At 60.4% G+C, this 115,343-nt stretch carries 102 protein-coding genes, 3 tRNA genes and 2 pseudogenes (1 of these 107 running past the window's edge); 52 read left to right on the top strand and 55 right to left on the bottom strand.

Going from position 1 to position 115,343, the window contains the following annotated elements:
- The 3 genes from AC1DMK_RS13245 to mepA all read right to left on the bottom strand — a co-directional run.
- A protein-coding gene (locus AC1DMK_RS13245) for a glucokinase (RefSeq protein WP_477859566.1) crosses the window boundary here: on the bottom strand, window positions 1-669 show its 5' portion. It extends 357 nt beyond the left edge of the window; only the first 669 of its 1,026 coding nucleotides appear in the window; it begins with the start codon at window positions 667-669; the stop codon falls past the left edge of the window.
- A 32-nt stretch (window positions 670-701) separates the two neighbouring features.
- A complete protein-coding gene (locus tag AC1DMK_RS13240; protein WP_037062743.1) occupies window positions 702-1,085 on the bottom strand; it encodes a methylglyoxal synthase in 384 nt (127 codons plus the stop codon).
- A gap of 84 nt (window positions 1,086-1,169) precedes the next feature.
- A complete protein-coding gene (gene mepA / locus AC1DMK_RS13235; RefSeq protein ID WP_477859564.1) occupies window positions 1,170-2,243 on the bottom strand; it encodes a penicillin-insensitive murein endopeptidase in 1,074 nt (357 codons plus the stop codon).
- 257 nt (window positions 2,244-2,500) lie between these two features.
- On the opposite strand from mepA, the gene AC1DMK_RS13230 reads away from it, so the two are divergent.
- The 6 genes from AC1DMK_RS13230 to pncB all read left to right on the top strand — a co-directional run bounded on the left by AC1DMK_RS13230 (window position 2,501) and on the right by pncB (window position 10,807).
- Window positions 2,501-4,336 (top strand): extracellular solute-binding protein, encoded by a 1,836-nt coding sequence (locus AC1DMK_RS13230; protein WP_477859562.1) that lies wholly within the window; start codon window positions 2,501-2,503, stop codon window positions 4,334-4,336.
- A 150-nt stretch (window positions 4,337-4,486) separates the two neighbouring features.
- Window positions 4,487-5,581 (top strand): microcin C ABC transporter permease YejB, encoded by a 1,095-nt coding sequence (locus tag AC1DMK_RS13225; RefSeq protein WP_037062755.1) that lies wholly within the window; start codon window positions 4,487-4,489, stop codon window positions 5,579-5,581.
- Window positions 5,581-6,729, top strand: coding sequence for an ABC transporter permease (locus AC1DMK_RS13220; RefSeq protein ID WP_477859560.1), 1,149 nt, complete (start codon window positions 5,581-5,583; stop codon window positions 6,727-6,729). Before AC1DMK_RS13225 ends, AC1DMK_RS13220 begins: the two co-directional genes overlap by 1 nt.
- Window positions 6,726-8,363, top strand: a complete 1,638-nt coding sequence (locus tag AC1DMK_RS13215; protein ID WP_477859558.1) for an ABC transporter ATP-binding protein — start codon at window positions 6,726-6,728, stop codon at window positions 8,361-8,363. The genes AC1DMK_RS13220 and AC1DMK_RS13215 overlap by 4 nt, the downstream gene beginning before the upstream one ends.
- 8 nt (window positions 8,364-8,371) lie before the next feature.
- Window positions 8,372-9,331, top strand: a complete 960-nt coding sequence (locus tag AC1DMK_RS13210; protein WP_477859556.1) for a 2-hydroxyacid dehydrogenase — start codon at window positions 8,372-8,374, stop codon at window positions 9,329-9,331.
- Between the two features lie 171 nt (window positions 9,332-9,502).
- Window positions 9,503-10,807: a nicotinate phosphoribosyltransferase gene (pncB, locus tag AC1DMK_RS13205; RefSeq protein ID WP_037062763.1), complete on the top strand. Its 1,305-nt coding sequence runs from the start codon at window positions 9,503-9,505 to the stop codon at window positions 10,805-10,807.
- An 81-nt stretch (window positions 10,808-10,888) separates the two neighbouring features.
- Here the strand turns inward: pncB and AC1DMK_RS13200 are convergent, their stop codons facing one another.
- Together AC1DMK_RS13200 and AC1DMK_RS13195 are read right to left on the bottom strand one after the other, a co-directional pair.
- Window positions 10,889-11,596, bottom strand: a complete 708-nt coding sequence (locus AC1DMK_RS13200; RefSeq protein WP_477859554.1) for a L,D-transpeptidase — start codon at window positions 11,594-11,596, stop codon at window positions 10,889-10,891.
- 391 nt (window positions 11,597-11,987) lie between these two features.
- Window positions 11,988-12,077, bottom strand: a tRNA-Ser gene (locus AC1DMK_RS13195).
- A 223-nt stretch (window positions 12,078-12,300) separates the two neighbouring features.
- Here AC1DMK_RS13195 and AC1DMK_RS13190 point away from each other — a divergent pair.
- The 9 genes from AC1DMK_RS13190 (at window position 12,301) to deoA (ending at window position 20,830) form a co-directional block, all read left to right on the top strand.
- Window positions 12,301-12,618: a hypothetical protein gene (locus AC1DMK_RS13190; RefSeq protein ID WP_037062764.1), complete on the top strand. Its 318-nt coding sequence runs from the start codon at window positions 12,301-12,303 to the stop codon at window positions 12,616-12,618.
- Between the two features lie 265 nt (window positions 12,619-12,883).
- Window positions 12,884-13,876, top strand: a complete 993-nt coding sequence (locus tag AC1DMK_RS13185; RefSeq protein ID WP_477859551.1) for a BMP family lipoprotein — start codon at window positions 12,884-12,886, stop codon at window positions 13,874-13,876.
- 68 nt (window positions 13,877-13,944) lie between these two features.
- A complete protein-coding gene (locus AC1DMK_RS13180; RefSeq protein ID WP_477859549.1) occupies window positions 13,945-15,456 on the top strand; it encodes an ABC transporter ATP-binding protein in 1,512 nt (503 codons plus the stop codon).
- A gap of 7 nt (window positions 15,457-15,463) precedes the next feature.
- A complete protein-coding gene (locus tag AC1DMK_RS13175) occupies window positions 15,464-16,567 on the top strand; it encodes an ABC transporter permease (RefSeq protein ID WP_477859547.1) in 1,104 nt (367 codons plus the stop codon).
- Between the two features lie 12 nt (window positions 16,568-16,579).
- Complete coding sequence (locus tag AC1DMK_RS13170) at window positions 16,580-17,551, top strand: ABC transporter permease (protein ID WP_477859545.1); 972 nt, start codon at window positions 16,580-16,582, stop codon at window positions 17,549-17,551.
- Between the two features lie 4 nt (window positions 17,552-17,555).
- Entirely contained in the window at window positions 17,556-17,945 is a 390-nt protein-coding gene (locus tag AC1DMK_RS13165) for a cytidine deaminase (RefSeq protein ID WP_037062773.1), read from the top strand.
- Window positions 17,942-18,748 (top strand): purine-nucleoside phosphorylase, encoded by an 807-nt coding sequence (locus tag AC1DMK_RS13160; protein ID WP_037062775.1) that lies wholly within the window; start codon window positions 17,942-17,944, stop codon window positions 18,746-18,748. Before AC1DMK_RS13165 ends, AC1DMK_RS13160 begins: the two co-directional genes overlap by 4 nt.
- A complete protein-coding gene (gene deoC, locus AC1DMK_RS13155) occupies window positions 18,745-19,521 on the top strand; it encodes a deoxyribose-phosphate aldolase (RefSeq protein ID WP_037062777.1) in 777 nt (258 codons plus the stop codon). The genes AC1DMK_RS13160 and deoC overlap by 4 nt, the downstream gene beginning before the upstream one ends.
- A gap of 1 nt (window position 19,522) precedes the next feature.
- Window positions 19,523-20,830, top strand: a complete 1,308-nt coding sequence (deoA, locus tag AC1DMK_RS13150) for a thymidine phosphorylase (RefSeq protein ID WP_477859542.1) — start codon at window positions 19,523-19,525, stop codon at window positions 20,828-20,830.
- Window positions 20,831-20,834: 4 nt separating this feature from the next.
- Here deoA and AC1DMK_RS13145 read toward each other — a convergent pair.
- The 8 genes and pseudogenes from AC1DMK_RS13145 to AC1DMK_RS13110 all read right to left on the bottom strand — a co-directional run bounded on the left by AC1DMK_RS13145 (window position 20,835) and on the right by AC1DMK_RS13110 (window position 26,427).
- A pseudogene (locus tag AC1DMK_RS13145) lies at window positions 20,835-21,405 on the bottom strand (TIGR02281 family clan AA aspartic protease).
- A 113-nt stretch (window positions 21,406-21,518) separates the two neighbouring features.
- Window positions 21,519-22,148 (bottom strand): uracil phosphoribosyltransferase, encoded by a 630-nt coding sequence (upp, locus tag AC1DMK_RS13140; protein WP_037062786.1) that lies wholly within the window; start codon window positions 22,146-22,148, stop codon window positions 21,519-21,521.
- A gap of 108 nt (window positions 22,149-22,256) precedes the next feature.
- Entirely contained in the window at window positions 22,257-23,225 is a 969-nt protein-coding gene (locus AC1DMK_RS13135; protein ID WP_477859540.1) for an adenosine deaminase, read from the bottom strand.
- Window positions 23,222-24,442 (bottom strand): phosphopentomutase, encoded by a 1,221-nt coding sequence (locus AC1DMK_RS13130; RefSeq protein ID WP_477859538.1) that lies wholly within the window; start codon window positions 24,440-24,442, stop codon window positions 23,222-23,224. The genes AC1DMK_RS13135 and AC1DMK_RS13130 overlap by 4 nt, the downstream gene beginning before the upstream one ends.
- A gap of 108 nt (window positions 24,443-24,550) precedes the next feature.
- Window positions 24,551-25,126: a TadE/TadG family type IV pilus assembly protein gene (locus AC1DMK_RS13125; protein ID WP_477859537.1), complete on the bottom strand. Its 576-nt coding sequence runs from the start codon at window positions 25,124-25,126 to the stop codon at window positions 24,551-24,553.
- A complete protein-coding gene (locus tag AC1DMK_RS13120) occupies window positions 25,126-25,716 on the bottom strand; it encodes a TadE/TadG family type IV pilus assembly protein (RefSeq protein ID WP_477859677.1) in 591 nt (196 codons plus the stop codon). The genes AC1DMK_RS13125 and AC1DMK_RS13120 overlap by 1 nt, the downstream gene beginning before the upstream one ends.
- 132 nt (window positions 25,717-25,848) lie before the next feature.
- Window positions 25,849-26,259, bottom strand: a complete 411-nt coding sequence (locus AC1DMK_RS13115) for a pilus assembly protein N-terminal domain-containing protein (RefSeq protein WP_477859535.1) — start codon at window positions 26,257-26,259, stop codon at window positions 25,849-25,851.
- Between the two features lie 18 nt (window positions 26,260-26,277).
- Window positions 26,278-26,427 (bottom strand): hypothetical protein, encoded by a 150-nt coding sequence (locus AC1DMK_RS13110; protein WP_477859533.1) that lies wholly within the window; start codon window positions 26,425-26,427, stop codon window positions 26,278-26,280.
- A 218-nt stretch (window positions 26,428-26,645) separates the two neighbouring features.
- On the opposite strand from AC1DMK_RS13110, the gene AC1DMK_RS13105 reads away from it, so the two are divergent.
- The 10 genes from AC1DMK_RS13105 to AC1DMK_RS13060 all read left to right on the top strand — a co-directional run bounded on the left by AC1DMK_RS13105 (window position 26,646) and on the right by AC1DMK_RS13060 (window position 36,201).
- Window positions 26,646-26,837 (top strand): Flp family type IVb pilin, encoded by a 192-nt coding sequence (locus AC1DMK_RS13105; protein WP_477859531.1) that lies wholly within the window; start codon window positions 26,646-26,648, stop codon window positions 26,835-26,837.
- Window positions 26,838-26,944: 107 nt separating this feature from the next.
- On the top strand, window positions 26,945-27,457 hold the full coding sequence (locus AC1DMK_RS13100) for an A24 family peptidase (protein WP_477859529.1): 513 nt from the start codon (window positions 26,945-26,947) through the stop codon (window positions 27,455-27,457).
- A gap of 111 nt (window positions 27,458-27,568) precedes the next feature.
- Window positions 27,569-28,381, top strand: coding sequence for a Flp pilus assembly protein CpaB (gene cpaB, locus AC1DMK_RS13095; RefSeq protein WP_037062797.1), 813 nt, complete (start codon window positions 27,569-27,571; stop codon window positions 28,379-28,381).
- Between the two features lie 5 nt (window positions 28,382-28,386).
- On the top strand, window positions 28,387-29,895 hold the full coding sequence (locus AC1DMK_RS13090) for a type II and III secretion system protein family protein (RefSeq protein WP_477859526.1): 1,509 nt from the start codon (window positions 28,387-28,389) through the stop codon (window positions 29,893-29,895).
- A gap of 17 nt (window positions 29,896-29,912) precedes the next feature.
- Window positions 29,913-30,656 (top strand): CpaD family pilus assembly protein, encoded by a 744-nt coding sequence (locus AC1DMK_RS13085; protein ID WP_477859524.1) that lies wholly within the window; start codon window positions 29,913-29,915, stop codon window positions 30,654-30,656.
- A gap of 17 nt (window positions 30,657-30,673) precedes the next feature.
- Complete coding sequence (locus tag AC1DMK_RS13080) at window positions 30,674-31,951, top strand: CpaE/TadZ family protein (RefSeq protein WP_477859522.1); 1,278 nt, start codon at window positions 30,674-30,676, stop codon at window positions 31,949-31,951.
- 29 nt (window positions 31,952-31,980) lie between these two features.
- Window positions 31,981-33,447 (top strand): CpaF family protein, encoded by a 1,467-nt coding sequence (locus tag AC1DMK_RS13075; protein WP_477859520.1) that lies wholly within the window; start codon window positions 31,981-31,983, stop codon window positions 33,445-33,447.
- Between the two features lie 4 nt (window positions 33,448-33,451).
- Window positions 33,452-34,459, top strand: coding sequence for a type II secretion system F family protein (locus tag AC1DMK_RS13070; protein WP_477859518.1), 1,008 nt, complete (start codon window positions 33,452-33,454; stop codon window positions 34,457-34,459).
- Between the two features lie 14 nt (window positions 34,460-34,473).
- The gene (locus AC1DMK_RS13065; protein WP_037062809.1) at window positions 34,474-35,457 is read left to right on the top strand and encodes a type II secretion system F family protein; all 984 of its coding nucleotides are present in this window, start codon (window positions 34,474-34,476) and stop codon (window positions 35,455-35,457) included.
- 111 nt (window positions 35,458-35,568) lie between these two features.
- Entirely contained in the window at window positions 35,569-36,201 is a 633-nt protein-coding gene (locus AC1DMK_RS13060; protein ID WP_037062811.1) for a LysE family translocator, read from the top strand.
- Window positions 36,202-36,205: 4 nt separating this feature from the next.
- Here the strand turns inward: AC1DMK_RS13060 and AC1DMK_RS13055 are convergent, their stop codons facing one another.
- Entirely contained in the window at window positions 36,206-37,033 is an 828-nt protein-coding gene (locus AC1DMK_RS13055; protein ID WP_037062813.1) for a tetratricopeptide repeat protein, read from the bottom strand.
- Between the two features lie 144 nt (window positions 37,034-37,177).
- Here AC1DMK_RS13055 and AC1DMK_RS13050 point away from each other — a divergent pair, with 144 nt between their 5' ends.
- The 3 genes from AC1DMK_RS13050 (at window position 37,178) to AC1DMK_RS13040 (ending at window position 39,914) form a co-directional block, all read left to right on the top strand.
- A complete protein-coding gene (locus AC1DMK_RS13050) occupies window positions 37,178-38,566 on the top strand; it encodes a leucyl aminopeptidase family protein (RefSeq protein ID WP_037062815.1) in 1,389 nt (462 codons plus the stop codon).
- 114 nt (window positions 38,567-38,680) lie between these two features.
- Entirely contained in the window at window positions 38,681-39,031 is a 351-nt protein-coding gene (locus tag AC1DMK_RS13045) for a MarR family winged helix-turn-helix transcriptional regulator (protein WP_037062817.1), read from the top strand.
- 25 nt (window positions 39,032-39,056) lie between these two features.
- Window positions 39,057-39,914 carry a C40 family peptidase gene (locus AC1DMK_RS13040; RefSeq protein ID WP_477859515.1) on the top strand — a complete coding sequence of 286 codons (858 nt, stop codon included), beginning with the start codon at window positions 39,057-39,059 and terminating at the stop codon, window positions 39,912-39,914.
- Here AC1DMK_RS13040 and AC1DMK_RS13035 read toward each other — a convergent pair.
- The 11 genes from AC1DMK_RS13035 to AC1DMK_RS12985 all read right to left on the bottom strand — a co-directional run bounded on the left by AC1DMK_RS13035 (window position 39,893) and on the right by AC1DMK_RS12985 (window position 54,331).
- A complete protein-coding gene (locus AC1DMK_RS13035) occupies window positions 39,893-41,299 on the bottom strand; it encodes an amidase (RefSeq protein ID WP_477859513.1) in 1,407 nt (468 codons plus the stop codon). The two genes, AC1DMK_RS13040 and AC1DMK_RS13035, sit on opposite strands and share 22 nt — an antisense overlap.
- Before the next feature lie 26 nt (window positions 41,300-41,325).
- Window positions 41,326-42,189 (bottom strand): ABC transporter permease, encoded by an 864-nt coding sequence (locus AC1DMK_RS13030; RefSeq protein ID WP_477859675.1) that lies wholly within the window; start codon window positions 42,187-42,189, stop codon window positions 41,326-41,328.
- A gap of 2 nt (window positions 42,190-42,191) precedes the next feature.
- Window positions 42,192-43,139, bottom strand: a complete 948-nt coding sequence (locus AC1DMK_RS13025) for an ABC transporter permease (protein WP_477859511.1) — start codon at window positions 43,137-43,139, stop codon at window positions 42,192-42,194.
- Between the two features lie 300 nt (window positions 43,140-43,439).
- The gene (locus AC1DMK_RS13020; RefSeq protein WP_477859509.1) at window positions 43,440-44,969 is read right to left on the bottom strand and encodes an ABC transporter substrate-binding protein; all 1,530 of its coding nucleotides are present in this window, start codon (window positions 44,967-44,969) and stop codon (window positions 43,440-43,442) included.
- Between the two features lie 150 nt (window positions 44,970-45,119).
- Window positions 45,120-46,040, bottom strand: coding sequence for a LysR family transcriptional regulator (locus AC1DMK_RS13015; protein ID WP_477859507.1), 921 nt, complete (start codon window positions 46,038-46,040; stop codon window positions 45,120-45,122).
- A 46-nt stretch (window positions 46,041-46,086) separates the two neighbouring features.
- Window positions 46,087-47,091 carry a P1 family peptidase gene (locus AC1DMK_RS13010; RefSeq protein WP_477859505.1) on the bottom strand — a complete coding sequence of 335 codons (1,005 nt, stop codon included), beginning with the start codon at window positions 47,089-47,091 and terminating at the stop codon, window positions 46,087-46,089.
- A 136-nt stretch (window positions 47,092-47,227) separates the two neighbouring features.
- Window positions 47,228-47,422: a hypothetical protein gene (locus tag AC1DMK_RS13005; RefSeq protein ID WP_037062830.1), complete on the bottom strand. Its 195-nt coding sequence runs from the start codon at window positions 47,420-47,422 to the stop codon at window positions 47,228-47,230.
- A 519-nt stretch (window positions 47,423-47,941) separates the two neighbouring features.
- On the bottom strand, window positions 47,942-50,869 hold the full coding sequence (locus tag AC1DMK_RS13000; protein WP_477859503.1) for an aminotransferase: 2,928 nt from the start codon (window positions 50,867-50,869) through the stop codon (window positions 47,942-47,944).
- A 104-nt stretch (window positions 50,870-50,973) separates the two neighbouring features.
- Window positions 50,974-51,858, bottom strand: coding sequence for a formyltetrahydrofolate deformylase (gene purU, locus AC1DMK_RS12995; protein WP_477859501.1), 885 nt, complete (start codon window positions 51,856-51,858; stop codon window positions 50,974-50,976).
- Between the two features lie 143 nt (window positions 51,859-52,001).
- Complete coding sequence (locus AC1DMK_RS12990; protein WP_477859499.1) at window positions 52,002-53,264, bottom strand: hypothetical protein; 1,263 nt, start codon at window positions 53,262-53,264, stop codon at window positions 52,002-52,004.
- 5 nt (window positions 53,265-53,269) lie between these two features.
- Window positions 53,270-54,331 carry a glycoside hydrolase family 5 protein gene (locus tag AC1DMK_RS12985; RefSeq protein WP_477859497.1) on the bottom strand — a complete coding sequence of 354 codons (1,062 nt, stop codon included), beginning with the start codon at window positions 54,329-54,331 and terminating at the stop codon, window positions 53,270-53,272.
- 125 nt (window positions 54,332-54,456) lie between these two features.
- On the opposite strand from AC1DMK_RS12985, the gene AC1DMK_RS12980 reads away from it, so the two are divergent.
- Both AC1DMK_RS12980 and AC1DMK_RS12975 read left to right on the top strand, forming a co-directional pair.
- Window positions 54,457-56,073: a GumC family protein gene (locus AC1DMK_RS12980; protein ID WP_477859495.1), complete on the top strand. Its 1,617-nt coding sequence runs from the start codon at window positions 54,457-54,459 to the stop codon at window positions 56,071-56,073.
- Window positions 56,074-56,186: 113 nt separating this feature from the next.
- Window positions 56,187-56,534 carry a hypothetical protein gene (locus tag AC1DMK_RS12975; RefSeq protein ID WP_037062925.1) on the top strand — a complete coding sequence of 116 codons (348 nt, stop codon included), beginning with the start codon at window positions 56,187-56,189 and terminating at the stop codon, window positions 56,532-56,534.
- Window positions 56,535-56,801: 267 nt separating this feature from the next.
- Here AC1DMK_RS12975 and AC1DMK_RS12970 read toward each other — a convergent pair whose 3' ends face one another.
- Both AC1DMK_RS12970 and AC1DMK_RS12965 read right to left on the bottom strand, forming a co-directional pair.
- Window positions 56,802-57,698, bottom strand: a complete 897-nt coding sequence (locus AC1DMK_RS12970; protein ID WP_477859494.1) for a hypothetical protein — start codon at window positions 57,696-57,698, stop codon at window positions 56,802-56,804.
- Window positions 57,699-57,750: 52 nt separating this feature from the next.
- The gene (locus tag AC1DMK_RS12965) at window positions 57,751-59,844 is read right to left on the bottom strand and encodes an AAA family ATPase (RefSeq protein WP_477859492.1); all 2,094 of its coding nucleotides are present in this window, start codon (window positions 59,842-59,844) and stop codon (window positions 57,751-57,753) included.
- Window positions 59,845-60,139: 295 nt separating this feature from the next.
- On the opposite strand from AC1DMK_RS12965, the gene AC1DMK_RS12960 reads away from it, so the two are divergent.
- Entirely contained in the window at window positions 60,140-60,298 is a 159-nt protein-coding gene (locus AC1DMK_RS12960) for a hypothetical protein (RefSeq protein WP_477859490.1), read from the top strand.
- Window positions 60,299-60,566: 268 nt separating this feature from the next.
- Here the strand turns inward: AC1DMK_RS12960 and AC1DMK_RS12955 are convergent, their stop codons facing one another.
- On the bottom strand, window positions 60,567-61,109 hold the full coding sequence (locus AC1DMK_RS12955; RefSeq protein ID WP_477859489.1) for a recombinase family protein: 543 nt from the start codon (window positions 61,107-61,109) through the stop codon (window positions 60,567-60,569).
- A gap of 287 nt (window positions 61,110-61,396) precedes the next feature.
- Here AC1DMK_RS12955 and AC1DMK_RS12950 point away from each other — a divergent pair, with 287 nt between their 5' ends.
- A complete protein-coding gene (locus tag AC1DMK_RS12950; protein ID WP_477859488.1) occupies window positions 61,397-61,780 on the top strand; it encodes a hypothetical protein in 384 nt (127 codons plus the stop codon).
- 186 nt (window positions 61,781-61,966) lie between these two features.
- On the opposite strand, the gene AC1DMK_RS12945 is transcribed toward AC1DMK_RS12950, so the two are convergent.
- A complete protein-coding gene (locus tag AC1DMK_RS12945; protein WP_477859486.1) occupies window positions 61,967-62,290 on the bottom strand; it encodes a hypothetical protein in 324 nt (107 codons plus the stop codon).
- Between the two features lie 523 nt (window positions 62,291-62,813).
- On the opposite strand from AC1DMK_RS12945, the gene AC1DMK_RS12940 reads away from it, so the two are divergent.
- Complete coding sequence (locus tag AC1DMK_RS12940; protein ID WP_477859485.1) at window positions 62,814-63,338, top strand: hypothetical protein; 525 nt, start codon at window positions 62,814-62,816, stop codon at window positions 63,336-63,338.
- A gap of 16 nt (window positions 63,339-63,354) precedes the next feature.
- Here the strand turns inward: AC1DMK_RS12940 and AC1DMK_RS12935 are convergent, their stop codons facing one another.
- The 3 genes from AC1DMK_RS12935 to AC1DMK_RS12925 form a co-directional block, all read right to left on the bottom strand.
- Window positions 63,355-65,571, bottom strand: coding sequence for a hypothetical protein (locus tag AC1DMK_RS12935; RefSeq protein WP_477859483.1), 2,217 nt, complete (start codon window positions 65,569-65,571; stop codon window positions 63,355-63,357).
- Window positions 65,572-66,003: 432 nt separating this feature from the next.
- Complete coding sequence (locus tag AC1DMK_RS12930) at window positions 66,004-66,498, bottom strand: hypothetical protein (RefSeq protein WP_477859481.1); 495 nt, start codon at window positions 66,496-66,498, stop codon at window positions 66,004-66,006.
- Between the two features lie 62 nt (window positions 66,499-66,560).
- Entirely contained in the window at window positions 66,561-66,824 is a 264-nt protein-coding gene (locus AC1DMK_RS12925) for a hypothetical protein (protein WP_477859479.1), read from the bottom strand.
- A 769-nt stretch (window positions 66,825-67,593) separates the two neighbouring features.
- On the opposite strand from AC1DMK_RS12925, the gene AC1DMK_RS12920 reads away from it, so the two are divergent.
- A complete protein-coding gene (locus AC1DMK_RS12920) occupies window positions 67,594-68,232 on the top strand; it encodes a hypothetical protein (RefSeq protein ID WP_477859478.1) in 639 nt (212 codons plus the stop codon).
- An 18-nt stretch (window positions 68,233-68,250) separates the two neighbouring features.
- Here AC1DMK_RS12920 and AC1DMK_RS12915 read toward each other — a convergent pair whose 3' ends face one another.
- Complete coding sequence (locus AC1DMK_RS12915) at window positions 68,251-69,918, bottom strand: site-specific integrase (RefSeq protein WP_477859476.1); 1,668 nt, start codon at window positions 69,916-69,918, stop codon at window positions 68,251-68,253.
- 110 nt (window positions 69,919-70,028) lie between these two features.
- Window positions 70,029-70,115: transfer RNA gene (locus tag AC1DMK_RS12910), tRNA-Leu, on the bottom strand.
- A gap of 240 nt (window positions 70,116-70,355) precedes the next feature.
- Here AC1DMK_RS12910 and AC1DMK_RS12905 point away from each other — a divergent pair.
- Window positions 70,356-70,718 (top strand): BA14K family protein, encoded by a 363-nt coding sequence (locus AC1DMK_RS12905; protein ID WP_477859673.1) that lies wholly within the window; start codon window positions 70,356-70,358, stop codon window positions 70,716-70,718.
- Window positions 70,719-70,732: 14 nt separating this feature from the next.
- Here the strand turns inward: AC1DMK_RS12905 and AC1DMK_RS12900 are convergent, their stop codons facing one another.
- Complete coding sequence (locus AC1DMK_RS12900) at window positions 70,733-71,029, bottom strand: Rdx family protein (protein WP_477859474.1); 297 nt, start codon at window positions 71,027-71,029, stop codon at window positions 70,733-70,735.
- Window positions 71,030-71,143: 114 nt separating this feature from the next.
- Between AC1DMK_RS12900 and AC1DMK_RS12895 the strand changes: the two genes are divergently transcribed.
- Window positions 71,144-71,896 (top strand): type 1 glutamine amidotransferase, encoded by a 753-nt coding sequence (locus AC1DMK_RS12895; protein WP_477859472.1) that lies wholly within the window; start codon window positions 71,144-71,146, stop codon window positions 71,894-71,896.
- Window positions 71,897-71,966: 70 nt separating this feature from the next.
- Here AC1DMK_RS12895 and AC1DMK_RS12890 read toward each other — a convergent pair whose 3' ends face one another.
- The 11 genes from AC1DMK_RS12890 to AC1DMK_RS12840 all read right to left on the bottom strand — a co-directional run bounded on the left by AC1DMK_RS12890 (window position 71,967) and on the right by AC1DMK_RS12840 (window position 85,013).
- The gene (locus tag AC1DMK_RS12890; protein ID WP_477859470.1) at window positions 71,967-73,892 is read right to left on the bottom strand and encodes a glycoside hydrolase family 127 protein; all 1,926 of its coding nucleotides are present in this window, start codon (window positions 73,890-73,892) and stop codon (window positions 71,967-71,969) included.
- Between the two features lie 26 nt (window positions 73,893-73,918).
- Window positions 73,919-74,782, bottom strand: coding sequence for a carbohydrate ABC transporter permease (locus AC1DMK_RS12885; RefSeq protein WP_477859468.1), 864 nt, complete (start codon window positions 74,780-74,782; stop codon window positions 73,919-73,921).
- Window positions 74,779-75,696 carry a carbohydrate ABC transporter permease gene (locus AC1DMK_RS12880; protein WP_477859466.1) on the bottom strand — a complete coding sequence of 306 codons (918 nt, stop codon included), beginning with the start codon at window positions 75,694-75,696 and terminating at the stop codon, window positions 74,779-74,781. The genes AC1DMK_RS12885 and AC1DMK_RS12880 overlap by 4 nt, the downstream gene beginning before the upstream one ends.
- A 103-nt stretch (window positions 75,697-75,799) precedes the next feature.
- A complete protein-coding gene (locus AC1DMK_RS12875; protein WP_037062843.1) occupies window positions 75,800-77,038 on the bottom strand; it encodes an ABC transporter substrate-binding protein in 1,239 nt (412 codons plus the stop codon).
- Between the two features lie 44 nt (window positions 77,039-77,082).
- Window positions 77,083-78,105, bottom strand: a complete 1,023-nt coding sequence (locus AC1DMK_RS12870) for a LacI family DNA-binding transcriptional regulator (protein ID WP_477859464.1) — start codon at window positions 78,103-78,105, stop codon at window positions 77,083-77,085.
- 181 nt (window positions 78,106-78,286) lie between these two features.
- Entirely contained in the window at window positions 78,287-79,561 is a 1,275-nt protein-coding gene (locus AC1DMK_RS12865) for a Gfo/Idh/MocA family protein (protein ID WP_037062932.1), read from the bottom strand.
- Window positions 79,562-79,600: 39 nt separating this feature from the next.
- Entirely contained in the window at window positions 79,601-80,431 is an 831-nt protein-coding gene (locus tag AC1DMK_RS12860; protein ID WP_477859462.1) for a sugar phosphate isomerase/epimerase family protein, read from the bottom strand.
- A 15-nt stretch (window positions 80,432-80,446) separates the two neighbouring features.
- Window positions 80,447-81,877: a mandelate racemase gene (locus AC1DMK_RS12855; protein WP_477859460.1), complete on the bottom strand. Its 1,431-nt coding sequence runs from the start codon at window positions 81,875-81,877 to the stop codon at window positions 80,447-80,449.
- 9 nt (window positions 81,878-81,886) lie between these two features.
- On the bottom strand, window positions 81,887-83,050 hold the full coding sequence (locus tag AC1DMK_RS12850) for a dihydrodipicolinate synthase family protein (RefSeq protein ID WP_477859458.1): 1,164 nt from the start codon (window positions 83,048-83,050) through the stop codon (window positions 81,887-81,889).
- Between the two features lie 3 nt (window positions 83,051-83,053).
- The gene (locus AC1DMK_RS12845) at window positions 83,054-84,202 is read right to left on the bottom strand and encodes a Gfo/Idh/MocA family protein (protein WP_477859456.1); all 1,149 of its coding nucleotides are present in this window, start codon (window positions 84,200-84,202) and stop codon (window positions 83,054-83,056) included.
- Window positions 84,203-84,335: 133 nt separating this feature from the next.
- On the bottom strand, window positions 84,336-85,013 hold the full coding sequence (locus AC1DMK_RS12840) for a TetR family transcriptional regulator (RefSeq protein WP_037062854.1): 678 nt from the start codon (window positions 85,011-85,013) through the stop codon (window positions 84,336-84,338).
- 197 nt (window positions 85,014-85,210) lie between these two features.
- On the opposite strand from AC1DMK_RS12840, the gene AC1DMK_RS12835 reads away from it, so the two are divergent.
- The 7 genes from AC1DMK_RS12835 (at window position 85,211) to AC1DMK_RS12805 (ending at window position 93,927) form a co-directional block, all read left to right on the top strand.
- A complete protein-coding gene (locus AC1DMK_RS12835; RefSeq protein ID WP_477859453.1) occupies window positions 85,211-86,500 on the top strand; it encodes an ABC transporter substrate-binding protein in 1,290 nt (429 codons plus the stop codon).
- Between the two features lie 5 nt (window positions 86,501-86,505).
- On the top strand, window positions 86,506-87,462 hold the full coding sequence (locus tag AC1DMK_RS12830) for a carbohydrate ABC transporter permease (protein WP_477859451.1): 957 nt from the start codon (window positions 86,506-86,508) through the stop codon (window positions 87,460-87,462).
- Window positions 87,455-88,339, top strand: coding sequence for a carbohydrate ABC transporter permease (locus AC1DMK_RS12825; RefSeq protein WP_037062859.1), 885 nt, complete (start codon window positions 87,455-87,457; stop codon window positions 88,337-88,339). The genes AC1DMK_RS12830 and AC1DMK_RS12825 overlap by 8 nt, the downstream gene beginning before the upstream one ends.
- 23 nt (window positions 88,340-88,362) lie before the next feature.
- Window positions 88,363-89,436 (top strand): Gfo/Idh/MocA family protein, encoded by a 1,074-nt coding sequence (locus AC1DMK_RS12820; protein WP_477859449.1) that lies wholly within the window; start codon window positions 88,363-88,365, stop codon window positions 89,434-89,436.
- A gap of 21 nt (window positions 89,437-89,457) precedes the next feature.
- The gene (locus tag AC1DMK_RS12815; protein ID WP_477859448.1) at window positions 89,458-90,537 is read left to right on the top strand and encodes an ABC transporter ATP-binding protein; all 1,080 of its coding nucleotides are present in this window, start codon (window positions 89,458-89,460) and stop codon (window positions 90,535-90,537) included.
- Window positions 90,538-90,601: 64 nt separating this feature from the next.
- Entirely contained in the window at window positions 90,602-91,480 is an 879-nt protein-coding gene (locus tag AC1DMK_RS12810) for a phosphotransferase (RefSeq protein ID WP_037062862.1), read from the top strand.
- Complete coding sequence (locus tag AC1DMK_RS12805) at window positions 91,477-93,927, top strand: FAD-dependent oxidoreductase (protein WP_037062864.1); 2,451 nt, start codon at window positions 91,477-91,479, stop codon at window positions 93,925-93,927. Before AC1DMK_RS12810 ends, AC1DMK_RS12805 begins: the two co-directional genes overlap by 4 nt.
- Window positions 93,928-94,202: 275 nt before the next feature.
- Here the strand turns inward: AC1DMK_RS12805 and AC1DMK_RS12800 are convergent, their stop codons facing one another.
- Window positions 94,203-95,657: a mannitol dehydrogenase family protein gene (locus AC1DMK_RS12800; protein WP_037062865.1), complete on the bottom strand. Its 1,455-nt coding sequence runs from the start codon at window positions 95,655-95,657 to the stop codon at window positions 94,203-94,205.
- Complete coding sequence (gene uxaC / locus AC1DMK_RS12795) at window positions 95,654-97,069, bottom strand: glucuronate isomerase (RefSeq protein WP_477859446.1); 1,416 nt, start codon at window positions 97,067-97,069, stop codon at window positions 95,654-95,656. Before uxaC ends, AC1DMK_RS12800 begins: the two co-directional genes overlap by 4 nt.
- 181 nt (window positions 97,070-97,250) lie before the next feature.
- Here uxaC and AC1DMK_RS12790 point away from each other — a divergent pair, with 181 nt between their 5' ends.
- Both AC1DMK_RS12790 and AC1DMK_RS12785 read left to right on the top strand, forming a co-directional pair.
- Window positions 97,251-97,460 carry a SlyX family protein gene (locus AC1DMK_RS12790; RefSeq protein WP_477859444.1) on the top strand — a complete coding sequence of 70 codons (210 nt, stop codon included), beginning with the start codon at window positions 97,251-97,253 and terminating at the stop codon, window positions 97,458-97,460.
- 113 nt (window positions 97,461-97,573) lie between these two features.
- Window positions 97,574-98,005 (top strand): annotated as a pseudogene (locus tag AC1DMK_RS12785) (PACE efflux transporter); the annotation flags it as partial.
- Between the two features lie 106 nt (window positions 98,006-98,111).
- On the opposite strand, the gene AC1DMK_RS12780 reads toward AC1DMK_RS12785, so the two are convergent.
- Together AC1DMK_RS12780 and AC1DMK_RS12775 are read right to left on the bottom strand one after the other, a co-directional pair.
- On the bottom strand, window positions 98,112-99,593 hold the full coding sequence (locus AC1DMK_RS12780; protein ID WP_477859442.1) for an NAD-dependent succinate-semialdehyde dehydrogenase: 1,482 nt from the start codon (window positions 99,591-99,593) through the stop codon (window positions 98,112-98,114).
- 36 nt (window positions 99,594-99,629) lie between these two features.
- Window positions 99,630-100,910, bottom strand: coding sequence for a 4-aminobutyrate--2-oxoglutarate transaminase (locus AC1DMK_RS12775; RefSeq protein ID WP_477859440.1), 1,281 nt, complete (start codon window positions 100,908-100,910; stop codon window positions 99,630-99,632).
- A 199-nt stretch (window positions 100,911-101,109) separates the two neighbouring features.
- Here AC1DMK_RS12775 and AC1DMK_RS12770 point away from each other — a divergent pair, with 199 nt between their 5' ends.
- The 3 genes from AC1DMK_RS12770 (at window position 101,110) to AC1DMK_RS12760 (ending at window position 104,449) form a co-directional block, all read left to right on the top strand.
- A complete protein-coding gene (locus AC1DMK_RS12770; protein ID WP_477859438.1) occupies window positions 101,110-101,916 on the top strand; it encodes a MerR family transcriptional regulator in 807 nt (268 codons plus the stop codon).
- A 102-nt stretch (window positions 101,917-102,018) separates the two neighbouring features.
- The gene (locus AC1DMK_RS12765; protein ID WP_037062878.1) at window positions 102,019-102,645 is read left to right on the top strand and encodes a ribonuclease D; all 627 of its coding nucleotides are present in this window, start codon (window positions 102,019-102,021) and stop codon (window positions 102,643-102,645) included.
- 226 nt (window positions 102,646-102,871) lie between these two features.
- Window positions 102,872-104,449 carry a hypothetical protein gene (locus AC1DMK_RS12760; RefSeq protein WP_477859436.1) on the top strand — a complete coding sequence of 526 codons (1,578 nt, stop codon included), beginning with the start codon at window positions 102,872-102,874 and terminating at the stop codon, window positions 104,447-104,449.
- Window positions 104,450-104,541: 92 nt separating this feature from the next.
- On the opposite strand, the gene rpsA is transcribed toward AC1DMK_RS12760, so the two are convergent.
- The 3 genes from rpsA to AC1DMK_RS12745 all read right to left on the bottom strand — a co-directional run bounded on the left by rpsA (window position 104,542) and on the right by AC1DMK_RS12745 (window position 107,709).
- Window positions 104,542-106,245, bottom strand: a complete 1,704-nt coding sequence (gene rpsA, locus AC1DMK_RS12755; protein ID WP_477859434.1) for a 30S ribosomal protein S1 — start codon at window positions 106,243-106,245, stop codon at window positions 104,542-104,544.
- 166 nt (window positions 106,246-106,411) lie between these two features.
- The gene (gene cmk, locus AC1DMK_RS12750; protein ID WP_477859432.1) at window positions 106,412-107,059 is read right to left on the bottom strand and encodes a (d)CMP kinase; all 648 of its coding nucleotides are present in this window, start codon (window positions 107,057-107,059) and stop codon (window positions 106,412-106,414) included.
- Window positions 107,060-107,067: 8 nt separating this feature from the next.
- Complete coding sequence (locus AC1DMK_RS12745; protein ID WP_037062888.1) at window positions 107,068-107,709, bottom strand: FMN-binding negative transcriptional regulator; 642 nt, start codon at window positions 107,707-107,709, stop codon at window positions 107,068-107,070.
- 253 nt (window positions 107,710-107,962) lie between these two features.
- On the opposite strand from AC1DMK_RS12745, the gene AC1DMK_RS12740 reads away from it, so the two are divergent.
- On the top strand, window positions 107,963-108,355 hold the full coding sequence (locus AC1DMK_RS12740; RefSeq protein WP_037062889.1) for a TIGR02300 family protein: 393 nt from the start codon (window positions 107,963-107,965) through the stop codon (window positions 108,353-108,355).
- A gap of 153 nt (window positions 108,356-108,508) precedes the next feature.
- Window positions 108,509-108,584, top strand: a tRNA-Ala gene (locus tag AC1DMK_RS12735).
- A 407-nt stretch (window positions 108,585-108,991) separates the two neighbouring features.
- Here AC1DMK_RS12735 and AC1DMK_RS12730 read toward each other — a convergent pair.
- The gene (locus AC1DMK_RS12730; protein ID WP_037062941.1) at window positions 108,992-109,507 is read right to left on the bottom strand and encodes a DUF6118 family protein; all 516 of its coding nucleotides are present in this window, start codon (window positions 109,505-109,507) and stop codon (window positions 108,992-108,994) included.
- A 9-nt stretch (window positions 109,508-109,516) separates the two neighbouring features.
- Window positions 109,517-112,906, bottom strand: coding sequence for a Ti-type conjugative transfer relaxase TraA (traA, locus tag AC1DMK_RS12725; protein ID WP_477859429.1), 3,390 nt, complete (start codon window positions 112,904-112,906; stop codon window positions 109,517-109,519).
- Window positions 112,907-113,202: 296 nt separating this feature from the next.
- Here traA and AC1DMK_RS12720 point away from each other — a divergent pair, with 296 nt between their 5' ends.
- Both AC1DMK_RS12720 and AC1DMK_RS12715 read left to right on the top strand, forming a co-directional pair.
- Window positions 113,203-113,505: a hypothetical protein gene (locus AC1DMK_RS12720; RefSeq protein ID WP_037062943.1), complete on the top strand. Its 303-nt coding sequence runs from the start codon at window positions 113,203-113,205 to the stop codon at window positions 113,503-113,505.
- A complete protein-coding gene (locus tag AC1DMK_RS12715) occupies window positions 113,502-115,166 on the top strand; it encodes a type IV secretory system conjugative DNA transfer family protein (protein WP_477859427.1) in 1,665 nt (554 codons plus the stop codon). The genes AC1DMK_RS12720 and AC1DMK_RS12715 overlap by 4 nt, the downstream gene beginning before the upstream one ends.
- Window positions 115,167-115,343: the final 177 nt, after the last annotated feature.

Below are 115,343 nucleotides of genomic sequence, written 5' to 3'. Positions count from 1 at the left end.
ATAGGTCGGCTCGCCACCGTCGGCGGCGCAGATTGCACGGTAGAGGTTGACGATACCGCGGCCGCAGAGGATCTGTTCCGCCGAAATCCGGCCCTCGATGGTTTCGACATGGGGAAAAATCTCAAGATCCCGCTTGGTGCGCGGCCCGAGATCGACGTGGCCGCCCTCGCCCGGCACAGGGATCCAGACGTTGCGCGCATGGATGAGGCCCCCGACGCCAAGACCGGTGCCGGGACCAAGGACGACGCGGGAAGCGACCATCTCACCTGACCCGTTGCCCAGGCGCTCCCTGTTTTCGCCGGAGAGGTCGGAGATCGCCAGCGCCTGCGCCTCGAAATCGTTGACGACGAGCACGTCTTCCAGTCCGAGCCCTTCGATCATCGTTTTCGGACGGACGACCCAATCGCAATTGGTCAGCGGGATTTGGTCGTCGCTGATCGGACCGGCGACGGCCAGAATCGCCGAGCGTGGCTTGATGACGCTCTTTTCGAGGATGGCGGCACGGATCGCGTCGTCGATGGTCTCGAAATCGGCGGTGCGGACGTTCGGAAAATTAATCTGTTCAGCGGCAGCGTCCGCGATGATCGCGAAGCGGGCATTGGTGCCGCCGATATCGCCGATCAGGATCGGATAGGGCAAGGAGGCTTCGCTGGTATCGAGCTGGTGCATGGCAGGTTCCGTTGGTGCGCCTTCAGCGCCGGTTATGCGTGAAGATTTCCGATAAGCTTGTCCGCAGTCGCTTCGTTGAGCGCCATTGGAATATCATAGACGATTGCCAGCCGCATCAGCGCCTTGACGTCCACGTCGTGCGGCATCGGCGTCAACGGGTCGACGAAGAAGATCAGGGCATCGACCTCGCCTGTCGCAATCAGCGCACCGATCTGCTGGTCGCCGCCGAGCGGGCCGCTCTTCAGCCGCGTCACGTCAAGGTCCGGTGCTGCGTCCAGAACGCGGCCGCCGGTCGTTCCTGTGGCAACGATCTTCCAGTTCACCGCCAGCGTCTCGCGGTTGCGGCGGGCGAATTCCGCCATGTCATCCTTCTTCTGGTCGTGTGCAATCAACGCAAGGCATTTGCCACTGGCCATAAAGGAGACCTCCGTCTGAAATTCAATCGATTTGACCGCTTCTATACGAAGAGCTTTGCCTTTTAAAGAGTGCTGTGCCCACGCTCATTGGACTGACGGCTTGTCATCGGGAACAGGGCCGGTGGCAGGCAGCGCACCGTCGGGAGCGACAGCAGGCTCCGCCGCCGGCGCGACTGTCAATGCTTCGGCCGCCGACGCGCCGCCATAGGTCGCGCCCCGCGCCGAACCGACCGACGGCGCAGCGAGAACCGCGGAGCAGGCATTCGGAAGATCCGATACCATCACCTCGCGCGGCTTGACCGGCTTTGTGCCGGGCTTGGGCGGTTTCGGGGCAGCCCAAGGCTCCTTGGTAAACCACCATGCCAGAGACTTGTCGCAGCCGTCACCGGCGGCAACGGGCGCCTGAGGCTTGCAGCCGGCCGCACCCGGCGGGCACTTCATGCGGATATGGAAATGCGAATCGTGACCATATTCGGGACGAAGCTTGCCCAGATTGGTGCGATCGCCGGTCCAGGTGTCGCACATCTTCTTCTTGATTGCCGGATTGACGAAGATCCGCTCGACCTGCGGGTAGCTTGCGGCGCGCATCAGGAGCCGCGCGTGCGCAGCGCTCCAGACGTCAGGATTGATGGTTAGGAACGCGTCCTTTTGCAGCATCGTCGTGAAAGGCATCGTCTCACGTTCCTCTGCGCTCATCCTGTGGGACGGCATAGGGGTGAGCCAGACGTCTGCGTCGAGGCCGATCTGGTGCGAGGCGTGGCCGTTGAACATCGGCCCGCCGCGCGGCTGCGCAATATCGCCGACGAGAAGACCGGGCCAGCCGTCATACTTTGCGGCATCGCGCGAGAGCCGCTCCAGCAGTCCGACCATCGCAGGATTGCCCCAGCGCCGATTGCGCGAAAGCCGCATGGCCTCCCAGGTCGGGCCGTCGGTCGGCAGGGCCACAGCGCCCGACATGCAGCCCTTGGCATAAAAACCGAAAGGCTGCGCCCCTCCCTGCGTCGGTAGCGCGACCGAACCGAAGATCGCCTTCGCGCTGCCCGGGCTCGGCTGTTTCTGTTGCGCGGCGACGTCGCCTGCGACGAGGCTTGCGCCCATCGCGCCGGCGAGTGCCAGCCTGCCTAGGCCGTGAAGAGCGTGAGAGATGCGGAGAACCATGCCATTTCCTGAACGTCTGCCGACTCTGGTCGGGTGATTTGCAGCTGAGCCTACCGTGAAAAGCAATTTTGGTGAATCGATGTTTTGGCCTTGGCCGACTGCGTGGCGAGATCCCCCCGGCGAAGTCGGTCGAGCGACCCAGGCCGCCGGCACAACGGTCACGATTCCGCGAGCCCTATAAAAACTGGCGGCTCACCTGTTTTTCGCCTGCTTTTCGCCTATTCTCGGCGAAGCGAACAACAATATGGGGCTGGCGAATGACGCGTGCGTGGTCGAAACTGGGTTGGGTTCTCTCTCTTGCCGGCGTTCTTGTTCTGCCCTTGCAGGCGTCGGCGCAGGAACAGAACTTCCGGATCGGCACGTCGACAATCGGCGAACTCAAATATCAGCCGGGCTTCAAGCATTTCGACTACGTCAATCCGGATGCGCCGAAGGGCGGGGATCTCAGGCTCTCGACGGCAGGAACTTACGACACCTTCAACCCGATCTTATCGAAAGGTCAGGCCGCCATCGGGCTGGCCTTGCCGTTCGAGACCCTTATGAAATCCGCCGATGACGAAGTCTTGTCGTCATACGGGCTTTTGGCCGAAGGAGTGTCCTTTCCTGCTGACGTATCAAACGCGACCTTCCGCCTCCGTGCCGATGCAAAATGGGCCGATGGCCAACCGGTAACGCCTGATGATGTGATCTTCAGCTTCGACAAGGCCAAAGAGCTCAATCCGCTTCTTTCGAACTACTACAAACATGTCGTGAAGGCCGAAAGGCTTGGTGATCGCGACGTGAAGTTCACCTTCGATGAAACAGCCAACAAGGAACTGCCAAACATTCTGGGGCAACTCGTCATCGTTCCCAAACATTGGTGGGAAGGGAAAGGCCCCGACGGAAAACCGCGCGATATCTCGAAGACGACCCTCGAGCCGGTCATGGGGTCTGGCCCATACAAGATCGCGGCTTTTTCTGCGGGCGCGACGATCCGCTACGAGTTGCGAGATGATTATTGGGGCAAGGACATCGGTGTGAATGTCGGCCAGAATAACTTTCGCAATATTTTCTATACGTATTTCGGCGACCGAGATGTCGAATTCGAAGCCTTCCGGGCAGGCAATATCGATTACTGGCAGGAAACGCAGGCGGCTCGCTGGGCAACGGGTTATGACTTCCCGGCCGTGAAGGATGGGCGTGTCAAGAAAGAAGATGTTCCCAACCCGTTGCGCTCGACCGGTATCCTGCAGGCGCTCGTTCCAAACATGCGTCGCGACACCTTCAAGGATGAGAGGGTGCGCGAAGCTTTGAACTATGCCTTCGATTTCGAGGAGCTGAACCGCACGGTCGCCTTCGGCAGCTACAAGCGCATCGACAGCTATTTCTGGAATACGCAACTTGCTTCCTCCGACCTTCCGCAGGGTCGGGAACTGGAGCTTCTGCAGGGCTTGAAGGATAAGGTCCCGCCAGAGATCTTCACGACGCCCTATACCAATCCGGTTGGCGGCGACCCGAAGAAGAGTCGCGACAACCTTCGCAAGGCGATCGCGCTGTTGAAGGATGCCGGCTGGGATATCAAGGGCAACCGCATGGTGAACACCAAAACCGGCCAGCCCATGAGTTTCGAAATTTTGCTGTCGAGCCCCATACTGGAGCGCTGGGCCGTACCCTATGCCAACAATCTGAAGAAGATCGGCATTGATGCCCGGGTGCGGACCGTGGATGCTTCGCAATATACAAACCGGGCACGCAGCTTCGACTACGACATGATCTGGAATGTCTGGGCCGAGACGATGAATCCGGGCAATGAGCAGGCGGATTACTGGGGTTCGGGCTCGGTCGATCAGCGGGGTTCCCGCAACTATGCGGGGATCGCCAATCCGGCCATCGATGCACTGGTTCGCATGATCATTTTCGCGCAGAACCGCGATGAGCAGGTGGCGGCGATCAAGGCGATGGACCGCGTGCTGCTCGCCAACCACTATGTCATCCCGCTTTTCTACCGGGATACCTATTCGATTGCCTATTGGGACAACCTTAGCCATCCCGCGCAGTATCCCGACTTTTCTATCGGTTTCCCGGAAAGCTGGTGGTCGAAGGACGCTAAATAGCGGACTTGCGTTGGCCCGGCGGCTAGGGTCCAAATGGCCCATTCGAATCACCATGGATAAGCCGGGACAACCGGCGAAAGGCTACGGATTGAAGACTTCTGATAGGACGCGCATCCTGGCGAAATTCGAGACCTGGAAGGCCGCGCGCTGATGGGAACCTATATCCTTCGCCGCCTGCTTTTGATGATCCCGACGATCGTCGGCATCATGGCCATATCCTTCACCGTCATCCAGTTTGCTCCGGGCGGCCCCGTCGAGCAGGTGATCGCGCAGTTGACCGGCGACGCGCAGGGGGCGGATTCGCGCATTTCCGGCGGTGGCGGCGACCTGATGGGCGGGAGCGGCCTTGATGAAGGCGGCTCGAAATACCGCGGCGCGCAGGGCCTCGATCCGGAGCTGATCGCCAAGCTCGAGAAGCAGTTCGGCTTCGACAAGCCGCCGCTGACGCGCTTCGGCGAGATGATGTGGAACTACATCCGCTTCGATTTCGGCGAGAGCTTCTTCCGCAACACGTCCGTGCTCGACCTGATCAAGGACAAGCTGCCGGTTTCGGCCTCGCTCGGCGTCTGGATCATGATCTTTTCCTACGGCATCTCGATCCCGCTCGGCATCCGCAAGGCCGTCAAGGACGGCTCGACCTTCGACGTCTGGACCTCGGGCGTGATCATCATCGGCTATGCGGTGCCGAGTTTCCTGTTCGGCATCCTGCTGATCGTACTTTTCGCCGGCGGCTCGTTCTACGACTGGTTTCCACTGCGCGGCCTCGTCTCGGACAATTTCGACCAGCTTGCCTGGTGGCAGAAGCCGCTCGACTATTTCTGGCATCTGGCACTGCCTTTGATCTCGCTGTCGCTCGCCGCCTTCGCGACGACGACGCTGCTGACCAAGAACTCGTTCATCGAAGAGATCAAGAAACAGTATGTCGTGACTGCCCGCGCCAAAGGTCTGAACGAACGGCAGGTGCTTTACGGCCACGTCTTCCGCAACGCCATGCTGATCATCATCGCCGGCTTCCCCGGCGCCTTCATCTCCGCCTTCTTCACCGGTTCGCTCCTGATCGAGAATATCTTCTCGCTCGATGGGCTCGGGCGCCTCGGCTACCTCTCGGTGGTCAACCGCGACTATCCGATCGTCTTTGCAACGCTCTACATCTTCTCGCTGCTCGGCCTGTTCGTCAGCCTCGTCTCCGACCTGATCTACACCTGGATCGATCCGCGTATCGACTTCGAGCGGAGGGACGTCTGATGGACACCGCCGCCAATCCCGTGACCGCGACGCCGGTCAAGCCGCCGCGCAAGGGGCTGCTGTCGCCGACCAACGTCCGCCGATGGAAGAACTTCAAGGCGAACCGCCGCGGCTACTGGTCGCTCTGGCTGTTTCTCGTACTGTTCGTGCTCAGCCTGTTTGCCGAATTCATCGCCAACGACCGGCCGATCGTCGCCTCCTACAAGGGCGAGATCCTGTTTCCGGTACTGGTCAACTATCCCGAGGAGAAATTCGGCGGGTTCCTGGCTGAAACCGATTACCGCTCCGACGTCATATCGGGCGAGATCAACGCGAACGGCTGGATGATCTGGCCGCCGATCCGCTACTCCTACCGCTCGGTCAACTCCAACATCCCGCATTCGGCACCGACCGCCCCCTTCTGGATGATGAGCAAGGAGGAGCGCTGCTCCGGCTATCCGCAGGGCGTCAACGATCCGGGCTGCAGCCTGAGCAACCTCAACTGGCTCGGCACCGACGACCAGGCGCGCGACGTGCTTGCGCGCGTCATCTACGGCTTCCGCATCTCGGTGCTGTTCGGCCTGGTGCTGACGATCTGCTCCGCGGTCGTTGGCGTGGGAGCCGGTGCGATACAAGGCTATTTCGGCGGCTGGACCGACCTGCTCCTGCAGCGCTTCATCGAGATCTGGTCGTCGATGCCGGTGCTCTACATCCTGCTGATCATCGCCGCCATCCTGCCGCCCGGCTTCTTCGTGCTGCTGGGCATCATGCTGCTGTTTTCCTGGGTCGGCTTCGTTGGCATCGTGCGCGCCGAATTCCTGCGCGCGCGAAATTTCGAGTATGTGCGCGCCGCCCGCGCGCTCGGCGTCAACAACCGCACCATCATGTGGCGCCACCTGTTGCCGAACGCCATGGTGGCGACCCTCACCTTCTTGCCCTTCATCCTGTCGGGTTCGATCACGACGCTGACCTCACTCGACTTCCTTGGCTTCGGCATGCCACCCGGCTCGCCTTCCCTGGGCGAAATGATTGCCCAGGGGAAGTCCAACCTGCAGGCGCCGTGGCTCGGCCTGACCGCCTTCTTCGCCATGTCGATCATGCTCTCGCTTCTGATCTTCATCGGCGAGGCCGTGCGTGACGCATTCGATCCAAGGAAGACGTTTCAATGAGCGATACCGGTGAAACCCTGCTGTCCGTCCGCGATCTCTCGGTTGCCTTTCACCAAGGCGGGGAAACATCGCTGGCCGTCGATCGGATTTCCTTCGACATCCACAAGGGGGAAGTGGTGGCGCTGGTGGGCGAGTCCGGATCGGGCAAGTCGGTCTCCGCCAACTCGATCCTTCGTCTCCTCCCCTACCCCTCGGCGAGCCACCCCTCCGGAGCAATCGTCTTCAAGGGCAAGGACCTCCTGAAGGCATCGGACAAGGCGTTGCGCGAGGTGCGCGGCAACGACATCACGATGATCTTCCAGGAACCGATGACGTCGCTCAACCCGCTCCACAGCATCGAAAAGCAGATCGCGGAGATCCTGGCGCTGCATCAGGGCCTGACCGGCCAGGCGGCGCGCACGCGCGTGCTGGAACTGCTGAACCAGGTCGGCATCCGCGAACCGGAGAAACGCCTTAAGGCTTACCCGCACGAGCTCTCCGGCGGGCAGCGGCAGCGCGTGATGATCGCGATGGCGCTCGCCAACCGCCCGGAGCTGCTGATCGCCGACGAGCCGACGACGGCTCTCGACGTGACGGTGCAGGCACAGATCCTCGAGCTGCTGCGGCAGCTGAAGGGGCAGCACGGCATGTCCATGCTGTTCATAACCCACGACCTCGGGATCGTGCGAAAGTTCGCCGACCGGGTGTGCGTGATGACCAAGGGCAAGATCGTCGAGACCGGCACGGTCGACGAGGTCTTCGCCAATCCGAAGCACGAATACACGCGGCACCTCCTCGCCTCCGAGCCGCGTGGGGAGCCGCCGCTTTCCGACACAACGAAGCCGATCGTCATGCAGGGGTCCGACATCCGCGTGTGGTTCCCCATCAAGGCGGGGCTGATGCGCAGGGTTGTCGACCATGTGAAGGCCGTGGACGGGATCGACCTGTCGCTGCGCTCGGGACACACACTCGGCGTGGTCGGCGAATCCGGCTCCGGCAAGACGACGCTCGGTCTTGCATTGACACGGCTGATCTCGTCGCGCGGGCGGATCAGCTTCGTCGGCAAGGATATAGCCGACTATTCGTTTACCGAGATGCGGCCGTTGCGCAACCAGCTGCAGGTGGTGTTCCAGGATCCCTACGGCTCGCTCAGCCCGCGCATGTCGGTTGGCGACATCATCGCCGAAGGGCTGAAGGTTCACGAGCGGTCGCTGTCCTACGAGGAACGCGACCGGCGCGTCTGCTGGGCCCTGGAGGAGGTCGGCCTCGACCCGACGACACGGTGGCGGTATCCGCACGAGTTTTCCGGCGGCCAGCGCCAGCGCATTGCGATTGCGCGCGCCATGGTGTTGAAGCCGCGTTTCGTGATGCTCGACGAACCGACCTCAGCGCTGGACATGAGCGTGCAGGCGCAAGTGGTCGATCTGCTGCGCGACCTGCAGAAGAAGCACGATCTCGCCTATCTCTTCATCAGCCACGACCTCAAGGTGGTGAAGGCGCTGGCCAACGACGTCATTGTCATGCGCTTCGGCAAGGTGGTCGAACAGGGCGCGTCATCGGAGATCTTTCGCGCGCCGAAGGACGACTACACCAAGGCGCTGATGGCTGCCGCCTTCAACATAGAGGCCGTGCCGACGCCGGCTGTGCAACAATAAAGAAGATCATGTCCACCAGACCTCCCGTTCTCGTCGATCTCAAGTTCAATCCCGAAGGCATTGCCCGCATCCTGAAAACCGCCTTTGCGGATCGCGGCAGCATCAATCTCGCCGATCCCGCTTCCAGGGGCCGCGACCTCAGCGGCATCGACTATGCGCTGCTGTGGAAGCCAGACGCCGATCTCTTCGAGCGCGCGCCCAACCTGAAGGTGATGTTCTCGGGCGGTGCGGGCGTCGACAGCTTCATGAACCTGCCAGGACTGCCTGACGTGCCGATCGTCCGTTTCGTCGATCGCAGCCTGACGACGCGGATGAGCGAGTGGGTGGTCATGCAATGCCTGATGCACCTGCGGGGGCAGCACAGGCACGACCAGCACCAGCGCGAACGGGCGTGGGGCAAGCTGATCGCACCGGAAGCCGCCGAGATCACCGTCGGGATCATGGGCCTTGGCGTCCTCGGCCAGGATGCCGCGTCGAAGCTGCGTGTCATGGGCTTCAATGTCGTCGGCTGGTCGCGCACAGCAAAGGACCTGGAGGGTATCGAGACGTTCGACGCCAGCGAGCTCGACGCATTTTTGTCGAAGACCGATATTCTCGTCGGCCTGCTTCCCCTGACGACGGAGACAACGGGTTTCTACAACGCCCAGCTGTTTGCCAAGCTTCGGCAGGGCGGCGCGCTTGGCAAGCCTGTCTTCATCAACGCCGGACGCGGCAGGAGCCAGGTGGAAACCGATATCGTCTCGGCGATGGAGACCTGCGTGCTCGGCGGCGCCTCGCTCGATGTATTCGAGATCGAGCCGCTGCCCGCGGAAAGCCCGCTCTGGGCCTTGGAAAATGTCTTCCTCACTCCCCACGACGCGGCGGTCTCCGAGGAGACCGCGCTTTTCCGACACGTCGAAGGGCAAATCGCCCGCTTCGAGCGCGGCGAGCCCCTGCAATTCCTGATCGACCGCGCGGCCGGCTACTGAGGCCGGCGGAAACCATCCGGCGACCTCACGGAAGCGATCGATCTCTGCCGTAACAGGGCGGCCATTTTATTTGCGCTGGACATTATCGGCTGTTTTTTCGATAAGAATGGGCACGAGCCGGTCGTCGCGCGCCGGTTTTGGCGGGCCCGAACGGATGAATGGGTGGAATTTATGGCCAAGACCGATATCGCACGGCGCGTCTACAATCACGCGTGGAAGCTCGACCCCATCGTCCGCAGCCTGATCGATACGGACTTCTACAAGCTGCTGATGCTGCAGATGATCTGGAAGCTCTATCCTGACGTCGATGCCACCTTCACGCTGATCAATCGCACGAAACGCGTCCATCTTGCCGAAGAGATCGACGAAGGCGAGCTGCGCGAACAGCTCGATCACGCGCGCACGCTCAAGCTCTCGAAGAAGGAAACGATCTGGCTGGCCGGTAACAGTTTCTACGGGCGCGCGCAGATTTTCGAACCGGAGTTCCTGGCCTGGTTCTCGCATTTCCAGTTGCCAGAATACGAGCTGTCAAAGCGTGACGGACAGTATGTGCTGGATTTCCACGGCTCGTGGAAGGAAACCACAATGTGGGAAATCCCGGCACTCGCCATCATCAACGAACTCAGGTCCCGATCGGCCATGAGGGCGCTTGGCCCGTTCACGCTCGACGTTCTCTATGCCCGTGCCAAGGCCCGCATGTGGGAGAAGGTGGAGCGGCTGCGCGAGCTCCCCGGCCTGCGCATTTCCGATTTCGGCACGCGCCGCCGCCACAGCTTCCTCTGGCAGCGCTGGTGCGTGGAAGCGCTGAAGGAAGGCATCGGCCCGGCCTTCACGGGCACCAGCAACGTCTTGCTCGCCATGGATTCCGATCTCGAAGCGGTGGGTACGAACGCGCACGAACTGCCCATGGTGGCCGCCGCCCTGGCGCAGACCGACGAGGAGCTGCACAATGCGCCCTACAAGGTGCTGCGCGACTGGAACAAGCTCTACGGCGGCAATCTGCTGATCGTCCTGCCCGACGCCTTCGGCACCGCTGCATTCCTGCGTGACGCGCCGGAATGGGTGGCCGACTGGACGGGCTTCCGCCCCGACAGCGCGCCGCCGATCGAGGGCGGCGAGAAGATCATCAACTGGTGGAAGAAAATGGGCCGCGACCCGCGCCAGAAGTTGCTCATATTTTCCGACGGCCTAGACGTCGATGCAATCATCGACACATACAGGCATTTCGAAGGGCGCGTGCGCATGAGCTTCGGTTGGGGCACGAACCTGACCAACGACTTTGCCGGCTGCGCCCCGACGGAGATTTCGGGTCTCAACCCGATTTCCGTCGTCTGCAAAGTCAGCGACGCCAACGGCCGCCCGGCCGTCAAGCTGTCCGACAATCCGCAGAAGGCGACCGGCGATCCAGAGGAAGTCCAGCGGTATCTGAAATTCTTCGGCACGGAAGACCGTGTCGATCAGGCCGTCTTCGTCTGACGCACGAAAGCGCGGCGAAGAAGCCGCGTTCCGGTGGAAGATGCGAGCGCCGTATCATCGGCGCCCCCGCGCTGTTTGCCATCACTTCACCACCAGTATCGCCATGCCCTTCACCCGGTCGTAGAGATCGATCACGTCCTGATTGAACATGCGAACGCAGCCCGAGGAGGCATTTTTGCCGATTGTTGTCCATTCCGGCGATCCGTGGATGCGGTAGAGCGTATCCTTGCCATCCTGGAAAATATAGAGCGCACGCGCGCCCAGGGGGTTCTGCAGACCGGGCGGCATGCCCTGCTTCCACTGGCCGAGCTTCGGATTGCGGCCGATCATGGATGGCGTCGGCGTCCAGGTCGGCCATTTCCGCTTCCACTGGATCACAGCACGCCCCTTCCAGGCGCGACCCTGCGCACCGAGGCTGACGCCATAGCGGATTGCCCGGCCGTCCTTCAGGACGAAGTAAAGGAACTTCGTTTCGGTATCGACGACGATCGAGCCGGCAGGCTCGTCGGTTTCGTAGTCGACCTCCTGGCGGAGATAGTGGGGATCGACCAGCGCGTGGTCGATGGCCGGCAAACGGTAGTCTCCGTCGTCGACGTCCGCATAAATAGCCGGATAATCCGGCGTGGTTCGCACAGGTGGCGCAGGCACGTTTTCCAAAACGGCCGTTTTGGCGATCGGCGGATTGGGTAACTCGACGACAATGCGCTCGGCAGGCAATTGTGTACAGGCCGCGAGAAGGGAAGCACCGGCTGCCGCAGAAAGCAGCCGAAGAACAGAAAACAAATGCAATTTCAAAGATTCCGATTGATCAATAGATTTGTTTGGTGGGTCTCCCTGCACGACCATCCGTGACCAAATTGTGTTTTGCGCAAGGAAAACAGCAAAGGCTTCAGGCATTCGCAAACCCGTGTTGGCGAAGCGCCACACCTGATGGCGGGACTGCCAATGCTGAATTCGGAGGCGCGGTTCGCTGACGATTTTCGACGGGATAAAGTCAATGCACAACTCGTGCGAAGAGCCATGTCGATAGTCCGCACGGACGAAGAACGATAGCCGCAGCCACTCCGGCAGTCAGCAGTTCCGCCAGGCAAGCTGGTCAACCAATCATCGGCTGTGCTTTGGAATAGGTCCAAACTCGCCGATCGGAGCTGTTTGCGGACCCCGGCGGTTCGGTATCAAATGGCGGACAGGGTGGGATTCGAACCCACGGTACGCTTTCACGTACACACGCGTTCCAGGCGTGCGCCTTAAACCACTCGGCCACCTGTCCTTTGCCGGCCTGCATCGTGAGACGCAAATCGTTGGAACGGCGCGATATATACCGATGAATTTTCGGCGATCAACCTAAATCTAACAGTTTTTTGACTTCTTCCGGTAAAAGTGCCGCAGAGCCTCCATTGCAGTTCCGCCGGCACGTCGCTATTTCATGTGTTGGATGGAGAATGATGCGGCTGGCCGGCAGTAGTCCGGCGGATTAGAGGCCGGAGAGATCGATGCGTTTCCTATTGCGATTGGCGAGTCTTGTTGCGCTGGCTGTTGCCGTGATTGCCGGGACCATCGATTCCATTCAATCTGTGGCAGCCTCGTCCGTGGTGATAACGCCCATGGGTGCCGCGTGGCAGGATGTGAACGCCTCGTCTCTCGACGCCCTGCAGTCGTCCATCTCCTACTACATACACCCGCGTTTCTATACGCTTGCCTTTCAATGGCTCATGATGCAGCCGGCTTTTGCGGTGTTTCTTGTGCTTTCGCTGTTGCTGTGGATGGCAGGCTACAAGAAGCCGCCGGTTGCCGGCCGCTTCGCTGCCTAGCCGCGCAGGACGGAGCCCAATTGCCGGACTGGTTAGAAAAATCGCAATTTAGCGATGATTTTGCGCAAAATTCAGCCCGCTTGGGCTGAATTTCGGCAGTGGCGGCAAATTTTTACCAGTCGAAAAATTTCTCGTGAATTTTCTTTTGAGCCATGCAAGGATGCGTGCAGCCAGGCCTCCGGGGGGAGGTCGGTGGTTCCGCAGACATGCCTGAAAAAAGGCTTGCGGGAGGACCCCTAACTAATAGCAACAACAGGGCTGCATTATGAAAAAATCCATTCTGACTCTCCTGGCCGTGGCTGCCATGTCCACGACGGCGCTTGCCGCCGACGTCAAGCCGGCACTGGTCTACGGCACCGGCGGGAAGTTCGATAAGTCGTTCAACGAAGCAGCCTTCAATGGCGCCGAAAAGTTCAAGAAGGAAACCGGTGTCGCGTATCGCGACTTCGAGCCGACCGGCGACACCCAGGGCGAACAGGCCATCCGCAACTTCGYGAGCCGCGGCTTCAATCCGGTTGTAGCCGTTTCCTTCGCCTGGACCTCCGCAATCGAGAAGGTCGCAGCCGAATTCCCGGACACCAAGTTCATCATCGTTGACGCCGTCGTCGACAAGCCGAACGTCCGCTCGGTCGTCTACAAGGAAGAAGAAGGTTCGTTCCTCGTCGGCCTGCTGGCCGGAATGGCGTCCAAATCCGGCAAGGTCGGATTCGTCGGCGGCATGGACATTCCGCTCATCCGCAAGTTCGGATGCGGCTACGAGCAGGGCGCACGCGCGGCCAATGCGAAGATCGAAGTCTTCCAGAACATGACCGGCACGACAGGTGCAGCATGGAACGACCCGGTCCGCGGCGGCGAGCTCACCAAGAACCAGATCGACCAGGGAGCAGACGTCGTCTACGCGGCAGCCGGTGCCACCGGCCTTGGCGTTCTGCAGACGGCAGCCGACAACAAGAAGTTCTCGATCGGCGTCGACTCCAACCAGAACTACCTGCATCCCGGCTCCGTTCTGACCTCGATGGTCAAGCGCGTAGACCTCGCGGTCTTCAACGCCTTTACCGACGTCAAGGGTGACAAGTTCACCGCCGGCGTGCAGTCGCTCGGCGTCAAGGAAGACGGCGTCGCGGCCGCCATCGATGAGCACAACAAGGCGCTCATCACGCCTGAAATGCAGGCTGCGGTCGACAAGGCCAAGGCCGACATCATTGCAGGAACCATCAAGGTTCACGATTACACCTCGGACAACGCTTGCCCGAAGTGATCCGCGACTGAGACGGGCGTATGGTGGAATCTTTTCACCATACGCCCTTTTCGTATTTGGAGCCTGCAGTGACAGACACGCCCGCTATCGAACTTGTGGGCATCGACAAGAAATTCGGTGCCGTTCACGCCAACAAGGACATCAACCTCACCGTCGCCAAGGGCACGATCCACGGGATCATCGGGGAAAACGGTGCCGGAAAATCGACACTGATGTCGATCATCTACGGCTTTTATCATGCCGACAGCGGTGAAATCCGCGTCAACGGCACTCCCGTGGCCATCAAGGATAGCCAGGCCGCAATCTCGGCCGGGATCGGCATGGTGCATCAGCACTTCATGCTGGTCGACAATTTCACGGTGCTCGAAAACATCATGCTGGGCGCCGAGGGCGGCGCGCTTCTCGCCAGGGGCGTTTCCTCGGCCCGCGCCGAGCTGCGGCGCCTCGAGAAGGACTACGGGCTGGAAGTCAATCCGGACGCCGTTATCGAGCAGCTTCCGGTCGGCCTGCAGCAGCGTGTCGAAATTCTCAAGGCAATGTACCGCGGCGCCGAGATCCTCATTCTCGACGAGCCGACGGGCGTTTTGACCCCTGCCGAAGCGGACCACCTGTTCAAGATCCTCGGCGTGCTGCGCGATCAGGGAAAGACGGTCATTCTCATCACCCACAAGCTGCGCGAAATCATGGCGATCACCGATACGGTTTCCGTCATGCGCCGCGGCGAGATGGTCGCGACCCGCAAGACGTCGGAAACAACAGTTGAGGAACTGGCCGAGCTGATGGTCGGTCGCCGCGTGTTGCTGCGCGTCCAGAAGGGTGAGGCCAATCCCGGGAAGGTCGTGCTGTCCGTGCGCAATCTCACGGTCAAGGACAACCGCGGCGTGGTGATGGTCGACAACGTCTCGTTTGACGTCCATGCGGGCGAGATCGTCGGCATTGCCGGCGTTGCCGGCAATGGGCAGTCCGAGCTCCTGGAAGCGATCGCGGGCATCCGAAAGCCGCATTCCGGCGAAGTCCTGCTCGACGGCCAGCCGATTGACAAGGCCGATCCGGCGCGCCTTCGCGAACTCGGCCTCGCCCATATTCCCGAAGACCGCCATCATATGGGCCTGGTGCTGAAGTTCGAGGAGTACGAGAACTCTGTGCTCGGCTATCACCGCAATCCGGCCTACAGCACGGGTCCGTTTCTCGATCTGGAGGCGATCCGCAAGGACGCCATGGAAAAGATCGAGAAATACGATATCCGCCCGCCGAACCCGCGGCTGAAGACAGCGAACTTTTCCGGCGGCAACCAGCAGAAGATCGTCGTAGCGCGCGAAATCGAGCGCGATCCGACGGCGCTGATCATCGGCCAACCGACCCGCGGTGTCGATATCGGCGCCATCGAATTCATTCACCGCCGGATCATCGAGATGCGCGACGCGGGCAAGGCCATCCTGCTCGTCTCCGTCGAACTCGACGAAATCCGCGCCCTTTCAGACCGTATCCTTGTCATGTTTGCCGGCCACGTGGTCGGCGAGAAGACGCCCGATGCCGGTGAACAGACCCTCGGCCTGATGATGGCCGGCATTGCCGCGTGAGGCCTTAATGAGCACTGCTTCCGTCCCACTTCCAAACTGGATCAACTACGGCCTCATTCCGATCCTGAACCTGGTCGTCGCCTTCCTGATCTCCGGCTTCGTCGTCTGGCTGATCGGCGAAAGCCCGCTTGCAGCCCTGTCGCTTCTGATCGAAGGCGCGCTCGGCAGCGGCGAAGGCATCGGCTTTACGCTGTACTATGCCACCAGCTTCATCTTCACCGGCCTGTCCGTCGCCGTTGCCATCCATGCCGGTCTCTTCAACATCGGCTCCGAGGGCCAGGCCTATCTCGGCGGTCTGGGTTGCGCCTTGGTGGCGCTGGCGCTCGACCGCTACGTGCCGTGGTATGTGACGATGCCGGTCGCGGTGGTCGGTGCGGGCCTGTTTGGTGCGGCCTGGGCCTTCATTCCCGCTTTCCTGCAGGCAAAGCGCGGCAGCCATATCGTCATCACCACCATCATGTTCAACTATATCGGCGCCGCGCTGATGGTCTATCTGCTGGTGCACGTGCTAATCGTTCCCGGCAAGATGGCGCCTGAGACCCGCACCTTCCTCGAGGGCGGACAGCTGCCGAAGCTCGGCTGGCTGATGAACATGTTCGGCGCAAAGCTCGGCGCCGCTCCGTTCAACGTCTCCTTCATCATCGCGCTGGTCGCCTCCTATTTCGTCTGGCTGCTGATCTGGCGCACCAAGCTCGGCTTCGAGATGCGCACGCTCGGTGTCAGCCCGAGCGCCGCCTCCTACGCCGGTATCCCCTATGCCCGTACCGTCATGATCGCCATGCTGCTCTCCGGCGCGCTTGCCGGCATGATGGCGCTGAACCCTGTCATGKGCTCTTCCGCCCGCCTGCAGGTGGAATTCGTCGGCGGCGCCGGCTTCGTCGGGATCGCCGTGTCCCTGATGGGTCGGAACCATCCGGTTGGTATCGTTCTGTCGGCCATCCTGTTCGGCATCCTCTATCAGGGCGGCGACTGGATTTCCTTCGAGATGCCGAACATCACCCGCGAAATGATCCTTGTGATCCAGGGTCTCGTCATCCTGTTTGCCGGTGCCCTGGAATACATGTTTCGCCCAGCGCTGGTGCGCGTCTACCAACAGTTCAAGCGCGCGTAAGGAGAGCGAACGATGGATTACTACGACATCTTCATCAGCGTTCTGAGCTCGACCATACGCCTGTCGATCCCGCTGATATTCACGGCTCTTGCCGGGCTTTTCTCCGAGCGCGCCGGCATTTTCGACATCGGCCTTGAAGGCAAGATGCTGGGCTCGGCCTTCGCCGCCGCCTGCATTGCCTACCTCACGGGTTCGGCCTGGCTTGGCCTGGGCGCGGGTATCGTCTGCTCGGTCGCGCTCAGCGTCGTGCACGGCTTCGCCTCGATCACCAATCGCGGCAACCAGATCATCTCCGGCGTGGCCATCAACTTCTTCGTCGCGGGCATCACCATCGTCCTTGGTCAGGCCTGGTTCGGACAAGGCGGGCGCACGCCGCAGCTGGCGGGAGATGCGCGCTTTACGCCGATCATTCTGCCCGGCGCCGACGCGATGCGCGAGGTGCCTGTCATCGGGCCGCTCTATGCGAATGTGATCTCGGGCAACAATATCCTGACCTATCTGGCGTTCCTCGCTGTTCCGTTCTCCTGGTGGATCCTCTACCGCACGCGTTTCGGCCTGCGTTTGCGCGCGGTCGGCGAAAACCCGGGTGCAGTCGATACGGCGGGCATCTCCGTCAGCTGGCTTCGCTACCGTGCCGTCATCTGCGCCGGTATCCTCTGTGGCTTCTCCGGCACATATCTCGCCATCGCGCAGTCGGCCGCCTTCATCAAGGACATGTCGGCCGGCAAGGGCTATATCGCGCTTGCAGCGCTGGTGTTCGCCAAGTGGAGGCCCGTGCCCGTCATGTTCGCCTGCCTGCTTTTCGGCTTCCTCGATGCGCTGGCCAATTTCATGCAGGGCAAGCAGGTGCCGCTGATCGGCGAAGTGCCGGTGCAGATCTTCCAGGCACTGCCCTATGTCCTTACCTGCATCCTGCTCGCCGGCTTCATCGGCGTCGCAACACCGCCGAAGGCCGGCGGCGTCCCCTATACGAAGGAGCGTTGAGAATATGTCCCACGACCTTTTCGAAGCCGCACGCGGCGCCATGGCCTTTGCCCATGCTCCCTACTCGAAATTCCCGGTCGGTGCGGCCATCCGCGCCGAGGATGGCAAGGTCTATACCGGCGCCAACATCGAGAACCTCTCTTTCCCGCAGGGCTGGTGTGCCGAACCGACGGCAATCAGCGCCATGATCATGGGGGGCGCCAGGAAAATCGTCGAGATGGCCGTGATCGCCGAGAAGCTGCCGCTCTGCCCGCCTTGTGGCGGCTGCCGCCAGAAGATCTCTGAGTTTGCATCCAAGGGGACGAAAATCTATCTCTGCGACGAAGCCGGCGTGAAGAAGACGATGACCATGGACGAACTTCTTCCCTTCAGCTTCGAGACGGAACTCGGATGAAAGCCGCGCTCGATCTGATCGCCGGCAGGCTCGGCGGTCTTGCGCCGCGCTACGGCATCGTCCTCGGTTCCGGTCTCGGCTCGCTTGTCAGCCAGCTAACGGACCCGGTTCGGATCGCCTACAAGGATCTGCCGGGGTTCCCGGTGAGTGCCGTGTCGGGTCACGCGGGCGAAGTCGTTGCCGGTCGCCTTGGCGGCGTCCCAGTCATCATGCTGTCCGGCCGCGTCCATTTCTACGAGAAGGGCGATGCCGGCGCCATGCGGCTGCCGATCGAGGTGCTGAAGGGCATCGGAGTGGAAGTACTCATCCTCACCAATTCGGCTGGGTCGCTGCGCGAAGACCTGGCACCCGGTTCGGTGATGCGGATTTCGGACCACATCAACTATTCCGGCATGAACCCGCTGATCGGCGAGGAAAGCGACCGCCGCTTCGTCGGCCTGACGAATGCCTACGACCAAGCTCTGGCGGAGGACATGCGGACGGCAGCCGACAGGGTCGGCGCGCAGCTGTCGGACGGTGTCTACATGTGGTTCTCGGGCCCGAGCTTCGAAACACCCGCGGAAATTCGCATGGCGCGCATCCTCGGTGCGGACGCTGTCGGCATGTCAACGGTGCCCGAGGTCATCATCGCGCGAATGCTCGGCCTCAGGGTTGCGGCCGCCTCCGTTATCACCAACTATGGGGCCGGAATGACCGGCGCAGAGCTGAGCCACGAGGAAACCAAGGACATGGCGCCCATCGGCGGCGCCCGTCTCGCCGCCATATTGAAAGAGATGATCGCGGCCGGAGGAAACACAGAATGAGCAACCACTCCCTGAAGGAGGCCGCGGCTGTCGCGCTGTCTCTTCTTGATCTCACCAATCTCAAGGACGACTGCACGGATGCGCAGATCGAGACCTTGTGCGCCCGCGCGCAGACGCCCTACGGCAATACTGCCGCCATCTGCATCTGGCCGCGCTTTGTCGCCCACGCCCGGGCTGTTCTCGGCGCCGGGCACCCGGTGCGCATTGCCACTGTCGTCAATTTCCCGTCCGGCGACATGGAAATCGCCGACGTCGCAGCCGAGACACGCGAGGCGATTGCCGACGGCGCCGACGAAATCGATCTCGTCGTTCCCTATCGCAAGTTCATGGCAGGCAGCGGCAAGGCGGTGACCGACATGGTCGCGGCCGTGCGCGCCGAATGCAACGGATCCGTGCTCCTCAAGGTTATTCTGGAAACCGGCGAGATCAAGGACGCGGCACTCATCCGCCGTGCCTCGGAACTCGCGATCGACGCCGGCGCGGATTTCATCAAGACGTCAACCGGCAAGGTCGCCGTCAATGCGACGCTGGAAGCTGCCGACATCATGCTGCGCGCGATCCGTCACAGCGGCCGGAAGGTCGGCTTCAAGCCGGCCGGCGGCATCGGATCGGTAGCGGACGCCGCGCTCTACCTCAGCCTTGCGGAAACGATCATGGCGCCTGATTGGCCGATGCCGTCGACCTTCCGCTTTGGCGCCTCCGGTGTGCTCGACGACATTCTTGCGATTCTGGGCGGCACACAGTCGCCACCTGCCGCGGCCACGAGCTACTAGGATGATCCCGCAGGAGATCATCCGCCGCAAACGGGACGGGGATACGCTTTCCGCAGACGATATCCAAGCGTTCATATCGGCCCTTGCCGCGGGCAGGCTCTCCGAGGGCCAGATCGGTGCCTTTGCGATGGCGGTCTGGTTCAAAGGCATGACCCGCGACGAGACTGTCGCCCTGACATCCGCGATGGCACGCTCGGGCGCTATTCTGAGCTGGGCCGACATCGACCGTCCCATAGCCGACAAGCATTCGACGGGCGGCGTCGGCGACAACGTTTCGCTGATGCTCGCCCCGATCGCCGCTGCCTGTGGACTTGCCGTGCCGATGATTTCCGGACGCGGCCTTGGACATACCGGCGGGACGCTGGACAAGCTGGAATCCATTCCGGGCTATGTGATCACGCCTGACGCGACGCTCTTTCGCAGGGCGGTCAGGGACGTGGGCTGCGCTATCATCGGCCAGACCGGGGCGCTAGCCCCCGCCGACGGCAAGCTCTATGCGGTGCGCGATGTGACGGCGACGGTCGATTCCATTCCCCTGATCACTGCATCCATCCTTTCGAAGAAGCTTGCGGCTGGTCTTCAGACGCTGGTGCTCGACGTCAAGCTCGGCAACGGCGCCTTCATGTCCGAGCGCCGCGACGCCGAGGCGCTGGCACAATCGCTTGTCGACGTAGCCAACGGCGCTGGCGTGAAAACATCGGCCCTGATTACCGACATGAACCAGCCGCTGGCAGACGCCGCCGGCAACGTGCTGGAGATCCGCAACTGCCTCGATTTTCTGAAGGGACGGAAGGCTGGAACACGGCTCGAGACAGTGGTGCTCGCCTTTGCGGCTGAGATGCTCTCCAGTTCCGGGATCGTTGGCTCGCTTGACGAAGGCAAGGACAAGGCCATGCAGGCGCTATCGTCAGGCAAGGCGGCAGAGACTTTCGGGCGCATGGTGCATATGCTCGGCGGCCCCTCGGACCTTCTGGAGAGGCCCGATGCCTATCTCACCAATGCTCCGTGCGTTCGACCGGTGGCAGCTCGGCGGGCCGGGTGGCTCTCGTCCTGCGATGTCCGGGATATCGGGATGGGCGTCATCGACCTTGGCGGCGGACGGCGGCATCCGAGCGACCGGATCGATCATCGCGTCGGCTTCTCGGATCTTCTGCCCCTCGGCACGCGTGTCGAACGGGGCGACCGGATCGCCCTGGTGCACGCCGCCGACGATGCGCGTGCAGAGGCCGTCGCCGCAGCGCTTGGCGTCAACTACCGCATCAGCGACAGCACGCCTTCCCTGCCCGCCGTCATTTCGTGCCATCTCTGAGGGGTCACTGCTTCAGGCTAAGCGATCCATCCGCGACCGAGTAGGATGCGAGCTTCTGCAGGAAGCTCATGCCGACCAGCGTGGAGGAGAGAGCGTCGTCCTTCAGAACGAAGGCTTCCACGTCGCGAACACGGATGCCCCCGATCTCGACACGATCCAGCGTCACATGCGCCGCCTTGGTCTGTCCGTTCGCCGTATTCACGGCATAGCGAAAATCAAGCTGATTGGCCGTATAGCCAAGGCGTCTCGCCAGGCTTTCGTTCAGCGCCACATAGGTCGCGCCGGTGTCGATCATCCCCTGCACCGTCTTGCCGTTGATCTTGAAATCGCCGGTGTAGTGTCCCTGCGCATCTGCGCGAAGATGCATGGTTCCGCTGGTGGCACTGGCATTGGTCGCTTGCGCAGGTTCTATCGAGCCGGAAACAAGGTTTGCGGAAACGGGACCCTCTGGCCGGGTCCGGTCGGTTGCCAGGAAGGACGGGACCTGTGTGGCAAACACCGCAGCGATGCTTGCGAATATGACAGTACGCACGAGCATGGAAACAGAAATCCTTCCTGTATAAACCGCGCATCATGCGAGGCCATGTCTCTAGCAGCTACACCAAAATTGCTGACAAGTTGCTAAGACAGGAAAAGCAAACGGCCCGAGGTGCCGTCCCGGGCCATTTACCTGTTGATAAAGTCCGAATTATTTCGTGCCGTACATGCGGTCCCCGGCGTCGCCGAGGCCGGGAACAATGTAGCCCTTTTCGTTCAAGTGGCTATCGATCGAGGCCGTGAAAACGGGGACGTCGGGATGGGCTTCGCGGAAGTTCCTGATGCCCTCGGGAGCCGCCAGCAGGCAAAGGAAACGAATATTGTGCGCCCCGCGCTCCTTGAGTTTCTCGATCGCGGCGATGGACGAATTGCCGGTCGCCAGCATTGGATCGACGACGATGATCAGGCGCTCGGAAATATCTTCCGGCGCCTTGAAATAGTATTCGACCGGCTGCAGCGTATCGTGATCGCGATAGACGCCGATATGGGAAACGCGTGCCGAAGGCACCAGGTCGAGCATGCCTTCCAGCAGGCCGTTGCCGGCCCGCAGGATCGACGCGAATACCAGCTTCTTGCCTTCAAGGATCGGCGACTGCATCGTCTGCATCGGCGTCTCGATCGTTTCCATCGTCAACTCGAGATCGCGCGTCACTTCATAACAGAGCAGCGTGGAGATTTCGCGCAGCAGGCGGCGGAAGCTGCCGGTCGATGTTTCCTTGCGCCGCATGATGGTGAGTTTGTGCTGCACAAGCGGATGATCGATGACCGTAACGCCGTCCATGGCCGAGCCCTTTCTTTAGCTGTTCTTATCGGATGTTTCTTTCATGGAAATCGCCTCCGCCGCAAGAGCGGAGGGCAATTTGCAATGCTGATCCCCAGTCTCGACCGCCTAAAGGCGAGCAAGAAGCGCCTGGCGCGTCGCCTCGTCGACGAATGCCGCCTCGATGCCGGTGCGCGTCATCTCGTCGATCTCGGCATCGCTGAAAGCAAAGACGCCGGCAGCAAGCTCGTACTCGCGCTTGAGCGAGGTATGGAAAAACGGCGGATCATCCGAGCTGATCGTCACCCGCACGCCAGCTTCCTTCAGACGGCGCAGCGGATGGGACGGGAAATCAGGAAAGACACTCAGCGCGATGTTGGAACCGGGACAGACCTCCAGAACAGTCCCCTGGTCCGCAAGGCGCCTCACCAGGTCGGCGTCCTCGATGGCGCGCACGCCATGGCCAATACGTGCAGGGCGAACGACGTCGAGGGCGTCCGCCACGCTGAAGGCACCGCAGACTTCGCCTGCGTGAATGGTGAGGCCCAGGCCAGCGTCACGAGCAATATCAAAAGCCCTGCTGTAGTCGGCAACGCGGCCCATCCGCTCCTCGCCGGCAAGGTTGAAACCGGTGATCAGCGGGTTCTGCACCCTCGCTGCATACTCTGCTGCGCCGACCACGCTCTCCGGACCGAAATGGCGCTCCCCGGTGACGATCAGCCGCGCTTCGATCCCGCTGGCCGCCTTGGCGCGGCGAATGCCTTCGCAGACACCGGATATGTACGCATCTGCCCCCAGGCCGATGCGCTTCCCATGATCCGGCGAGACGATCAGCTCGCTGTATATGGTCCCGATACCAGCGAGCTCATCGAGATATGTTTCCGTCAGCAGCGCGTAGTCTTCCTCGGTCTTGTACACCTCGGAAATCTTGTCGTAGCATTGCAGGAAGCTTGCGAAATCATGCCAGACGTAGACCCCGTCATTGAGGTAGGCACTGATGTCCAGGTTGTACTTGCGGGCCTGTGCCACGGTGAGCGCCGCAGGTGCGGCACCCTCCAGATGGCAGTGCAGCTCCACCTTCTTCAAATGCGTCGTCATAAAAAACTTCTCCCGTGCGGCCCCGCGGGGATACGCAGATGCCGCGCAATCGTTTCGCCGATGTCGGCATAGGTGCGGCGAATCCCGATGTCACGCGAGCCAAGGCCGGGGCCGTAGGCAATGATCGGAACACGCTCACGCGTATGATCGGTGCCGCGCCACGTCGGATCACAGCCGTGATCGGCCGTCAAAATAACGAGATCGCCCGGTTTCAACTTGCCTCCGACCTCCGGCAGGCGGGCATCGAAAGCCTCGAGAGCTGCCGCATAGCCCGGCACATCGCGGCGGTGGCCATAGACCATATCGAAATCGACGAAATTGGTGAAAACAAGATCGCCGTCTTCCGCGGTATCCATAGCCTGCAGCGTGGCGTCCATCAGGGCCTGATTGCCGTTGGCCTTAATCACGCGCGATATACCCTGATGCGCAAAGATATCGCCGATCTTGCCGACCGCGTGGACCGAGCGCCCTTCCTTGACGAGGCGATCGAGCAGCGTGGGCTGAGGCGGAGGAACGGAGAAATCGCGACGATTTCCGGTGCGCTCGAACCTTGCCGGCGTTTCGCCCACGAACGGACGGGCGATCACACGGCCGATGTTCAGCGGGTCGAGCAGGGCGCGTGCAATCGTGCAGAACGTCATCAGCCTGTCGAGGCCGAAATGGGTCTCGTGCGCGGCAACCTGGAAGACGGAGTCAGATGACGTATAGCAGATCGGCTTGCCGGTGCGAATGTGCTCCGCGCCGTGGCGGGCGATGATATCCGTGCCGGAGGCGTGACAATTGCCGAGTATGCCGGGCACATCTGCGGCAGCGCACAGCGCTTCGACGAGCTCGGGCGGGAATGCGTCGCCCTCAGTCGGGAAATACCCCCAATCAAACGTCACGGGCGTGCCCGATATCTCCCAGTGACCGGAGGGCGTGTCCTTGCCGCGCGACACCTCGCTTGCGGAACCGAATATTGCGTAGAGTTTTTCCGGAACCGGCATTCCCAGGGGAAAACGGCCGGACGCCGCCTTTGCCAGGTGCAGAAGCCCGAGCGCGGACATATTCGGCAGTTGCAAGGGTCCTGCGCGCAATCCGTCCCGGTCGGCGGCGCCGGCAGCGCAGAATTCAGCAATATGCCCAAGCGTATCTGCGCCTTCGTCTCCATAGGTCGCGGCATCCGGCGCGCCGCCGACGCCAAAGGAGTCCAGAACGAAAAGGAAAGCACGCGGCATGTTTCACCCGGTAGACGCTGGACGACGTGCCACATCGCGGGCCGTCAAAACCCAAGGATTATAACGATGAAGGCCAATTGGCAAATGTCGCGACCGGCGGGCTTGATGTCAGCAATCGCTGCAAAGCACGTTGTCGCCCTGACGCTGGCGATAGAAATAGGTGCGGCTGATGGTCAGAGTGCTCTCGTTCGGCATCAGATTGGGCGCAAAAAGGAAGAGCTTGTAGGGCACGCTCAGCTCCGTGCGGACGAGGAATGAGCTGGCCTTCTTCAAATCGGGAGGAACAGTGACCGCAGAATTGGCTGTATAGGGCGCCGGTTTGCCCTGCTGCCATGACCACTTCACAGTCGGATTTGCCGATGCGTCGATGGCAATGCCTGTTATCTTCACCGTCAAGCCCGTCGTGCCGTAGGGCGCGAAGATGGCGGACGCTACGGACGGCATGTCATTGAGCCAGGCTTTGGTCACCGTCTGCTGCTGCGTCACAACGTCGGCGATCGCGGCGGACGAGCGGGCCGCGCGCTTGCTGATGCTGAGGCCGATGGTGATCTCGAAGGCACCCACGTACAGCATCACGAGAATCGGGAAGAGGATCGCAAACTCGATTGCGCCAACGCCCTCCCTGTCGCCCGCGAAGCGAAGGCAAAGTGCCCGAAGCCCTTTGAGCATATTCCGGGCGGCCATCACGGATACTGCTCGTTTTGGAATGCCGCCGTCGCGACAATCAGGAAATAAGCCGAGGAGCCGTCAGCCGGTTTGACATTGGTGATGTAGGGGCGGATCAAATCCGTCATGACCTGCCAGCGATAGTAGGCGCGAACCATGTTGATCGTGCCGGCGCCGCCCGGCGCATACTGGAAAGCCGACGTTTTGATATCGGCATCGGCCGCGGTCGAAACCCGGGGAATCGTGGTCGGAATGGCAGCAAACGTCGCGAACTTCTGAACATCGACATAGAGCTTGTTGGGCGTTGCAGCTTCCGTCGACGAGCATCTGATCAGAATGGATATCTCGCTGCAGAATGCCGTGCGAAAGGCCGTAAGGTTGGTATTTGCCAGAGTAATCTGGCCCGTTCGCATCCTGCGGCTCAGCGTATCCACCGCGTTGGACACAAGCTGTTCGCCGGCAAAGGCGATGAACGTCTCGATGATGGCGAAGATCACCATGAAGTAGGGAATCGCAAGCAACGCGAACTCAATTGCGGCTGTCCCGTCACGCGAGCGGGCGAAAGCGGCAAGTGGTCGTCGCCACGTGCGTCCACGCGGATCGACCATTTCCGCTGCTTGATCCGGTTCCATCATGGCCTGCATCCGAGACAGCTTCGATCACACACTTGTAAGCGGCGATCGTTGATTTTCCGTTTCAAGCCGGATCAAGAGTTTAACGAAGACGATTCGCCAAGCGTTTCAGGGGCCGGTCGCCGCTGCTGCCGTGGTATCGCTGTGCTGCTCGCAGTTCGGCGTGCAGGACAGGACCGTGCGCTCCGTCTGGCGAAACACCCGGACGGTGTTGGCTTCGTCGATCGACACGAGAATGCTTTGGTCGAGGATGGCATTGCCGTCGGCATCGAGCAGGACAAGATTGGTGCTGCCGAAGCTTCGGCCTGTCAGCACGATCGTCTTAGCGTCTGCAACAGTCGCATCCGCAACCTTGGCATTGCCGACGATGACCTTGCTCACCGGCCGGTCGAGCTTCAACACGCGCGCCTGATCCATATAGACCCGCAGCATGTCCTGTTGCTGGGCGAAGGCGGATTCGCAAATGCCGAGGGCGGCAAGAATGCCGGCGAGGAATATCCTTTTGCCGCTCGAAGACATTGGCTCTCTTTCACGATCTCAACGGAACTTGCCGACAGCATGAGAAAAAATGGTGAACGAAGCTTTAATCACCCGCCGATTCGTCAGCGAATTGGCCTCGATCCATATAAGCGGCAGGATCACCAGCCTTTCGACACAAAGCAACCCTTTGTACTGATCGCCAAGCATCAGGGCCGCTTTTTCCGACAATGAACGGTGCAATTACTTAAATTTTTACGGTGTTTCGAAAACAGATACTTACTATTCCCAATCACTTTGCCGCGTTCACAGATCGGTAACCCAATTCTTTAAGTTGATGGAAAGAGCGGTTCGCTAGGTTGGGGCAATCCGATCAACGGCAAACAGTTGGCGGACGTGCTGAACATCAACTGGAGTTAGGAGTTATCATGACCAAGCTTGTAAGCCGTTTTCTCAAGGACGAATCCGGCGCGACCGCAATTGAATACGGCCTGATTGCCGCGCTGATCTCCGTAGCGCTGATCACCGGCGCCGGCACACTCGGCAGCAAACTGAACGATGTCTTCACCGGCCTCGGCACCAAGATGACCACCGCAAATACGACTGCTAGCGGTTACTAAGAAGTCTGACATCCAATGACCAGGCGCAACATCGCACTTGGTCGGCAGCATAGGCCCACATGCTAACGCAGTGGGCCTTTTCGCCATATTCAAATCGGGTGACAAGAATGATCGCAGCCTCCGTCTTCGTGATCTTCCCGTTGTGCCTTGCCGTCGCGGCATTCTCCGATCTGTTTACGATGACGATCCCCAACCGGGCATCGATCATCCTTATCCTTTCCTTTTTTGCAATAGCGCCGTTTTTCGGGCTCCCGCTTCCCGAGATCGGTCTGCATCTCGGTGGGACTGCGGCGGTCTTCGTCGTCTGCTTCGTGCTCTTCGCGACGAATACCATGGGCGGCGGCGACGCAAAGCTGCTTACTGCCGCATCGCTGTGGTTCGGCTTCAACCAGTCTCTTGTCGAGTTCCTGGCCTATGTAGGCATCATGGGCGGCGCTGCGACCCTGGCCATTCTCATCATACGCGCGCAGGCAAACACCATTCTGGCCATCGGCCTGCCGATCCCCAGCTCTATTCTCCTTGCGAAGAAAATCCCGTACGGCATCGCGATCGCGATCGGCGGCTTCATGGCCTTCCCCTCGAGCCCGTTGTTCATGGCTGCGCTGCAGAGCCTGAAATAGAGGCAGGTTAAGCTTCCGTTAACCTAAGATGGAAGTCTTTCGTTAACTATAATTACACCAATTGCAGTCCATTCTCCGGATCGAATATCTCGAATCTCCGGGGAACGACCGATGAAACCCGCCCGCCTTTTGATACTTGGAGTGGCTGTCGTGGCGGCTGGCCTTGCCGGCGTGCTGGCGATGAGCCTTGCCGGCCGCGGCTCGGTCGTCACCCAGGTGCAGCAGGTGGTCGAGAAGGAAGCCTCGGTCAATGTGCTGGTCTCCAGCGCCAATCTGCCGGTGGGCGCCAGACTTGACGACAAGGCCGTGCACTGGATGGCCTGGCCGCAGAGCGGCGTCGTGCAGGGTTTCATCACGGAAACCGAGAAGCCGGACGCGGTGAAAGACATGCAGGGCGCCGTCGTCCGCCTTCCGATTTTCGAGGGCGAGCCTATCCGCGCGGAAAAGATCGCAGACTCCAACAGCCGCATCCTGTCCTCGCTCCTGCCGTCCGGAAAGCGAGCGGTTGCCACCGAGATCTCCGTCGCTACCGGCGCCGGCGGCTTTATCCTGCCGAATGACCGGGTCGACCTCATCATGGTCCGTAAGGCCAAGAGCGGCGACAAGTATCTGACCGAGACGGTGCTCAACAATGTGCGCGTCCTCGCAATCGACCAGCAGATTCAGGAAAAGGACGACGGGTCGAAGGCCGTCGTCGGCACGACGGCGACGCTGGAACTGACCCCCGACCAGACGAAGGTGCTCGCAGTCGCCCAGCAAATGGCAGACCGCCTTTCGCTGGCGCTTCGCTCGGTTGCCGATGCGCGCGAACAGGATACCAGCGCAGCAGACTACCTGCTCAGCGGCGACAACGGCAGCGCCCTCGTTCAGGTGATCAAGTCCGGCTCCATCGTCAGCGACACACCCGCCGCGAAGGCCGAGTAAAGGAAATGGAAATGGGCAATTCAAAGCGGCGCATGAAGCCCCTGGTGGCAGGCTGCCTGTCCTTTGCAATCGGCATCACGGGCATGGTACCCGACATCCTTGACGGAATCGGCGCAAGCAAGGCGCATGCGGAATCCGACGGCATGGTCAACATCACCCAGGCAGGCCCGGGCGCACATCGCAGCCTGAAACTCGGACTGAAGAAAGCGATCGTCGTCGACCTCCCGGTCGATGCGCACGACATTCTCGTTTCCGATCCCGCGATGGCCGACGCGGTGACCCGCTCTTCGCGGCGCATCTACCTTTTCGGCAAGCAGGTCGGGCAGACGAATATCTTCATCTTCGGCGCCGACGGCCAGCAGATCGTCAGCCTCGACATTGCCATAGAGCGAGACGTGGCGGGCCTCCAGAACAATCTGAGGCGCTTCATTCCCGACTCCAACATCAGCGTGGAAATCGTTTCGGACAATATCGTGCTCACAGGCATGGTGCGGACGCCGCAGGATGCGGCCCAGGCGGCAGACCTCGCGCAGGTGTTCCTCAAGGGCGGCGAAGCGACGACGCGCGAAAGAACGGTCAGCGGCTCCGGCGGCGACAATTCGGTTGCGCTCTTTGCGGAGGCCCGGCAGGAATCACAGGTCATCAACCTGCTGCAGATCGAGGGCGAGGATCAGGTCACGCTGAAGGTCACAATCGCAGAAGTGCGCCGCGAGATCCTGAAACAGCTTGGTTTTGACAATCTGGTTTCGAACTCGAAGGGCCTGACTGTTGCGCAATTGGGCGCGCCGAACGCCAGCGGCGCCGCGGCGACTATCGGCGGCGGCCTTGCGGCGCTCTTCAAAAGCTCCGTCGGCAAGTACGATATATCGACCTATCTGAGCGCGCTCGAGCAGGCGAAGGTGGTCAAGACGCTGGCCGAGCCAACCTTGACGGCCATTTCCGGCCAGGCCGCGACATTCAACTCAGGTGGTCAGGTGCTGTATTCGACGACCGATAATAACGGCAACGTCACGATCGTCCCGTACAATTACGGTATCAACCTCGCATTCAAGCCTGTTGTCCTGTCGTCCGGGCGCATCAGCCTGGAGATCAAGACGAACGTGTCGGAACCGGCGCCGTCGGTCTCCGGGGCCGCGCCGACCTACCAGCGGCGCTCCGCCGAAACGTCCGTCGAGCTTCCGTCCGGCGGCTCCATCGCGCTTGCCGGCCTGATCCGCGACAACGTCCTGCAGACCTCGAACGGCACCCCTGGGGTGAACAAGATCCCGTTGCTCGGCACGCTCTTCCGGCAGAGGACCGTGGAACGTGACGAGACGGAACTGGTGATCATAGCGACGCCGTATCTCGTCCGTCCGGTCGCCCGCAACCAGCTGAACCGGCCCGACGACAACTTCAGCCCTGAAGGCGACGCCTCGGCGTTCTTGCTCAATCGAGTCAACAAGGTCTACGGCGGTCGGCAAGTGCCGATCGCAGACACCCAGTTCCACGGCTCAATCGGGTTCATCTACAAATGAGCGAAGCGGGATCAGCAATGGCACAACATAGAGATCAGCCGATGGCTCACAAGAAGACGAGCACCCAGATGACCGTTCACCGGATGACCCGCAAGTCCAAGTCGCTGCTCGTCGTTGCAGCCGTGGCCGCTGCAATGCTGTCCGGCTGCGCGTCACGCGACGACCTGACGACCGGCGGCATTCCGGACGACTATCGCCAGCGTCACCCGATCGTCGTGACCGAAGCCGAGCAATCGATCGACATCCCCGTTGCCTCTACCGACCGTCGGCTCAACACCGCGCAACGCGACATGATCCGCGGCTTCGCCCAGAATTACGGATCGAGAGCGACCGGCCCGGTCTATCTTTTGACACCGGAGGGATCGCCGAACTCTGCAGCCGCGCGCCAGCTGCGCGGCCAGGTCCGAGCCGAACTCTCCGCACGCGGCATTGCAAGCTCCAAGATCGTCAACAGCTCCTATGCTGCCAACAGCGTCGGCGACGCGGCTCCGATCCGGCTGACGTTCGTCGGCACGACGGCGATGACGTCGCAATGCGGCCAGTGGCCGAAGGACATGATCAACGACTTCAACAATCAGAACTATTACAATTTCGGTTGCGCGACGCAGAACAATCTCGCCGCGCAGATTGCCAACCCCGAAGATCTGGTTGCCCCGCGCGGCATGACGCCGATCGATGCCGCGCGCCGAAACGCCGCCATCAAGGAGTATCGCGAGCGGACAAGCACGATCGAAGAAGTCAGCGGCAGCTCCAACTTCTGATCAAGGTAGGATTCACGATGGGTACGGTCGAATACGACATCAAGAACACCACCGAGCTCCGACACGCAGAAGAGGCGATGCGGATGGCGGAACTCGAGAACATGCGGCCACTGCCGCGCATCTCCGTGCACGCATTCTGCGAAAGCGAGGAGCTTCAGCGGGTTATGGAGCGCTGCGGCAACGACCGCCGGATGTCGAAGGTCGGCCTGCGGATTACAAGCGGCGGCATTGCGGCAGCCGCGAACATGTTCGCAAGCGCCCCCACGCCGAACCTGATCATTCTGGAGACCAAGGCGAACAGCAGCAGCCTGCTCAGCGAGCTGACACCGCTCGCCAGCGTTTGCGATCCTTCGACGAAGGTCGTCGTCATCGGCTATTACAACGACATCGCGCTCTACCGCGATCTGGTCCGCAACGGCATCTCCGAATACATGGTTCAGCCAGTCGCCATGCCCGATATCATGGGAGCGATGGCGACCATCTTCGTCGACCCGGATTCGGAACCGCTCGGTCGCAGCATTGCCTTCATCGGTGCGAAGGGCGGCGTGGGTTCCTCAACGATCGCGCACAACTGCGCCTTCGGCATTTCGCGCCTGTTTTCGACGGAAACAATTCTGGCAGACCTTGACCTGCCCTACGGTACGGCCAACATCGACTTCGATCAGGACCCGACGCAAGGAATTGCCGAGGCGGTCTATGCGCCCGAGCGCCTGGACGAAGTGTTTCTCGATCGCCTGCTGACCAAATGCTCTGAACATCTTTCGCTGCTCGCGGCGCCCTCGCTTCTCGACCGCGCCTATGATTTCGAGGGGCAGGCGTTCCAGCCCGTGCTCGACGTGCTGCAGCGGAGCGCGCCCGTCACTGTTCTCGACGTCCCGCATGCGTGGTCGGAGTGGACACGGTCCGTCCTTTCAAGCGTCGATGAAGTCGTCATTTGCGCGTCTCCCGATCTCGCCAACCTGCGCAACACCAAGAACATGATGGATGCACTGCGCAAGATACGGCCGAACGACAAGACACCCCATCTCATCCTCAATCAGGTCGGCATGCCCAAGCGGCCGGAAATCAGCCCGTCCGATTTCTGCGAGCCACTGGAAAGCGAACCGATCGCCATCATTCCGTTCGACAGCAACCTGTTCGGCACGGCGGCCAACAGCGGCCGCATGATCTCGGAGATGGATCCGAAATCGCCGACCGCCGAGACCTTCTCGCAGCTGTCGCATATCGTCACCGGCCGAATAGCCGTCAAGAAGGCGAAGAAGAGCGGCCTGCTCGGTCTGCTGAAGCGCAAATGACGCCCGCCAAGAGTGGATTGGAATAAGGCATGTTCGGAAAACGCGGAAACGACGGCTTTGGCAAGGCGGGTGGCACCATCGCGCCGCCTCAGCCTGCTGCACCGAACCCCTCGTCGCCGGCGGTTCTGGTCGAGCCCCAGCGTGAGCCGGCGCGCCATCAGGTCCCGCCGCCGCCCATGCAGACGCCGCAGCGCAAGCGTCCGGCCCGCACCGAGGAATACTACGACACCAAGGCACAGGTCTTTTCCGCGCTGATCGATACGATCGACCTCTCGCAGCTTGCCAAGCTCGACGGGGAAAGCGCGCGCGAAGAAATTCGCGACATCGTCAACGACATCATCACGATCAAGAACTTCGCGATGTCGATCTCCGAGCAGGAAGAGCTGCTGGACGACATTTGCAACGACGTGCTGGGCTACGGCCCCCTGGAGCCGCTGCTTGCGCGCGACGACATCGCCGACATCATGGTCAACGGCTCGGGCCGTACCTTCATCGAAGTCGGCGGCAAGACGATCGAATCAGAAGTCCGCTTCCGCGACAATTCCCAACTGCTGTCTATCTGTCAGCGCATCGTCAGCCAGGTCGGCCGTCGTGTCGATGAATCGAGCCCGATCTGCGACGCGCGCCTTCCCGACGGCTCGCGCGTCAACGTCATCGCGCCGCCGCTCGCCATCGACGGTCCAGCTCTTACCATCCGCAAGTTCAAGAAGGACAAGCTGACGCTCGACCAGCTCGTCCGCTTCGGTGCAATCACGCCCGAAGGGGCAACGCTGCTGCAGATTATCGGTCGCGTACGCTGCAACATCGTCATTTCGGGCGGTACCGGCTCCGGCAAGACGACGCTGCTGAACTGCCTTACCAACTATATCGACAGGGACGAGCGCGTCATCACTTGCGAGGACACGGCCGAACTGCAGCTGCAGCAGCCGCACGTCGTGCGGCTTGAAACGCGTCCGCCGAACATCGAAGGCGAAGGCGAGATCACCATGCGCGATCTCGTCAAGAACTGCCTGCGTATGCGTCCGGAACGGATCATCGTCGGCGAAGTGCGCGGACCGGAGGTCTTCGACCTGCTGCAGGCGATGAACACGGGTCACGACGGCTCGATGGGGACGATCCACTCGAATTCGCCGCGCGAATGCCTCAGCCGTATCGAGTCGATGATCGCGATGGGCGGTTTCACCCTGCCGGCAAAGACGGTGCGCGAGATCATTTCGGGTTCGGTCGACATCATTGTCCAGGCGGCGCGCCTGCGTGATGGCTCCCGTCGCATCACGCAGATCACCGAAGTGATCGGCATGGAAGGCGACGTGATCATCACCCAGGATCTGATGCGCTACGAAATCGAAGGCGAGGACGCATCCGGACGCCTGATCGGTCGCCACAAATCGACAGGTATCGGAAAGCCGCATTTCTGGGATCGTGCGCGCTACTTCAACGAGGACAAGCGCCTCGCGGCCGCGCTCGACGAGATGGAAGCGAAGTCGAAGGAATAAACAGATGTTCGGAATCGATCCGACAATCCTTGCCATTGTCGTTCTGGCCGCCGTCGCGGCTGGCGCGGTTTGCTATGGTCTGCTGTTCTCAAGGATCGAGACCGAGAAAAAAGCGGCAAGCCGCGTCAATCGCGTTGCGTTGGCACAGCTTGACAAGGCGAACGTCAAGGCCGCGCGCGACCGGGTCCAGGAAATGTCGAAGCGCCGCAAATCGGTGCAGGACAATCTCAAGGACCTCGAAAAACGGCAGCAGGAAAACGCCAAGAAGAAACTGACGCTGAAATCACGGCTGACCCAGGCTGGCCTGGCCGTTACTCCTGCGCGGTTCTACATGTTCAGCGCCATTTTCGGCGTTGTCCTGATGTTCGTCGCCTTTCTGGCCGGAGCCCCATTGATGGTGATCCTCGGCATACCCGTCGTCGCGGGCCTCGGGCTGCCACGCTGGGTGCTGGGGTTTCTCATCAAGCGCCGCCAGAACAAGTTCCTCGATGAATTTCCAAACGCACTTGACGTCATCGTCCGTTCCATCAAATCCGGCCTGCCGCTCAACGATGCGATCCGGCTGATCGCCAATGAAGGCAAGGAGCCAGTGAAGGGCGAATTCCGAAGGGTGGTTGAGTCGCAGCAGGTTGGCCTCAGCGTGCCGGACGCATGCGGGCGCATGTCCAACCATATGCCGCTGCAGGAAGTGAGCTTCTTTGCGATCGTCATCGCCATCCAGTCGCAGGCCGGCGGCAACCTGTCGGAAGCGATCGGCAACCTGGCGAAGGTGCTGCGTGAACGAAAGAAGATGAAAGCGAAGGTCAATGCGCTGTCGATGGAGGCGAAGGCATCGGCCGTCATCATCGGCGCGCTGCCGTTCATCGTCGCCACGCTCGTCTACCTCACCTCTCCTGATTACATGATGATCCTGTTTACCGATCCACGGGGGCATCTCATCATGGGCGCTTCCGCAGTCTGGATGTCGATAGGCATCTACGTCATGCGCAACATGGTCTCTTTCGACATCTAGCAGGAGGAAATGCGGTGTCATCCGATCTCGCGACAAGACTGACCGATCCCTCCATGCTGATTGCGGTGCTCGTGGCGCTMGCGGTCTTCGCGAGTTTTTATACACTTGCCATGCCGTTCTTCGAGCGCGGCGACCTTGCCAAGCGCATGAAGGCCGTGTCGACGGAACGCGAACAGATTCGCGCTCGCGAACGTGCCCGTATGAACGCCGAATCGGGCAGCAAGGCATCGCTACGCACGCAGAACAATCGTTCCGTTCGCCAGATCGTCGAGAAGTTCAATCTTCGTGAAGCGCTGGTCGATGAAAATACCATGAACAAGCTGCGCGCGGCCGGATATCGGTCGGAGAACGCGTTGAACATGTTTCTCGTGGCTCGCTTCCTGTTGCCTTTCGCTTTCTTTGCATTGGCGATCTTCTGGGTTTTCGGCCTCGACCACCTTGTCGACAAACCGACACCGATCCGCTTCCTTTTGACCCTCTGCGTCGCCTATGCCGGCTTTTATGCTCCGAACATCTTCATTTCCAACCGCATGGGGAAGCGGCAGCATTCGATCAAGCGTACCTGGCCGGATGCCCTCGATCTGATGCTGATCTGCGTCGAGTCGGGGATCTCGATCGAAGCGGCGATGCGCCGCGTATCGGACGAGCTTGCCGAAGCCTCGCCGCCGCTCGCCGAGGAAATGGTGCTGACGACCGCCGAGCTCTCCTTCCTGCCTGACCGCCGTGTGGCACTGGAGAACCTCGGCACGCGCACGCAGATTCCGATCGTTCAGTCGGTCGTGCAGGCGCTTATCCAGGCCGACCGGTACGGGACGCCAATCTCGCAGGCGCTGCGCGTGCTTGCACAGGAGGGGCGCGACGAGCGCATGAACGAAGCCGAGAAGAAGGCGGCGGCCCTGCCCCCGAAGCTCACAGTCCCGATGATCCTGTTCTTCCTGCCGGTCCTCGTTGCGGTCATCCTTGGGCCTGCCGGCATCCAGGTCTCCGACAAATTCTAGGTGTTCCTGCCGTTTGCGCGTCGCCGGGCCTGCGGTTTTGCCGGTGGACGACGAAAGGAAACCATGAAACACACTGTTCAGGGTCTATCTCCTGAACCGTGCGGAGCCACCATGTCTTCACTGGGCGAATTCGTCAGCATCATTGCGGCCTTGTCGATCGGGGCCATGAGCCCTGGGCCGAGCTTCGTTGTCGTCTCCCGGATCGCCATTTCGCGCTCGCGCGCCGATGGTCTCGCGGCGGCTCTCGGAATGGGGCTCGGCGGTGTTGCATTCAGCATATTGGCACTCGCGGGGCTGACTGCCTTGCTATCGCAGTTCGAGTGGCTCTATCTGGCACTCAAGGTGGCCGGTGGGGCCTATCTTGCCTATATCGCATTCAAGATCTGGCGCAGCGCCAGGGAGCCTCTCGACATCGGCGAGCAGACGATCGGCGGCCGCGCGCTCGGGCGCAGCTTTACGACCGCGCTACTGACGCAACTCAGCAATCCGAAGACCATTGTCGTCTACGCCAGCATCTTTGCGGCGTTGCTGCCGAAAACCATTCCGCTTGGTCTCGTTGTCGGGCTGCCGGTCGGGGTTTTTTTCGTCGAAGCCGGCTGGTACACGATCGTGGCGCTGGCATTTTCCGCCCGGCATCCGCGCAGGGTCTATCTTGCGGCGAAAACGTGGATCGACCGTGCTGCCAGCACGGTCATGGCGGGTCTCGGCCTACAGCTGGTCATTTCCGGCCTGACGGGTCGGTGAACCGTCAGTTGGTGCTGTTGCCGGCGCCGCCGGCTTCCTTGGCTGCAAGCTTCTGCCACGAATTCTGCTGCGACAGCATCGAGCGCAGATAGGCGACGTTGGCGTCGGCCTGCTGCTGCGACAATTCGCGGCGTGCGATCTGTTCGGCCTCGGGAAAGTGGCCCTGGAGACCGACGACGAGCGCAAGGTTCTGGCGGACACGGCTGTCGGCCGCCGGTTGGGCGGCTGCCTGGCGCAGATAGGTCTCCGCTGTACGCAGATCGCCGGTAAGAACATAGGACATGCCGAGATTGGACAGGATCGAGGGCTCGGTCGGCTCGATGTCGAGCGCGTCCCGATAGCGCTGGCGTGCCTCGGGGGAGCGGCCGAGCTGGTCGAGGATCGCGCCTTCTGCCGAGATCAGCTTCCAGTCCGGGCGATCCGGCGTCTGGGCACGTCCGATGGTATCGAGAGCCTGCTGCAACTGGCCGGCCGCGGCCTGTGCCTTGCCATAGGCGGCAAGGACGTTTCTATCCGACGGGTTGCTGATCGCAACCTGCTGCATCACGGCAAGAGCCTGGGCGTCCCGGCTCTGCATGCGCAGGAGATTGGCATAGTTGACGCCATTGACCGGATCACGCGGATTCTTCTCGTAGGCCTGTCCCACGCGCTCTGTCGCGGCGCGAACTTCCTGATCGTCCATCGTCTCGACGGGTTTCGTCAATTTCGGCACGGAGCCGGTGGTCATTCGGTCCTTTGTCGTCGTGCAGCCCGCAAGAGAGAGCGCGACCAGCGCGAGCGCCACGCCATGGAAAATGCGGGTTTTGATATGAGGGTTCGCCAAAGCAGGCATCGCGCTTTCCTGAAATCCGACATTGGCGCCTGACCTAGAAACAGAACAGGGGAAAGGCTTTGACGCAATCTTCACTCCAGCAATAGTCTGTTAACCCTAACAGACCGTTAAAAAGCGATTCCCGGACGCCCCCGAAGGACAATCATGGCCCCCTACCAATTCATCGAGAGACCGACCCCCTTCAACACCAAGGGCGGCTCGACCCTACCGATCTTCGCCGTTACGCCTGCGCATATCGAGACAGGCACCATCGACCCGATCGCTCTCGATTGGGCGAAAAAGGCCGGATACAAGGCTGAAAGCGGCTCCATGCTGCTGATCCCGACGGAGGACGGTCACCTTGGCGGCGCGCTTTTCGGCCTCGGCACCAATCCTTCGGAGCAGCCCTATATCACCGGCAAGCTGGCTCGTACGCTGCCGGCCGGCGATTGGCACATCGAAACCGCGCCGCTGACCGCGAACCGCCTTGCGCTGGGCTTCGGCCTCGGCAGCTATCGCTTCGACAGGTACAAGTCGGAGAAAGTTCCGGCGGCGACGCTGTTGATCCCGCGCGACGCCGACGGCGCCGACATCAAACGCCAGCTCGCCGGCGTCTTCCTGGCACGCGATCTCATCAATACGCCGACCAACGACATGGGCCCCAACGAACTGGAAGCCGTGTTCCGTGGTCTCGCCGCTCACTACAAGGCGGAAATCTCCGTGGTTGGCGGTGAGGACCTCAGGCAGAATTTCCCGCTGATCCATACCGTCGGCCGCGCCAGCGCCGATGCGCCGCGGCTGCTCGAACTGCGCTGGGGCAAGAAGGGTCACCGCAAAATTACGCTTGTCGGCAAGGGCGTCTGCTTCGATACGGGCGGCCTCGACATCAAGCCAGCGTCCTCCATGCTGCTTATGAAGAAGGACATGGGCGGCGCTGCCAACGTCATGGGCCTGGCACTGATGATCATGGATGCGAAGCTCAAGGTCGATCTGCGCGTCATCGTCCCGGTCGTCGAGAATTCGATCTCGTCGAATGCCTTCCGCCCGGGCGACATCTACAGGAGCCGCAAGGGCCTCACCGTCCAGATCGACAACACGGACGCCGAAGGACGGCTGATTCTTGCCGATGCGCTCGCCTATGCCGACGAAGATGCGCCGGATCTGCTGATCGACATGGCCACGCTGACGGGGGCCGCCCGCGTGGCGCTCGGCCCCGATCTGCCGCCATTCTTCACCGACGATTCGAACCTTGCCCAGGATCTGATGGAGGCAAGCCTGGAGACGGACGATCCTTTGTGGCGGCTGCCGCTCTATGCCGGCTATGAGAAGGACATTCGCGCCAAGTTCGCAGATATCACCAATGCCCCGGCGGGCGGCATGGCGGGTGCAATTACCGCGGCGCTTTTCCTGAAGCGCTTCGTCAGCAACACGACGAGCTGGGCGCATTTCGACATCTACGGCTGGGCGCCCTCCGAGCGTCCGCATTCGCCAGGCGGCGGCGAAGCGCAGGCGATCCGCGCGCTCTACCACCATATCCGTCAGAGCGTGCGCTGATCCGATCGTTAAAATTCGATTCACCTTGCGGGGCGGCAGTTTTGCCGCCCCGTTGCATTGCGCAGTCGAGTACCCGAAAATGGAACGCCAGCGTAACGAATCTCCGGAGGGCCTGTGCCGATCGAACTGACTGCCTCGCAGGCGCTGGGGCTTTGGCATGGCGTCGCGCTCGATCAGGTGCGCCACGACGACCGCGATTTGACGTTGCGCCAGATGGCAATCCTGCTGCATATCTATCTGGTGCCGCCGCCACATACTGTTCGCGGACTGGCGGCGGAACTGAACGTGACGAAGCCGGTGATCACACGGGCGCTGGACACGATGGGCGAGATGGGTCTCGTCGATCGCGTGCGCGACGAGCGCGACAGGCGCAACGTCGTGATCAAGCGAACCGTCGGAGGCGCGCTCTATCTGGAAAAGCTCGGCGACCGGGTGCGCGAGCAGGGCCGCCGCCTATCACTTTAGGCCGGCTATTCTTGGGAGAAAAGATATGACCATGCTCGATCGCCGCTTGCACGCTTACAGGCCCGATCTCGCAGAGAGTGGCCTTCAGGGCCAGGTCGAGGCGTTGCGCTTCGTGGACGGCACGCCAGCGCGTGTTGCAGTGCCGATCGTCGGTCTGCGGCCGCAACCGGACCTCACGACAGGCATCGATACCGAACTGCTGCTAGGCGAGGACGTCACAGTCTTCGACCGGGCCAATGGCTGGTCCTGGGTCAAGGCGGCATCCGATGGGTATGTCGGCTATATCGAGGAAAGCGCGCTCTGCGAAGCCGAAGGGACACCCACGCACATCGTCACGGTACAGCGGACGTTCCTCTATCGCGAACCGGAACTGCGCAAACCTTACAAGTCCATTCTTTCGATGGGCAGCCGCGTCAGGGTCGTCGGCGAAGCCGAGGCACGCGGCAATCGCTATGCGATGCTGGAAGACGGTACCGCCATCTTCGTCAAACATGTCCAGCCGATCGGAGAGAGTAAAGGTGGCGACTATGTCGATGTCGCTGCGCGGTTTCTGGAAACGCCGTATCTCTGGGGCGGCCGTTCGGGGCTCGGGATCGACTGCTCGGGCCTTGTCCAGCTTTCGATGTTGATGACGGGCCGCCGCGCGCCGCGCGACACGGACATGCAGGCGGCAGGACTTGGCGATCCGATCGATCGCACGGAGCTGCGCCGCGGCGATCTGGTTTTCTGGAAGGGCCATGTCGCCGCGATGGAAGATCCCAAAACGATCATCCACGCAACGGGCAACACCATGACCGTCGTGCGCGAGAATTTCGAGGCGGCGATCAAACGGATCGGTTGGCTCTACGAGCAGCCGACCGGCTACCGCCGTCCGATCAGATGACCCGGTGGCTGCGGCCAGGATGTGATGCCGCCTGTCCAATCCTCGAAGGCCTTCGACAGCCTCAGCACGCGCATGTCGTCGAATCGCGGACCAACGATCTGCAGTCCGATCGGCATGCCGGACTTCGAGAAGCCGCAATTGACCGATGCCGCCGGCTGCTCCGACATGTTCCAGGGAACCGTGAAGCCGATGTGTTCGAAAGGTAGCGCCGGATCGTTCGTGGGCGATGCCCACTCCGCCGGGTAGGAGACGATCGGATTGGTCGGCGAAAGGATGGCATCGACCTCGGTGAACAGCGTTCCGCAGGCCTTCCTCATCTCGAACGTCTGGTTGAAGCCCTTGACGGCATCGACGCCGCTGACGTTCGCCCCCCCCTTAGCCCAGCTATAGATGTAGGGAAGAATGCTGTTGCGCCGCTCTTCGCCCAGTGCCTCGATGTCGCCCCAGAAGCGGGCGCGCCAAAAATTGTCGAGGCCATCGAGCATCGCGCGTGTCAGGACCGGCGCAACGGGGATCACGATCGCGCCGGCCTTTTCGAAACGCCTTGCGGCATCTTCGACGGCCGACTGCACCTCGTCATCTACGGCAAGACCGCAGCCGGCGTCGAGCATGAGGCCGATCTTCAGGCCGCGCAGGTCGATATCGAGGTCCGTCCAATCGAGATCGTTCGGCGGCAGGCTGGTTCCATCGCGCCAATCCGGGCGCGACAATGTGGCCATGGCAAAGGCCGCATCTTCGACCGCACGCGTCATCGGCCCGGCGCAGCGGCCGACATAACAGGGATCGACAGGAATGCGGCCGTGGCTCGGCTTGAAGCCGAAGATGCCGGTCCAGCCGGCGGGAAGGCGCACCGAGCCGCCGATATCGGTCCCGATGTGCAGCGGGCCGTAGCCCGCGGCTGCGGCAGCGGACGCCCCGGCGCTGGAGCCGCCCGGGTTCTGCGTCGTGTTCCAGGGATTGCGGCTGAGACGATGAAAGCTCGAAAGCCCGGACGAGAGCATTCCGTAGTCGGGACATGTGGTCTTGGCGAAGATCACAGCACCGTCTTCGCGGAGCCTTGCGGCAACAGGGGCATCGTCCTCCGCGGGCTTCAGCTCCACTGCCTTGGTGCCGAGCGGCACGGGCTGCCCCTTGGTGGCGATCAGCTCCTTCAGCGTCACTGGCACACCATCCAGTGCGCCCAGCATTTCGCCCTTCATCCAGCGGTCGGTCGACGCCAGCGCCTGCTTGCGGGCCTCGTCGGGATCATAGGCGTAGAGGGCGCAGATCGACGGTTCCCACGCTTCGATATGCGTCTCGAGCGCCAGCCAGTATTCGAGCRGGGACAGGCTCCTCTCTGCAAAACGCCGTCTCAGTTCGCGAATGGTGATATCGGTTTCGGTCATGGGAGGATCTTCTTCATTTTGGGCAATCAGCGGCTGGCGTCGCGCGGATCGAGCAGGTCGCGCAATCCGTCGCCAAGCATGTTGAAGCCGAAAACGGAAAGCGCGACGGCAAGGCCGGGCAGGATCGCCAGCCAGGGCGCGAGCGCGAGATAGGTCTGCGCATCGGCCAGCATGCGTCCCCAGGTCGGAGCCGGCGGGGCGAGGCCGAGACCGAGGAAGCTCAGGCCGGCTTCGGTCAGTACCGCGAGACCAAGCTGGATCGTCGCCTGCACGATGATCTGGCTCGCGATGTTCGGCAGCACGTGGCGCACCGAGATCGTGAAGCGGGTGTTGCCGATCGCGCGCGCCGCCAGAACATAGTCACGGCTCCAGGCTTGCAACGCACTCGCCAGCGTGACGCGTGCGAAGACCGGGATCATGAAGGTTGCGATGGCGATGATCGCCGTCATCCGGCCCGGCCCAAGAAAGGCACCGAGCATCATTGCCGAGAGAATTGGCGGCAGGGCAAATATGACGTCGCAGGCACGCATCAGCAGGCTCTCGAAGGTCCCGCGGAATGCCGCGGCGGAGATGCCCGCAATCGAGCCCAGCGTCCCACCGACGGCAACGGCCACAATTGCGATCGACAGCGAATTCCAGCAGCCGACCATCAGCATCGAGAGCACGTCGCGACCGAACTGATCCGTGCCGAGAATGCCGAAGGCGAAAGGCGGCTGCAGCTTGTGAATGATCTGCATCTTGGCCGCAGGCAGAGGCGTCCAGACCAGCGATACCAATGCAATGGCGGCAAGGCATGCGACAACCGCGCCTCCGACGATCAGATTCATTCGCCGGCTAATTCTCCGGCGTCTGCGCCGAACGCTGACTCTATTGGAAACGACGGGCGCCATCGTCATATGCCTTTGCGCAGGCGAGGGTCGATTGCCAGATAGGAAAGATCAACCAGGAAGTTCATGACTATGACGAAGGCCGCAAAGAAAAGCACGACATCCTGCATGACGACGATATCGCGTTGCGAGAGCGCCTGGTAGGCAAGCCTGCCGAGACCCGGCAGATTGAAGACGTTCTCCACCAGGACAGCGCCGGCGACGAGAAAGGTGAACTGCAGCCCGAGAATGGTGAAGATCGGGACGAGCGCATTCGGTACCGAATGCCGCCACAGCACCTTGCTGGCCGAGAGCCCCTTGGCAAGCGCGGTGCGGGTGAAATCCTCGTGCAGGGTTTCCAGAACGGCCGAGCGCGTCACACGCGTCAGCACGCCGGCCTGCGGCAGCGCGAGCGCCACGGCTGGCATCAGCAGTGCCTTGATGGCCAGGACGATGCCGGCGCCCCAGCCCGGGAAGCCACCGGCCGGCATCAGGCCGAGCGTCGTCGAGAACAGAATGATCAGCAGCAGCGCCACCCAAAAGGCGGGGACGGCTACGCTGATCTCGGAGAAGATGGAGGCGATCACGTCGAAGGCGCTGCCGCGCCGCGCCGCAGCGAGGACACCCAACGGGATGGCGATCGCCACCGACAGAACGATCGCCATCAACGCAAGCGGCAGGGTGACGGCGAGACGCTCGAGGATGAGACCGGCGACCGGAACGCCATAGGTATAGGACTGGCCGAGATCGCCGGAGCAGACCCCCACCAGCCATAGGCCATAGCGAAGGAGCAGCGGCCGGTCGAGGCCGAGATCATGACGCAACGCCGCGAGTGTTTCCGGCGACGCTGATGTGCCAAGCATGATGGAGGCAGGATCGCCCGGCAGGAGGTCCATCACTGCGAAGATCAGCAAGGACACGACCGCAAGCGTCATCAGGAGACCTACGAGGCGACGTGAGAAAAGAGCGATCATGCGGCGGCTCTTGGATTGCGGAGGAGGCCGAAACCGCGGTCATTGACCGCGCTGAGGCGATGCCCGTCTTGCCAGCCCTCATTCCTGTGTCTGTCACAAGAATCCAGCCACGGCGCGTCCGCGCCGTGAATGACACCTTTGTTGGAGGAGCAGTTTTCCGCACCCAAAGACTTGGGTGCGCCGGATTCCTGTGACGAGCACAGGAGTGGGAGAGAGCCGAGACCTGAAGCGAGCAAAACCATATCCGATCTCCAAGCCACACCTACGCTCCCTATTCCGTGCAACCGCTCTGCGACCCTCTTAGTCCACCCAGAAAGCGTTGGTCAGCACGTTCGAGGGAATCGGCTCGTTCTCCCAAAGCCCCTTCAGCTTCCTGTTCCAGACACCGAGTTTCGGCATGACGAAAAGATAGAGCGCGGGCACGTCCTCGGCGAGAATCGTCTGCGCCTTACCGTAGATCTTTGCCTGAGCGGCCGGATCCGAGGTCTCCTGCACCTTCTTCATCAGGTCGTTGAAAGCCGGATTCTTATAGTTGAAGTAGTAGGGATCGCGCGAATAGATGTCGATGTCCATCGGTTCCGCATGGGCCACGATCGTCATCTCATAGGCGCGGTCCTTCATAACGTCCTGAACCCATTTCGCCGGGAATTCGGTGGGCTCGATGTTCATCGTCACGCCGATTTCAGCCAGCATCGCCTGCATGACCTGGGCGCTACGTGGCGCATAGGCCATCTGCGGCGACTTGATAGTGAAGCTGAAGCCGTTGGGGTAGCCGGCTTGAGCGAGCATCGCCTTCGCCTTTTCCGGATCGTAGGCCAGGTTGCCGGTGAGATCGACATAGCCCGGATCGTTCGGCGTGTAGTGGCTGCCGATCGGCGTGCCGAGGCCGGACCAGGCGCCATCCACCACGGTTTTGCGGTCGATCGCCATCATCAGCGCCTGGCGCACCCGCTTGTCGTCGAACGGCTTCCTGGCATTGTTCATGCCGGCAACGACCTTGAGCTCGGTATTGCCGATCTTGGTCAGAAGTTTCGGATCGCCTTCGAAAGAACTCATTAGCTCAGGGGCGGCGAATTCAGGGATCGCGTCGACGTCTCCCGACTTCAATGCAGCTGCCTGCGCCTGCGGATCGGTGATAAAGCGGAAGGTGACCTTGTCGAGCTTCACCGAAGCCGCCTTGTTCCAGTAGTCCTGGTTCTTCTCGAGTTCGACCTTGTCGCCCTTGGCCCAGTTCACGAACTTGAATGGACCGGTGCCGATAGGCCTGGTTTTGTCGTCGGCGGCCGAGTTCGGCGCCACCATGACCGAGGCCGGCCATCCGAGCCAGTAGAGCAGGCTACCCGTCGGTGCCGACAGGTGCAGCACCAGCGTTTCGGGATCGGGCGTATCGATCGAGGCGATCGAGGCGAAGAAACGTTTCTGAGGATTGACCGAGTCGGCGCCACGGGCCCGATCCAGCGCGAACTTGGCCGAAGTCGAGTCGAACGCCTCGCCATCGTGGAAAGTCACGCCGGTCTGCAGCTTGAACGTGTAGGTCAGACCGTCCGGGGAAATCTCCCAGCTCCTTGCGAGCTGCGGCTGTACCCTGCCTGCCTCATCGACCATCACAAGGCCTTCAAACACGTTCTGCCACGTGACCTGCCCGATGGCGACCGGGGCAGCGATCGTCGGGTCCAGGCCGGCCGGCTCGATCGTCATGCCGAGATTGAGCGTGGTTTTTGCGGCTTCGGCGGGCGTCAAGCTCAGAAGTACGAGGCCAGCCGATACGGAAGCTCCGAACGAAAGCCGTCGGACGAGACTCGCACAGGGTGCGAGCGAAACCTTGATCATCATGTTCCCCTGTCTGGCCGCCACTGTCTGCGACTGGCCCATTGCGGATAGAGTGTCATTGCGACAGTGCACACACAACGACGAATTTGTGTGCTCAGCGTAGCCGAAAAAGCTACACCGGAATTCGTGCGGCGATGCAAGCCCGCCAGACTATTCTTTGGGCGCGTGCTGGCTGTTGGCGCGATCGCGCATGAAGCGCTCGATGAAGTCGAGGAGCTTGGTCGCGGCAAAGGACAGCTGGCGGTCGGGCGCCACGCAAAGATCGACGTGCGTGCATATCGCGCTCTTGGCGGCGAGCGGCACGGCGCAAAGCTGGCCGGCATTGATCTCGCGCCGAACAGTCAGCGCGGGCAGCAGGGTCACGGCAGCTCCGCTCAGAACCAACTCCTTCAGCATCTCGAGCGAACTCGTCACGAAGACCGGTTCGAAGGCCAACCCGGCCTTTTCACATAGCGCGTCGAATGCCTGGCGAAAGCCGAAGGACTGGTCGGGGAGCGCCAGCGAATAGTCCACAACGTCCCTAAGGTGGACTTCGCTCTTTGCCGTTGCCGGATGGCCGGGAGCGGCGATCAGATCATAGGCGATCTGCGAACGGAGCCGGACCTTGGTGCCCGACATCGGCGGCGCAAACAGCGTCACCGCGATATCCGCTTCAGCACCGTTGACCGCCTCCACGGCCTGGCGGGCACTGGTGATCGTCACCTCGAAACGCAGCTTCGGATACTTCAGACTGAATTCGGCCAGCGCCGGTGCCAGCAGGTTGGCGACCGTCGCACCATTTGCATGGATGCTGACGCGCCCTCGCTGCAGCCCCTTCAGGTCCTCGATCAACTGCCCGACATGATCGAGTTCGCGCAGAGTGCGCCCCGCACGAGCCGCGAGCAGTTCGCCCGCCGCCGTCAGCTTGACACCGCGCGCGCTGCGCTCCACCAGCGGCGCGCCGAAGTGATATTCGAGATTCTCGATCTGCCGGCTGATCGCCGTCGGCGCAACGTTCAGATTCTCGGCTGCTTGGCGCATGGAGTTTGTCCGCACCAGCTCGTCGAAATACAACAAGGCCCGAATCTGCATGTCATCGTCTCCGCCGCTTCGGGCAATATCGACCCTATGTAGGCGATCAGCAGCGATCCCGATAGCGGTCGCTCCACGCTTCCTGCGCGCCCTCGACGGGAAGTGCCGTTGCCTGGTAGACGCCGCGCGCGATGGCGCGGGCCATGACGAGGGTCGCAAGGTGGCAAAGTTCCATGAAATCGCGCAGGCCATCCCGCGGCTTCTTCCCCGTCGATGCCGCAAAGACGGTGTCGCCGTCGAGCGGGAGATGCGCTGGCAGCAAGGCCCGCGCCAGGCCGTCATGGGCCATCACAGCCAGGCGATGCGCCTCGGCCTTGGTCATTTCGGCGTCGGTCACGATTGCGCCGATCGTCGTTGCGGTGGTGTTCATGCCCTTGAGACGCATCGCCGTATCGCCTTGCGCTATCGACGACGGCAGGCCGAGACCCCCGAACTCGCCATCTCGCTCGAATGGCGCGGACCAGAAATGCGGACCATCGCCGACCGTTGCGGATCCGAGCGCATTCACGGCGACGATCGCGGCAATACGATGACCGGCGCTGCTTTGAGCACTCGCGGAGCCGACGCCGCCCTTGAAGGTCGCGGTGGTCGCGCCCGTCCCGGCGCCAACCGTGCCGAGCGTGAACGCGCCTTTCGATGCCGCCTGGAAGGCTTCGTATCCCATGTCGCGATAGGGTGAGTGCGTGCCCCAGTCCTTGTTGCCGCCGTTCAGGAGATCCATCAGGATCGCCTGCGGCACGATCGGCACCCGCAGATTGCCGACAGCAAAGCCGCGACCGATTTCGCGCAGGCCAGCCTGGACGCCGCCTGCCGCATCGAGACCGAACGCGGAGCCGCCAGAGAGAACGAAGGCATCCACCTGGCCGACGGTCATCGAAGGATCGAGCAGTGCGGTGTCGCGGCCGCCCGGCGCGCCGCCCAGGATGACGCCCGATGCGGTTGCCGGCTCGTCGAAGATGATAGCGGTGACACCCGAGCCGAGCTTGAGGTCGGTCGCGTGGCCGACGGAAATACCTTCGATGTCGGTGAGGAGATTGAGCAAGCGCGGCATCCTTCCTTCAATCGGACCTTGATCAGGGAGCGCGCGATAGGACCGCAAGGACGAGCAAAAAACAAGACCGGCCCTGCTTCTGGCAGGACCGGTCGGAAATCTCGATGGCCTTTTTCCGGCCGAGCCCATTCATGCGCTAGGCATGGATGGGCTTTGGATGGCGGCGTGTCATCAGGTCGTGAATCGCGAGCTTCACCTCGGCGGGCGAGCCGAAATGCTGCTCGTCGAGATCATGAACGTGATACTTCACTGCGATGAACTTCAGCCGGTTTTCATCCGGAACGACGATCCCGACGGGAACGCCTGCATATTCGATAACTTCTTTTTTCATACATAGAACTCCTGCCGCGCGGGGTGCGCTGGCGATGGCGAATTGACTTGTCTGGACCGTTTAAAGGGGGACGAACGTCACATTCGACAGTTCGGGCGGGAGAGAGCGCCCGGACGGTCATTTCCAAGCGCGGATCGCTCAAGGAGCGCGGCAAGAATATGGATGTCTTTCATGTCTCGTTCCTTTCTTTCGCGTTGCGCTTGCTTTGGGCCTCGGCGCACCGGGACCGGTGATGACTGTCTTTCTTAATCTACTTTATATGTAGACAATACTCGACAGCTTGTCGGAAACATATTCCGAAACATGTCAAAATGTCGGCGATTAGGAAAAAATCATTCCGCCACAACCGAATTCACTGGAAGACCACTATCAGGTCTTTGTGCAATTCGTGTGACGGAAGGAAGCTCTCCGTCGCTCGCAACCAGACATAGGAAGCGCCACTGATTCCGGCAATGGGCATCTGACTAAAAAACGGGACGCCGCGAAATGACCGAAATGGTTAATGTCGCCGCGGCACGTTCACCAACCCTCGGAAAGCAGCGTTTCCAGGGTGTCCGCGAAGAAATCCGCGCTCTCGACCGAAAGGCAGAGCGGCGGCTTGATCTTCAACACATTGAGGTGATCGCCGGTCGGCTGCATGATGATGCCGAGATCGAGCAGCCGGTCGCAGATCGCCGCCGTCTCTTCCGTCGCGGGTTCAAGCGTCGTTCTGTCGCGGACGAATTCCAGGCCGAGGTAGAGACCCGCGCCGTGAACAGCTCCAACGAGCGGATAACGCTCGATCAGCGCGACAAGGCGGCTCTTCAGGCGATCACCAACGTCGCGGGCATTCTCCTGCAGCATCTCGTCGGCCATGATGTCGAGCACGGTCAAGCCGACGACACAGCCAACCGGGCTGCCGCCGGTGGACGAAAAGAAGTAGCCTTCCTTTTCCAGAGATTCGGCAACGGCGCGTGTCGTGATCACCGCGCCGAGCGGATGGCCATTGCCCATGCCCTTAGCGACGGTGATGATATCTGGCACGACGCCCTGCTGCTCGAACCCCCAGAAATGGTGACCCAGCCTGCCATAGCCGACCTGCACCTCGTCGGCGATGCAGAGGCCGCCACGAGCGCGCACTTGCGCATAGACGGCAGCCAGATAGCCATCCGGGAGCGCGATGCCGCCGGCATTGCCATAGACTGGCTCGGCAATAAAGCCGGCCACGCGCTCGCCCCTCTCGTCGATCGCTTCCAGTGCGGCCAGCACTCCCTGAAGATATTCGCCGGTGGTATCCGGGCCGCGGAATTTCCCGCGGTAGGTATTGGGGGACATGACGGGAAGTACCCATTCCGGCCTTGTCGTCAGAGCCTGTGGATTGTCGGCGATCGAGGTCGAGACAGCATCGCTTGCCACCGACCAGCCATGATAGGCCTCCAGCAGGCAAAGCGTGTTGCGCGCGCCGGTGTGAGCCCAGGCGAGCCGCAATGCCAGATCGTTCGCTTCCGAGCCGCTATTGACGAGAAAGACCGTGTCCAATCCTTCCGGGGCCAGAGACGCGAGCCGCTCCGAGAATTCGACAAGCGCTGCGTAGTGGAAGCGCGAGTTGGTGTTGAGCCTTAGCCACTGCTCGCTGACTGCTTCCGCGAGACGCGGATGCCCGTGGCCGAGAATGGCGACATTGTTGACCATGTCGAGATAGGCGCGCCCCTCGACATCGAACATATGCTCCTTCCAGCCGCGCTCCATTTGCGGCGGGGACTTGTAGTAGTGCTTCTGGGGTCCGGCGAAATGTTCCTCGCGACGGGCAAAGAGCGTCGCCGTCGAAGGCGCCGGCGCCTCGACGCCCGCCCCGAGCAAGGCCGCGGGAGATGGGCAAAGTGGCGCCCAGGCGAAGACCTCGGAAGGCACGCAAAAGAGCGGCGGCTCTGCGCCGCGAAGGGTGGACAGCTGCACCCGCAACCCTCCCAGGGACGACGGTTCGCCGGAGACCGTGCCGATCGCCTGACCCGGCTCGACCTCGGCGCCATCATCCGCCGCAAGGTCCAAGCCGTCGAGATGGAGGCTTATTTCCTCACCGGCCAGCACGAGATGATGGTCCTTCCAGCCGATCTTGCCGGCAAAGGGCGCGGCGACGGTGCTTCCGGCAGGCAAACAGATGTCGGCATGCAGCGCATAGGTGGCAGGCGGCCTTGCGCTTCGCAAACTGGCACGCGACAGCCTGTACTCGCCATAGCGGGTCGCAGCTGCTCCGCTTTCGGCAGCGGCGCGTGCGAGCAGCCGCCAGTCCATATCGCCTTGCGACCAATTGCTTGCCGCAAAGTGCTGGCTCCGGACGCCGAGATCGACATAGGAGAGACGCTGCAGATCGAGATCGGGGAGCAGCAACTGCCAATCGTCTGTTGCGACGGTGGCCACCCCGATCCCGGCGGTCTTCAGGATCGCGATTTCCATCAGATCGAACGGTACGGACATGGCGACGTCGAAGATGCGCCTCTCGAGTTCGAGATTGCCGCGTACATAGTCGTTGCCGGGATCGATGGAAATCTGCTGCTCACTGCTGGCAACCAGAATGACGGCGCGCGCGACGACGAGCGGCCAGAGCGCCTTCAACTCCTCGACGTTCAGCGGATAGACGTCGTGATAGGCCTTGACGGCGGGGAGCACATAAAAGGGGTCGCCGCCCGCCTGGTGCAAAAGTGATGCGCAGGTCACGGCCAGATCGCCGACCAGCCAACCACGGATAATATCGCCGAAATCGATGACGCCGTCCGGGATCAAGCGGCCATGCGCATCGCGCCGGCTGACGACATTGTCGCCCGTCACATCGTGGTGCACAGCCTGCAGGCGAAGCGCTGGCGCAAACGGCTGAATGCGGCGCACCGCCGCAACCATGGTCTTGGCGATACGATCACGGGCGGCGCTGTCGGTGATCGCCGAGAGCAGCTGGACGGCCACCGGTCCGGCACGACGGAGATCCCACTGCAGATTGCGATCGAGGCCCGGATGATCGAAATCCGCAAGCGACCGCGCCAACTGCGCGCATAGCGCTCCGAGCGCCGAGACGGATTCCTTCGGCAGAAATTTGCGGTGCGTCAGCCCCTCGCCTTCGAGATATTCGAGCAGGCGAACCTGGAAGGTCTGTTCGCGAACCGCAACCGCGACGATATCCTGCCCGTCCGTCGACGCAACGACCCTGGGAACGCGTGGCGCGTCGTCCCTTGCGCACAAATGCCGGATCGCCGCATTCTGCGCCTCCAGCTCAAGGGTTTGGTAATCCACGTGGCAGATCTTGAGTACATAGCGCCGCTCGCCGGTATCGACGCGGTAGTTGCGATCCTGCTGGCTGCCAAGTTCGTTGATCGTGCCGGATAGGCCATAGCGCGACAGGAGAATGTCGCTGGCCTCCGCGGCAGTCACATCCGGACGCGGAAGCTCGAGACGCCGAACAAGCGTTTCATCAGTCATGATATCCCCCACCGCGCGAATCGATCCTGCACATTAAGCAGATAATCGAATGCGTGCTATCGGCAAGCGGTCAGATCGGAACCCTCGCGACGCTTGCGCGCCAATCACCCCATGCGCTCGGAAGCGTAGCTGCCGGGGCTTGCCGGGAAGACGATCGTGCGGTTGCCGTTGAGGAAGACGCGGCGATGGATATGGGCGTGGATGGCACGCGCCAGAACCTGGCTTTCGACGTCGCGGCCGATCGATACGTAGTCATCGGCACTCTGTGCATGCGTAATGCGCGCCGTATCCTGCTCGATGATCGGGCCTTCGTCGAGATCGGCAGTCACATAGTGCGCTGTCGCGCCGATCAGTTTCACGCCGCGCTCATAGGCCTGCTTGTAGGGATTCGCACCTTTGAAGCTCGGCAAGAAGGAGTGGTGGATGTTGATGATCTTGCCCGACATCTTCTTGCACATGGCGTCGGACAACACCTGCATATAGCGCGCCAGGACGACGAGTTCGGTTCCCGTCTGCTCGACGAGGTCGAGGATCTGCGCTTCGGCCTGCGGCTTGTTCTCCTTCGTCACCTTTATGTGGTGGAAGGGGATGTCATGATTGACCACAACCTTCTGGTATTCGAAATGATTGGAGACCACGCCGACGATGTCGATCGGCAGGGCGCCGATCTTCCAGCGGTAGAGCAGGTCGTTCAGACAATGGCCGAAGCGGGAGACCATCAGCAACACCTTCATGCGGCTGGCGCCGTCGTGGATCTCGGCCTCCATGCCGAAGGTCTCGGCGATCGGCGCGAAACCTTCCTTCAGCGCCGCAAGCTTGACGCCTTCTTCGGAAATGAACGAGACGCGGGTGAAGAACCTGCCAGTATCGAGGTCGTCGAACTGCGAGGAATCGATGATATTGCAGCCCTGCTCCGCCAGATAGTTGGCGATAGCCGCAACAATGCCGCGCGTCGACTTGCACGTGACCGTCAAAACATACTTCGTCATGCTTTCCATTCCTCTTTCGGCATCTGCCTGCAGACCTGCTTAGATCAAAGCCAAGCAGCCGATCAAGCAGCGCACTCTCAGGCGCGCAACAATCCGGAAGGCAAAGCGCCTCTGACACTTGCTGCGGTTTCTCGCCACCAGCATCAACTTACGGCAGAGCGCGCAAAATTCCGTTCCGCCTGCGCCGTCGAAACGCGTATCCCCGCCGTGTCGCCTTCGTTGAACTTCAGAAAACCGACGAGCAGCCAGAGAATGCCCGCCGTCTTCATCGAAAAGATCGCAGTCGATCCAATCATCAAGTTGAGGAACATGAACAGCGAGAGCGCATGGCAGAGGCGTTTCTGGTTCGGCGTCCGACCGGCCGGGTAGAAGGAAACGAAGAGCCAGAAGAGAATCAGGCCGAAGATCGTGGCGCCATAGGTTATGTAGACATAGCCGCTATCGACGAAGGTCGTTGCCTTATCCAGTTCTAGCCCGAGCGCCGCCGCCAGGTCCATGTCGAGAATGTTCCTGACCGTGCCGCTGATGCGACCGACAAAATCATCTTCATGCGCATCGGGCCGGAACGCATGGATCACGAAGCCGACCACGACAATCATCGGCATCATGAGGAAATCGCAGATCTTCGGAATCCAGGGGTAGACGACATAACCCACGGCGCTGACGACGGTGAAGATCAGCATCGTCCGCGTGTCGTTGGTGACAAGTATGAGAACGACTGTCGCCATGAAGATCAGCCGATCGGACAAGGTCAGACGGTTGCCGAAGCTGATGAGATAGATCACGATCACGCCGCAGAAATTGGCAAGCGAGACCTGCTCCAGAAATATCGACGACGAGCGGTGGTCGATCAGGCCGAAAGAGAAACGCCCCTCGAAACCCAGGGCTCCGCGAAACAGCCCGCTATTGCTGTAGGTCGCCGGGGGAACGCCACGCGTATTCTGGAAGTACTCGGCTGGATGAAGGAGCGCCACATAGGCGGGCGTCGATACGATCTCGCAAACCAGCACTGCCAGAACAACAAGGCAGCATACTTTGAAAGTCAGCTTGAGCGTTCGTACATTGGTCCATCGGCCCATGACCACGAAGGCGAAAATGATCAGAACATTGCGAAGATGATCGATATAGGCCGCGCGATTGATAGCCATGACGTAGATGGTGAGCAAGATCGTTGCAACGAGATAGCCTAGCGGGGCCATATCCTCCTCGAATAGGCCTTTGCGCAGCAGGAACGCAAAGCTGAAGGTCAGCAACAGGATTTCGCTGAGTACAACATAGGCCGGCGTGAGCGGCATGAGATTGTGGTTGATGAAGGCGAGTATCGCGTTGTACGTCACACCAAGGACACTCACAGCGAGAATGCCAAAGTCGATAGGCTCGTTTTCCTGTGCGCCGCGCCCTGCCATGTCCGTCATTCCGCGACCGTTGCGCAGGCAGCCTTGGCCGGCATTTGCGCCTGGGCAGCCTGCTGCAACGTGGCCATCTGCTTGCGCTCGTGCCCGTCATGCGGCTGGACATTCAGCGCTTCGCTCTGCGGCCACCAGTCGCCGGCAACCCAATAGGTCCAGCCGAGCCAGGCATCGCCATTCGCCTGGATCTTGTCGAGCACCCGCTTCAGCCCGGCAATGCAGGCCTTGTCCTGCGGCACGCCGAATTCGCCGAGAAAGACCTTCTTGCCATTCGCACGCGCCCAATCGGTCATCTTCACCACAGCGTCAAGGGCGTTGTCGTTGCCGGAACAGTCGGCGTGGGTGCCCGACGAGTCGCTGTCGAAATACTGATGGACCTCAAAGGCGAAGTTATTGCGCGGATCGCGAACGCCCAGCATGACGGTTCCATTGGCGCCGCCAGGCCCATCCGACTGCCAGGAATGGGCGCCCGTCCATTGGGTGCCCGGTACCAGAATCAGATTGTCGGCCCCGGTTGCACGGATGGTCCGGATCGCAGCATTGGCGGCCTTGAGCCAAACGTCCGTGGCAATGTCGTTCGGCTCGTTCATCAGGCCAAAAACCACGTCCTGCTGATCGGGGAATTCGACTGCCAGTCGTGCCCAGAACTCAGCAAAGGCTGATACCGTCACCGGCGCATCGCCGATCTTGGCCTTGTTGTAAGATGCGTAATTGTGCGGGTCGAGAATGATCGTCAGATGCTTCTTGCGAAGCAACTCGACGGTTTCCTTCAGGCGCTTCAATTCATTCTCATCCAACGGCTGCCCAAGCTGCGGCTGCATCCGCTCCCATTGGAACGGCAAGCGAACGGTGTTCATGCCCTTCCTTGCGAAGTAGTCGATCGTCTCCTCGGAGGGATAGGTATAAGCCTTGAAATATTCGCCTCCCGGCTCCCCGAATTCGGCGCCGGAAAGATTGACGCCGCGAAGACACGGACCCGCGGCATTGGCCTCGCTTGTGTGAAACACGAGCATTGCCAGAGCGGCGGCCGTCAGGCGCCACGAGGTTGGGGGACTGGCTTTCATCGTTTTCGCATTCGTTCGGTTGGACGTCATTGCATCGTGGCCATCCAACTTAACGGTCCGTTAGCTAAGAATTTCTAAAGTCCGGGTAGTGCGGCTGAAACCGGCCGGGGCGCCGGAGTGAATTCATGAGTCAGTTCGACAAGAACAAGGTCAGTCGGCTGCCGCAATGGCGCAGCTATGAGCGTGACGATGCCCTGCCGCCAACGCTACCAGCGCGCAGCCCAGCGCTGCGCCCCAGCGACTTTGCCCAGCCGCGACCGGCCCCCGTCGTCGGAGTGCCTGCCGCAGACATCCCGCCCGACGCTCCGAGCGCCCCGGACCGCGAGAACCCACAGCCACGGCAAGCCCGCGCGGAACCGATCGCCCCGACTGCGTCCCTGCCGAATGAACAGAGACTGCAAGCTGCCGCGCCACTGCTGGACCTCGGATCGGCGATCTCCGCCATCTCGGACCGTCGCCTGATCGTGCTCGGCCTCTCGCTTCTTGGCGCGCTTGCAGGCGGCGTCGTCGTCCCTATGGCGCCTCAGAAATTCACCGCAAAGGCCAGTCTTTACTTCGATCCCCGCCAGGTCAGCGTGACCGATCAAACATCTTCATCGTCGGGTCCATCTCCCGAAATGATGTCCGCGCTCGTCGACAGCCAGGCCCAGATCCTGACCTCGGGCAACGTGCTGCGGCGCGTCGCCGAAACGATGAACCTCTACCAGGATCCCGAATTCACCGCCGGCCGCTCGGATGGAGCGGCTGTCATAAGCGCGCTGCAAAAGGCGGTCGTCATCACGCGGGAGGCAACGACCTATGTCGTCTCCCTTTCGGCGACAACGCGCGATCCGCAGAAATCCGCCAAGCTTGCCAACCAGGTGGTCTCCTCCTTCCTCCAGGAGGAAAGCAACGCATCCACAGGTCGTTACGAAAACACCGCAAACGCGCTGGACGGCCGGCTGACCGACCTGCGACAGAAGCTGCTGCAAGCAGAGCAAGCGGTGGAAACCTACCGCGCCGAAAACGACATGGCTTCGACCCAGCAGGGTCTGATCTCGGATCAACGCCTGACATCGCTGAATACGCTGCTCGTCACGGCACAGGACAAGACCATCCAGGCGAAGACTCGTGCGGATGCCGCCTCCAAGCTCAGTTTCGAGCAGGTCGTTGCGGGCAGCCAGCAGGACCAGAACGCCACGTCGACGGCGCTCACGAGCCTGCGCCAGCAATATGCGACGCAAGCGGCACTTATCGGCAATTTGGAGAGCCAGCTGGGTGCCCGCCATCCACGCCTGCAGGCCGCCCGGTCCTCGCTGCAAAGTATCGCCAACGAGGTCCGCAGCGAACTGGACCGGCTCGCCACCTCGGCACGCGCGCAATATGACCAGGCCAAGAAGGCCGAAGAGGCCGTCTCCAAGGAGCTGTCCTTGCAGAAGGCGCTTCAGGTCAACACCTCCGACAAGCAGGTCGAGCTCAACGAGCTTCAGCGCAAAGCCGCAGCCGCGCGCGAAATCTACGAGGCACTGCTGAAGCGCTCCGACCAGACGACCGAAGAACAAAATCTGGCCCGCAACAACATGCGCATCATTTCCGAAGCCGAGCTGCCGGTAAAGGCTGACGGCCCCGGCAAGAAGATGTTGCTTATCGCTGGCGTGATCGGCGGATTTCTGGCTGGCTTTGCCGCCGGCGCGGGGTTTGCAGTCCTCGCCAGCCTCCTCGCGCATCCTGTTATCAGGGGCTACATCCGCAGGCCGGTCTGAGCTCACATTTACGCGAAGTGCCAACACGCGCGACGGCATTGGCTTGATGCCATCCCCGCGCCTGCCTACATGCAATGAAGGAAACCCAGCCCGACTTCTAGAAGATGCATGCGATGCGAATTTTGACGATGCTGCCGGCGGCACTGACCCTGGTGTCATTGACCCTGGTGTCAGGCCTGACCGCCACCGCGGGTTTTGCGACCGATTGGACACGCGCGGGTCAGGCGCGCGTTCCGCCGCTCTATCCCTACCAGGATCTGCCAGGCGTGAAGGCGCAGCCCGACAAGACCGAAGAAGAGCAATTTAGCTGCCGGACCGAAACAAGACTGATCCGCCGCCGCTACGACGAGATATTCCGCTCCGGCGGCGTGCCGACCCTCGTCTATGTCTGCGACCGCGACGGCATCGCGACGACGGGCACACTGGTGCCGCGCCGGGGGCGCTATCAACCGGTTCGCTAGCCGTCACACAGGCGTTCCGCGCAGCAGCATTTCACCAACGGCTTCGGGAGTTTTCATCGGCCGGAGCATCGTGCCGGCTCGGTTTCCATGAATGGTGCCTCCGGCGTACCGGAAGTATGCAACCATTGAATATACTGAGAAATATGGCTTTCTCAAAATGGAATGGTGCCCAGAAGAGGACAGGGCAAATCCGACAAGCAATTGTTGTTTTCACTACTTTTTCTCGCGTTTTCGCGGTTGTGTGTGTAGCAGCTTTGTGTGACAGCCTCAAGCCAGTCCTAAGCATTTGCGCCGAATGTGAAAACATAACGCAACATGTCCTCTAGCGGGACGTTGGGCAGAAACCTCAGTCGGATTTAGGCGGCGTACCTGAGGATGGTCGATCCATCTTCCAAAATACTTCTCTGCAACAATCACAGCGCGCTCAAATTTCGCAGGATTTTCGATTTTTGTGAAGTTCAGAAGTGCGAGAGATTGCCCAAGCGTGTCAGCGCTCGCCAAGCTGGCTATGATGTAGGGACTTTTCAAAGAGAAAAGCGCAGCGAACGCGACCAATGCGCTTAGCGCGATTGCTAGCGTGCCCATCAGCATCACAAGAAAGGACAGGAACGGGTATTCCTCCGTAAAGGTTGTGGTCGGCTCAACGTACTTTCGTTCGATTTCCCGCACAGGAAGCGCTACGCCTTGAAGCGTGAACTTACCCGGAGGATCGAACTGCGGATAGTTCATGAGTAGAACAACTGTACCTTTGCCGTCTGGCAGCAGAGAGACCGTTACAGTTTTGGCGTCCTCGATGAGGGAGTGTTGTCCACCCGAATCCACGACATATCCCGAGATACGGTCCGCAAGATTGTAAGTGAGGTTTTGTACCTGTCGACCGGATTTGTTTTCGATCGTGAAGCTGCCGATGGCCGGTTCTTGATAATAGCCGAAAAACGCACGAAATTTATCGACAAAGGGCTTTGCATCCTCCGGTGCGACTGGGGTGATCTTTGCTACCAGATGCGCAAAGAAATTTGCAGGAATAGTCTGTTCTCGGTAACTGATCACTATCCCTTCTTTGGGGTCCACGGGACGGGTGCTAAAGAAGAAGTAGCTGGCGCCCGCGATCAAAACCCCGGCTACGGTTGTTGCAATGATTGTTCGAGAAAGAGACTCGGCCATCGTGAGCACACGTCCAATTATGAGTTGTGTTGGTTGTGAGTGACAGTGCCCGCTAGTCGCTTTTGATTGCGTCGATCACGACTTGCATTCCTTGCGGCTTATGCCCTGCGGATGCCATGCGTGACACGATTTGATTTCGAAATGCCTCATAGTTGGTTTGTATAGCCTCGCTAGCAACAAACTGCTTCAGAATTTCGCGCCCCGGAAGACGCTCGCGCCATGTTCCGTTGCCAAAGCTTGTCTCTACGTCTCGTCGAAGCTCCGACTCCTTATCACGGAGATTGGCTTCGGACAGGGTCACGGTAACTGCAGCCTTAACTCGTTCGAATGAGCGAGTAGTGGCCGCCACAAGCTCCTTGGATAAATCGTCGGCAGTGGGGTCGAAGCCTAAGTTAATCCCTCTTATAAACTCTGAGTTTACATGTTCGCGTAGTCTATGGGTTATGGTCGCAGGAACGACTTTTCGCGCTGCTTCTCTGAGTTTCTCTAAAGCTTGCTCTTCGGTCATCTTGCCGTCCAAGCGAAACGAATTTGCCGATTCCGCTACGAATTTCGGCTCAAGTAAATAGTTTTCGATGTGATAGACATTCCAAGAGTGCTCCGAAACGCCCGGCACAACTGGTACATCATCCGAGTCTCGGTCAATTACTGCGTAGAACTTTGTCGGCAAGTCGCCCGCCTCATAGGCTCGCTTGAGAACTTGGTGAAGTGCTTTGACCCGTGTCTTGTTCGAACCGGAGATTAGGTTGATCCCCCTCACTTCTTCTGGAAAAAGCGTTGTTACAAGTGTCTTATCGAAGTCACTGTCGCCACCTCCTTCGAAAATTACACCTTTGCCGCCCGGCCTGTACGCTGCCAAGTCCCCCACCAAATCAGTCAACACAAGGTCGAGATCCTTCGTTGCTGTCAATGAACGCAATTGCGATCCATTTCCTTCGGTGCCGCACGGCAGCATGTGAAAGACATTGAAGCCTGGCTTCCCGATAGCCTCACGGATTAGCGCGTCGGAATGTGTGACTAACCAAAGTTGGTTTTCGAGCAGTTCCCCAAGGTGCTTCCTGTAAAACTCTGGCAACCCTCTAATCAGTCTGGGATTGAGATGCAGTTCCGGCTCATCGAGCAATATGATAGAGTCTTTAGGTGCCGAGCTGCGAATTCGCAGATAGCCGTAGAGGATCTCTTTCTCGCCAGAACTTAATTCATCAAGGTCGTGCTGTGTCCCATTGGGTGTCCTCACCGGGAAAGAAAGTGACCCATCTGCGGTAGGTTGCGGTCCAAGAAATTCCTTGTCTGGAAAGAAGGAAGAAAATAATTCCTTCATTGCTGAAGTGAGGCTACCTTCTTGCAGGTGATCTTCAGACCCATTTGCTCTCTCTGCAAGCAGCTCCTTTACGTAATTCCCCGCCATCTCGCTTTTGACGTTGTTGTATTTGTTGTTGTAGTTATAAAGCGAACTCTGGCTCTTTACTTGGTTTGCTTGATCAAGACTAAGGTTGATGCCCTGAACTAATTCTCTCCCATAATGTCGTTGCGCCCCGTGGAAATCTATTACTCCAATTTCCCGTGGGCGGTAGTTTGTAAAGGCGACGGACAGCAACTGGGAAGGCGCAATGGTTATCTCCCCTGCCGGGGTTATATCGACCCGCGCTAAAAATGAGGGATTTGTTAATTCGGCCATAAGAAGCGGAAGTGTCATGGCAACTCGCTCGCTCACCTCAGGCTGTTTCTCCCTGAATTGTGCCGCGAACATTGCTTTGTGATATCCACCATACTGAAACGCTTCAGGCAGGACCGATTGCCATATGGTCTCCTCAAGCAACTCTGAAGCGTTGTCATGAATGTACCTCTTCTCGCGATCTCTCAAGCTGAAGCGGGTTTGTATTTGGATTGGGTTCAACTTGTTATTGAAAAGCCCCTGAATATTTCGCGATCCTCCATGCAATTGAATAGCGAACTCAGTGAAGAAGTGTTGCCACTCATTCTGCTGGTAACCGCCATAGACTGACTTCAGTAGGCGGATAGCATCAAAAATACACGACTTTCCCGATCCATTTTGGCCCGCCACAATTATGGTGTCACCTAAGTCGGATGCTTCGGCAAAAGAAATGCCTCGAAAATTCCTGATCAAAATATCGCTTATTCGCACTATACAACTCCGAATCTCTGCTAGTCTTCGATTGTGCTACGCCGGATTGAAAACACAACAGGTCGTGCAAAACTCTTGGAAGTTATCCCCGTTGTCGGCTTGAGGAAGGCGCGAGCGCTGATTTGACAAGCCCCCCGACATGATTGGTGGTGAGGACCGAAAAGTGTCATTCTCAGCTGCGCAAGTGAAACAATTGAAATCATTATGCTTTTTTAGAAAATAAGTGTTGCGAAGCGCGATTCTGCGGGTGTACCACTTGCGAAGCGTTGAAGGGCAACGCGGGAAGGCACTCACCATGAAGATTGTTTTGGGACAGACTATTGAAATCGAAATTGCGCGCGGCGTTTTCTACGTGAAGCTGGGGAAGCGCGAGCTGTGCCTCGCTAAGGGGATCGGTCTGTTCGTGACCGGCAAGAAGGGCACATGGCATATAGACAGCTCAAAGCTCGCCTAACGCTAGCCTGATGACTGCCTGAGGTCGCAGCTTAACCGCTGCGGCCTTTCGCGCATCTGAAGGAAGGCAATGGGCACGCGTGAGGCTGGCTTTAGGCCAACGGTGCAGGAAAACGAAAACAGACGGTCTCACACATACGCAGTTTGTCTGGCGGTCGTAGCCTTGCGTAAGTGCAGGAGCGCCTAGAGCTGCTAGCCAGATACGCGAGTGCCGCCTGAAGCTTGACCCTCACAGCGGCATTTGGCTACTTAAAGAGAGGCGATAGGTTTCAAGCTTCCAGAATGCGATAGACGGACGCGCGGCCAATGCCAAGCTGCTTGGCTATGTCGGTAGCTCCAAGCCCTTCCCGGCGTAGGGTGTGCACTTGCGCGGGGTCAATGGAAGCTTTGCGGCCAGTGTAGACGCCAGCAGCCTTAGCCTTGGCAATCCCTTCAAGCTGGCGTTCCTTGCGAAGGTTCGTTTCAAACTCAGCGAACACCCCCAGCATATCCAGAAACGCTTTGCCCGCTGCGGTGCTGGTGTCGATGGGCTGCTCAGTGGCACGGAGCGATACGCCCTTGGTCTTCAGCTGCCTTACGATGTCCTGGAGATCGCCAATAGAGCGCGCGAGGCGGTCGATACGGGTGACCGTGAGAGTGTCACCTGAGCGCATGAAGGCCATGAGAGTATCTAGTTCCGTCCTGCCTTCGAGGGTTGTGCCGCTCTTCTTCTCTTCACGGACAAGCTCACAGCCAGCCTTGAGGAGAGCTTCACGCTGGATCGTGAGGTCTTGGTCGCTGGTCGATACGCGGGCATAGCCGTAGCTGGTCATGGTCGAACGTCCCCTATGAGTGTCTCGTTTGGGTCTAGAGCCACCACAGGTACCGTCTCATAATTCCGAAGTCAACCCATATAAGACACTAATTCTGTCTCATTGCGATGACTCGCTGCGGTACACGCTAACGAGGCACATATCCGGGCCGACTTACATCAAGTTGGAATTGACCGTTGCACGTTAGTATTGCAGTCACCATGCTTAGTCGTTTTTTGAAAGCGAACTGGCTTCATGCATCACCATGACATACAGCGGGCCGATAAATCGATATTAGGAAGATAATCATGCAGTTAAGCGAAGTCGCAAGCCTTGGCACTATCATCAGCACATTCCTCGCGTTGATCGGGGTGCTCGCTACGATTGTCGTTCCAATTGTTATCTACAGGAAGCAAAACAACGAGCAGGGGACTGGGCGATATGAGCCGACGAACCCACCACCGACGACGAACCCAACACCGACACCGGAAGAAGTTCGATTTCTCAACTCAATTGGCGACCGAGGCCGACAGGATTTGGTGACAGGTTGCGTCCATGTATTTGGTGCCTTGGTACTTTACCTCGGCCTCTGCAAGCTAGTCGGACAGTCGTTCCCAATGCCACACTCCATCATGCTTTTGGCGCTGGCTCTGTGGGGTTGCTTCAATATCTACAGGGGATTGACTCGTTAACTCGTCCAGCAAGCAATATGAATGAATAAAGCACACCGACACGAGTAAGGCTGCGTGCTCTCGCGTGCGATAGAAGTGCAAGCAAGGAGCGCGGCCACGCCTCCAGCTGGACCATTGGACCGCCGAAGGATAACCGCGCTCCCTGAGCGAATGGTTCGGAGCGTTACGCGAGCTTAAGGAAGGGCCTTAGGCTCGGCTGCGTTCGCTTGATCCGATACCATCGAACGGCCTGAAGGTCTGAGTACGAAGGCCGTTCGTATCGCTGTCTGTTACATCCTTCCCAATCCAACTGGCAAGTGATGGAACGGGTTCGCGAAGAACTGCGGTGTCACCTCTATAGACCTGGGCGCGGCGTGAGGCATCGATACCAGAGGCGACAAGCTTGCGAGCAAGCACGTGGATCGGGCTACGCTTGGCTTCAGTCGCCGTGAACGTCTGCCCGTCAACGGTCGCGGTGGCAACATGTCGATGGCGGCTCTTCCCTGAGGTGGTGAGATGGATGCTGATCATTGGGCACGGTTCTTTCTGTACACGTCCGGTCAGAGACGCGCTTGTGTGGTCATGGATGATGAGATGTGGCCGAAGCGATCAACGCCGCTGTGTGGTCGCGGTCATCAAGCTGGCGTTAGGCTGGCCGATGGTCGGAGCTGTATGCTGCCGATAAGTCTGCCCAAGGCAGCGCTGCTCAATCCAATCCTAATGTCATGACCAAACAACACAGGAAGGAGAACGATGCGCTATGCCTTGGGCAAGCTGAGTGCCGAGCCTGAGGCTGGCGAAAGGAGTGGATGATGAAGAGCGTTTTGCTTGCGCTGATCGGTCGGCAACGCTGCCGCCGTGGTGGCAAGGGCTGGGAAAAGGTACGGGCGAACTGCCTATTGCCGCGCATTGAGGTGGGTGTACGGGGAACTTTGCGCGTCTCCTTCTGATCATACCGTCTCACATTTTTGCGTCATGATTTTATCGACGGAGCCGATGTGCAATAGTCACAGCCGAAACCGTACAGAGCAGCCACCAAACCAACGGACCCAGAATGAGTGCGCGCCTATCGACAGCCATCAGGATCGGTGACGCCGCCAGGGCGATTTTAAGAAAAACTCGAACCTTTCCAGATCATGGGTTCGGAAATCACGAAGACCTGCGCCATAGCAACCACATCGGCGTCGAGCCTATGCTTTTAGCGCTGTCCATGGAATTGGCACTCAAAGCGTGGTGGGTTTTCGACTACGACAATCCAAAAGTTGCGAAGTCGCACGATCTGTCGAAGTTGTTTGAGCGCCTAAAGCCTGAGAGCCAAGAGAAGCTGGACGCCGAGTTCAAAAGATCAGTGGTCCCGTTTCATCCAGACCCTTTCTACGTGAATTACAATATTCGCGACATCCTATATCAGCACAAAGACGCCTTCATCGACTGGCGATATCTGCATGAGCCTACGGGAACTAGGAGGTTTGATCTAAGTGCTTTCGAGGCCACGCTCGAAATAGTTCTGTGTGAATTCGAGAAGAGATATCGCGTCGAGCCTCTGCAGCCGCGAGGGCCGCCCCATAGATTTGCATAGGGCGGCGCTCAATAGCTTATTGCATCTGGTTGCTCATGTTCAGCACGTCCTGAGCGTCGCGCTGATTGAACTTGTTCAGTTCGGCGTTGGCCCTGTCGATGTCCCGACGCCTCTTCAACGACTGGATATAGAGCTGCTGAAGCTGGCTGTAGCTGACCGTTGGCGTTGCCATCGGCTGGCCTTTCGAATTGACCGCAATGAACGCGTCCTTCGCACCGACCCGCTGCCATGAGATAGTAGAGCTGTCGATATCCTTGTACGCTGGTGTTTGCTTCAGCGCTTCGGTAGCGGTTTCCAGCATCGGCCCAAATGTCTGTGGGTCGTGGATAGGAAGCCCGGTTAAGTCCAACATCATGCCGTTGTAGTTCAACGTGTTCGCCTTGATTGCTTTCGTCGCTTGCTCGATCAGCGCATCGCCTTTCACACCGCGAGCGTAAAGCTGCTTGAGGTGCTTCTGAACGATGAATTGCATTTGCGCGTCGTTGGTGGACAGGACGTTCTTCCCGTAGATGCCAGCCGTGCCGATGGTCTTGAACCAGCCTAGAAGACTGTCGTTAGATCCATCGTTGGCAATCGCGTTGATGATCCTGTCGGACGCATCGGACAGTGTGCGGCGGTCGATTGCAACCGTGCCGTCGAAGTTATCGCGGTCGGTCGTGGCACGCTTGACGGCCTCCAGCATGGGCATTCCGTATGACGTGGACACGTCGAGACTGTCAACAAAGGCGCGGTCCTTAGGATCGGTCACGATGGTGTTGATCAGACCCGGTGCCTTACGCTTAATCCTGAGGAGATCCTGAGCGCCGGTCATGTCGGCTTGGGTTGGCTCTACGCCTTCATGCGAACGCTTCAGAACGCCAAAGGCTGACTGCTTCATTTGCTCTGGCACACGCCCTGTGTTGGCGTAGGTGTTCAGCCGCGAGTTCTGCTTAACGTCCTCCAGGTGGGCGGGGTCTACCGGACCCTTGGACAACAGGTCACTGGCCGCTGCGTTGGCTTCAACTTCGGCAACGCCCTTGATAGAGGTCTCGATCAGCTCCTTGTGGGGGATCTTCTCACGGTCGCCGTTCGATAGCTCAATCTCAGGGTCTTCCGTGATCAGCTGATCGATCGTACCCTTGCGCACCGCGTCATGCAGCTGGACCGCGTGATTGGTGGAAAAGATGTCCACCTTGTTATCGCGTTCCTGTTTCGCCAGGGCGTTCTTCTGCTGGAGCAACGCTGTCTGCTGCGTGGTCTCGATAGATCGCACCGTTGATATCGGCAAGATCTTCGGGTTCTTTTCAGAGATGGCCTTAAGGTCTGCCAGTTGCTCGCCGGTGAGCTTGCCACGGGACGCAAACTCCATCGCGCCCATAAGGCGGGGCTGAAGGTCGTCCTTGGTGGCCTGATCGGTGACGAGCTGGGCTTTCTGTGTGGCGTTCTGAAACACCATGCCCATGACATTCTTCAGGGGGCCATTGCCGAGATCCATATCACCCAACGCAGCAACCTTATCGATCTGGCCAGCGTCAGCCGCCTTGATGATGAGACCTTGAAGGAGCTTGCCTTGCTGCTCAGGTGGAGCGTGGATGAAGTCGGTGTTCTCCTTGACCAGCTGACGCATGATAGCGCCCATGGCCTTAGGAGTGGACGCACTATCCATTGCCTTGTCGAACACGCCTGAGAGCGTCATGTCGCGGTTGGCTTCAAACGCCTTCGTGGCGTCCTGGGTCTTCTGCGCTTGCAGCTTGGCCGGAAGCTCAGCTAGGCCCTGCTCAAAGTATTGCATAGCCGTGGCATTGTCACCGAAGCGACCTTTAAACGTGTCACGGGCCTTAGCGATTGCCGCTTGCTGGTCGAATGATGCAGGGTCGCCACTCTCGCCATAAGCCTTGACGATGGCGTCCTGAGCTTCGGTAGCAGCGAGAAAGCCCTGCCTAGCGCCCAGCGCTTGGACAGTCTTAGGATTGTAGGTGTTGCCCTTGAGCTGTTCAGCAAGCGCGTTGCTATCTTTACCCATGGCTTCGAGCATGGCGCGCGCTTGTTCGTCCTGCTGGACCTTAGGATCATTCTTGCGATCCATCAAAGCACTGCCGAACTGCTGAAGGCTGGGCTGAAGCTGGCCGAGACCAGAGAGGAAGTCGCCAACGGCTGAACGCGTCTGAACTTGCTCAGTGCGGACCATGGGCCGGGGTGATGTGCTGGCTTGGGGCTGAAGGGCGATGCCTTGGAGGGATGGCTTATCGGCCATTACGCACCTCCGTCGTTGCAATGAGGGCGTGATTGGTCGTCTCGGAAATCGAGTGATGTTTGGTCATGTGTGTTTCTTGCTGTTGGGTTGGTGGGTGAAGTGAGGCAACGACGCCTGAGGTCGTGAGACCATTTCGGGCCACTGCGTGCTTTGAACGGGTGACCGTCAAAGGAGCTTTCAGCCCTCTTAAGCTTCGCTTTAAAGGCAGTCGTGAATAGGAGAATTCAACAAACAGGGTCTCCCCAAAGCACGGCTGTAAGACGGGCTGTAAGGTCTTCGCCGTAAAGGATTTCTCGTGTTCGATGGTGAGCAGCGCTACCTTAGAATAGACGCCCGTCGCCAGCTTAAAGCTATCCGCATTCTCTAAAAAGAGAGATTTGAACGGCAGAACCCCGGAACTCCGGGCTTCCGCTATTCAGACCCTTCACGATATTACACAAGCCGTGGTGTGGCTTGCGACAGCCGCAACCAAGGATAGTGCATGGCGACGCTTGCATAGACGTGCAGCATTGCAGCCGTGAGCGCTGCGCACCCTGCCGAGTAGCCGTCAGCCGTCGCGGGTTCGTTGATCAGCTTGATGTGATATTGCAAAAGCTGCGGGGTGATATCCAGTGCACGCGCAATGTCAGCCTTACGCATCCTGAGGTCTAGCATTTCGCCAATCCGAGTGCGGAGGGTAATGACGCGCGCTTCGTCGTCCCTGCCGAGGGAGTCTTCAGGAACGCAGAACGGGGTGGCATCATGCAGCGCTCGGCGCGTGCTCATGTGGTGGAGGGCTTCTGCCCGCTCGATGCTGAGCGTAAAGCAGGGTTCGGCTAGGTACTTGTATATGGCGTTCTTCGACAGTTCTAAGAGCTTAGCGGTCTCCGCCACGCTTGCTCCAGCTTCGGCCATGACGTGCGCGGCTTTGTGGTTGAAGCTCCGCATATTGCGTTTCGCTTGTGTTGCGGCTGCGGTTCGCGAAGCTGGCGCAGTTGATGACGCCTCGATCAAGTCGGCGGCACCGTGACAGACAGCGCCTTCAATGCTGCGCGGGCTTCCCGATCTAGGTCATCGAACTTGGCTGACCATTCTCCGTCGGTAGGGAATTCGGAAATGTCGGAATAAGGGTCGTACGTTGGATCGTAGCCGCCATACATTGCCGCTGTGACGTCAAGGTGGTGGAAGAGCGGGCGTCCGCTGTGGTCATCGGCAACTACACGAACGTGGTGACCGTTGAACAATACGACAATTACAGGCTTGGGATTGGTCATGTGAGATGTCCTTGCCGGGAGTCGGCGTTAGGCGCTGTGGAAGCGCGATAGTGTGATGGCACAAGAAAAGCGGGTTTATTCCTCGGCGCGTGGCGCTAGGCCATGGCGCGTGGCTGGCTCATGGCGAGCAAGATGCTCCGTTGTGAGAGATCCAAGAGGAGTAGGTTAGTTCGCGCGCGCCGCCTGGGCGGTGAGACCCTGACTTATGGCGGTGCCCATCGCGAGGGTCTGCATAGCTGCCCGCAGTCGGCACGTGGGCTCGGCTGTAGGATTACACGTGATCGGGATAGAACGTCTGAGGCAATGCCTTGACGTGCGTTCCTCTACACACTTCAACCTACCAAGCCCTTGGAGCTCTCCTTCGGCATGGCTTCACGTTAGCCTTTGGCTTGCCTTACGAGGGTGCTGGCTTCATGACCTATGGCATGGGGGATATTACCTGTCGCTCCCAGAGGAGTAGGTTTGTGCCGTTGGTCCCGCGCTTCATGCGCTCCTGTCCATGCGACCCATTTGCCGCTGCGCGGGTTCGACCCTACAGCGCGTTTCGCGGCTAGCAGGTGGAATGCACCACGCCAGAGAACATCGGTGTCGAGAACACTTGTTACGCTCAGCCCGACACTCCTCTTCGGGACGCGGATGGTCGGGCACCACGTGGGAGGTGTTGAGTGCAGCGCGCTTGAGTTGGCCCTCGACTTTCGCGCGAAATGATTGCAGTATTTTTTAAGCTCAAGCGTGCAATGCTGCTTGCGCCGTTGCCGGGGGAGATTGCGTGAAAATTATCATTGCTGCGCTACTCGGCTGCACTCTTCTTGCGGACGCCGCTTGGGCGGGGCCTGTAGACGATCTGCTTGCAAGTACTGTGGGAACCATCCAAGTCACCGCTGAGCCGTACATGGCGGGCGGCAAACTAATTGGCTGTCAATACGTGTTCAAAACGCTGACCCAAGATTGGGTATATTCCAAGGGGCAGTACCTGAAGGTTGATGGATCGATTTCCATCGTGTCTTCTAACGGCAATCTTGGTGCGACGCTCAAGGTGGTAGTGAATGAGATCTCCCTCGCGCCGGACGGTAGCCTCGTTTTCAAGCCCTCCGCACCTTCTAGGGCCTACCTTCTTGGGGACGACTACGAAACGAACCTTGGAGCGCTCGTCGCTGCTAGCGGGTCAGACACCCCAGGAGCGCTGTTTTCGATATTCGATATCGAGAAGACGCTGCCGATACTAAGCTCAGCGTCACAGACTGAGCATATTACTGTGGCGTTCAATCGAAACAACGGCCCAAGTGATGTCTTGCTGCCCATAGAACTCGACGTTCGAGACGTAGACACCAATGGAAAAAGAACGCGCTCACAGGAGAACGGACTGAACTTCGCGAAGTGTACGCTGGCGCTGCTCAAAGACCAGTAATGGGAGCGTTGGGAGGGTTCATGGGGTGCCGGAAGGCGCACTGTTGGCTAAGGCTTTGAGGTCGATTTTTGATATTGCTTCAAGCATATCAGCTGCCTCAGGATGATAGTAACCTGCCCCATCGCTCGCGGGAGAATGGCCCTGAATAGCATCGACCATCCGGCTGTCACATTTCGCGCAGCGCGGAAGCTCTGACTTAAACCAGTGGCGGAAGGAATGCGTCGGTGCCTTGCGCGGGTCTTCGATCCCCAGTTCACGCACCCACTTACCAACCCGATTGCTAACGCCCTTCGACGGATGCTTCTGATCTTCTCGCACCTGCTTCGCAGCCTTGCCCTTACTGCCACCGTAGAACAATGGCCCCTTGCCGCGAGTCTTGGCGAACTCAAGGAAGCCATCGGCAATTAGATCTGGATGCAGGGGGATGGTCCTTTCTGACCCTGCGTTCTTCAACGATCCGCCATCGGGTGCGACCGTCATATGAAGACACGGATGGCCGGTGTCGTCGCTAACAATCATGCTTCCCCAAAGTTGAGCTATCTCTGCAACGCGCGCGCCTGTCTGCGCTTGAAGCCACGGTATCCAGCGCAAGTGGGCAAGCCTTTCCTTACGCGCGGCATTCAGTATCAGCGCCACGTCAGAATTGGTGAACTTCAGGCGGTTGGTTCCTGCAATGGCCTTCTGCGGTGCCTTTACGCCATCGAACGGATTGCGGACGATGCCGGTCGTTTCGCTGTTGCTCAAGCCGAAGCGATACAAGGTGTTGAGCGTCGCGAGGTATGTTGTCGAGATCTTCTTAAGACCCTCCTCAAGAAGCGCGTCTTTCCATCGCTGCGCATCAACCCTCTCAACACTGTGCGGGTCGTCGTGCCCTATGAAGGTGGTGAACCGCGCCATGTAGCCACGCCATGTTGAGATTGTAGAGGCGGCGCGCTTATCCGCTGCTTTCCACCTGTCGAAGAGGTCGCAGAAGGTCTTCACCTTATCGGAGCCACGCAGGTCAGCCTGGGGCGTGGCTTTGCGCTGCGGGTATTGCGAAACGTAGCGGTCAGGAGAATAATTCCCCTTGCTACGTTGTGCCAGCGTATCGCACACCCGACGCAGAGCTTCCGGCAGTCCTTCAACCAGATCGGCATAGGATTTATCGGAAAGCATCAAGGCGCGCGCTGACAGGTACGCGTCCACGTCGATTATGCTCTTCAGGGCACAAACAGCGGCAGCTCTGCCATGGGGTGTGAACGTCAAAATGCTGCCTTCGGCATTCGCAATGATCTCGCGCCACTCAGAAAGCTCGTCCCAGTCTTCGACGCCATCGTCTTCAACAACTATCTTGTGTCGTGCCGGGGGATTGGCTTCATGCTGGCTAAGCAGGTCTTTGTGAATTTCACCCAGCACTGCCATGAGCTGCATATGAGAGAGATCTTCAGGCCCGCGCTGCGCAGCATCAAGGAAGGCTTCGACATGGCGTAAGGCGGCAGCGTGACGGATTGCCGCCAGCCGTGATTCGGGAGCGCCGAGTGAAAACGCGATCATGTCGGAAATCGTGACGGTGACTGGGTATGTAGCGCTGTCGCGAGAGGTCGTTTTGGGAAGGTCTAAGGAGAGCTTTTTGCCGCGCAAGACGGGCAGCAGGACGGTAGGTACACGCTTCTTAAATTGCTCGTTCTTGGTACCGGCACGCTTCATGGGTCTGGAGATCCGCATTACCATTGTGGGGCGCTCCTGTGTGACAGTGAGGAGCAGTCAACCCCTTGAAATGCTACTTTAATAACGATTTCAAGGGGGACTAAAACGGATGGTGCCCAGAAGAGGACTCGAACCTCCACACCCTTTCGGGTACCAGCACCTGAAGCTGGCGCGTCTACCAATTCCGCCATCTGGGCGACGGAGAGCCATGTACGGGCGTGGCCTCCCGCTGTCAACAGGGTTTTTGAAGTTTTCCTGACAGCCGGCAAAAAAGACTGTTGGAACAGCGCTTCCTCAACAATTGCATGACCGGGATAGTGCCGATCAGGGCGAGGAGCACTATATTGGCAGCACACGAAAGGATTGTCGCGATGGCCGGCTTTCAGAATCTGTCTTTAATAGCGATCTTGTCGCTAGCGCCCGTTGGGCTTTCCGCGATGCCGCTTGCGCCTTTGCGGCACGCGGCGGGAAATGCCGCCGTCATCAGGGTTCAATCGACGATGTGCGATTTTCGGGGCTGCTTCACGTTTGGACCACAGCAGTCCTTCCGCCCGGCCTACGTCCAGCCGAACTACCGGCCGCCATCGGCGACCGGACCAACTTACTACCGTCCGCAGGCGCAGGGACAGGCGCCGCTCTACTATGATCCGCCGCCGGTCCGCACGGTTCGTCCGACGCCGCCGAAGAAATCGTTTCATGTCGATTGGTGCCGCAATCAATACCGCACCTACAACCCCAAAACAGACCGCTTCATCACCTATGAAGGGATCTACAAGACCTGCAATTCACCCTATGACTAGATTTAGGTCCAAGCTCAGCTCTCCAGGGAGGCGCGATCGACATGGCCAAGATCGCGGCCGGGTTCGATAATGTCGCGAACGAGTTTCTTCAGCTCCTTCGGGCCAGGGAAGCCGCCGTCGCGTTTGCGCTCCCAGATCAGCTCGCCGTCGATGCGGATTTCGAAAATGCCGCTGGTGCCGGGCAGGAGAGCGACTTCACCGAGACTGTCGGCGAAGGTCTGCAGCAGTTCCTGCGCCATCCAGCCGGCCCGCAGCAGCCAGTTACACTGGGTGCAATAGAGGATTGTCACGCGGGGTTTGTTTTCGGCCATGTCGGTTTCCTTTCGTTGCCCGGATTTAAGAAGTGACGACGCGTTGCGCAATGCATATGCAATAGCAAAGGGCCTGGTGTTCCTCTTTCTCGACAGATCAAACAGGAGTCGCCGATGCGGGTTGCCATCGTCGAAAACATGAAGAGCACGCCTCTCGGATCGCTTGGCGTCGCACTGGCGGAAGCGAATGCCGAAATCGAGTATTTCAGGCCATGGATCGACGGTCGCCTGCCGCGCGGGATCTTCGACCATGATGCGCTCGTCGTTCTGGGCGGCGAGCAGAATGCGCTCGACGACGAGAACTATCCCTATCTGCCGGCCTTGGCCCGCCTCATGCATCGCTTCTCCGAATCAGGCAGGGCCGTCCTCGGCATTTGCCTCGGTGCGCAAATCCTGGCGCGGGCCTATGGCGCCGAGAACCGGCTGAACCTGGCGCTGGAGTTCGGCTGGCGGTCGGTCGACATGACGGAAGACGGTAAGGCGGAACCGTTTCTTGCCGGACTCGACGAAGCCTTCACGACGTTTCAGTGGCATAGCGACAGCTTCACGCTGCCGCACAACGCACGCCGTCTTGCGACCAGCATGCTTGCGGAAAACCAGGCTTTTCGGGTCGGGCGCGCTGCCTATGGCACGCAATTCCATTTCGAGGCCAGTTGCGACGTCGTCGACAGTTGGACCGTGGAGTTCCAGGCGACGATCGAGCGCATGGAACCCGGCTGGCTGGTGCGCTACCCCGCTCTTTCAGCGGCCAATGCGGCACATGCCGACACCAGCGGCGTTACCATCGCTCGGAACTGGGTTCGCATGATCGAGGTCCCGGCCGGCCTCGACATGGGACGCCCGGAAAAACAGGCTATCGACGGTTGACGGGACGGCACCCGGAATGCTTCCGAGCGGCCGCTGCGCGGGTCCCGGAAGCGCTCTCTAATTTAGGGCGTCACGCCCCGACTTTCTCCGACCTGATCCAGACCAGCATTTCGCCGGGCGTGCGGTTGTCCCACAAGTGATAGGGCACAAAACGCGCGGTGCCTTTCTCGGTTGCAGGCGGCCGCGTGCGATAGAGCGCGCTTCCCCAGTTTGCGGCGTCGCGAACGACCGATATATCCAGTGCAACGGCGCCACCCAGCTCCGCCATGTCATGTGTCGTTGCCGCAGCGACGTCGCCGGCGAGTTGAATGCCGTTGAGGCCAGAGCCGTTGTCGGTCGCCTCGGCGCAATAGACCAGCGGTCCGCGCATCAGGGCGGCACGACCGGCGTCCTGCCGCACCAGCGGATTTGCCCATAGGGCGCGGGTCGCCAACGGGATTTGGAGATCAATGTGGTCCCCGCTCTTCCAGTCGCGTTCGATGCGGGCGTAGCCGTCGACCTCGACCGATGCGAGGCTCACGGCCTCGCCGTTGATGCTGAGCGTCGCCCCGTCGGCCCACTCCGGAATGCGCAGAGAAATGGCAAAACGGGCCGGCTTTGCGGGCGCCACGTCGAAATGGATGGCGCCGTCCCAGGGATAGCGCGTCTGCTGCGCGAGCTCGACGGCGGTATCGCCGATCTCGAAGCGGGCCTTGCCTTCGCCGTAGAGATGGACGGCGATCTCGTCGTCCGCGATGCCGTACATATAAGAGCCGATCGAGGCGAGCAGGCGGGCGATGTTGGGCGGGCAGCAAGGGCAATGATGCCAGATCCAGCGGTGATGCTTGCCGCCGCTTTCCAGCGGATTTTCGTAGAAGAACGTCTTGCCGTCGAGCGAGAGGCCGGCCATGGCGCCATTGTAGAGTGCCTGCTCCATGATGTCGGCGTATCGCCGGTTCGGACCGCGGCCGAGCATGCGGTTGGCCCAGAAGACCAGACCGACGGAGGCGCAGGTTTCTGCATAGGCACTTTCGTTCGGCAGATCGTAATAGTCGGTGAAGCCTTCGTTGGCGGCGGCCGGGCCGATGCCGCCCGTCACGTACATCTGCTTTGTCGTGAGATCGTCCCAGAGCGTTTCGAGCGCTGACGTCAGCGTGTCGTCGTTGTATTCGGTGGCGATGTCAGCCATGCCCGAATAGAGATACATGGCGCGGACGGCATGGCCTACGACCTTCGTCTGCTCGCGCACGGGCTGATGGGCCTGGCCATATTCGTAGGTCTGCTGATGAAAGTCGGCCGCATCCCGGCCATCGCGGATCGCCTCGTCGGTGAAGAAATGCGGCTGGGTGCCGCGCTCGTCGACGAAGAATTTCGCCAGATCGAGATACTTCTTCTCTCCCGTGACGCGGGCGAGCCTGACCAGCGCCAGCTCCACTTCCTCATGGCCGCAATAGCCGGGGATCTTGCCCGATCCGTGGCCGAAGACAGTGATCATGTAGTCGGCAAAACGGCACACGATGTCGAGCAGCTTGCGCTTGCCTGTTGCCTGATAGTAGGCGACTGCACCCTCCATCAGATGGCCGGCGCAGTAGAGTTCGTGGTGGTCGCGTAGGTTGGTCCAGCGACGATCGGGCTGGACGCGCTGGAACCAGGCGTTCAGATAGCCGTCCCTGTCCTGCATCTTTTCATAGAGGTCGATGATCGCGTCGACACGAGCCTCGAGGGCCGGGTTGGCGCGCCGGTAAAGCGAGTAGGCAACCGTTTCGATCGACTTCCCGAGGTCGCTGTCCCAGAACATCTGTGTCGAGCCACCCCAGGGACCGATCGGAATGACAATTCCGGCGCTCGGTTGATCGACGTCGATCGCCCGCACCATGCCTGCTTCAACGCAGCGGTCGAGCAGGGTTTCGGCTGTGGAATCGCAGATAGCGTCCTGGCGGTCGCCGAAGAGCCCATGCACGTCGACATTTGGAACGGGGAGCGGACGGAACTGGCGGTCTCTTTTCAGCTTGTTCATGGTGTAATCCATCTTTTCTCGGGAGGTCATTTCACCGCGCCGGCCATGAGCCCGCGCATGTAGTATCGTTGCAGAAGCAGGAAGACGATGAGGCAGGGGATGGTCATCACGGCGACGCCCGCCTGCACCGCACCCCAGTTGATCGCTCCGAGGCGACCGGCGCGAACTGCCATCATCAGGATGGGCAGCGTGTATTTCTCGTTGCTGGACAAGAGGACGAGCGCTGCCAGAAATTCGTTCCATGCATTGAGGAACGCAAAGATTGCGACGGTCGCAACACCCGGCAGCACGAGCGGCAGCAGCACCAGCACCAGCAGCTTCATGTCATGCGCGCCATCGATGCGAGCAGCCTCCTCGATCTCCTTGGGGACGGCGTCGAAGGCATTGCGCATCATGAAGACGGAAAACGGCAGCTGCAGCGTCACATAGACGAGCGTCAGCCCGAACAGCGAGTTGTTGAGCCCGAGCTTCGCCAGAATGATGAAGAGCGGCGTGAGGATCGATTGGAACGGGATCATCAGCGTGGCGATGATCAAAACGAAGAGGACGTTCTTGAACGGAAACCGGTAGCGGGAAAAGCCGTAGCCGGCGAGCAGGCTGATCGCCACGGTCAACACGACGGTCGCCAGCGATACGATCAGCGAATTGACGGTATGCTGCCAGATGCCGGCGCCGAAGCTGTCGAGCGAGCGGTAGGAATCGAAGCTGATGCCCGTCGTCGGCCATGGCGGCAGCGGCGGGAGGCGGGCTTCCGTGCCGTGGCGCAGCGACGCCAGCAGCGTGATGACGAAGGGTGCCAGGAAGAGGATCGCGATGATCAGCCCGGTCCCGTGATAGGCGGTCTGCGCCCGCAGTCGCTTGTTCTTCGGCCGTCCGGTCACGAGGCTCATGAGCGCTCCTCCCCGACCCGTAGCAGCCAGAGCTGGGCGACGCTGATGACCATCAGGATGGCGAGAAGCGCGATCGACAGCGCTGCCCCGTAGCCGAGATTGAACGACACGAAGGACTGATTGAAGATGTAATAGACGACGGAGATCATGCGGTTCTGCGGGCCGCCCGAGGTCATGATGTAGAACTGATCGAAGGCGAGGATCGAGCCGGTGACCGAGATGATCAGCGCAAGCGCGATCGTTCGTCGCATCAGCGGCAGCGTGATGTGGCGGAAACGCTGCCACCAGCTCGCGCCGTCCACGACTGCCGCTTCCGTCAGGTCGGTCGGAATGGCCTGCAGTCCGGTCAACAGGATGATCATGGTGAAGCCGGCGATCTTCCAGACGACCATCACAATGATGGTGAGAAACGCGCTGTCGAAGGCCGCGAGCAGGTTGGGTGCACGGTCGACGAGGCCGAGTGCCTTCAATGCCGGACCGATGAAGCCGCTGTCGACATTTGCCAGCCACACCCAAAGCAGAGAAGCAGAGGCAAGGCCGACGACGACGGGCAGAAAGATGACCGTGCGATAGGTGCTGACGAAGGCTCGCTCGCGCTCGACGAAAAGCGCAAGAGGAAAGGCAACGGCAAAGATCACGATCGTTACGATGACCGTATAGTAGGCCGTGAAGTTCAGCGCCGACATGAAGCGGCCGTCGTTGAACATGCGGACGTAGTTGTTGAAGCCGATCCAACGCTGAGCGCCCATCAGCGGCCAGTTGTGCAGGCTCATCCAGCCCGTGAAAATGACAGGCAGCACGAAGAATATGATGACAAGAAGCATCGCTGGAGCGATGTAGAGGAGCCCGGTCCATTCCGGTCTCTGCACCCGCTTGCACGCAGATGAACGCTGCACTTGACCCGTGACGGCCATCAAAACACTCCGCATCATTCCTGACAAATCGGCCCTGACAAGTTTGGCCCGGTAAAATCGGCCGGAGGACTGCCACCGCCCTCCGGCCACGGCCTTTGGGAGATTATTGGCCGCTATCGATGATCGACTGCATTTCCGACTGTGCGTTGGAGAATGCGCCGTCCACGTCGTCACCAAAAATCGCAGCGTTGGTGAAGGTCGCCCACGGGCCGTTGGCGCTGTTGATCAGATCGTTGAACTGCAGCGTGTAAGGTGTCTGGGCGACGCTGATTGCCTTCAAGCCGACCTGCAGTCTCGGATCGAGCCCTTCCAGCACCTTGTCGGCAATGTCACCGCGCGTCGGCAGGCTGCCGTATTTCGCCATAATTTTCTGGCCGTCCATCGAATAGATGTATTCGAGGAAGTCCTTCACGGCGTCGATCTTCTTCGTGCCCTTAGTGATGACGAAATTATCGCCCCCGGCGAAGGACGACGGCTTGCTATCGACACCCGGGATCAGCGTCACGCCGAAGTTGATATCGGGGTGCTCGGTCACCAGGGTGCCGATCGCGAAGGCGCCCAGGCTCTGCTGTCCGATTTTGCCATTGGTGAAGCTCAGGAAGTTCGCGCCGTTGTCGCTGGCGGCACCAGCCGGAACGACGTCCTTCTTGACCATGTCGCGATAGTAGCCGACCGCCTTGCGCATCTGCGGCGTGTCTAGCGTCGCGGTCTTGCTGTCGGCGGAGAGGATATCGGCGCCGGCACCCCAGACGAGCGGCGTGAACGTGAAAATCATGCAACCGCCGCAACCGCCGCCGGAGAAATAGAAACCATAGGTGTCATCGCCGAGCTTGCGGATCTTCTCGGCGTTGGCCGTGATCTCTTCCCACGTCGCGGGCGCCTTTTCCGGATCGAGGCCAGCCTTCTTGTAGAGATCCTTGTTCCAGGCAAATACCGAGGTTTCGACCGAGAGCGGCAGACCGTAGATATGATCCCGGTAGGTGCCGAGCCGGACATGCGAGGGCGACAGCGCATTGAAGTAAGGCAGCTTCTTTGCCCAGTCCGTCAGATCCTCGAGCTGGCCGGCGGCGGCAAAGGCCGGCGTGTAGATGAGGTCCATCGAGAGCGCATCCGGGGCCTGTCCGCCGGCGATCGACGTCGCGTATTTCTGCACGAGTTCGGAGAACGGCACTTCGGTCGCGACGACCTGGTTCTCGTGGCTGGAGTTATAGGCCTCCACCACCTTCTTGAAGGATTCGCCGATACCGGAGCGAACCCACATTTCTATCTTTTCGGCGGCCGACGCACCGGACACCAGGCATAGGGTGGCAACGCTCGTCGCTGCCAATAGACGCTTGATCATGGCTTTCCTCCCAAAATGGCGCATCTCCTCAGCGCGCCGGTTCCTCATTCCCTGGGGTTCTCACCCCCGCATGACTGCCGCACCACAAGGCGGCACGGCAATTTCCTGACGCCAGCATCCACCGGACGTCCCTCCGCCAGCGCGAGAACCGTCAATCCGGCCTGTCGCCCCAGTTCCTTCAAATCCATGTCTACCGATGTCAGCGGCGGCCGCGTCTGCGCCGCGACAATCTCCCAATTGTCGAAACCGATAATCGATACATCCTCCGGCACCCGGATGCCGCGCTCGCGCAGCGCATCGACGGCGCCGCGGGCGATCTGATCGTTGCCGCAGAAGATCGCGTCCGGCCGCTCCGACTGCCCGCTCCAGATCCGCTGAACGGCCTCGTGCCCCCAGGCCTCGGCCCATTGGCCGTACAGGACCAAACCCTCGCCGGCGATGACGTCGCGGTAGGCGCCGGCGCGCTCGCGAACCGAAAAGAAGTCTTCCGGCCCCGTGACGTGCACGATCCGGTGTCGTCCGCTCTTGACCAACCATTCAACCGCCAGCCGCGCGCCCTGCGCGTCGTCCGACCGGAAGGTGACGCTATCCGGCGCGCCCTCGCTAAAGGCGTAGACCACCGGCACCGGCACCTTTGACAGGTCGACCGGCAGCTGCCGGTCCACCCGCTTGCCGGATGCGATAATACCGTCCACCTGTTTTTCCAGCATCGCCTCGACATGGATCTGGCCAAGCGCCGGATCGTCCTCGATTGCGCACAGAAAAACCGAGACGCCATGGTCGACAAGCGCTTCCGAAATACCCTGCATCAGCGGCAGGGTGAAACGTCCATAGGTATCGTTGGTCAGCAGCCCGATGGTGAAGCTGCGCTTGCTCAGCAATCCGCGGGCGAGAGCATTCGGACGAAAGCCCGTCTCCGCAGCAATCCGCTTTACGCGCTCACGTGTCTCGCCGCTCACGCGGCCGGTATCATTCAGCGCCTTCGATGCCGTCGAGATGCTGACGCCTGCCGCGGCGGCGACATCGTGGATGGTGGTGCGCCCTCTTTTTCCTCCCGCGATAATCACCGCGACCTCCCATATTTTCGATGAGAAAACCTTTTCTCTTTCTATTCGTCAAGTGAGAAAAGGTTTTCTCATCGAGAGTTTGATCCGGAGTGGTCGCTTGCGCGAGAACAAAAAAAGGGCGGTTCGTAGAAATCGAACCGCCCTTTTTTTTCGTTTAACCGGAGGATACCCGCGAATCCCCTTAGCCGGCTTTCAAACCTGATGTCGAGCCGCCCCCCACCAATTCTGGCATCAGATCGGAGATCCTGACGACCTTCCCGGTGCGCGAACTGCTGAGGGCCGCTATGCCGCAAAGCACCGACATGGCGCCGGCGCGGGTGCCTGCGCGCTGGCCGAGCTTGTCTTCCATACCCGGCTTGAAGATCATGTTGCGCATCCTGTTGTCGCCGCCGTAGTGGCCGCCTGCTGAATGCGGCACAACGATGCGTTCAACGGCATCCCTGCCCTTGGGGAAATTGCGGATGAGCAGGATCGTGTCCTCGTCCGGTGTTTCCCAGGGCTGCTTTTCGAACTGGCGCAGCTCGATCCGACCCTCCGTGCCGTTGAAGGCGATGTGGTGCCCCTCGATCGGCTGGAAGGTGTTCAGCGAATAGGAGACGTGGACGTTGTTCTTGTAGCGGATGCTGACAACCATGGTGTCCGGAATGTCGATATCTTCGCGATAGACGCACCCGTCGCGGAAATAGCCGTCGAGCTTCGACGGATCCTCATAGAGCGAGTCAAGAAACGGATCGGCCTCGAGGTCGAGATAGTAGTCGCACTCGTGCGCGTGCGGACAGAGCTTGCAACGCGGGCCACGGAAAGGCCCCTTGCGGCCATAGTTCTGCAGGTCGGCGAAGGAGGTGACCGCGTCCGGATCGCTATCCAGATACCAGTTCAACAGATCGAAATGGTGGGTGGCCTTGTGAACGAAGAGACTGCCGGAATTTTCGGCGTAGGCGTGCCAGCGGCGGAAATAATCGGCGCCGTGCTTGGTGTCGAGGTACCAATGGAAATCCACGGATGTCACGCGGCCGATCTCGCCGGCGGCGAGCAGCTCCTTGATCCGGGCCGCCGTTGGCGCATAGCGGTAGTTGAAGGAGACGTCGACGCGCTTGCCGGTTCGCTTCTCCGCATCGAGAATGCGGCGGATCTTGTCGACTGCCGTCGTCATCGGCTTTTCCGTGATGACGTCGATGCCGGCCTCGAGCGCGCGCACGACAATGTCGTCGTGGGTGTAGTCAGGCGTGCAGACGATGACCATGTCGACCTGCTGTTCGGCAAGCATAGCATCGATGTTCTCGTAAATCGGCGCGTTGCTGCCGATCATCGTGCGGGCCCGCTCGGCGCGCAGCGAATTGGTGTCAACGATGGCGACTAGGTCCACATGCTCGCGCCAGCCGGCGAGCAGCTCCTTGCCCCACATGGTCGTTCCACGATTCCCGGTTCCTATTAGTGCAAAACGGCGCTTCTCCATCGGATGGTCCTCCTTCATCGTACTGAAACGAACGACTGTTCATGCCTGGCAGCAGCTGTGAAACCGCTCGACGCAGGTGGCGATCACCTCTTTGGCGGGGCGCTTCCACCAGTTGTCTGCTGAAAATATTTCGACCTCCTGGGCCCCGATGAAACCGGCGGCCTCGACCATCCGTCGTATGCCTTTCAGATCGATGACGCCATCGCCCATCATGCCGCGGTCGGTCAGCATATCCTTGGTGGGAACCAGCCAATCGCAGACGTGATGCGCTAGAATGCGCTCCATGCGCCCGGCGCGGACAATCTCGCCGGCCAGATCAGGGTCCCACCAGACGTGATAGACATCGATCGCTACGCCGACGCCCTCGCCCAGCTCTTCGCAGATGTCGAGCGCCTGACCCAGAGTATTCACGCATGAGCGGTCGCCGGCGTACATCGGATGCAGCGGCTCGATGGCAAGCGGCACGCCTGCCGCGCGCGCGTGCGACAGGGTGGCGGCGATGCCCTCCGTCACCATCCGACGGGCTGCAACGAGATCCTTGGAGCTGCCGGGAAGCCCGCCCACGACAAGCACGAGGCAATCCGCTCCAAGCGCGGCTGCCTCGTCGACAGCACGCTTGTTGTCGTCGATCGCCTTCTGGCGGCCGGCAACATCTGCTGCCGGAAAGAACCCGCCTCGGCACAGGCCGGTCAGCTTCAGCCCATTCGCCCTGACGATCCGCACGGCTTCGTCCAGGCCTGCAGCGGCAACCTGATCGCGCCAGGGGGCGATCGCGGTGATGCCGTGCGCCAGGCAAATTTCGACGGCTTCGGCAAAGCCGCATTGCTCGCGGATGGTCGCAAGATTGATAGACAGACCGTCGACCTGCATGAGCATCTCCTCCGGTTATACGTTCAACGCGCTGGGCGTCATCGCGCTCCAGTCAGGTTCGACAGCCGACCCAAGTCCCTGGGCCGCGAGCACGCTCTCGAAGCGGATGCCGCCTTTGCGGATGGACAGTCGCGTACGGTCCGAGGCGCTGGAATAGAGATCGCCGTGTGCGGCAAGATAGGCGGCCTGCTCTGCCATCGGTGCGCCGGCCATCCCATCGACATAATGGTGCCCATTGCGCTCGATATGGCCGGCGCCGACCAGAGAGGCGAGAACGAGGTCCTGTTGCAACGCCAGGCCGGATTGCGTCGTCAGATCCTCCGCCGACATGAAATAGCGGCCCGCACCATCCTGCGCACTCCAGCTGGCGATCCGCGCCCGATTGAGCAGCGACCGATAGAACCCCTTGCAGGATTTGGAGGAGATGCCGGTATAACCGAGCGCGCGGGCGGTGATGAACGCCTCCATGTCGCCGTCCGATTCATCGATCTCCAACGGCATTCGGCTGGAAATCTCCACGACGGGCCTCGACAATGCCTCTGCGCGGGCGATCGGCTGTTCGAAGAACAGGATCGAGTCCCTCAGCCGGGCGAGCCGCGGTTCGGCGTCGATCCGATCCAGCAACTCCGCCACGACGGCGACGTTTTCGAACTGCTCGTTGCCGTCGAGCGTTGCTCGATAGCTGGGCGATGCCCTATCGAGGACAGCGGCGATCTGAACCAGGCGCGCTGTATCCACTTCGGGCCGCCCGGATACCTTGATTTTGAAGTAGCGGTGCCCATGTGCCGCGATGACCGCTTCAAGCGTTTGCGGCAGGCCATCGTCGAGCCTCTGCGCGGCATCAAGATCGGTTGCAACAAGCGCGTCGGCCAGCCCGATCGTGTGGCGCACGGCAAGACGTGGAGACGGGAGCATACTTGCGAGGAGCCGCGGAAGATCGAAACCCGAGAGATCCGGGGCCGTCGCCGTCGTCATGCCGAAAAGATTGAACTTCACGGCGTCGGCAGCGCTCAGCCCTGTCATCCGGCATACCGCGTCGATGATGGCGCGATCGATGAGCGCCAGTCCAAAGGAGGCGACAAGGCCGGGAAGATTGCGCTCGGCGCACGCACGGTGATGATCCGCCTCGACTGCCGCATGCAGGCCGTAGGGCGTGCCGGCACCCGCAGACAGCAACCCCTCGATTGCAAGCCGGAGTGCGGCGCGCAACTGATCGGTATTGTCGTCAGGCGTCAGCGCGGGGTTCTTGTCGAACCATTTCGGCATCATCATTTCGGCCGACCAGCCAGTGCCGGACCGGCCGCTCGGATCGATGACACCGACGCGAACGAAGACCTGCGGCGCCGCTTCGACCCTGGCCGCGCCGAAGCGGAAGGGAAACCTGAAGCGGACCGGCCGCTCAAATACTTCCGCTTCCGAAAGCCTGACCACAGGCGCATCGCTCATCACAGCACCTCAGCCAATGCCGTGGACAGCGAGGACCTGCCGCATGCGGCTTGTGGCCAACTCGGGATCGGCCAGTACGCGCGCTTTGTCGGCGAGCCGGAAGAGTTCGGCGAGATGCGGCAGAGATCGCGTCGACTGCTGGCCTCCGATCATGGTGAAATGATCCTGCAGGCTGTTCAGATAGGCGAGGAACACGACGCCGGTCTTGTAGAAGCGGGTCGGAGCCTTGAAGATGTGGCGCGAAAGGGGAACCGTCGGTTCGAGCAGATCGAAAAATTCGCGGTTCCTGTCCCGGCCGAGCGCTTCGAGGGCTGCAGAAGCGGCTGGCGCAATGGCGTCGAAAATGCCAAGAAGCGCGTCCGAGTGGCCCTGTTCATCGCCGGCTATCAATTCGGCATAGTTGAAGTCGTCGCCGGTGTACATGCGCACGCCTTTTGGCAACTGCCGGCGCATGGCCACCTCCTTCTCCTTGGAGAGAAGCGAGATTTTGATGCCGTCGACCTTAGCGGCATTGGCTTCGATGACCTGCAGGCAGGTCGACATGGCCTTGATATGCTCGGCGTCGCCCCAGTAGCCTTCCAGCGCCGGATCGAACATTTCGCCGAGCCAGTGGATGACCACCGGCTGCTTGACCTGGCGAAGGATGCGATCATAGACGCGGACGTAGTCGTCCGGTCCCTTGGCGGCCGCGGCAAGGGCGCGGCTCGCCATCAGGATGATGCGGCCGCCTGATGCTTCGATCGTTTCGATCTGCTCCTCGTAGGCCCTGATGATCGTATCGATGGTGACATCGGGGCCGGGCGTGAGGTGATCGGTACCGGCGCCGCAGGCAATCAGCGAATCCTTGCGACTTGCCGCCTCAGCGAGCGCCCGACGGATGAGTTCGCGCGCTTCCGGCCAGCCGAGGCCCATGCCGCGCTGCGCGGTATCCATGGCTTCGGCAACGCCGAGGCCGAGATCCCAGAGCCGGTGGCGGAAAGCCAGCGTCCGGTCCCAATCGATCGCCGGCGTCAACCACGGGTCGTTGTCTGCGAGGGGATCTGAAACGACATGCGCGGCGGCAAAGGCAATACGCGGAAAGTCCTTTGCCGAGCGCTTCTTCAATTCGATCGGTGTGCCGGTCAGCGTATAGGGTACGATACGGCCACCAAGGGGAAGGTTGATCGCGGTCACGGCTCAAAACTCCAGCGACGGCACGTCGAGCCAACGGCGTTCCGCCCAGGACTTCAGCCCGAGTTCGGCAAGCTGCACGCCCTTGGCGCCGGCTTCAAGCCCGTATGCCCATGGCGCATCTTCCGCCACATGGCGCAGGAACATTTCCCACTGAACCTTGAAGCCGTTGTCGAAGGCCTGCGTATCCGGCACTTCGTCCCAGGTCTTGTAGAAATCGATCGTCTGCGGCTGATCCGGATTCCAGACGGGCTTCGGCGTATTGACGCGGTGCTGAGTCCAGCATTTCGTCAGGCCGGCGACTGCCGATCCATGGGTTCCGTCGACCTGGAAGGTGACGAGATCGTCGCGGCGAACGCGGACGGCCCAGGACGAGTTGATGTGTGCGATCGCGCCGCCTTCAAGCTCGAATGTCGCATAGGCGGCGTCGTCCGTATCGCAGTTGTAGGGCTTGCCCTGCTCATCGATGCGCGTGCCGACATGGGTGGCGCCAAGACAGGACACTGCCTTCACCTCGCCGAAGAGGTTGTCGAGCACATAACGCCAGTGGCAAAGCATATCGAGAATGATGCCGCCGCCGTCCGCCTTGCGGTAATTCCAGGAGGGGCGCTGGGCCGGCACGCCCCAGTCGCCCTCGAAAACCCAATAGCCGAACTCGCCTCGCACGGAGAGTATCTTGCCGAAGAAGCCTGAATCCCGAAGCAAGGCCAGCTTGCGCAGGCCCGGCAGAAACAGCTTGTCCTGTACCACACCGTGCTTGAGACCGGACGCGCGCGCCTTCCGTGCAAGATCGACCGCGACCTTCAGATCATCCGAGATCGGCTTTTCGCAATAGACGTGCTTGCCGGCATCCAATGCCCGGGAAAGCAGCTCGGCGCGCATCAAGGTCGTACCGGCATCGAAGAAGATCTGATCATCCGGATTGGCCAGCGCCGCATCGAGATCCGTCGACCAGCGCTTGATGTCGTGCCGTTTCGCCAGCTCTTCCATCTTCGCGGCATTGCGCCCGACGATGATCGGATCGATTTCGAGCTTTTCGCCTGACTTCAACGTCAGTCCGCCCTGCTCCCGTATGGCCAAGATGGATCTTACGAGGTGCTGGTTGTAACCCATTCGGCCGGTAACGCCGTGCAGAATAATCCCTAGACGAGCCACGTTCTTTCTCCCTGTAAAGTCTCCGCAAGGCCGGAACGCGCCTCGGCGCATCTCCTCCCGGCCAGTAACTAAACGGTTACTTGATGACAGACGAAAAGTGCGCCTGTCAATAGCCAAAACCAAATTTCGGGCTTCAGGCCGTGATCGAGGCGAGCGTCACATGGACGATATGGCGTTCCCAGGCGTCGAGATTTGCCGGCTCGGCAAGGTCGCGCCCAAAGATCGTGGAGAGCGTGTACTGGTTTGAAAGATAGAAGTAACCGAGCGAGGCAATCGTCAGGTAGACGTTCAACGGATCAGCGCTTTCAATGAAGACACCGGTCTTCTTGCCTCGTTCCAGAATCTGCGCCAGTTCACCCAGTAGATGCGAATGCAACTCCTTCAGACGAATAGACTGACGCAGCCAGCGAGCCCGATGCAGGTTTTCGGTACCGAGGAGACTTAGAAACTCCGGATGCTTGAGAAAATAGCGCCAGGTGAACAGAGCAAGGTCGCCGATACCCTCTTCGGGGCTGCGATCGCCTATCTGCAGCGCGCGCTCGGCCGTTCGAATGCTGACATAGGCATCCTCCAGGACATGTAGATAAAGCTGCTCCTTGTCGCCGAAGTAGTGGTACAGCATGCGTTTGTTGGTGCCGGCGCGTTCGGCGATCGCGTCGACGCGCGCCCCGCCCATGCCGTTCTCGGCAAACTCTTTCGTCGCAGCTTCCAGGATTGCCGCACGCGTCCGTTCGGGGTCGCGTTGCAGCACCCGCTCGCGCGGGCGTCGCTTTGCCGTCTTCTTTTCCCCGCTTCCGCCGGCGCCTTCCATCGACTTCCCTTTCCAATGACCCCATTGCGCTCATAGTGCCATACGAGCGGATTTTAAAAAACAAATAGAGAAGAGCCCTTCTCATGAGCGCTTGACAGCGTCGGCGCTTGCCCATAACTTGTAACCAATTAGTTATTTGTTGCAAGAGAAACCAGCAAGGAGCGTGTGGAGGCGCTCCCCAAGGGAGGAGGAAACAGATGACACTACGCGTGAGCAGACGTAATTTCGTCGCGGGAGGAGCAACGCTTCTTTCGCTGTCAGTAATGGGTTCGAAGGCCGCCTTTGCCGCCGATACCCGCCTGCGGTTGTTGTGGTGGGGCTCGCAGCCGCGCGCCGATCGCACCAACAAGGTATCGCAGCTTTACCAGACCAAGAATGCAGGGACGTCGATCACCGGGGAATTTCTCGGCTGGAGCGACTATTGGCCCCGTCTCGCGACGCAGGTCGCGGGCCGCAATGCTCCTGACGTCATCCAGATGGATTACCGCTACATCGTCGAGTATGCACGACGCGGCGCCCTTGCACCGCTCGAATCCTACATGCCTTCCAAACTCAGCCTCGGAGATTTCGATCCGGCGCAGGTCGAAGGCGGCAGCGTCGACGGACACCTCTATGGCGTCAGCCTTGGTGCGAATGCCGCGGCTACTGTTCTGAACACGACGGCCTTCCAGGAAGCCGGTGTGGATCTGCCGACGCAGGCGACCACCTGGGAGGAGTTCGGGAAGATCGGCGCAGAGATCAGCAAGGCCGGAAAGCGAAAAGCATTCTTCGGCTTTGCAGACGGAAGCGGCAACGAACCGCTTCTCGAAAACTACCTGCGGCAGCGCGGCAAGGCCCTTTATACGTCCGATTCCAAAATCGCGTTCGGCGTCGATGACGCGTCGGAATGGTTCGACATGTGGAGCAAATTCCGCGAGGCGGGCGCCTGCGTTCCACCTGACGTGCAGGCGCTCTACAAGGATACGATCGACACCAGCCCGCTCACGCTTGGCAAGGCGGCCGCCGATTATGCGCACAGCAACCAGTTCGTCGGTTTCCAGGCTGTCAGCAAGGACAAGCTGGCGCTCACCAACTACATGCGCATCAAGCCGGACTCGAAGGGCGGGCACTACCGCAAGCCGTCGATGTTCTTCTCGGTCTCGGCGCAGTCGAAGGTGCTCGACCAGGCTGTCGACTATGTTAATTTCTTCGTGACCAACCCAGATGCCGCCCTCGCTCTCGACGTCGAACGTGGCATTCCGGAATCGAAGGCGATGCGCGATGTGGTGGCGGCCAAGCTCGATGCAACCGGCAAGATCCCGCTCGACTATGTGAGCGGGCTGGGCGACCTGGCGGGCAAGCTTCCGCCTCCGCCGCCGTCTGGTGCCGGTGAAGGTCAGGTGACACTTCGCACGATCGCCGAGCAGGTGGCCTTCGGTCAGCTTGCCGCAGCCGACGGCGGCAAGCAGCTTGTCGATGAGATTAGCCGGCTCCTCGCGCGAGGCTGATTTGGATGAGTGACGTGATGCGCACGACCGCCGCTGAGGCCGTTCAGAGCGGCAATGGTGCAATGGCCAAGGGGCGCTTCGGACGCCTTTGGGCAGCCAACGCACCAGGCTATCTCTTTCTCCTGCCGTGGCTGATCGGCTTTTTCGGGCTCACGCTCGGACCAGCCGTCATTTCGCTCTACCTCTCGTTCACCGACTTTGACATGATCAGGTCGCCCGAGTGGGTCGGAGCAGCGAACTACGTGCGCATCACCACCGCCGATCCTAAATTCGCCGCAGCGATGAAGGTGACGCTGACCTATGTGGTTCTATCGGTGCCCTTCAAGCTGACCTTCGCCCTTCTGGTGGCGATGGCGCTCAACAAGGGTGTTCGCGGCCTGCCGCTATACCGCGCAATCTTCTACCTGCCCTCGCTGCTGGGCGGCAGCGTCGCGATCGCTGTTCTGTGGCGTCAGCTCTTTGCCGGCGACGGCCTGGTCAATGCGGCGCTGGCACAGGTTGGCATTGAGGGGCCGAGCTGGATCTCGCATCCGAGCTACTCCATCTACACGCTCGTCGCGCTCAGCGTCTGGCAGTTCGGCTCGCCGATGATCATCTTCCTTGCCGGATTGCGCCAGATTCCGACCGATATGTATGAGGCCGCGAGCCTGGACGGCGCCTCGAAGTTCCGGCAGTTCTACAAGATCACCCTGCCGTTGCTGACGCCGGTCATCTTCTTCAATGCGGTGGTGCAGACGATCGATGCCTTCAAGGCGTTTACGCCCGCCTTCATCATCTCCGGCGGGACCGGCGGACCGATCAATTCGACGCTGTTTTACACGCTCTACCTCTATCAGGAGGCCTTCGGGAATTTCCGCATGGGCTACGCCTCGGCGCTTGCCTGGATCCTCGTGCTGATCATCGCGGTCTTCACGGCCTTCTCGTTTCTGACCTCGCGTTACTGGGTGCACTACGATGACTAACGGGATCACAACCGCCGTCTCGGCTCCACCATCCGACATCACCAAGCGCAGCCTTCCGGCTTCGGTCGTCGTGCACGCGCTCCTGATTTTCGGCTCGCTGCTGATGCTCTATCCGCTGCTGTGGATGGTCGCCGCATCGGTGCGGCCCGAAAACGAGATCTTTTCGTCTACGTCGCTCATACCGTCTTCGATCGACTTCTCGTCCTATCTGCGCGGCTGGGTCGGCCTCGATATCTCCTTTGGCCGGTTCTTCTGGAATTCGCTGGTCATCTCGGTGCTGACGGTGATCGGCAATGTCGTCGCCTGTTCGCTGGCGGCCTACGCCTTCGCCCGCCTTCGTTTTGCCGGTCGGAATTTCTGGTTCGCGATCATGCTCGGCACGCTGATGATCCCGTATCACGTGACGCTGATCCCGCAGTACGTGCTCTTCCTCAACCTCGGCTGGGTCAACACCATCCTGCCGCTGGTCATCCCGAAATTCCTGGCAAGCGACGCCTTTTTCATCTTCCTCATGGTGCAGTTCTTCCGCGGCATCCCGCGCGAACTGGACGAGGCCGCGATGATGGACGGCTGCAGCGCCTGGCGGATTTACTGGAAGATCATGCTGCCGCTGTCGCTGCCTGTTCTGGCGACGGCTGCCATCTTCTCCTTCATCTGGACCTGGGACGATTTCTTCGGGCCGCTGATCTACCTCAACGACATGAACACCTACACCATCCAGCTCGGTCTGCGCACGTTCGTCGACTCGACCAGCGCGTCGGACTGGGGTGGCCTGTTTGCCATGTCTACACTGACGCTGGTGCCGGTGTTCTTCTTCTTCCTGTTCTTCCAGCGCCTGCTGATCGATGGCATCGCCACGACAGGCATGAAACGCTGAAGGCGCAAACGGACATGAGTGACATGAGTATCAAGACAGTTGCGATCATCGGCTGCGGCATCGGGCGCTCCCACATCGTCGAGGGCTATCTGCCGCATCCCGACAAGTTCAAGGTTGTGACGCTTTGCGACCTCAACGAGGAACGCCTGAAGGAAGTCGGGGACGAGTTCGGCATCGAAAAACGCACCAAGTCCTTTGCCGACGTGCTTTCAGACGACCGCATCGACATCGTCGACATATGCACGCCGCCAGGCGTCCACCTGGAGCAGGTCGTGGCCGCGCTGGCATCCGGCAAGCATGTGATCTGCGAAAAACCGCTGACGGGTTCGCTTGCCGGCGTCGACCAGATCATGGCGGCGGAAAAGACCGCCAAGGGCGTTCTGATGCCGATCTTCCAGTATCGCTACGGCGACGGCGTCGAGAAGGCGAAGCGGATCATCGAGGCCGGTATTGCGGGCAAGCCCTATATGGGCTCGGTCGAGACCTTCTGGCTGCGGACCTCAGACTATTATTCGGTTCCGTGGCGTGGCAAATGGGCGACCGAGCTCGGCGGCGTGCTCGTCACCCACGCACTGCATCTGCACGATATGCTGCTGCACCTGATGGGGCCAGCCACCAAGGTCTTCGGCCGCGTCGCGACTCGCGTCAACGAGATAGAAGTCGAGGATTGCGCATCGGCCAGCCTGCTGATGGAGAGCGGTGCGTTGGTGTCGCTGTCGTGCACGCTCGGTTCGCAACAGGAAATCAGTCGCCTGCGGCTGCATTTCGAGAACGTGACATTCGAAAGCAATCACGAACCCTATTCGCCCGGCAGGGATCCGTGGAAGATCATTGCCGCAAATGACGCCGTGCAGGCGAGGATCGATGCTGTGATCGGCGATTGGAAGCCCGTTGCACCGCGCTTCACCACGCAGATGGAGCATTTTCACGCCTATCTGAGCGGCCGCGGGCCGTTGCCTGTAACCACGGCGGATGCGCGCCGCGCGCTGGAGCTGGTGACCGCAATCTACCAGTCGTCCGACAGCGGCAGTGAAGTCGTTCTGCCCGTCGGGCCAGACAGTTCAAAATACGCCGACTGGCGCGCAAGAACGAAGTAACGGACCAGGAGGGATTGGACGATGGCAACGAGCGTTGTTCTTCAGCAGGTCGAGAAGCGCTATGGCGCCCTGGACGTCATTCACGGCATCGATCTGAAGATCGACCCCGGCGAGTTCACGGTTTTCGTCGGGCCCTCGGGCTGCGGCAAGTCCACGCTGCTCAGAATGATCGCCGGCCTGGAAGAGATTACCGGCGGCGCCCTGCTGCTCGACAACGAGCGGATGAACGAGGTTGCGCCGGCCAAGCGCGGTATCGCCATGGTGTTCCAGTCCTATGCGCTCTACCCGCACATGTCGGTCTACAAGAACCTTGCCTTCGGCCTTGAAACCGCCGGTTACAAGAAGGCCGAAATACAGCCGAAGGTGAAGCGCGCCGCGGAGATCCTGCAGATCGAGAAGCTGCTGGAACGCAAGCCGAAGGCGCTTTCCGGCGGTCAGCGCCAGCGCGTCGCGATCGGCCGCGCCATCGTGCGCGAGCCGCGTATTTTTCTTTTCGACGAACCGCTGTCGAACCTCGATGCCGAACTGCGCGTACAGATGCGCGTCGAAATTTCCCGCCTGCACCGCAGCCTCGGCAATACGATGATCTACGTAACCCACGACCAGGTGGAAGCGATGACCATGGCCGACAAGATTGTCGTGCTGAACGCCGGCCGCATCGAGCAGGTCGGCGCCCCGCTCGATCTTTACAACAATCCGGCGAACCGTTTCGTGGCCGGTTTCATCGGCAGCCCGAAGATGAATTTCCTGCGGGCTCGTATCGAAGCGGTCGGCGAGGCGGAGACGACGATCAACGTCTGCGACAATTCGGTACGCCTGCCCCGCCGCGTCAAGGCGGAAGCGGGCCAGAGCGTGACCTTCGGCATCCGGCCGGAGCACCTGTCGGTTCTCGAAAGCCGCGGCATGACGCTGGCAACGGTGAACATCGACCTCGTCGAAAATCTCGGCGGCGCAACCATGCTCTACACCAAGACGCCTGACAATCAGCAGCTGACGATCGCGCTCGACGGACAGCAAAAGGTCGAGCGCKACGCCAACGTGAAGGCTTCCTTCGATCCAGCGCGGTGTCATATCTTCGACGCCTCAGGCGCCTCGATCTAGCACGCTTGACAGCTGCCCCCCTTCTGGCCATGATTTCAATAACATAGGCCGCGAGGGAAGAAGCGTGACGCCTGAAGATCGGATTCATGCGCTTGGCATCTGGAAGGGTCCGATCGAAATTGCGCCGATTGCGGGCGGCATCACCAACCGGAACTATCTCGTGCGCGATCGCGTCCGGCGCCATGTCGTCCGGCTTGGCGAAGATATCCCCATTCATCACATCAGCCGCCAGAACGAACTTGCCGCGAGCCTGGCCGCGCACGCCGCCGGCCTTTCTCCGGCCGTCCTTCATCACGCGCCGGGCGTTCTGGTGCTCGAATTCATCGAGGCGAGGGCGCTTTCGCCAGAGGACATGCAGTCTGCCGAGACGCTCTCGCGCGTCATTCCCTTGGTACGTGCCTGCCATCATGACATCGCGCGCCAGTTTCGAGGGCCGGCAGCAATTTTCTGGGTCTTTCACGTCATCCGCGACTATGCCGCCAATCTGGTGGCTGCCGGGAGCTCGTATCGCTCCTTGCTTCCCGATTTCCTGGAAAAGGCGGAAATGCTGGAAGGGGCCGGCGGACCCTTCCAGATTGCCTTCGGCCATAACGACATGCTCGCCGCCAACTTCCTCGACGACGGCAAGCGCCTGTGGCTGATCGACTGGGACTATGCCGGGTTCAACACGCCGCTTTTCGATCTCGGCGGCCTCGCCTCCAACAATGAACTTTCCGAAGACGCCGAGCGGTCGATGCTCCACGCCTACTATCAGACACCGCTGACGCCGGATCTGTGGCGTCGATATTCCGCGATGAAATGCGCTTCTCTGCTGCGCGAGACGCTCTGGAGCATGGTCTCGGAGATCCATTCCACCATCGACTTCGACTATGCCGGCTATACAGCCGAAAACCGCGTGCGTTTCGAGCGCGCCTACACAGCATTTGAACAGGACATCGTATGATGAAGGAATTGCCCAAGACCGCGAAGGCCGTTGTCATCGGTGGCGGCATCATCGGCTGCTCGACGGCCTATCATCTCGGCAAACTCGGCTGGACCGACACGGTGCTGCTCGAGCGCAAGAAGCTCACCTCGGGCACGACCTTCCATGCCGCCGGCCTCGTGGGCCAGCTGCGTACCAGCGCCAATATTACGCAGCTGCTCGGCTACTCCGTCGATCTCTACAAGCGGCTGGAGGCCGAAACCGGGCTTGGCACCGGGTGGAAGATGAACGGCGGCCTACGCCTTGCATGCAACGAGGAGCGCTGGACCGAGGTGAAGCGGCAAGCGACCACCGCCCAATCCTTTGGACTCGACATGCAGCTTCTGACGCCACAGGAAGCCCTCGGTCTCTGGCCGCTGATGACAATCGACGATCTCGTCGGCGCTGCCTTTCTACCGACCGACGGCCAGGCCAACCCTTCCGATATCACCCAGGCGCTGGCAAGAGGTGCGCGCATGGCTGGCGTCTCGATTTTCGAGGACACCGAGGTGATCGACCTTGAGATCGACAGAGGCAGGATCCGCGCAGTCATTACTGAGCATGGCCGCATCGAGTGCGAGCGGGTCGTCGTCTGTGCCGGTCAGTGGACGCGCGCATTTGCCGCCCGCTTCGGCGTCAACGTACCGCTCGTATCCGTCGAGCATCAGTACATCATCACCGAATCTTTCGGTGTTCCCTCCAACCTGCCGACGCTGCGCGATCCCGATAGGCTGACATATTACAAGGAAGAGGTCGGCGGCATCGTCATGGGAGGCTACGAGCCAAATCCTATCCCCTGGGCAAAGCAGGGGATCCCTGATGGCTTCCACTACACGCTGCTCGACAGCAATTTCGACCATTTCGAGCAGATCATGGAGCAGGCGCTCGGCCGCGTTCCGGCGCTCGAAACCGTCGGCGTCAAGCAGCTGTTGAACGGGCCGGAAAGCTTTACCCCCGATGGCAATTTCGTTCTTGGCGAAGCGCCGGAACTTCGGAACTTCTTCGTCGGCGCCGGCTTCAATGCGTTCGGCATCGCCTCGGGTGGGGGCGCCGGCATGGCGCTTGCCGAATGGGTCGCCAAGGGTGAGCCTCCTTATGATCTGTGGCCGGTCGACATCCGCCGTTTCGGGCGTCCGCATTTTGACACCGACTGGGTGCGCACCCGCACGCTCGAAGCATATGGCAAACATTACACGCTTGCCTTCCCCTTCGAGGAGCATTCGAGCGGCCGGCCCTGCCGCAAGTCGCCGCTCTACGATCGACTGAAGGCGCAGGGCGCCTGCTTCGGCGAAAAGCTCGGTTGGGAGCGGCCGAACTGGTTTGCCGATCTCTTTGCCAACGAGGAGCCGAGGGATTTCTACACCTATGGCCGCCAGAACTGGTTCGATGCCGTCGGCCGCGAGCACGCGGCCGTACGCGAGGCAGCCGTGATCTTCGACCAGACCTCCTTTGCCAAATTCGTGCTGAAGGGGCGCGACGCGGAGGCGGCTCTATCTTGGATCGCCTCCAACGACGTGGCGAAACCGCCAGGTTCGCTGATCTACACGCAGATGCTGAACGACAAGGGCGGCATCGAGTGCGACCTTACCTGCGCGCGCATTGCGGAGGACGAGTATTACATCGTCACGGGCACCGGCTTTGCGACACATGACTTCAATTGGATTGCACGCAACATTCCCGACAGCATGCATGCAGAGCTGGTCGATGTGACCTCGGCCTATTCGGTTCTAGCGCTGATGGGGCCAAACGCGCGTGCGGTGCTGGAACAAGTGACTGGAGACGACGTTTCAAACGCCGGCTTCCCGTTCGGCCGCGTCAGGACGATCGGCATAGCGGGCTGCCCGGTGCGGGCGTTGCGCATCACGTATGTCGGCGAACTTGGCTACGAGCTGCATGTGCCGGTCGAGTACGCGACAACTGTCTATGACGCGCTGATGGCGGCGGGCGGGGCATTTCAACTCGTCAATGCCGGCTACCGCGCGATCGAGAGCTGCCGCCTGGAAAAAGGTTATCGTGCCTGGGGCTCGGATATCGGCCCGGACCACACGCCTGTCGAGGCCGGGCTCGCCTGGGCCGTCAAGACGCGAAGGAACGTCACCTTCCGCGGTCGGGAGGCGGTCGAGCGGCAGTTGTCCGGCGGCGTCAAGAAGATGCTCGCCTGCTTCGTGCCCGATGATCCCGAGGTCGTCCTGCTCGGGCGCGAGACGATCTATCGCGACGGCAAACGGGTCGGTTGGCTCTCCAGCGGCGGCTTCGGCTACACGATCGGCAAGCCGATTGGCTACGGCTATGTGCGCAATCCGGATGGCGTGACGGAGGATTTCGTGCTTGCCGGACGGTACGAAATCGACGTTGCGAGGCAACGCGTCCCCTGCAACGTGTCGCTGAAGCCTCTCTACGACCCGGAGATGAGGCGTATCAAGGCGTAGAGACGGGACGGGGGAGACGTGTGTTCAGTTTTCTTGGACGTTGCCACTCGACCGCGACAGACACTCCACACTCCCTCATTCTCGCCCTTGTGGCGGGAATCCAGCCACGGCGCGTCTGCGCCGTGAATGAAGCTCTTGCTCATGAAAGTCTATTGTACCCATAGACTTGGGTACGCTGGATTCCTATGGCAAACACAGGAATGAGGGGGAAGTGGGCTTTTCGCCGTTCCGGTAGGTCAATGACCTGGGGTAAGTACCACCTGCCTGCTCTCACCTCAGATCAGCGGCAACTTGTTGTCCTGGATCAGCAGCTCCAGCTTGTTTGCCACATCCTCCGTCCAGCCGACGTTGCCAGCCAGCGCCGCCGGGAACAGACCGGGCAGACCGAAGAGGGCGGCCGAGACCGCTCCGCCGTTGCGCGGCACATCGACCAGGAGGGCTGCAATTTCGCCGGCCCGGGGATCGCGCAGCTCGTAGCGCTCGCCGTTCCGATCGATGCCCGTCGCATAGCGCATCCAGGCGGCGACAGCGATCGCATAGGTCTCCGCCTTGCCGCCGTGGGCGAGCGCTTCCGTTGCCGGTTCCAGCAGGCGCTGCGGCAGCTTCTGCGTGCCGTCCATGGCGATCTGGTAGGTACGATGAGCAATCGCCTTGTTGGAAAAGCGGGCTATCAATTCATCGGCATAGGCATCGAAATCGATGCCTGGCAGCGGATCGAGCGTGGCGGCGGCAGCGTTCATCTGGCGGCGCGCCAGCGCTGCCAGGCCAGCGTCGTCCATCACGTCGCGAATGAACTCATAGCCGCCTATGTATCCGAGATAGGCCAGAAGCGAATGCGCTCCGTTCAGCATGCGCAGCTTCATCTTTTCATAGGCCGAGACATCCTCGACCATAAGCGCCCCGGCCTTTTCCCATTGCGGCCGGCCATTTGCGAAATGGTCCTCGATGACCCACTGGGTAAAGGGTTCGGTCTCGATTGCCGCGAGGTCCTGCCTGCCCGTCAGGGTTTCGGCATCGCGATAGGTCGCTTCGGTGCTGGCCGGCGTGATGCGATCGACCATCGTCGAGGGGAACGGCACGTTCTGTTCTATCCATTGCCGCAGCTCAGGTTCGATGCGTTCGGCAAAATCGAGGACCAGACGTTTCAGAACCGCGCCGTTGCTCGGGAGGTTGTCGCAACTGAGTGGCGTGAACGGCGCAGTGCCCTTGGCGCGGCGGCGGGACAGCGCCTCTACCAGATAACCGATGACGCCGCGCGGCGCATGCGGGTTGGCAAGGTCGGCCACAACATCGGCGTGCTTGAGGTCGAGCCCGCCGTTTGCAGCGTCGAAGCCGTAGGCCTTTTCGGTGACGGTCAGGCTGACGATCCTGATCGCCGGATCCTCCAGCCTTTGCAGCAGCTCACCTGGATTGCGGGTCGCTACGTGCGCGCGCAGAATCGACCCGATGACCTCGGCCTTCGTGCCCGACGTATCGCGCACGAGCATGGTGTAGAGGCCGTTCTGTTCGCTCAGGTGATCGGCGACATCGGCGGTGCGCAGGCTCGCCACCTCGATCCCCCAATCGCCGCCCGCCGTGGCGAGCGCGGCATCGGTGAAGGGCGCGAAATGAGCGCGGAAGAAGGCACCTGGGCCGAGATGCAGGATGCCGGCTTTCAGCGCCTTGCGGTCATAACCGGGCAGCTTGGCGGTGGGTGCAAGGCCTGTCAGGTTCGTCAATCGTTGTGTCACAGCTTGTAGGCCTTCTTCACGTTGCCATAGGAGAGTTCGCCGGCGACAATCGCGGCATCCCTGCGGGAGATGCGGTGCTCCGCGGCAAGCTGTGCCAGGAAGCCGCAGACTTCGCGGCGCCAGACGTCGTGACGGGCAGGGATCGACAGCAGCGCGCGGGTATCGTCGTTGAAGCCAGCCAAATTCGCAAATCCCGCCGTTTCGACCACCTGATCGAGATAGCGGCGGATGCCGGCCGGGCTGTCGTGGAACCACCAGGGTGGGCCGATCATCAGACACGGCCAATGGCCGGCCATCGGTGCAAGTTCCCGGGCATAGGTCGACTCGTCGAGTGTGAAGAGCAGGATGCGCAGGCCCGGCGCATGGCCGTATTTCGACAGCAGCGCACCGAGACCGCCGGCCCAATCGGTGCGGGTCGGGATATCGGCACCCATGTTCGGGCCCCGCGTCTGGAAGAGTTCGCGGTCCGTATTGCGGCGCGCGCCGGCGTGGATCTGCATCGTCATGCCGTCTTCGGCAGACAGGCCGGCCATCTCCGTCAACATCTGCCCGCGGAAAAGTTCGGCGTCCTCGAGGCTTAGCGTTCCCGTGTGGGCCTTGTCGAGCAGACGCTGCCTATCGCCAAGCGGCAAGTCTGCCGTGAAGGCAGTCGGGACGCCGTGATCGGTCGCGGTAGCACCGTATTGGCGGAAATAGTCGCGGCGCTTGCGATGAGCATCGATCAGGCCGCCCCATGACGTTACATCGGAATTCGTCAGCTCGCCGAAGCGAACGAGATTGTCGCGGAAGCCGACCGCATCCGGATCGGTGACGCTATCGGGACGGTAGGTGGTGCGCACGCGTCCGATCCAGCCTTCCTCGGCCATCTTCTGGTGATGCACCAGCGGATCGAGCGCGCCTTCGGTAGTGGCGATCGTTTCGATACCGAAGCGCTTGTGCAGGGCACGCGGCCGGAATTCCGGCAGAACCAGCTGCGCGTTGATGTGGTCGTAGAGTGCATCGGCATTTTCAGACGTCAGCGGTTCGGTACAGCCAAGCACAGCCGACATAGCGTGATCGACCCAGAGGCTCGACGGCGTGCCGCGGAACAAATGATAGTTCGCGGCGAAGACGCGCCAGATCGCACGGCCCTCGGCGACCGGCTTGCCGTCGAGACGCAGCACCCCGAGATCGTCCAGCTGGACGCCGACGCTGTGCAGCATGCGAAACAGGTAGTGGTCGGGAATGACCAACAAGGACGCCGCATCCTCGAACGGCTTGTCGTTGGCAAACCACGAAGGTTCGGTATGTCCATGCGGACTTACGATCGGCAGAGCCCGCACGGTCTCGTAGAGATCGCGTGCAATGGTCCGCGTGGTCGGGTCGGCTGGAAAGAGCCGGTCCGGATGAAGAATGCCATTCCCAACATCCATCAGTATTCCTCCCTGAGGCATACCGCCCTACCGCACAACAAAAGACGCGGCAAGGGGTTTTAGTAACCAAACGGTTCACTTTGCGAATCGTTTTTCCGCTCTCTCGACATGGTTGACCTCATGGCCTATTTCCGCTTTTGAAGCGCACGCAGGAATGGCCGGTTGCGGCAAGGAGAATCCGATGTCCGACGAGACGAGCCGCGTAACACAACTCGAGGAAACCTTGTCCCACCAGGCGAAGGCCATTGAGGAGCTTTCCGATCAGCTGACGGAACAATGGAAGGTGGTCGAGCAGACGCGCGCGAAGCTTGACCGTTTGACGGAACGTTTTCTCTCGCTGGAGGAGCAGTCGCTGGAGGCGCCCGCCGCGACCCGCCCGCCGCACTACTGAACGACCGGTCTTGATCCGGGCGCCCGGCATCCCTATCATGAGGATGCGAGGACGACCTCCCCCGTATGGGCATAAACTCGGGACGACCCGACCTTTCCCATAAGGGGTTGTACATGCGATCTACGTCAGACCGTATTCGTCACGCGATAAGCTTCGAAATTATCGGCCTTGCCCTCATCACGCCGCTTGGCGCCTTGGCGTTCGGCATGCCGATGGCGGATATCGGGGTCGTCGGCGTGGCCAGCGCCACGATCGCGACCGGTTGGAACTATCTCTACAATCTCGGCTTCGACCACATCATGCAGCGCCTGACAGGCGGCACGCGGAAGACCGTCGCCATTCGTATCGCACATGCCGTTCTGTTCGAGGGGGGATTGCTTGTCGCGCTCCTGCCGCTGATTGCATGGTACCTCGGCGTCAGCCTGGTGCAGGCCTTCATGATGGACGTGTCCTTCGCCATTTTCTACCTGATCTACGCATTCGTCTTCAACTGGGCCTACGACCGGATCTTTCCATTGCCGGACTGGCAGCACGCAGCCGAAGCGCCGCAAGGCTACGAGCCCGCCCGTCCCACAGAGCACCAAAACGCGCTGCGGGACCGCCAATTCCGGCGATCCCACATCCATCTGTTCGGTCAAGACCTCACTATACTCAGACGTTACCCATGCAGAGATATTTCATCTCGAGGTAATCATCGGCGCCATGGCGCGAGCCTTCACGGCCAAGGCCTGACTGCTTGATGCCGCCGAAGGGCGCCGTTTCGGTGGACATCAGGCCGGTATTGATGCCGACCATGCCGTATTCCAGCGCTTCGGCGACCCGCCAGACCTTCTTCAGATCTCCGGCGAAGAAATAGGCCGCGAGGCCGAACTCGGTATCGTTTGCCTGCTGTATGACATCCTCGACGGTGTCAAAGCGGAAGAGCGGCGCGACCGGACCGAAGGTTTCCTCGCGTGCCACCTTCATGTCACGCGTGACACCGGTCAACACGGTCGGCGTGAAGAAGGTGCCGGCACTGTCGATACGCTTGCCGCCCGTCAGCACCTTCGCGCCCTTGGATACCGCGTCCTTGACGTGGTCTTCGACCTTGGCAAGACCCTGCTCGTCGATCAGCGGGCCGATCGTCACGCCTGACTTGAAGCCATCGCCGACCGACATGTCTTCGACCTTCACGGCGAGCTTGGCCGCGAAGGCGTCGTAGACGCCCGACTGGACATAGAGGCGGTTGGCGCAAACACAGGTCTGGCCGGCATTGCGGTATTTGGAGGCAAGCGCGCCTTCGACGGCGGCATCGAGGTCGGCATCGTCGAAAACGATGAACGGCGCGTTGCCGCCGAGTTCGAGGCTGATCTTCTTGATCTGGTCGGCGCACTGGCGCATCAGGATGCGGCCGACTTCCGTCGAGCCGGTGAAGCTGATCTTGCGGACCTTCTCGTTGCCGCAGAGCTCCTTGCCGATGCCGGGACCGTCTGCGCCGACGATGACGTTGAAGACACCAGCCGGGATGCCCGCCTGCTCCGCGAGAACCGCCAGCGCAATCGCCGAAAGAGGCGTTTGTTCGGCGGGCTTCGATACGACGGTGCAGCCGACGGCAATCGCCGGTGCTATCTTTCGCGTGATCATCGCAGCCGGGAAATTCCAGGGCGTGATCGTACCGACGACACCGACCGGCTGCTTGATGACGAGCATGCGCTTGTCGTTTGACGGCGCGGGAATGGTTTCGCCGTAGATCCGTTTTGCTTCTTCCGCATACCATTCGACGTAGGCCGCAGCATAGAGGATTTCGCCGCGAGCCTCCGCAAAGGGCTTGCCCATTTCTGCGGTCAAGATGGCGGCCAGCTCGTCGGCGTTCGCGACCATCAGGTCGAACCACTTGCGCAGAACGGTTGCGCGTTCCTTGGCGGGGCGGGCAGCCCAAGCCGGCTGTGCGGCGTGGGCAGCGTCGATCGCATCTCGGGTTTCGGCGGCACCCATATCGGGCAGCGATGCCAGCACTTCGCCGGTCGCCGGGTTCAAGACGTCGAAGGTGCCGGTCGCGCCACCCGCTGTCCAGACGCCGTTGATATAGCCGGCATCGCGCAGGAGCGGCGAGGAGAAGGGAACGTGTTTGGTCAGTGCGGTGGTAAATGCCATGTCATGTACTCCGAAGGCATTGATAGGCAGGGCGGCTCACTTGCCGGCGCTTGCTTCCAGGATCGAGGCTTCGAGAATGTCGAGCGCCTCGCCAAAGACGTTGTCCTGAATGGTGATCGGCGCGAGGAAGCGGATGACATTACCGTGGACTCCGCAGGTCAGGAGGATCAGGCCTTTTTCAAGCGCGATCAGGCGAACCTTGTTGGCGAATTCTGCGCTCGGCAGCTTCGTTGTCTTGTCGTTGAACTCGACGGCGTTCATGAAGCCCGGCCCGCGGATATCGACAATCTCCGGCGCCTTTTCGCGCAACGATTCCAGGCGTTGCTTGAGCCGGCTGCCGAGCTGGTTGGCGCGCCCGCAAAGATCCTCGTCCTTGATCACGTCGAGAACAGCGTGCGCCGCGGCGATGCCAAGCGGATTGCCGCCATAGGTGCCCCCGAGGCCACCCGGCCCCGGTGCGTCCATGACCTCTGCACGACCGGTCACGGCCGCGAGCGGGAAGCCACCGGCGAGGCTCTTGGCCATCGTCATCAGATCAGGCGCGACCTCGTGGTGATCCATAGCGAACATCTTGCCCGTGCGTGCGAAGCCGGTCTGGACCTCATCGGCAATGAGCAAGATGCCGTGCTGATCGCACAGTTCGCGCAGTGCCTTCAGGAAGGGGACAGGCGCTGAATAAAAACCACCCTCGCCCTGGACCGGCTCAATGATGATGGCTGCGACGCGCTGCGGATCGACATCTGCGGCAAACAGCTTCTTCAAAGCCGCGATCGACTGATCCGGGGTAACGCCGTGGAGTTCGACCGGGAACGGGACATGGAAGACGTCGCCGGGCATCGCGCCGAAGCCGACCTTGTAGGGTACGACCTTGCCGGTAAGCGCCATGCCCATGAATGTGCGGCCGTGGAAGCCGCCGCCGAAGGCGATGACGGCGGACCGGCCGGTCGCGGCACGCGCAATCTTCACGGCATTCTCGACAGCTTCCGCACCTGTCGTGACGAAGATCGTCTTCTTCTCGAAATTGCCGGGTGTTAGCGCATTCAGGCGCTCGGCCAGGTGAATATAGGTTTCATAGGGAACGACCTGGTGGCAGGTATGAGTGAAGCGATCGAGCTGGTCCTTGACCGCCGCAATCACGCGCGGATGACGATGACCGGTGTTGAGCACGGCGATACCGGCCGCAAAATCGATGTAGCGACGGCCTTCCTTGTCCCAGATCTCGGAGTTCTCAGCGCGATCGGCGTAGATCTGGGTGGTCATGCCAACGCCGCGCGAGATGGCGGCATTCTTCCGGTCTGTGAGGGTGGTCGCGGTCATCGTGCGCTCCTGTGTCGAAGGGGATTTCGAATTATCTTGCATAACTTCTGCAAGGAATGTAAAAAATTCCTACATTTTTCCTGCAAGAATGCAAGCGACATTTTCTGCTTCAAACCAGCGCGGTTTTCAGCGATGTTCCGGGACATCAGCAAGGCCGTCGACAGCCCCAAAGACAAACGAGATCAGGAACCATTGGCCTATGAGCAACGACGCGCCCGTGCGCTACAAGGTGGCCGAGGCCGCGAGACTGGCAGGCGTTTCCCCTTCCACCCTGCGCCTGTGGGAAAGCCAGGGCCTCGTCGTCCCCGGCCGTTCGGAAACCGGCCATAGGCAGTATAGCGCGGAGGATGTGGCAAGGCTTCAGCGGATTTCCTGGTATCGCGTCGAGCGCGGCCTCAACCCCGCAGCAATCCGCGAGGCGCTGGAAAGCGAAGAACCTTCGGACAGTTCCGAGGGGAGCGCAGTTTCGGATATCGGGCGCAGGCTACGCAGCCTTCGGCACGCGGCAGGCAAGACGCTGGAGCAGGTGGCCGGCGACATGGGCATCACCTCCTCCACGCTTTCAACGCTGGAACGAACCTCGCAAGGTGTCAGTTTCAAGACGCTGCATGATCTTGCGGAGTACTACGGCACGACCGTATCCCGCCTGTCGGGCGAGGAGCGCGACGACGCGGCCGCCGTCGTTCGCGCCGGCGAGTGGCGCGCGTGGCCGGAAACGACGCCGGGGGTAACCGTCCAGCTTCTTGCCGAAGGCCGCATCATGATGGACTGCCACCGGTTCGTTCTCGCACCCGGCGCCGCCAGCGAAGGCGCCTACCGCCACGATGGCGAAGAATTCATGCACATACTCTCCGGTCGCCTCGAGATCGTGCTCGATTCCGACCAGTTCTTCGATCTCGGACCGGGGGATTCGCTGTACTTCGAGAGCCGGCGCTACCACTCCTGGCGCAACCGGCATGACGGCGAAACGATCCTGATCTGGATCAACACGCCACCGACCTTCTGAGGCCTGTATTCGAAGGCCGAACTTGCGGGGTCGAAATCGGTATCGCGCAGCCGGCCTTTGCGTTATAGCCCACGACAGACATCTGGAAGAAAGACGAGACCGATGGCAGCCACCATACGTTACCACGAAGGCGATATTTCCGCGGCTGACGCCGCCCGCTACACCGGAGCGATCGCAATCGACACCGAGACGCTGGGCCTGGTGCCGCGCCGCGATCGCCTCTGCGTCGTCCAGCTTTCACCCGGCAACGGTTCGGCCGATGTGATCCGCATCGCCGCTGGACAAAAGGAGGCACCGAACCTCGTCGCGATGCTGGCCGACACATCGCGTCAGAAGATCTTCCACTACGGCCGGTTCGATATTGCCGTACTGTTCCACACCTTCGGCGTCACCTCACAGCCGGTTTTCTGCACCAAGATTGCCTCGCGCCTCTGCCGCACCTACACGGACCGGCACAGTCTCAAGGACAATCTCAAGGAAATGCTCGACGTCGACGTTTCCAAGGCGCAGCAGTCCTCGGACTGGGCGGCGGCAAAGCTGTCGCAGGCACAGCTTGAATATGCCGCTTCGGATGTCCTTTACCTGCATGCCCTGCGCGACAAGCTGACCGAGCGCCTCGTCCGCGATGGTCGCATCGAGCATGCAAACGCCTGCTTCGAATTCCTGCCGACGCGCGCCAAGCTCGACCTGCTCGGCTGGGACGAAGCAGACATCTTCGCGCACAGCTAGGATTGCTCCAAGTGGCATCGGACAATAGACCGGGCGCGCGGCTTGCCGAGCGAGGCTCATTAGCGATTCCTTAAGCAAATTTCACTAGGATGCTTATTAATTTTTATGCATTCGACGACGCGATGTAGCGCCACGCAGGCAGGACGAACTGCCAGGGAATGCTAAGGGCCGGATGAGCGCGGCTTGTAACCTGCTTCATCGCACTTTACGAAAGAAGGAGCATGCCATGTTGACTCCGGTTCGTGCAGCGTCAAATTCAAGTTTCTCGTCACAAGGACAGAGCACAGCTCTCAGTACAGATGGCGTAGTTCGGGGAGCGACCGCGGTCGCTCCGGTCAACCACGTTGAAAGTCCTGATCTCAATTCCGCGATTACGGCCAAGCTGAACATTCTTCTGCTCGCCGTTCGAGCCCGTATGGTTGAAGCCCTGCTCGATGTCATCAATGCTGCAGGCGACGCGCTCTCCCAGCCCCGCGGCGACGACGAGACCGAACTCGCTTTCGCCTCTCGCCTCGCAGACGCGATCCAGAAGCTGCCGGCGACCAAGATCGAGGCTGTCGAGCGAAAGCTTGCGACGCAGGGTCACAGTGTTCCGCTTCGTCTGCTCGCCGCTGCCTTAAAGAACCCGGCGGGACCAGAGGCGGCGCGCATCGCCGCCTACCTTGAAACCATGCGCTACAAGGACCGTGATCTGGCGGCGCGTGCGGTTGTTCGCTTGTATGGACAGAACGACGCTTCGCCGTTGCGGCAAGAACAGCGGCCCGAAATCAGCCTGCACCGGGAGAACCTTGCTACAGCGCCGCGAACGGCGCCCGCCGCGGCGCATAAAAATCACGTCGAGGAGCCTGCCAGAACCGTGAACGGTGCAGCGACTTATCTCGACACGGAGATCGCCGAACGGTCGGAGGTCCCGACTGAGGCGGCCAGTGATGTTCGCGAGATCGCCGCTGACAGGACGCCAGCAGCGACAAAGGCAAGCGGGGGAACACCAACGGAAGCGCCGAAGGCGGAGGGGCCACTTCAGCCGCCCGAAAACGAGACCTCGGTTGCGACCGCTGAGAGCGCAGACATCGCAACGAAAGCGGACGCACCGCAGCGTGCTGCCAAGGGCGATCCGATCATTCCGAAAAGCTGGGCGGGTATTCCGGCATCCCTGTCGGAAGACGCGACAGATCTGATTGTGGCGATCATTCGAGATCAGGAGACCGAGGTCCTGCTGGAGGCTTCCGACGTCGATCCCGCTGTCGAAATCGACGTCATTCTGGACGAGACACTGATCGGCGACATTCCCGAGGAGCTAAGGCGGGCACCCGAGCAGGCAACTCCGATGAGTGGCGCTGCCCGACAGCCATCGCCTCTTGCATCGCAGCCGCTGACCGACGCGGCCGGAGCAAGCGTGGCTGCGAACCGACACGTTGCGCCGGAGACGGAGGCGCCGCCCGTGCCTCAGCATACGATCGACGCGGCATACGCACCGGTATTGATGAAGATCGTCGAGGGCGTGCCCTATGCGATACAGCCCTACCAGTTTGCCAAGGACGAGGCGGAAGACGGCGGTTCGCGAGAGATGCATCGCGAGGACCACGACGGCGGCCCGCAGTCGGAAGGGCAGGAGGCGGACGGCCAACCCGACACAACTGAGGACGGCGAAACAGAGACGGCGGCGCAAGGCGAGCCAACCGCCCCTTCAGAGAGCGCCGACACACGCGCAGAAACGCCGCTGCTTCCCGCACCGCGTCTTGCCATGCCGCCGGTTGCCGAGGAAGCCTATACTCTCTATCGCCGCATGGCCGGCTGGGAATAAGCCAAGATCCGGCAATCGAACCACCGAACAGCAAAGAACCCGCCGGATCGCTCCGGCGGGTTCTTCAATTCTTCAAGCCTTGAGGCAGACGATTATTCGCCGCCGCGGTTCTTTAGAGCCGCGCCGAGGATGTCGCCGAGCGACGCGCCAGAGTCGGACGAACCGAACTGGGCAACGGCTTCCTTCTCTTCTGCGATTTCCAGAGCCTTGATGGACAGCATAACCTTGCGGTCCTTCTTGGAGAAGTTGGTGACGCGAGCGTCAAAAACCTGGCCAACCGAGAAGCGTTCCGGACGCTGATCGTCGCGATCGCGCGCGAGGTCTGCACGACGGATGAACGAGGTGATGTCTTCGTGGTTGACGAGCTTCACTTCGACGCCGCCGTCGTTGACCGCGAGAACTTCGCAGGAAACGACTGCATTCTTGCGCAGGTCGCCGGAAGCTGCTGCTTCGCCAACTGCATCCTTGCCGAGCTGCTTGATGCCGAGCGAGATGCGTTCCTTTTCGACGTCAACATCGAGAACGACAGCCTTGACGACGTCACCCTTGTTGAACTCTTCGATGACCTGTTCGCCCGGACGGTTCCAGTCGAGGTCGGAGAGATGCACCATGCCGTCAACATCGCCGTCGAGGCCGATGAACAGGCCGAATTCGGTCTTGTTCTTGACTTCGCCTTCGACTTCAGTGCCAGCCGGATGATTGCGAGCGAATGCCGCCCACGGATTTTCCAGCGTCTGCTTGAGGCCGAGCGAAATACGGCGCTTGGACGGATCGACTTCGAGAACGACGACTTCGACTTCCTGGCTCGTGGACAGGATCTTGCCGGGGTGTACGTTCTTCTTGGTCCAGGACATTTCCGAGATGTGGATCAGGCCTTCGATGCCCGGCTCCAGCTCGACGAACGCACCGTAGTCGGTGATGTTCGTGACAGTACCGGAAATCTTCTTGCCTTCCGGATACTTGGCCTGGATGCCATCCCACGGATCCGACTCGAGCTGCTTCATGCCGAGCGAGATGCGGTGGGTTTCCTGGTTGATGCGGATAATCTGAACCTTGACCTGCTGGCCAATGGACAGGATTTCCGACGGATGGTTCACACGGCGCCATGCCATGTCGGTGACGTGCAGCAGGCCGTCGATGCCACCGAGGTCAACGAACGCACCATAATCGGTGATGTTCTTGACGACGCCGTCAACAACCTGGCCTTCTTCGAGGTTCTGAACGATTTCAGAACGCTGCTCGGCACGGGATTCTTCCAGAACCGTACGACGCGATACGACGATGTTGCCGCGACGCTTGTCCATCTTGAGGATTTCGAAGGGCTGCGGGTTGTGCATCAGCGGTGTAACGTCGCGGATCGGGCGGATGTCGACCTGCGAACGCGGCAGGAAGGCAATCGCACCGTCGAGGTCGACCGTGAAGCCGCCCTTGACCTGGTTGAAGATGACGCCTTCAACGCGCTCACCAGCTTCGAACTTGGCTTCGAGCTTGACCCAGCTTTCTTCGCGGCGAGCCTTCTCGCGCGACAGAACTGCTTCGCCGAGAGCGTTTTCGATACGCTCAACGTAAACTTCGACTTCGTCGCCGACCTTGAGCGTGCCGTCCTTGGCCTTGGCGCCGAATTCCTTGAGTAGGATGCGACCTTCGACCTTCAGGCCGACGTCGACAACGGCAGAGTCCTTCTCGATTGCCGTGACGATACCCTTGGTGACATAGCCTTCGGCCAGATCGTTCTTGGCAAAGGATTCTTCGAGAAGGGCCGCGAAATCTTCGCGAGAGGGAGTAGCTACTGACATGAAATCTCCTGCGTATCCGAATCTGGACACGTATGCGCCGGTTGGTTCGTGTTGAATGAGCCTGAACCCAGTCCGCCCTCTCTTCGAAGGCAATCCGGCGCTTGGACGGAATTTCAGGCTTGTCTTTCTAAGCGACCCAGGCAAGGCTTGGGCATATCGCTCGAATTCATGCATATCGGCTCAAGGCGACGTCGATGATCGATTTCGCAGCTTGAAACGCGGCCTCTATACTCATTTCCGACGTATCTAGCAAGTGCGCGTCTTCCGCTGGTTTCAAAGGGCTGTCGGCCCGTCCCATGTCGCGCTCGTCACGCCGCCTGACGTCGTCGAAAATCGCCTCGAAATCGGCTGCCGTGCCCTTGGCGACAATCTCGTCGTAGCGACGCTTCGCACGCACCCGCGGCGAGGCCGTCACATAGAGCTTCACCGGTGCGTCCGGGCAGACCACGGTCCCGATATCGCGGCCGTCGAGCACGGTACCCGGCTGCTTTTCGGAAAACCGCCGCTGCGCCTCGACCAGAGCCCGCCGAACCGCGGGCATCACGGCAATCTTGGACGCGGCTTCGCCGATCGCATGCTTGGACAGGATATCGCGATCCAGGCCGCCGAGTTCAACCTCGCGCGCCATCTTTTCGGCGATAGCCTCGTCGTCCAGCGGCTGGCCCGCATCGAGCAGTGCCTTGGCCGTAGCGCGATAGGTCAGGCCGGTGTCCAAGTGATGGAAACCATACGCGCCTGCAACGAGGCGCGACAGCGTGCCTTTGCCGGCCGCCGCCGGACCGTCGATGGCGATGGTGAAACTGCTGGAGCTCATCAATGTACTCATTCCGTCGTCAATCCGCCGTAGCGGCGGACAAGGTCAATCATCTCAGCGCGATCCGACGACTCGCCGAGGCCCGCCGCAACGCCCTCGCGGTCGGCAACCGGCCGGTTCTGGCTTACTTTCCATTTGCCTTCGATCGAGGCGATCTCAATTTCGATGCCAATGATGCCTTTCATCTGCGCGCGGATGAAATCATCAGGTGCATCGCCGACGGCCCACGGCTTCTCGCGGGCTCCCTCCTGCTGACGGGTGAGCGCGCCGATCTGCGCTAGCAGCCAATCGGCATCGTCGATGACGCGTGCTGCGCCCCGCGCCTGTACGATCGCGTAGTTCCAGGTCGGCACGACCTTGCCGGTCTCCTGCTTCGTCTTGTACCAGGATGGCGTCACATAGGCGTCAGTGCCTTGGAAGACCGCCAGCACCTCGGCACCAGCCTGGATATCGTGCCATTGCGCATTGGGCCTAGCGACATGAAGACGCAACGTTCCCTTGGTGCCCGCATCCGGATCCAGATGGAACGGCACCGAATTTGCGACCAGCCCGGATTGTCCCGCCGTGATCAGCAGACCAAGGGGATGGGCGCGAATGAGGGCGTGCTGAACGGCAATATCGTCTTCGCGGAAATGCGGGGGTTGGTACATCTGCGGGGGCCTGTCCAAAACACCCGGCGCTCTGCCGGTTTTCCGTTGCAAACAAACAATATCGAGCTCACTAACATAAACGTCAGCGTCGGTCATCCGGTCCTTGTTCCACGCGGACGGGGGACGCGTGAACTTTAGCTTTGACATGGAAGGCTGCAACGATTATGGGGACCGGCTTATAAATTCCGAATAGAACGCCGGTTTTAACGGCATTTGCCGAATTTAGCATTCGGCCATTCTCACGAGGCTTACAGTGGCGAAAGCGGAACTTGGAACCAAGCGTACCGATCCGGAAACCGGCAAACGATTCTACGACCTGAACCGGGATCCGATCGTTTCTCCATATTCAGGCAAATCCTACCCCCTCTCCTACTTCGAGGAAACCTCGGCTGCTGCAGCCGCGGAGGCTGCACAGGACGAAGAAGAGGTGGCGGAAGTCGATACCGAAAGCACGGAAGTCGAACTGGTATCGCTCGAGGATGCAGATGAAGCCGCATCCGGCGACGACATACCCGACATCGGCGATGACGACGTTGAAATCGAAGGCGATGACGACGACGACACCTTCCTTGAAGCTGATGAAGACGACGATGACGACGACATGAGCGACATCATCGGCGTGACGGGCGACGAAGACGAAGTCTGATCGATTAAGTATCGGCCCGGACGAGAAAAATTCGCCGGGCCTATTTTTTTGGGCTTGCTATCTCCGAAAACCGGAAGTAATAAGCCGCCACTCCGCGAGGCGAACAACCTCGCGAAGCATCCCAGGACCGGCCACAAACCGGACCGCCTTGATGGGGCTATAGCTCAGCTGGGAGAGCGCTTGCATGGCATGCAAGAGGTCAGCGGTTCGATCCCGCTTAGCTCCACCAAATTCCCCTCATTCGATGCATTGCTGTTTTTCCAATAGGATACAGCAGGCAGCTCTTTCGCTGAGTACCCCACGAAAGTACCCATACCGCGTACCCACCGCGTTCCATCCCAGCAAGACTTCACAGCGCATATAGCCGTGTGAGTGCTCCCTGCTTCGCGAGGAACCTCCTTGAATTCGACCTCCAGCAGTTAGTGTCCTGCTTTTGTCCCATCAGGTTGGCTAAGGGTTCACCTCAGTTCCGCGTATGCCGCAAACAGCCCCAGCGGCACGCTGATCACCTTCGAGAAGGCCGACGTCGATTGTGACAAAGTGACCGCTACCGGCGTCCAGCTGGGATTTGTTAAGCCGTCCGGTGAAACTCTGAATATCGGCGAGAGCAGGCTTCGGAGTCCTCGCCCCGGGAGATCATAGTGAACGCGCGGCAATGAGCGCCGTGACCATTCCAACAACGAGACCGATCGCACCAACGAGCCACAAACAGATATTTTGCAGCCGCCGCTCACGCGCACTCTGCATCTGATGACGCAATTCCAGCAAGTGTCTTTTGTATTCCCGGCTCTCTAGTTCAAATTGTTGAATGGCCGTCGCCACCATGCCTTCGCCTCCACGTTCCAGAGCCCGCACGAAATATTCGGGCCCGTTCTTGAGAATTGGAGATCTGGAGATGAGGTCGATGCGCTGGTTCATGCCAAGCAGAAACTCCGCGATGTGGGCTAGATCTTCGCCGTCCTGGGCTACTTCCTGGGATTTCTCGAACTGCTCGAATGCAAGCTCGACGCCTTTGCGAACGACCGTCACTTCCGCAGAGATGTGCGCGCCTAAACGTTCAACGGTATGACGCAAATCGTGGAATGCCTCGACCGCTTCATCGGCATTGTTGTCGCGGTCGGTCGCGGCGCCTTGGCACTCGTTGTCGGTCATCTATCTCCCCTATCGCTCGAATTCATTGCCTCGCTCACGCTCGAGCTTTTGCTCCAGGTGACGGGCAGTACTCCAATGATCCTGGTGCTGATCGAGTCGGACATCGCTGGCGCGGTTCCGGATAATGGTTGCGACGGCGGGATTGCGACCGATCTCGCGTGTCAAAAGGCGCATCTCGTTTTCAATCTTTTCCCATGCAGCATCGTTGCGTCCAGCGGCAAGTTCGTGACGCTGCGCCTGCAGCGATTGCCATTGATTGATCAGTCGACCCGCCCAGGCGTGAGGATCTGCTCGCAGTGACTGTTCCCGCGCCATGCCTGCAATGACTTCAACCACACGCTCTCGCCCAAATTGCTCGATCATGGCACGTTGCGCGCCCGCGTCGTGCTGAACCGCAGACATCATCAGGGACCGCGACCCAGGCTGCGCTTTTTCGAGTTCTGCCCCGGCTGCCTGCAGCTCTGCCTTCTGGCTCGGGAGCATCGGCGATCCCATATCCTGCGATCTCATCGCTGACCTGAATGCTCGCGCGTAACGATCGACAGCCTGCTCTAAGGATGGCGACATCGCCAACGCTTCGAACGCAGGCCTCTGTTGCTCTCGCCGGGCGTTTGAGGGCTGGTTTGTCCTGCTCAACTTGAGGCCCGAGAACGCTCCGCGCCGGCTGATACCGTTGCCTTGCTCACCCTCAAATCGGATTTCTCGATCGTCGGTTCGTCTCGGTTGCTCATCTATGCCCCGCCGTCCAGCGAAGTCGTTGACATAATCGAGTGTTGTCTCCTTCACCCCTGAGCGACTGAGTTTGCTTTGCAATTGCGCGTAAGCCATGGCGTCGCCATCCTTGACCTCCCAGCGGTTCCGTTGAGCTTCCCTGCCATCGGGTAGACGGATGGTTTCACTTCCCCGAAACTCTAGCCCGATCGTTGCACCGACAACCGGCGCAGCGCTCGCTATTGCTCGTTCGAGATCGACGCCCCAGACGGTGTGTCGCTGCCCCGTTCCTGACTCCAACGTCACGTAGTAGCTACCGCGCTTGCTTGGATCGTGTTGATAGGGCGCCTTGCCATGCTCGATCAGTCTGCCGGACCGACGGTCACCGAACTCCTCATGGCTTGCGTATAGCACGGCGCCTTCGCGGTGGCGGGTCATGGCCACGTAGGTCAGGTGGCGATCCATAGTCGGCGAAGCAAGCACGAAGCTTCGATCAACCGTCGCTCCTTGCGTCTTGTGGATAGTTGTCGCGTAGCCATGGTCGATCGCGTTGTACTGCGGCGTCCAGAAATCGACACGACCAGTGCCGTCACGTCCCTTCGCCCGACCATCGAGTCGGACCCGCAGCCAATTGGTATGCGCCGCCAACACGGTTCCAAGCATACCGTTCTTGACGCCAAGCTCACGGTCATTCTGCAGGAATAAGACGCGATCCCCTGATGCAAAGGTTCGCGGACCGTCCTTGGTTTCAAACAGCGCCTCTCCACCTATTTCGCTCTGGCCGTCCTCGCCCTTGGCAAGCGCACCGAGTTCCTGAAGTCTGGAGCGGATATCTGCATTCAAGGCGCGGACGTCGGCGCGGCGGTGCGCCATAACAATGCGCGTGCCACCGGGGCGCTCATCCCTATCAGAAAAATAGTCTGCAACGACCATGCTACGTGTCGCCTCGCGACTGTCGGCAAGCTTGATGGCGCCATGGCTTGCATAAGCGTCAAGTCCGTCGATCGTCTTGTGCGTGGCAAATGCAACCGAGGCGGCGCGCTGCCACGGCTCCCGTTGGCGGCGAATATCCGACAATCCGGCAAAGCCGATACGCTCGGCAATCGCACGAAACGGCGCACCGGCACCTATGGCCTGTAACTGCTCGTGATCACCGACGAGTACGATTTTCGAACCGGATGTTTCCGCTACCGCGACAAAGCGTGCAAGCTGCCGGCTGCCCACCATGCCCGCCTCGTCGATGACGAGGACATCTTTTCGGCCGAGCATACCGTTATCGTTCTTCCAGCCGAATTCCCAGGACGCGAGTGTGCGACTTCGGATACCCGATGACTCCTCCAGCCCTTCGGCCGCTTTCCCTGACAGGGCAGCGCCATGGACCGTGTAACCTTGTCCTTCCCAGGCTTGACGGGCCGCGGCCAGCATCGTGCTTTTGCCGGCTCCTGCGAACCCCACGACAGCTGAAATCTGCTCCGGACCGGTGATGTGATGGATCGCGCCACGCTGCTCATCCGACAGGCGCGCGGCACGTTCCGGTGACGTTAGCCCCTCACCCGCCCTTTCAACACTGGCCGAGCGCGATCCTGCGGCTGCACGCAGGGCCAGATCCTGGTCGCTAATCGCCCGATCGACATGTCGCCGATCGACGCCGTAACGCAGACGTTTGGACATCTTCTGCGCATATCCTGCCATCGCCGCTTCGACGTCGATCATCTCCCGCGTCGAATAACGCGCAAGTTCCGGCCCATCGGACCCGTTCGTCCTCTCCGGCTGCAATGTCACCAAGGCCGGGGACGCCATGATCCTGGCGAAGGCGTTCTGGAATGTCTGCGCGTCGTCATTGACGTAGCGATGTAATATGCGTGCAATGTCGCGGCGGTCAAAGACGCTCTTTTCCTGGGTGATCAGGTCCAGGACCTGCTCCGGCTCATTGCGGATTCGCTCGGCGTTTCGAAGGGCTGCAGCCTCATCTATACGCGATCGCGATACATCGCCCCCTTGGCGTTCGATCTCCGTTGCATGCACGCCGACATGCTGGGTAGGCTCGATCTCCAGGCCACGCTCCTGGTGCGAGCGATGATCCACTCTTGTATCCAACCCGGCACGGGCCAGATGCATGTTGGTCATCTGTTCGAACGACCGCCGGATCTCACGCAATTGCACCGTCGATGTTGCAAGCCCGGCTGCCGATAGCTCCTTGTTGGCACGCTCCATATCCGTCTTGGCGCCCAGCCCGGCAGGTCCGACCATGCGCGTTGTCATCATCATATGCGCGTGATGATTGCGGATGTCGCTCGCCCGGTGCGGCTCGTGGATCGCAAAGTCGACGGCGGTCCGATAGCGATCAGCCAGTGCTTGCGCAAACGCACGTGTCAGGGCCAACCGCTCTTCCGCCGACAATTCATGCGGCAAAGCAATTTCGAATTCCCGCGCAACGCGGGCGTCCTTGCGGCTTTCGGCGGCCTCTGCCGCATTCCACAATACCGATCGGTCTCTCGCCCACTCCGCCGACAGACCGTCGGGCAGAACAATCTCCGTCTGCGTAATCCCTGCTTTGTGCCGAAAATCATGCACCAAGCCATCACGCTGATTTTCAAGTTTCGTGCCGGACCGATACGCCGCAGCAGCCACGGCACTGCGGCCGCTGCCACGCGTTATAGGCTTCACACTCAAATGATAGATCGCCATCGATCATATCCTTAGCCGGGCCACGCTTGCCGAGCGCTGGGTTGCGCAGCAACCCGTAAGTGCGCCCTTAGGCAAACCAAAACAGTTCAGCGTTTCGACACAGAAACACGGTTTAGCACCTAAGTATATGCGATGATAGGTTGTATCGCTATCCAATTTCGTCCATGATGCAAGGGGTACAAAATGTTTTACTGAAGCAGACGGCATGTGAAGATGCAGCTGGATTTTGAACTGCAAGAGGTTCCCGGCAGACCGTCTCGAATTCACATTCCGTCCATAAGATCGGAGAAAGCGATATGGCGCGGAAATCGATAGAGGAACGGCTTGCCCAACTGGATGCGCAGAAGAAAAATCTCCAGGCAAGACTGAGCAAGCAGGAACGTGCAGAAGACACCCGCCGAAAGATCCTTCTCGGCACACTCGTCATGGAACATCTCGATCGTGGCGAGGACGAATTCGCGAAGAGCTTGCGGGGCTGGCTACGCCGCGCCCTGCCCGAATTCCTCAACCACGATCGCGACCGCAATCTGTTCACGGCGGTCCTCGATCCTGCCCAAATCGAGCCTGCGGTGCATCAGCAGCAAGCGAGGCCCACATGACAAGGCTATGGATGACCTGGCTCGCTTTCAAGGCCATGATGTTGCTTGCAGCACGTGATCCGATCTGGGCGCTGCTGGCGATCATCGGCGCGCCGTTTCGTCTTGCACGCCACCTATCTGTTTTCGGCGTTCTCTACATCGTCGTGTTTTTTGTCATCACCTTTGCCTGGCAGGGAGTGATGCAATCTTTCGGCATTGTCATCGGCGATAGACTCTGGGTCGTCGGCAACGTGGTATTCGATGCCTTCTGGCTTGTCGTTCTGTTCTACCTTGTGAGCGCCCCGATGATCGCCCGCTTTGGCGTGATAGTGGGCGATACACATGGTTCAGCGCGATTTGCCAGCAGCAAGGAGACGAGTTCGCTGACGCGGCCAGGCGGCGGCCTGCTGCTCGGTCGGGACACGAAGAAAGGCAAGCTTCTCCGCTATGATGGACCTGCGCATCTGCTGACCATGGCGCCGACACGATCGGGCAAGGGCGTCGGCACGATCATTCCGAACCTGCTCGATGCCGATCGTTCGATCATCTGCATCGATCCCAAAGGCGAGAACACCCGCATTGCGTCGCGTGCGCGCGAGCGCTTCGGACCGGTGCATGTGCTCGACCCGTTTGGTGTCACGCGGCATCCGACCAGCAGCTATAATCCACTCGACGCACTCGATCCTGATGGCATCGATCTTATCGATGATGCGAACAGTCTTTCTGATGCGTTGGTGTTCGATGAACCTGGCCAAGCTGGCGAGGCACATTGGAACGAAGAGGCAAAAGCGCTGATTGGCGGATTGATTCTTCACATCGTCAGCACGCAGCCACGCAGCACCCGCAATCTTTCGATGCTCCGAAGTGATTTGACGCTCGCGGCTGACGACTTTAGCGCTCTGCTGAAGACGATGCAGGCAAGCCCGGCGGCAAACGGTCTTGTTGCCCGCGCGGCCAACCGACATCTGGCCAAGTCCGATCGGGAGGCGGCGGGCGTGCTATCGGCCGCCCAACGTCACACGCACTTCCTCGACAGCCCCCGTATCACCGCTGTTCTTGCCCGCTCTGGGTTTCGGTTCTCACATTTGAAGTCGCGCTCAGTGACGGTGTTCCTTGTTCTGCCTCCCGACAGGCTTGGACCTTATGCGCGGTGGCTACGGCTGCTGGTAACACAAAGCCTGTCGGATCTTGCGCGGACGCAGGGCACACCCCCTGCCCCGGTTCTTTACTTGCTCGACGAATTCGCCGCACTGGGTTACCTCGCACCGGTCGAACGCGCGATGGGTTTTATGGCCGGCTATGGCGTGCAACTGTGGCCGATCCTGCAGGATATCCACCAGTTGCGCGCCACCTATGGGCGACGCGCCGGCACGTTCCTCTCCAACGCCGGCGTGCTCCAAGTCTTTGGTGTAAACGACCATGAAAGCGCACGTTTGATATCCGACCTGTTGGGACAGGAGACGGTCGCCTTTCGAACAATGGCACTCGCCTTGGACGCCGAGCAATCCGGGATCTCTTACAGCGAACAGCGCACCGCGCGTGCCCTTCTAACACCCGACGAAGTGCGCAACCTGCCCGCTGAAACGGAGCTTTTGTTTCTCGCAGGTCGCCGACCAATCATCGGCAGAAAGCTGCGCTATTATGCCGACCGCGAGTTCGCAAATTCCTATGATGCCGCCTGAGGTCAGATTCAATGAAACAGACGCGTGTGAGAATCGGACGAAGAGTAGTACCGGCACCGAGACGGCAGCTTCTTTTCGCTGTCCCGTCACTTGCGCTTTCTCTGTGCCCGGTAGAGAATCCGGCTATTGCCTATCATAAATTTCTGACCGACAAGGTGCCTAAGAATTGATCCTCAC

Source organism: Rhizobium sp. 05L419 (assembly GCF_056397845.1).
The sequence above is the reverse complement of the archived record's forward strand: the minus strand, read 5'-3'. Positions and strand labels throughout refer to the sequence as shown.

Bases quoted from the DNA above. Each gene is read 5' to 3' on its own strand.
- AC1DMK_RS13030 (WP_477859675.1), bottom strand. From the start codon at position 42,189: ATGGCGCCCGTCGTTTCCAATAGAGTCAGCGTTCGGCGCAGACGCCGG.
- AC1DMK_RS12985 (WP_477859497.1), bottom strand. From the start codon at position 54,331: ATGAAAGCCAGTCCCCCAACCTCGTGGCGCCTGACGGCCGCCGCTCTG.
- AC1DMK_RS13055 (WP_037062813.1), bottom strand. From the start codon at position 37,033: ATGCCTGCTTTGGCGAACCCTCATATCAAAACCCGCATTTTCCATGGC.
- AC1DMK_RS13115 (WP_477859535.1), bottom strand. From the start codon at position 26,259: ATGTCTTCGAGCGGCAAAAGGATATTCCTCGCCGGCATTCTTGCCGCC.
- AC1DMK_RS13215 (WP_477859558.1), top strand. From the start codon at position 6,726: ATGAGCGATACCGGTGAAACCCTGCTGTCCGTCCGCGATCTCTCGGTT.
- AC1DMK_RS13080 (WP_477859522.1), top strand. From the start codon at position 30,674: ATGGGTACGGTCGAATACGACATCAAGAACACCACCGAGCTCCGACAC.
- purU (WP_477859501.1), bottom strand. From the start codon at position 51,858: ATGACGAAGTATGTTTTGACGGTCACGTGCAAGTCGACGCGCGGCATT.
- AC1DMK_RS13000 (WP_477859503.1), bottom strand. From the start codon at position 50,869: ATGACTGATGAAACGCTTGTTCGGCGTCTCGAGCTTCCGCGTCCGGAT.
- AC1DMK_RS12835 (WP_477859453.1), top strand. From the start codon at position 85,211: ATGACACTACGCGTGAGCAGACGTAATTTCGTCGCGGGAGGAGCAACG.
- cmk (WP_477859432.1), bottom strand. From the start codon at position 107,059: ATGAGCTCCAGCAGTTTCACCATCGCCATCGACGGTCCGGCGGCGGCC.
- AC1DMK_RS12760 (WP_477859436.1), top strand. From the start codon at position 102,872: ATGTTGACTCCGGTTCGTGCAGCGTCAAATTCAAGTTTCTCGTCACAA.
- AC1DMK_RS13160 (WP_037062775.1), top strand. From the start codon at position 17,942: ATGAAAGCCGCGCTCGATCTGATCGCCGGCAGGCTCGGCGGTCTTGCG.
- AC1DMK_RS12970 (WP_477859494.1), bottom strand. From the start codon at position 57,698: ATGGCCGAGTCTCTTTCTCGAACAATCATTGCAACAACCGTAGCCGGG.
- AC1DMK_RS12720 (WP_037062943.1), top strand. From the start codon at position 113,203: ATGGCGCGGAAATCGATAGAGGAACGGCTTGCCCAACTGGATGCGCAG.
- AC1DMK_RS12900 (WP_477859474.1), bottom strand. From the start codon at position 71,029: ATGGCCGAAAACAAACCCCGCGTGACAATCCTCTATTGCACCCAGTGT.
- AC1DMK_RS13105 (WP_477859531.1), top strand. From the start codon at position 26,646: ATGACCAAGCTTGTAAGCCGTTTTCTCAAGGACGAATCCGGCGCGACC.
- AC1DMK_RS12860 (WP_477859462.1), bottom strand. From the start codon at position 80,431: ATGCAGGTCGACGGTCTGTCTATCAATCTTGCGACCATCCGCGAGCAA.
- AC1DMK_RS13005 (WP_037062830.1), bottom strand. From the start codon at position 47,422: ATGAAAAAAGAAGTTATCGAATATGCAGGCGTTCCCGTCGGGATCGTC.
- AC1DMK_RS12950 (WP_477859488.1), top strand. From the start codon at position 61,397: ATGCAGTTAAGCGAAGTCGCAAGCCTTGGCACTATCATCAGCACATTC.
- AC1DMK_RS13240 (WP_037062743.1), bottom strand. From the start codon at position 1,085: ATGGCCAGTGGCAAATGCCTTGCGTTGATTGCACACGACCAGAAGAAG.
- upp (WP_037062786.1), bottom strand. From the start codon at position 22,148: ATGGACGGCGTTACGGTCATCGATCATCCGCTTGTGCAGCACAAACTC.
- AC1DMK_RS12820 (WP_477859449.1), top strand. From the start codon at position 88,363: ATGAGTATCAAGACAGTTGCGATCATCGGCTGCGGCATCGGGCGCTCC.
- AC1DMK_RS12925 (WP_477859479.1), bottom strand. From the start codon at position 66,824: ATGACCAATCCCAAGCCTGTAATTGTCGTATTGTTCAACGGTCACCAC.
- AC1DMK_RS12945 (WP_477859486.1), bottom strand. From the start codon at position 62,290: ATGATCAGCATCCATCTCACCACCTCAGGGAAGAGCCGCCATCGACAT.
- mepA (WP_477859564.1), bottom strand. From the start codon at position 2,243: ATGGTTCTCCGCATCTCTCACGCTCTTCACGGCCTAGGCAGGCTGGCA.
- AC1DMK_RS13110 (WP_477859533.1), bottom strand. From the start codon at position 26,427: ATGCTTGGCGATCAGTACAAAGGGTTGCTTTGTGTCGAAAGGCTGGTG.
- AC1DMK_RS13190 (WP_037062764.1), top strand. From the start codon at position 12,301: ATGCGTTTCCTATTGCGATTGGCGAGTCTTGTTGCGCTGGCTGTTGCC.
- AC1DMK_RS12840 (WP_037062854.1), bottom strand. From the start codon at position 85,013: ATGGAAGGCGCCGGCGGAAGCGGGGAAAAGAAGACGGCAAAGCGACGC.
- AC1DMK_RS13165 (WP_037062773.1), top strand. From the start codon at position 17,556: ATGTCCCACGACCTTTTCGAAGCCGCACGCGGCGCCATGGCCTTTGCC.
- AC1DMK_RS12855 (WP_477859460.1), bottom strand. From the start codon at position 81,877: ATGAGCGATGCGCCTGTGGTCAGGCTTTCGGAAGCGGAAGTATTTGAG.
- AC1DMK_RS12830 (WP_477859451.1), top strand. From the start codon at position 86,506: ATGAGTGACGTGATGCGCACGACCGCCGCTGAGGCCGTTCAGAGCGGC.
- AC1DMK_RS12780 (WP_477859442.1), bottom strand. From the start codon at position 99,593: ATGGCATTTACCACCGCACTGACCAAACACGTTCCCTTCTCCTCGCCG.
- deoC (WP_037062777.1), top strand. From the start codon at position 18,745: ATGAGCAACCACTCCCTGAAGGAGGCCGCGGCTGTCGCGCTGTCTCTT.
- AC1DMK_RS12745 (WP_037062888.1), bottom strand. From the start codon at position 107,709: ATGTACCAACCCCCGCATTTCCGCGAAGACGATATTGCCGTTCAGCAC.
- AC1DMK_RS12960 (WP_477859490.1), top strand. From the start codon at position 60,140: ATGAAGATTGTTTTGGGACAGACTATTGAAATCGAAATTGCGCGCGGC.
- rpsA (WP_477859434.1), bottom strand. From the start codon at position 106,245: ATGTCAGTAGCTACTCCCTCTCGCGAAGATTTCGCGGCCCTTCTCGAA.
- AC1DMK_RS13050 (WP_037062815.1), top strand. From the start codon at position 37,178: ATGGCCCCCTACCAATTCATCGAGAGACCGACCCCCTTCAACACCAAG.
- pncB (WP_037062763.1), top strand. From the start codon at position 9,503: ATGGCCAAGACCGATATCGCACGGCGCGTCTACAATCACGCGTGGAAG.
- AC1DMK_RS12880 (WP_477859466.1), bottom strand. From the start codon at position 75,696: ATGGCCGTCACGGGTCAAGTGCAGCGTTCATCTGCGTGCAAGCGGGTG.
- AC1DMK_RS13015 (WP_477859507.1), bottom strand. From the start codon at position 46,040: ATGCAGATTCGGGCCTTGTTGTATTTCGACGAGCTGGTGCGGACAAAC.
- AC1DMK_RS12715 (WP_477859427.1), top strand. From the start codon at position 113,502: ATGACAAGGCTATGGATGACCTGGCTCGCTTTCAAGGCCATGATGTTG.
- AC1DMK_RS12825 (WP_037062859.1), top strand. From the start codon at position 87,455: ATGACTAACGGGATCACAACCGCCGTCTCGGCTCCACCATCCGACATC.
- AC1DMK_RS12730 (WP_037062941.1), bottom strand. From the start codon at position 109,507: ATGACCGACAACGAGTGCCAAGGCGCCGCGACCGACCGCGACAACAAT.
- AC1DMK_RS13070 (WP_477859518.1), top strand. From the start codon at position 33,452: ATGTTCGGAATCGATCCGACAATCCTTGCCATTGTCGTTCTGGCCGCC.
- AC1DMK_RS12955 (WP_477859489.1), bottom strand. From the start codon at position 61,109: ATGACCAGCTACGGCTATGCCCGCGTATCGACCAGCGACCAAGACCTC.
- AC1DMK_RS13225 (WP_037062755.1), top strand. From the start codon at position 4,487: ATGGGAACCTATATCCTTCGCCGCCTGCTTTTGATGATCCCGACGATC.
- AC1DMK_RS12885 (WP_477859468.1), bottom strand. From the start codon at position 74,782: ATGAGCCTCGTGACCGGACGGCCGAAGAACAAGCGACTGCGGGCGCAG.
- AC1DMK_RS12935 (WP_477859483.1), bottom strand. From the start codon at position 65,571: ATGGCCGATAAGCCATCCCTCCAAGGCATCGCCCTTCAGCCCCAAGCC.
- AC1DMK_RS12765 (WP_037062878.1), top strand. From the start codon at position 102,019: ATGGCAGCCACCATACGTTACCACGAAGGCGATATTTCCGCGGCTGAC.
- AC1DMK_RS12770 (WP_477859438.1), top strand. From the start codon at position 101,110: ATGAGCAACGACGCGCCCGTGCGCTACAAGGTGGCCGAGGCCGCGAGA.
- AC1DMK_RS12875 (WP_037062843.1), bottom strand. From the start codon at position 77,038: ATGATCAAGCGTCTATTGGCAGCGACGAGCGTTGCCACCCTATGCCTG.
- AC1DMK_RS13230 (WP_477859562.1), top strand. From the start codon at position 2,501: ATGACGCGTGCGTGGTCGAAACTGGGTTGGGTTCTCTCTCTTGCCGGC.
- AC1DMK_RS13120 (WP_477859677.1), bottom strand. From the start codon at position 25,716: ATGGTCGATCCGCGTGGACGCACGTGGCGACGACCACTTGCCGCTTTC.
- AC1DMK_RS12980 (WP_477859495.1), top strand. From the start codon at position 54,457: ATGAGTCAGTTCGACAAGAACAAGGTCAGTCGGCTGCCGCAATGGCGC.
- AC1DMK_RS13210 (WP_477859556.1), top strand. From the start codon at position 8,372: ATGTCCACCAGACCTCCCGTTCTCGTCGATCTCAAGTTCAATCCCGAA.
- AC1DMK_RS12990 (WP_477859499.1), bottom strand. From the start codon at position 53,264: ATGGCAGGGCGCGGCGCACAGGAAAACGAGCCTATCGACTTTGGCATT.
- AC1DMK_RS13135 (WP_477859540.1), bottom strand. From the start codon at position 23,225: ATGACGACGCATTTGAAGAAGGTGGAGCTGCACTGCCATCTGGAGGGT.
- deoA (WP_477859542.1), top strand. From the start codon at position 19,523: ATGATCCCGCAGGAGATCATCCGCCGCAAACGGGACGGGGATACGCTT.
- traA (WP_477859429.1), bottom strand. From the start codon at position 112,906: ATGGCGATCTATCATTTGAGTGTGAAGCCTATAACGCGTGGCAGCGGC.
- AC1DMK_RS12975 (WP_037062925.1), top strand. From the start codon at position 56,187: ATGCGAATTTTGACGATGCTGCCGGCGGCACTGACCCTGGTGTCATTG.
- AC1DMK_RS13130 (WP_477859538.1), bottom strand. From the start codon at position 24,442: ATGCCGCGTGCTTTCCTTTTCGTTCTGGACTCCTTTGGCGTCGGCGGC.
- AC1DMK_RS12915 (WP_477859476.1), bottom strand. From the start codon at position 69,918: ATGAAGCGTGCCGGTACCAAGAACGAGCAATTTAAGAAGCGTGTACCT.
- uxaC (WP_477859446.1), bottom strand. From the start codon at position 97,069: ATGGATGTTGGGAATGGCATTCTTCATCCGGACCGGCTCTTTCCAGCC.
- AC1DMK_RS12790 (WP_477859444.1), top strand. From the start codon at position 97,251: ATGTCCGACGAGACGAGCCGCGTAACACAACTCGAGGAAACCTTGTCC.
- AC1DMK_RS12930 (WP_477859481.1), bottom strand. From the start codon at position 66,498: ATGCGGAGCTTCAACCACAAAGCCGCGCACGTCATGGCCGAAGCTGGA.
- AC1DMK_RS13085 (WP_477859524.1), top strand. From the start codon at position 29,913: ATGGCACAACATAGAGATCAGCCGATGGCTCACAAGAAGACGAGCACC.
- AC1DMK_RS13025 (WP_477859511.1), bottom strand. From the start codon at position 43,139: ATGATCGCTCTTTTCTCACGTCGCCTCGTAGGTCTCCTGATGACGCTT.
- AC1DMK_RS12890 (WP_477859470.1), bottom strand. From the start codon at position 73,892: ATGAACAAGCTGAAAAGAGACCGCCAGTTCCGTCCGCTCCCCGTTCCA.
- AC1DMK_RS12940 (WP_477859485.1), top strand. From the start codon at position 62,814: ATGAGTGCGCGCCTATCGACAGCCATCAGGATCGGTGACGCCGCCAGG.
- AC1DMK_RS13075 (WP_477859520.1), top strand. From the start codon at position 31,981: ATGTTCGGAAAACGCGGAAACGACGGCTTTGGCAAGGCGGGTGGCACC.
- AC1DMK_RS13060 (WP_037062811.1), top strand. From the start codon at position 35,569: ATGTCTTCACTGGGCGAATTCGTCAGCATCATTGCGGCCTTGTCGATC.
- AC1DMK_RS13125 (WP_477859537.1), bottom strand. From the start codon at position 25,126: ATGGCCGCCCGGAATATGCTCAAAGGGCTTCGGGCACTTTGCCTTCGC.
- cpaB (WP_037062797.1), top strand. From the start codon at position 27,569: ATGAAACCCGCCCGCCTTTTGATACTTGGAGTGGCTGTCGTGGCGGCT.
- AC1DMK_RS12905 (WP_477859673.1), top strand. From the start codon at position 70,356: ATGCCGCTTGCGCCTTTGCGGCACGCGGCGGGAAATGCCGCCGTCATC.
- AC1DMK_RS13090 (WP_477859526.1), top strand. From the start codon at position 28,387: ATGGAAATGGGCAATTCAAAGCGGCGCATGAAGCCCCTGGTGGCAGGC.
- AC1DMK_RS12865 (WP_037062932.1), bottom strand. From the start codon at position 79,561: ATGGAGAAGCGCCGTTTTGCACTAATAGGAACCGGGAATCGTGGAACG.
- AC1DMK_RS13010 (WP_477859505.1), bottom strand. From the start codon at position 47,091: ATGCCGCGCTTGCTCAATCTCCTCACCGACATCGAAGGTATTTCCGTC.
- AC1DMK_RS12775 (WP_477859440.1), bottom strand. From the start codon at position 100,910: ATGACCGCGACCACCCTCACAGACCGGAAGAATGCCGCCATCTCGCGC.
- AC1DMK_RS13220 (WP_477859560.1), top strand. From the start codon at position 5,581: ATGGACACCGCCGCCAATCCCGTGACCGCGACGCCGGTCAAGCCGCCG.
- AC1DMK_RS13020 (WP_477859509.1), bottom strand. From the start codon at position 44,969: ATGATCAAGGTTTCGCTCGCACCCTGTGCGAGTCTCGTCCGACGGCTT.
- AC1DMK_RS13170 (WP_477859545.1), top strand. From the start codon at position 16,580: ATGGATTACTACGACATCTTCATCAGCGTTCTGAGCTCGACCATACGC.
- AC1DMK_RS12805 (WP_037062864.1), top strand. From the start codon at position 91,477: ATGATGAAGGAATTGCCCAAGACCGCGAAGGCCGTTGTCATCGGTGGC.
- AC1DMK_RS13100 (WP_477859529.1), top strand. From the start codon at position 26,945: ATGATCGCAGCCTCCGTCTTCGTGATCTTCCCGTTGTGCCTTGCCGTC.
- AC1DMK_RS13040 (WP_477859515.1), top strand. From the start codon at position 39,057: ATGACCATGCTCGATCGCCGCTTGCACGCTTACAGGCCCGATCTCGCA.
- AC1DMK_RS12895 (WP_477859472.1), top strand. From the start codon at position 71,144: ATGCGGGTTGCCATCGTCGAAAACATGAAGAGCACGCCTCTCGGATCG.